This is a genomic window from Vibrio sp. ArtGut-C1 (genome assembly GCF_002105475.1).
In the GTDB taxonomy this organism is placed as follows: Bacteria; Pseudomonadota; Gammaproteobacteria; order Enterobacterales; family Vibrionaceae; genus Vibrio; species Vibrio diabolicus.
The window spans coordinates 173,014-288,356 of record NZ_NCTH01000001.1 but is presented as its reverse complement, the minus strand read 5'-3'; the positions used below and the strand labels follow the sequence as shown (position 1 = coordinate 288,356).

Below are 115,343 nucleotides of genomic sequence, written 5' to 3'. Positions count from 1 at the left end.
GACATGCACTCAGGTATGAGTGGCCCTAACGCAGCCATGCGTCGTGTATTCCAGGCGATGCGCCACCCAAGCTGGGCACTGGATGTGGGTCTACTTGGTAAGCCGCACGACTTAGGTAACATCTCAACGTATCGCGGCGAACCAACAAAACTAGAAGATTACATCGGCTGGTTAGGCGCAAACTTCGACCCGTCTATCTCCTGGAAAGATCTTGAGTGGATTCGTGACTTTTGGGATGGCCCTATGGTCATCAAAGGCATCCTCGACGAAGAAGACGCGAAAGATGCGGTACGTTTCGGCGCGGATGGCATTGTGGTATCTAACCATGGTGGTCGTCAGTTAGATGGCGTACTTTCAAGTGCTAAAGCACTACCAAGCATTGCAGATGCGGTAAAAGGCGATCTTAAAATCTTTGTTGACTCAGGTATCCGTACTGGTCTTGATGTGGTTCGTATGCTCGCACTTGGTGCAGACTGCACACTGCTTGGTCGTTCATTTGTGTACGCATTGGCTGCGCAAGGCGGCGCAGGCGTTGAAAACCTACTGGATCTGTACGACAAAGAAATGCGTGTAGCTATGACGCTTACTGGTGCGAAGTCTATCGCGGACCTTTCTCGCGATTCCTTGGTGAAAATCCCATAATCTTTGCAGGCGAGCAAAACAGAAACGAAAAAACGAGCCACAGTTGGCTCGTTTTTTATTGCTCTTCAACCCGATAATTTGACGAGCAAGCTAGCTTACTTGGTGAACGTACTCAATCACGACTTGGTTGCCGTCGATAAACACGTTACTGATATCGCCATCCACCGTCACACGATTTTGTAAATAAACCGTACCAGATGCAGATAGATCACGCTCCGTCAAAGACGGAATCACCTGACCAGGACGTACATGTAGCTGCTCGCATAGCTGTTTTACAAAACCTAGCGTCAGTGGAGAATTACCACGTAACAAGCCAGAAAACTCGTGTAGACTCAAACCAAGGCGCTTCGCCATTTCCATTTGAGTGATGTGCATTTTGGCTTTTTGTGACATCCAGATGTCGTAGAGCGCGTTTCGATCCAGCTCTGTAAATTCCATATCTGCCTCCGCTAATTCAAGAGCCAATACACTCTCACACTTACTTAAGATAAATGTTAGCGATAAGTCAGAGAAGTTATAATTGATCGTTCAAATATCAACGCACATCGGAGATGGCGAAGCTCCGCACACGAATGGAACGGCGGCTCATCACCCAGTTTCGACCACTCACTTTTCACCTCACGAAATAGCCTACCTCAGGCGATTTATACATAAGTAAATGATTTAAAGGAAATCACTGGGGTGAAGGAGTAATATCTGCTACCTTTCCTTCCATGGTTCACTAGAAAGAAGTTACATATGTCACAGTGGTTTACCGATTTGCAAAGCTATATTGAAACATCTCATCAAGATTGGAGTGGGAGTGTCCTTTTCATTACACTCGCCAGCTTTATTGCTTGGATAGCTTGGCGACTGATCCGCTCTCGTCTCGCAGTACTAGTAGAGAAAACCCCTTTCCACTGGGATGACATGTTGCTTGATGCGCTAAAAGCGCCAGTCAGTACACTCATTTGGTGTTGGCCAGCAACCGTCTCTATCGGCATCATATTAGAGAGCGAGCTCAACGATAAAATAAACTGGTTAAGCACGCTGAAACTGATTTTGGTGATCAGTATCTTCGTCTGGACCGTTATGCGACTCATTACCAATGTTGAAGAGTACGTCCTAGAACAAAAAAACCGAGATGAAACCACAGTACAAGCGATAGCTAAAGTCGCGCGCTTGTTCTTTATTACCGTCGGAATTCTCACTGTGATGCAGGCGTTTGGCTTGTCACTGTCAGGATTGCTCACCTTTGGTGGTGTCGGTGGTTTAATCGTTGGTTTAGCGGCGAAAGATCTACTATCGAACTTCTTTGGCGGCCTTATGATCTACTTCGATCGTCCGTTTAAAGTTGGCGACTGGATCCGCTCTCCAGATCGCCAAATTGAAGGTACGGTAGAACGAATTGGCTGGAGAATGACCATCATCCGAACTTTCGATAAGCGTCCTCTTTATGTGCCAAACTCTGTGTTTAGCAACATAGTCGTAGAAAACCCATCTCGCATGCTAAACCGACGCATCTACGAAAAAATTGGACTTCGTTACGACGACGCCGAAAAAATGCCGCAAATCATTACAGCGGTGAAAGAGATGCTTAAGAATCACAAAGATATTGATGCACGCCAAACGCTTATCGTCAACTTCGATACGTTCGGTCCATCGTCACTGCATTTCTTCATTTATACCTTCACAAAAACCGTGAATTGGGTGAGATACCATGAGGTTAAACAGGATGTTCTTCTTCAAGTAATTAACATCATTAAAGAACACGAAGCAGATATCGCCTTCCCAACTCAAACACTCAAGCTCGACCCAGTTCAAATGATAAAAGCTGAAGAGCAAGAAGATCACGGCTTCTAATTTCCATCAATACCAATAACAAAGCCCGCTTTATTCAAGCGGGCTTTTTCATTTTTTATTTGCTTGGATTGGTTAGTGTTGTATTAACACCATACGAGCATTCAATGGTTGGATGGGACGATTGTTTTCCCCCATCACTGTCGTAAACGCTTTAATCTGCTCAGGGGAAATGGTTTGTGCTTCTTTCATCACTAACCAACGTACCCCTTCAGAGCATGGTGGTGTCGTTAGTGAGCCATTAAAGCGATAATACGCTTTGTCTTTTGGAAGCAACGCATCCGCTTCAAATGGCAATTTAATCTCTACACCTTGATCTTTACTTGGTATGTTTGCTAGTAACTTCGCTAAATCTGGGTTCGCTTTTCCGGATTGAAAAAACACGGCCACAACCGCCAAATGGCCAGTTGTATCAGCATGCACAAAGTGCGCTTCTAATGGGTATTCTTTGCCATCCACATGGTTTTCTGACGGAGTATGGAAGTGGAACTGCTTTAACGTGAATGCATTGCCATCAATCAACAGTGTGTTGTCACCCTCTAGGCTGGTTTGCAGGGTGTGGCCGTTATTGAGCAATGAGATTGCTTTGCCATGGTAGTCGAACTGCAATTTGTCTAACTTCGCTTCTGCTGCGGAGACAATATTAATTGGGCTTTGGTTTTGACCTTTGGAACATTCAGACGCAAACTCGCCCCAATGCTCAGGCCCGTGACTCCCCTCGTAACCCCAGCTTGCTGCGTAAGCTGTTCCTGTAAATACCAACGCCAAACCTAGTGCTGCCAGTGACTTCTTCATAGTTTTCCTTATTCCTTCAAGTTAAATGTTGTGAAAACAAAACCATACTAATCGCACAGAATTAAGCGGGAATAGAGTGAAAACTATGATTACAAAAGTTTTTTGGAATAGATGCCTCTAGTTATGCAATTGATATGATGCTCAAAATTGAACATCAACGATTATCGAGTCGGTATAAGTGCCAGCTGGTGGGGTGTTTTTTTGTACAAGAAAGATTTGTGGTATTGCCCTAAATCACTTGGAACTTCAGGCTGGAAATGTTGCTGTGCATGATCTAGAAAAAAGACTATGGACATTTGTAAAATGAGGGCTATATGTTCTATGTTACCGCTTATGTTTACAACATATCGCTAAAAAAAACGCCCCTTTCGGAGCGCTTTCTTATTTGAGCAGATTATTCCCAGTCAAGGATAACTTTGCCAGACATGCCTGAACGCATGACATCGAAGCCTTCTTGGAAGTCATCAATCTTGTAGTGATGCGTAATAATTGGTGATAGATCCAAACCAGATTGAATCAGTGAAGCCATCTTGTACCATGTTTCGAACATTTCGCGACCATAGATGCCTTTGATAACTAGGCCTTTGAAGATCACTTGGTTCCAATCAATGCCCATATCTGATGGTGGAATACCGAGTAATGCAATACGACCACCGTGGTTCATTGTGGTTAGCATTGAGTTGAATGCCGCTGGGTTACCAGACATTTCTAGGCCTACGTCAAAGCCTTCTGTCATGCCTAGTTCAGCCATTACATCTTCAAGCTTCTCTTCAGCAACATTTACTGCGCGTGTTACACCCATTTTACGAGCTAGCTCTAAACGGTACTCGTTTACGTCTGTGATAACCACATGACGAGCGCCGACGTGTTTCGCAACTGCGGCGGCCATGATGCCGATTGGGCCAGCACCAGTGATGAGCACGTCTTCACCGACTAGATCGAAAGAAAGCGCAGTGTGTACCGCGTTACCGAACGGGTCGAAGATCGATGCTAGATCGTCAGAAATCTCGTCAGGGATCTTAAACGCGTTAAATGCAGGAATCACTAGGTATTCTGCAAATGCGCCTTCACGGTTTACACCCACACCGATCGTGTTGCGACACAAGTGAGTACGACCGCCACGACAGTTACGGCAGTGACCACAAGTTATGTGACCTTCACCAGATACGCGGTCACCAATTTCAAAGCCACGAACTTCCTGACCAATCGCAACCACTTCACCCACGTATTCGTGACCGACAACCATAGGAACTGGAATTGTCTTTTGTGACCATTCGTCCCAGTTGTAGATGTGTACGTCTGTACCACAGATAGCGGTTTTCTTAATTTTGATCAGAATATCGTTATGGCCAACTTCAGGTTTATCAACCTCAGTCATCCAGATGCCTTCTTCAGGCTTTAGCTTTGATAATGCTTTAATTTTCATAATGTAACCTTAATTAAAGGCCCTATTATCTAGGACCTAGAGTCTTAAATAAGACCCATGTCCTTACCAACTTCGATGAACGCATCAATTGCACGATCTAGCTGCTCACGAGAATGCGCTGCTGACATTTGAGTACGGATACGCGCTTGGCCTTTTGGTACCACAGGGAATGAGAAGCCGATTACGTAGATGCCTTTCTCTAGTGCTCGCTCAGCAAATTCTGCTGCCACTTTCGCATCACCTAGCATGATTGGAATGATCGCATGGTCAGCGCCGCCCATTGTGAAACCAGCAGCTTCCATACGTGCGCGGAAGTGTGCTGCGTTTTCCCATAGACGGTCACGTAGGTCACCGCTCTCTTCTAGTAGATCTAGAACTCGGATAGAAGCGCTTACGATTGCTGGTGCAACAGAGTTAGAGAATAGGTATGGACGAGAACGCTGACGTAGCCAGTCAATCACTTCCGCTTTACCAGACGTGTAACCGCCTGAAGCGCCACCCATTGCTTTACCTAGCGTACCTGTAATGATGTCGATACGGTCAACCACGTTGTGGTATTCGTGCGTACCTGCACCCGTTTTACCCATGAAGCCAACCGCGTGAGAGTCATCAACCATGGTCAGTGCGCCGTATTTTTCAGCTAGGTCACAAATAGCCGGAAGGTTCGCCACTACGCCATCCATTGAGAACACACCGTCAGTAACGATAAGAATGTGGCGTGCGCCTGCTTCTTTCGCAGCAATCAGTTGTTGCTCTAGCTCTTCCATGTTGTTGTTTGAGTAACGGAAGCGCATTGCTTTACATAGACGAACACCGTCGATGATTGACGCGTGGTTTAGTGCGTCTGAAATAATTGCGTCTTCTTTACCGAGAATGGTTTCAAACAGACCTGCGTTTGCATCGAAGCAAGAGGTGTAAAGAATCGTATCTTCTTTACCTAGGAACTTAGACAACTTCCGCTCAAGCTCTTTGTGGATGTCTTGAGTACCACAGATGAAACGTACTGAAGCCATACCAAAGCCGTGTTCGTCCATACCCGCTTTACCCGCTTCAATTAGCGCAGGATGGTTAGCAAGACCAAGGTAGTTGTTTGCACAGAAGTTTAATACTTCTTCACCGGTAGAGATTTTAACAGCCGCTTGCTGCTGAGACGTGATTACGCGCTCTGATTTGTAAAGACCTTCAGCCTTCACTTCTTCAATTTGCTGCTGAATCTGTTGGTAGAATGCAGAAGACATTTGAAATTCCTTCCTGGTTATTTTGGCGAGTATTTACTCGTTTAGAATTAGGTTGAGCCTTTATGTGACGGGCATCACGGGCTATCGCTCATCAATTAATTGTAGTGTAATTCAAGGAAGGAAGAAGGATTATCCCTTAAGGTGGAAAAGCATTAATGAATTCAAGGCACGAATTCAATTAATGCTTTCCTATAATATTGTAATAAAAGGAGTTATCGCCCAGTTGGTTGTTTAAGTAGTGCTTCAAAGTCTTTGGCTGGTAACGGGCGGCTATAGTGGAAACCTTGCCCGAACTCACAGTTTAAGTCTTTTAGATAATCGACATGACGCTGTTCTTCAATGCCTTCAGCAACAATCTTAAGGTTCAGCGCTTTCGCCATTGCAATGATCACGTTGACGAGCTCACGATCGGAGTCGTTTTCGAACATATTTTGCATAAAGCTGCGATCAATCTTAAGGCGATCGAACGGAAATTTCTGTAAGTAACTCAACGCAGAATAGCCCGTACCAAAGTCATCGATGGTAAGCTTAGTGCCTAACGCTCTTAAGTTATTGAGCATGTCTAATAGCTCTGAGTCGTGGTTAAAGAGAAGGCTCTCTGTCACCTCAATATCGAACTTATCTGATGGAAGACCAGATTCCTCAAGGCTTTTCTTAATAAACGCAAGTAAGCGATCACAATACCTAAATTGAACACTGGAGAAATTCACAGAAACAAACAGCGGCGTCAGACTTTGCCATTGCGCCGCTTGGCGGCACGCTTGCTGGATAGCGAATTCACCAATTTGATGAATCAAGCCATTTTTCTCAGCAATAGAGATAAACTCTTCAGGATTTACGAATCCGTACTTCTCATCATTCCAACGCATTAACGCTTCTGCGCCAACAATTTTATTACTGCTCAGCTCAATAATAGGTTGATAATACAACTCTAGTAATTGGCTGGAGATGGCATTTCTTAGTCGATTTTCCAAATCCAAATAGCGTTGCAAGTCTTGGTTCATATTGTGGTTATAAAAGCAGAAGGCATCGCGTCCATCTTGCTTCACGCGATACATCGCCATGTCAGCACAGGCGAGGAGCTGCTCGGCATTATCTCCATCATCCGGAAATACAGACATTCCGACGCTGCTACTCAAGAAGAATTCATGGTTGTTCCATACAAATGGATCGTTAAACGCCGAAAGCACGCTTGAAGCAACGCGCTTCGCGGTGTCATTATCAGGCAAGTCAGGAATCACTAATAAAAACTCATCCCCACCAATTCTCGCCAATAAGTCTGTTTTTCTCGCGACTTGATGCAGTCGTTGAGCACTAAGTTTAAGGATCTCGTCGCCAACAAAGTGACCCATTGAATCGTTAATCTGCTTAAAGTGGTCTAAATCAATAAACATGACCAATACTTTTGAACCACTACGTGACGCTCTAATCAACTCCAAAGCCAGTCTCTCAGAACCGTAGCTGCGATTAGGCAAGTTAGTCAACGTATCGTATTTAGCTTGGAAGGCGAGTTCTTTTTCAGACGCTTTTCGGCGTTCAATTTCGTTAGTTAGTTTTTGGTTCTGTTGAGAAAGAATGTCTTTTCGCTTTTTCTCTTCTTCAAGTTTAATTTTCAATTCAATTCTATTATTGTTTGTAATGAACGCATAACACAGAGCAATAACAACCATAACAGCAAGAATACTCAAACCGAGAATGAAGATCCGTGATGTGAAAATATCTCGCTCACTCAAAGGCTCAAACCAAGCCATAAGTTTGAAGTGATGTTTTTCAACAGGCACTTCAAAATATATCTTTCCATCAACGGCTTCAGATATTAAATAATTCTCATCTTTATTATGAGAAGACGTTTTATTTATTGTATCCCATACGACCATCTCAACGTCTTTTATTTTGAGCACCATCCGGCTATAACTGTCTTCGTGCTCTTGATTAGTGAGCTGATCAATAACAATGTTTTTATTGAGATCTGCAATTAGAAAGGCAACTGGCTTTCCAGAAAACTTAACTTGCTTGATGACTTGAATACGCACGTCGTCGTTATATCGAGTTGCACAAACCTCTTCGGGATGCCCATGTTGAGTCATTAAGGTTTGGATATCCATCTTATGCTCTATGTTGTCTTCAGAGCCCGTCGTGACAATCGTTGTGCCATCACTGCCTACCAGTGTGAGCTTTTTATAGATTTGGCTGCTATTAATTAACTTACCATCTATCTTTTCATCGAAACGACGCTTCAAGTTAATTAAACTCGCTCCTAATCCGTACTCCATTGACATGCCAGAGGCTAAATTAGCAAAGAATGTTTGTACTGTTTTATCTGTAGATAAATTATCAACATCCTCACTGGCAATGGTAAATAAATTATCGAGTGTGCTTGCGTAGCTTTTTACTTTTAAACCGAGTTCCCTATGTTGGGATTCTTTTAATTTATTTTGCCCCAAACTTGTCACAACAATAAGCATAGCTAAATAAATAGAGACTAATATTGCGCTTATTGCAATAAATTTTTTACTGGATATTTTTTTAACGGCCTTTTTCATCGGGTTTTCTTACTATCTTCTATGAAGTAATCGTTATAAAAGTAGTAAATAGATGGATAGTATTTTTTTACTAATTTTTCGTAGGTTCCATCTTTCTTTATTGAATCTAAATAACGATCAAATGCTTTGCGTAATTCCGGCGAGTTTTTCCGGAATGCAACAGCCATTTTCTGATTTTCGGATACTGGACCAATGACTTTTATTTCACCTGGCCATTTTTCTAATGCAATTAACGTATCGGCGACGTCTAGTAATGTGCTTTCCGCATCATTTTTCATTATCGCTGGCACCATCTCATTAAGAAGACGAGCCCCATCAGGCAGTATGACTTTTGCGCCTGTGTCATATAAGTCATAAAGGTTAGGGTCCAAACAAGAGTGCTCCAACGCCAACACTTCGCGACCATGAATAAGCTGCTTGACGGTTTTTACATCTTCATCAACCGACCCACTTGGTTTAATCGGACTCAGCGTGGAATCTGTTCTGGAAACTAACCAAACGCCCGACGGGAAGTAATCTTGTGAAAAGTCTAAAACTTCAGAGCGCCAGTCAAGAATGGTAACGCCATTTGCGATCAAGTCACCCTCGATTGGAACACTTTCTCCCACGACGGCTTGCTTATTATGGTATTGAACATCTTGGCCCGTCAGCTTACCGACCATATCGCTCCACTGAGCTGGAACATATTGGTACTTAACGCCCAACGACTTGGCAAAGCCTTTTACTATCTCTACATCTAAGCCAGTCAAGGTTTCCACTTCACCTTGTTCAATATAAGAAACGAAGTTAGCGTACGGCACACCAATATGGCGCAACACTCCGCGATCACGGATCTGTTGTAAGTCGTCTGACCAAGCGGAAGAGGACATAACAGAGGCCGCCATAAGCGCCATCGCCGCTAAAGTTCTTTTGAATGTTTTGACTGACATAATAATATCCTTACCTTTCACAAAGCGCCCAATCATGGGCGCTTGAGTGATAAACAACGATGTTAGAACGACGAGTAATACAAATTCGTCATCGCCACCACGAGCCCTTCAACATCCTGCTCGTCATGGAACAAGTGCGTGGAGATACGGAGTGCGTAAGTATCAAAGTCATCATCTTTATGCAGCTTAAAGCTGGTTGTTCGAATGATGTAGCCATATTCTTCACGCAGACGATCTCTGAATTCAGTCAATATGTCTTCATTCGTCACATCAGAGAATGGGTTAACTGTGGTTAAGCCACTCGTTAAACCTTCCACGTTTGGTGAGTACATTTGGGCTTGTGGCAAGTACTCTTGAAGTAAGGTTTTACACAAACTACCAAGACTTAGAACACGTTCCTCAATGCGGTCACGGCCAATCTCATCCCACATTTTACAGCTATCAACTAACGCTTGTTTAGCAGGATAGTTGTCGTTCCCGATGTACTGCATCTGTAACTGCTTGCCTAAGTAATCCGCATGAGAAAGTGAAGAGTTGATCAACCACAACGGGTTATCACGATCACTCCAATACTCATTCAAGCGATTGGCGTTATCACGTACGTACAAAATACCGGTTGCGCCAGGACCACACTGCCATTTGTGGCCAGAACCTGCATAGAAATCACAATCCATATCATGGAAATCGAGGTCAAACATACCGACAGTATGCGCTCCATCTACAAGCGTAGGCACACCATATTCTCTCGCTAAAGCACAAATGGCTTTGGCTGGTAACGCCGTTCCCGTTTTATAGGTGATATGAGAGAACATGATGAGGCGAACGTTTTGATGCGCATCAAGCGCGTCGCGGAAAGCTTGGATGTAATCTTGTTCAGAAACGTCTTCAGTACCGGTAAATACTGGTAGTTGAATTTCAACAACATCGACGCCAAAACGATGTTTTGCGACGTTCATCGGTGATGTTGCAGCCATATGCTCATGGTGCGTCGTTAGAATCACATCGCCTGGTTCAAAGTGTAAGCCGTTAATGATCGAACATAGACCATCAGTAGTATTGCGGCTGAGAATGATTTCTTCTGGGTTAGCACCAAAGCCAGGCGCTACTTCTTGAACCATCTCAGAGACATAAGGCCAAGAGCCAAATTTGCCCTTCATATCCCAAGGATACTTAGCCACCAACTTGTTGTTATGCTCATAATCTTGAAGAACTTGTCTTGGCATAGAACCCGTTGTGCCAATGTTCATGTAAGTCGTACGTTTATCCAAAACGAACTGTCGTTGCACTTTACGCCAAAAGCGCTTATCGTGTTTTCTACCTAGCCCGCGGCTGCTCCAATCAATTTTCTGTTCTCGTGCTTGAACTGCGCCCGAGAAAGCGGAAGCACTCACACCAGCAACAACAGCTCCTGTTGCGCCTTTCAGAAAATTACGGCGGCTGCTATTAGTCTGAATAGATTCCTTGTCTTTCATCTTTTCAATCCTTGTCGGAAATTAGCCATATTATTAATTTTAAGTGCGTAACTATCTGTTACTAAAACATTATTACCCATTAAAACCAGAGTTTAATTTTCTCCTCTGCCATTAAGTGACTTTAGTTCCAATTTTTTATCTTATTTGATGATATAAGCAACAGTTTGACCACAAACCTATAAACAACCATATTCACATTAAAATATTCATTAAATTGATTATTTTTTATAGAAGACAATTCCGACAACTTCTTTATAAAACAATTATTAGCTTTGTTATAAAGTCATTAAAAATTTAACTTTGCGTTAATTTAAAAATATTCAGGCTATTTTTTGATTGACGTCTATTCTTTTTATATCTGAACAAACTCAATATGTTAAGTCTTAATAAAGGAGAGCTGGTTTCGCAGATAGATACCAGTTGAAGACCATAGAGTGAGACACATCACTCTCTAACATAAACCCACCGCTCAACAGACATAAGGAAGAGAAGTTTTCACTAATATGTGCTTGAGCGTACAACCAAAAAGAAGGAAGTCCCATGTTAAAAGGATTGCTATGCATTTCAGTTGCTGCCACTCTCGTAGCCGCTCCTAACGTACTTGCGCAGACTGTCGCGATGACCGATCTCAACAGCAAGAAGAGCGCTGGCACCATTGAGATTTCACAAAGTGACTATGGCGTGGTATTTATGCCTCAGTTATCAGGTTTGTCATCAGGGGTGCACGGTTTCCATGTTCACACTAATCCATCGTGCGATAGCGCGGAGAAGAATGGCAAAACCGTCCTTGGCGGTGCAGCAGGTGGTCACTATGACCCCATCAACACAGGGAAACATGGCTACCCTTGGACCGATGACAATCATTTAGGCGACCTGCCTCCACTCTACGTGGACATGGATGGTAATGCTAATCAGCCCGTTGTCGCGCCTCGCCTAAAATTATCAGATTTAAAAGGCCGAGCATTAATGATTCATGCTGGTGGTGACAATCATTCCGACCATCCTGCTAAATTAGGCGGCGGCGGTGCGCGCGTTGTATGTGGCGTTATTAAGTAGTCATTCGATAAGCCAAATTCGCGCTTCTCCTCAAGCAGCGAGAAGTGCGAATTTTTGTTGATACTCAGTGTCCGTCTCGCACGTCTCTAAGTAGCTGTGGTGCAACATTAAAATTGACTGCACTATCTTTGTACCAATTCCTAATGCGCCCCCGACGGCATCTTTATCAATTCGATTGACAAAAGTGAACAGGATTCGCGACTTATCCTCACTCAAATGCGCTTGGCAATGCACTTCCGAGCCGACTGGGCTGTGGCGCAACGCATTTTCAAGCAGGTTCAATACCAACCGCTCTAAGAGTCCTTTGTCACCCACAGTTTGGATCTTGTTATCCATATCCACTTTCAACACCACTTCTTTACGAGAAAACTGGCTCTGCATCGTCTCGGCACATTCTCCCATCAATGCGCCAAGATCTATGGGGCGGTATTCGTAGTTTGGCATTGGTTCCTCTTTACGCGCGGCGTCTAATAAAGAATGCAATTGAGTTGAGAGCTTCTCACAATTTCGGAACGCGACATCAATCAGCGGATCGGATTCCGGATGCTGCAAACGCCACGTTTCCAGATAGCCAAGCACGCTCGATAACGGCGTTTTTAAGTCATGACTGAGCTGCAATAAGCTTTGACGGCGATGAGAAGACTGATACTCCAACTGTAAAAACTGCTGCTGAATGTGCTTCGCCATCATCTGATAAGAGTGCGCAATCGGCACGAGCTCCGGCACTTGGTAAGTAAAGTCAGGTTGCAGGTGAAAATCATGTTCGGCTTGCTGTTGAAGTTGCTTGGTCACACGCTCAATCGGGTTCAATAGGCTACGTTTGACCAGCACATAAGCCCCGAGAGCAAAGCCTAAAATGGACACTAAGACCAATCCTGCCAGCGCGATGTAAGGGGTATCGACTTGCGCATTGGCAATGGCGTCATGTCGGGTACTGCCAATCACCACATAGAGATAACCGACCGTAGAGCCTAATTCCTCTATCGCCGCAACAGAAAACACTTTGTGTTCACCGCGATTACGAGGATCTTCGCCTAAGATGGGAAGCGGTTCGTTGTTTAAGAATTGCTGAATGGGGTTCAGATCCACCGTGTCCATAAGCTTTGCACCATCTGGCGCAGCATGGGTGGTGATATTGCCTTGGCTATCGAGGAAATAGATTTCAAAATCAGGGCCGATCAGCATAAGGGTATGAAAGATCGACTTGAGCGCTTTAGGGTTGTAATCCGTACCAATCATCAGCGGATTATCATCGCGCATGTGGCTGGCTAGCTCTTTGTGCAGGCTTTGCTTAGTCCGTAACTCAATGGTTTCTTTTTGCCAATTGTAAGTCAGTGCAATCACCACCGCCGCGAGGCAAAACCACAAGCTGGTAAATACTACCAAGCGAGATTTGAAGCTCATCCTATCGCCTCCTTAAACAGCGGTGTTTTTGAAACACCCGTGATGATTGAAAAATGACGGTGAAAACAACTGCCGACTTACTGTCTTGGCTTGATGTTTTGACTTGCTTTTTTGCATTAGTGTCTTGGTTGAAACTTATACCCAACGCCCCACACGGTTTGGATGAAGTGATGATCTGAATCAGACAAAGACAATTTGCTGCGTAAACGGTTAATGGTGCTACACACCGTGTGGTGATAACCAGAATGACTGGTGTTCCATACGTGATCGAGCAATTCATCTTTACTGTAGACTCTGCCCGGACGAGTCGCGAGAAACTGCAGCAAAGTAAACTCTGTCGCGGTAAGAGTGACATCCTTGTCGTTTAGGGATACTTGGTGCAACTCCGGAATGATTCTTAGCGGACCAAAATCCATCGCTTCGTCGAGGACTTCATTTGCTACTTTGGTCTCTGCGGTTTGACTGACTCGGCGCAGCACGTTTCGCACTCGTGCTTGGAATTCTAATACGCTAAATGGCTTAGTGATGTAGTCATCAACGCCCGCTTCTAAACCGTCAACCTTGTCCATTTCACCGTCTCTGGCTGTCAGCATGAGCACTGGATTCCAATCTTGTTGCTGACGCAAATAATGGCAGATGTCTAGGCCATCGCCGTCTGGTAAACCTCGGTCAAGGATCAATAAATCAAAGGGTTGTTGTTGGTATTGCGTTTTAGCATCGGCGACATTTGTGGCTCGCGACACTTGGTGTCCTTGAAACTTGAGATGCATCTGAACCAGTTCTGCCAAATCATCGTCATCTTCCACCAACAAGATGTTCGCGACTAAATTGATTGCCTGTTGTTCCATGGTCCTTTCCTTGCCTTCGAGTATCCTCACTTTGCAGATGACCGGAACAAATTAGAAATTCTTTCAAAAAAGGTTCCGATGACGCCATGAGGGATAAAGCGCTCGGCTACAAGCGCTTTGGAAAGGAGACGTCATCGGAGCCTGTGTTACTCGACTCGAGTGATGGTGACTTTCGCACCTGGATTCAAGAAACGATGGTTCGCAGAAAGTGCTGAGTTTGCTAATCCATCATCGTGGCTAACAACACCGGCATGGAATGCAACAACGTCACTGCTGTCATTACGAGCGGCATTGAAGCCCTCACCGCCACCTGCTGGGCCCGGAATGGTTGCGGCAAGTTCATCGTTCAGTTCCGTGCCAGAATCCCAAACGTTCATGCTCATTTCATAGCTTTCACCCACTGCGAGCGATTTGAGCGATAGCCCCGTTTCGCCAACAAAGGCATCGTTGGTATTCACGAACATAGACGCCACAGACAAGTAACCGTAACGACTTGGGTCAACCGTGATAGTGACTTCGTCCGATGCACCCGGCAACACCAATCCATTACCCGAAATACCTTGGTAAACACTGTCATTGCTGTTCATCAACTCAATCAGCTCAGCGTTACTACCGCCTTCGGCAAGGTGCTCAAGTTCAACAGATGCGGCTTGTCCAATTTCAAACAATTGGTAGTCACCATTGTGAGTGAGTACAGCGAGCGGAGACATTGGTTGATTCGCAGTCAAGTTCGCCACGTTGACGGTGTAGCGGTACGATTTCACTACGTCGTTATCATCATCGCTTGGACAACCGGCGAGCAAGCTGACTGAAGCTGCTACTAGTAAGATTCTGACTTTCATACATCCCCCTTACTTCACAACGATTGTGATGGTTGCGACTGGGTTTAACCAACGATGGCTGCTGCTGTCTAGGTCACTGATGCCGCCAGTTGGGTCGCTATCACCAAGGTTACCCGGATGCACGTGGACTTTATCGTTAGTTACCGTTGCTTCAACGCCTGTGCCGCCAGTACCAAAGGTAATGAAAGGTGGGTTTGGCATGCTAGACGCAAGTTCATCGTTCGCTTCTGTACCGGCATCGTAACTTCTTAGCGTTGCTCGGTATGTACCCGCTTCCGTTGGAATCTTCCAGCTATCTAGACCGACGAAACCGTCATTGGTTGGCAGCAGCATCGCGCTCAAAGAAAGATAACCGTGGTCGCCACTGTCCAAGGTGAAGGTGGTTGCAACACCCGGATTCAAAATGCCACCAGCAGGATTCTCAACCACCGCACCACCAGCGTTACCAATCACACTAGCAAGACCAGAGATATCACCGCCTTCTGCCATTGCTTCTAGTTCTGGCGTTGCTGCTTGACCCGTTCTGAACATTTGAAGCTCAGAACCATGTGCGGCAACAATAAGAGGCGTAAAGTAGATGCCTTTGGTTGCGTTTGTCACGGTGATTTCCAATTCCGCCGCATTCACTGATGCAGAGCCTAGCGCCATAGCGACTGAAGTCATGACGAGTCCGAGTTGGGTACGTTTTTTCATTGTGATTCCATCCTTTAATGAGGGTTGAACTACCCAAGCCCATGTGTACGGCTTTACTTCTTTGTTTGTAACTTGAGTAGGTTAAGCATTACGTTTCGAACGTTTTGCGTTCTTGCCTCTAAGAATGACGAACAAATCTATCAGCAACTTCATCGAATTCTCATAAAATTCTCACAAGTTCTGTTCGATTTTTTCAGCAGCGATTTTTTACTCTTAATCAGCTATTTACACTTCTCGCTTTCCCCTCCTACAATGCGGTATTCTCAGTTTAAATCACGATTCTCACCATGATTCATAACGTTCTGTCTGCCTACTATGGCGAAATCTACGGCATCGCTTTTTTCAACCACTACTTGAACCATTACGCCCAAAGTGAACAACAAACGCTGTGGCAAACCTTGATTGAAGTGGAAAAGCTCACCGCAGAAAAGCTCAAACCTGTACTGCTGACAAATGGCATGGATATCGAAAGTCGACACCAAGAGATGCTGGATAAAGGCTTGGCAGATGCAACCAAGTGGATTGGTTTGCCATGGCAAGAGTTGGTGGCGACTCTTCTGAAATGGGTAGAACCTTATGAGGTCAAGTATCGAGAGTGGCATGAAGAAGTGAAAGCTTCACAGCAGTATTCAATCGCTGAACGAGAAGCTATCGAGTTGATTGCAGACCACGAAACGGCCATTTATCACTGTTGGCAGCAATACCATACTGGTGAATCTGGCTTGCCTGCACTCAATGCATTTTTGGCAAAATATCGTTAAAGCGAGACGGTGACACTTGAACCTCGTGAAACCGTACCAGACAATATCGTTATTCCGCTGCGCAGAACTGAACAATTATGGTTAATCCAAAACTCATTGCCCTACTTCCTGATCTTGCTTCGTTTATCTTAGTGGTAAACGAGGGCAGTTTTACCGCTGCAGCCAAACAGCTTGGCGTGACGCCATCGGCTTTAAGTAAGTTGATCACACGGTTAGAACAAGCCCTCTCAGTGAAACTGTTCGAGCGAACGACTCGCAAGTTGATCATCACTCAAGCCGGGCAAAAGGTTTACGACCAAAGCATCGCCATGGTGAATGCGGCGCAGCAAGCGGTTGAATTATCGGCTGAAGATCATGCCGAGCCCACGGGTGCACTCACAGTGGCTGCACCCGAAGCGTTTCTTAACTCGGTGCTTCAACCATTTGTGTTGCCATTCCTAGATCGCTACCCAAACATTCAGCTCAAGCTACGTGCTGCTGATGGTGAGATTGATCTTTTTCGCCAAGGTATCGACGTAGCATTTAAGCTCACCGACAAACCCGATGAGAATCTGGTACTCAAAGAGATCAGCAAGACCAACCTTGTTTTGTGTGCCTCTCCAGATTACCTCACCAAACACGGTATGCCTGAACACCCAACCGAGCTTGAGCAGCACGACTGTATTTACCTTGCCGAGAACGACAAAGACAACATCTGGTCATTCTTTAAAGAGGAAGCCTTTCATTCGATTGCAGTAAGTGGACGCTACGCCGTCAACCACTCTCAAATGCGCTTGAACGGCGTTAAGTCTGGTTTGGGAATTGGGATCTTCCACGACTTCGTGATCAAAGACGCGTTAGAGCAAGGAGAAGTTGTGGAGGTTCTGCCGGATTGGATGATCAAGAGTAACTACCACGGGGCTATCGCGATGCAGTATGCACAAACCAAATATATGCCTGCTCGTCTGCGCGTGTTTATCGACTTCGTTAAGGAGCATTTAGTCTCCGAGGACACTAACCATGTTTAATGCCATTCATCACGTTGCGATCATTTGCAGTGATTATCCAAGGTCAAAACGCTTTTACACCGAATTGTTAGGGCTAAAAGTCATTGCTGAAAATTATCGTGAAGCCAGAGACTCGTACAAACTTGACCTTGCTCTGCCTGACGGTAGCCAAGTTGAGCTATTTAGCTTTCCAGACTCGCCAGAAAGACCGAGCTTTCCAGAAGCTCAGGGGTTACGCCACCTTGCTTTTCAAGTGGATGATGTAGAGCATGTTAAAGAATATTTAGAGGCGAGAGAAATTGAGGTAGAGCCCATTCGCGTCGATGAATTTACAGGCAAAGCGTTTACCTTTTTCAAAGATCCTGATGGCTTGCCGCTAGAAGTTTATCAACGCTAACTTTGGTGGGGCACGAGGAACTGGCGTTTCAAATCGTACACTTAGAGCCAAAAAAGTGTAGCTTTCAGAAATGACCAAGCTCAGTTGTGGAAGTATTGGTGTAGTTGGAAGTGAATCATGATGAAAGGTCGAGAAGTGGCTAAAAGGACAAGGTTTGCCTTTATGGCTGACGGCATTGTCACTTTCTTCGATTTGAACCAATTCAAAACCGTTAAGCGTACATAGCGTCGCCCACACACCCATGCTGTTACCATGAGCATTGATAACAGGCATCAGGGTCACTAGCACCCAACTTAGAGCACTAGCAAATAGCATGGAGCGATAAAAAGGAATTAATCTACGCATAACGGTGACTTAACAAATTTAATTCAGCGTAACTAATTCTGAGTGTTAGCTCAAAAACAGGATCAATAAGTGAACGCTACTTCACAGGTTTTCTTCAATAACGCAATTGACAGACACAAAAAAGCCCACCAAAACGGCAGGCTATTTTCATATTCTATTGTCAGCTTTTATCGCGATTAGCCGAACAGCTTACTCCAAATACTTGGGTTACGCTTGTCATGGTATTCTTCACGTAGGCTATCAATTTCACGTAATTGTGCTTTCGCGTCTTGCAGGTTACCAGCGTCTAAGTCTGCTTCAATCTTGTCTAACGTTACCGTTAGTTTATTAAAACCTTCTAAGTAGGTATCGAATTTCTCTGGTGGATAGTTACCGCGCTTAGATTGCTCGACGATTGCTTGCAAGCTATCAATTGCAGACTTCATAGTTTCAACATCCGACGCTTCTGCCGCCTGTTTGAATTCCATCTTCATCTGCTTCATGTTTTGTTTTAAATCAACCGCTTCTGCCATTGCGTATGTTGAGCCAAACGCAATCGCACACCCTAGGACTAAAGGACGTAACATTTTCACTTCTCCATTTATAGTGCCGAATTCTGTGTCGGCTTTATTTACCCAAGTAACCCACGCCATAAAAGGCGACAAACTAGCTTAGTTGAGTATTTCCGGGTCGCAGTGTAAAGCAATCTTACGCCAGGTGCATACCTAAAATGTAATCAAGTTTATGCGTTGCGAATGTCGTCATACTCTGGAATTGGCTTACGGCCTCTCAGAGCTAAGAAAGACAAAAACTGCTGAGCGGTGTGAGTAATCACTTTTTTGCTATCGATACCCACTTTATCCATTAGCTCTCCAACCAAATCCAGATTACCAACATCATGACAGAAATGCGCATCACTTCCCGTTGTGAAGAAGACACCGAGATCTTTACCGATTTGTGCAATCTCGTGGCAACGGTCTACGCTACCCACTCGGCTATTCCCTTTTAGCGTGGTGTTATTGATTTCAATCGCAACATTATGCTCTTTCGCGCACGTTAAAACGGCCTGAAAATCAAAGTCGAAGTTTGGATTCCCAAGATGGCCAAGCGCATCAATACGACCGTTTTGAATCACATTAATGAGCGCTTCCGTATGAGTTTCTTTGTTTGCAGGACGAAAAACAGGTTCATGGAAACTTGCAATAACCCAATCTAGGTTACGATCGACACTCAGCGGAATATCGATGTCGCCTTCGGTATTAAGAATGTTGGATTCCACACCCCGAATGATCGCGATACCGTCTAAAAATCGAGGCAGGATTTTTTGGTTGGAGAAAAACCAGTAATGCGGCGCGCCCGGCATTGATTCCGCGTGATCAGTCGTACAGAACATATCCAAGCCGTTCTCTTTCGCCAATTTTGCATTTTCAATCAAGGTGCTGTACGCATGACCACTGGCGTACGTATGTGTATGGGTATCAACTTTAAATTCCATCATCCACTCTCTTAGGTGCGCTATCTTGCGTGCTATTGTATACCTACACGTGACGTACCGTCAGCCCAAGATGAGTATCAGACTTAAGCTTGCTCCTCACTGATGGCTTTTATTAGGGGCAACGCTTTTTCCCATCCGTGATTAAACATAGAAACAAAGTCGCTGTGCGTATGAATGGTGACATTGAGTAACAAACGATCACTATTGGTGTCGATCTGATAGATCTCTCGTGATCCAATCCACTTAGATGCTAAATCCCCATCCAATTGCTGCCTATTATCCGGATTAAAAATAGCAATGTGATGAAATTCAAGACGCTGTTGCGGTTGCACGATATCGATAGTCGCTCGCGTTCCGCCCATATCGGGATCAAAAAAAGTGATGTCTTGCCCTTCTTCCCATATCCCATCAAATTGAGACTGGGGTGAGAAAGCCTGTGCCCAGCGTTTGTATAACTCAGCATCGGTTAGCACTTCCCACACCCGTTGCGGTGTAGCTGAAATCTCAACGTAATAATTTAGCGTAAGCATTATTTCTCTCCCTGAACCTTTCTTGACGCTAGTTCATTGTCAGAAAAAATCAAACCTCACCTCTGATTTGCCTTACTTAATCCTCTATTTTCCGACAGGCTAAGAAGTTCTCGCTTGTAACCTACCACCACGATGCGCCGTAAAGCGAACCCAACATGTGTTCAGTATGGTTGCGAGCACGATTAAACTCATCCCGATAATTTGGCTTTGACTCATTCGGTCATCGAAAAACGCACTCTGCCAAACCGCGGTGAACAGTAGGTTAGTAAAAATAAGTGGTGCAAGTTGAGAGCCGCTGCTTGCCAGTTGATACGCTTTGGAGCGGAAAACTTGGGTGTTAATGATCATCAGGGACATCACACCGAGCCACAGCATATTAGAAGAAACAGTAGATTCCATCACATTGGCTTTGAGGAAAACATCGATGTCGTTAAACAACGTTAGCGGTAACAGAAATACGGCAGCAAACCCAAACGCCCAAAAGTTGATTTCTAATGGCGACATATCAGTTTTACTCACTTTATATAGCGTAAGCTGAGAGCCGGAATTGAAGAGTCCACCAGCTAGACCGAGTAATAAATCCGAACGCCAAGTAAACTCCCCACCAACTCCCGCCAACATAACCACTCCAGTAAACGCCATTGCTAAAGCCGCCAATGTTGAAACGCGAATGTGGCCTCCCATAAACAGCTTTTCAACCAAAGGAATAAATAATGGGCCAGTGGCAAACAATACCACCCCTTCTACCAGCGTTAACGTTTGTAGTGACGCGATGAAACACAACTGTGATAAGCCGATACAGAAGGCGCGAAGCAAAATCGGTTTTAACGTCCCAGCTTTAGGAAAGGTAAGATTTTTGAAACGAAGTAAGACAAGCAAAATAAGTGCAGGAGCCAAAAAGCGTAAGAAACTAAACAGTGTGACGGAAAGTTCACCTGTCAACTGCTTTGCTAACAACCCAGTAACAGATAAGCTTAACGTAGACATCAGCATGAAAATGATAGATTTATTTACTGCATTCATTCGATACTCCTTAATATATGGAGTATTTTATGAGATATCACTTATTGTAAATAGCGAGTAATATTAACCATTAATGTAAGAAAAACTTACAGGTTAACTTATCTCTCATCATGTTACGGTTTCTAAAATATGCGTAAATTAGTCCCTCTAAAATCCATCTATGCATTTGTCGCTGTGGCGGAATCTGGCAGCATGACAGAAGCAGCGCAGATATTAAGTGTGAGTCATTCGGCGGTGAGTCAGGCGATAAAATCACTGGAGACTCAGGTCAACAAGCCTCTGTTTGATCGCGTAGGCAGACAAGTTCAACTTAATGCTGACGGTAAAAAATATTATCGAAAGGTTGCGCCAGCTTTAGAACAAATTGTCGATGCCACAGAAGCGCTAATCCAAGACCAAAACTTACAACGTATTACGCTTAATATGGTGAATTCCTTGGCGCTGCATTGGTGGATTCCGCGAATGTCGAGTTTGCAGGACTTTGCTCCGCAATTAGACGTTCGTTTATCCAACCTGTCTGGCAGGTTTAATCTAGAACAAGAAGGCATCGACGCAGCACTCGTGCATGGAAACACCGAGGAATGGCAAGATTATTACTGTGAAAAGCTCAGTGAAGATGAACTGGTTTTGGTGTGTAGCCCTGAATTGATAGCTAAGACGAAAGACTCAAATATCGCTCAACTGTTAAAGCAGTATCCCATCATTGAAGTCACTAACGAACGAAGAAAAAATGACTGGAACGTGTGGCAGAATGCGACTGGCATCCTGCGACCTAAAAGCAAAAAACCAATCACTTTTAATATGTCGATACAAGCCGTGCAGGCGACGACTCGTCGTTTAGGCTTATTGGTGACTCATCGCTTGTTTGTGAAAGATGACATCAAATATGGTCAGTTAATCGAGCTGGGTAAACCCGTCATTAATCCTAACCAACAGTTTTACTTTGTTTGCCCACCACACAAGCTAAAGTTGGAATCGTTTCACCTTCTGCGCTCGTGGTTGCAACAATCATTCAATTAAAGAAACCTTTTGTTAAGCACATTCATTGAAAAATTAGTATAAAGTTAGAAAGAGCACTTTTCATCCAAGGATGGTTTATGAAGCGGTATCAAATATGGTTAAGCGTACTCTGCCTCACAGTACCCATGAGTGCAGTCGCTGAAAGTGAAGACGCTCATTCAGAGCAAGGCATCTCAACGGCAATCATAGGCGGCCAGCAAGCCACTCAAAATCAATTGCCCTTTTTCGCACGACTCATTCTACACAAAACTGGCGCTAATCAATTTGCCAACATCTGTGGCGGCACGATTGTTAATGACCGCTTCATTTTAACCGCCGCTCATTGTGTAGAGCCGAGTGTTTTTTCTGATGGATGGACAATCAATGATCTGCGAGTCTTAGTAAAAAACCCGACAATGAACGATGTGTTTGTTGAGGAATTCAAAGATGTTCGCTCTATCACTATTCATCCAAATTACGAGCCTAGTGATTTATGGATAAATGATATCGCCGTACTTGAACTTACCCACACGATCACCGACAACGTTCAATCCATTACGTTGCCGCAAGATTTTGGTGATTACAGCAGCAAATCGGTTTATCAGATATTCGGTTTAGGGCAAACCTCGACCAACGATGAAAATGGACCAAACTATTTGCGATGGGCGGAAGTAAAACCACTCACCGATGCGCAATGTACTTCTTTAGTGACGGGGTTTAATACTCAAGAAAGCTTATGTGCCAATGGGTTCCCTGAGCGCAGTTATACCGGTATTTGCAGCGGTGACTCTGGTGGCCCTCTCACCTATCAAGACAACAACGGAATGTATCAACAAATCGGTATTGTGAGCTATGGTTCTTCTGTTTGTGAATCCGCTGCGATTCCGAGTGTGTTTACTGAGGTTCTAAACTACACAACATGGATTGAAGCCCAAACCAGTTCGGGAGTGAAAACGCGTTACAATGCCCTCTTAGCAAGCACAGAAGATTATCATAGTGAAGGTGATTCCGGCTTTGAACCAGAAGATACCAACACATCTGGCTTTGAGGATAATGGCAGTAGTGGTGGCGCACTTGGCGCAGGGATGATCATGCTTGGGGGCTGGTTTGGTTGGCTAAGACGCCGCGGAACTTATTCGCGCTCCAAATAGCTTCGATAAGACATCATAATATCTTGCGCTTAACACGAGAGTTGATGATGTCTTCTATTATTTTTTGCTCTTTTTTCGCTTTTTCATAATTTTGCTTAGTACGCCATCGTTCAAGCACTTTTTCTAACCCTTGAACACGAGCATGTTTGTGCTCCAGCGTTTTTTGTACAGACGCGCATTCCGCTTGCATGACGGCTTGTTCATGCTCATGGTGGCGAAGCATTTTTTGCAGCATTTGATCGACACGATTAAAGTTCATCAGTGCTGCGCTTGTCAGTGTTGGAACAGTTCTGGTTGATTGTCCCGCATGACCTTTCAATGCTGACAATTGTTCCAACTGCATTGAAAGATGGGAGTGACGTTGACGCATGGCATCAAGTTGTTGACCCACACGATCACGTTGCTTTTCTTCCATTTGTTGCAGCTTACCCACTGCTTTTAACTTGGATTTCATCTCAACGATGCCACTCCCATTTGGTTAAGCACTTTGAAAAAGCTGCGCGAGCTCGGTCAAACTGGTTGGGTAATCCACTGACTCATTGGCGGCTTGTTGTAAATACGCACGTAAGTTTGGATACATAGCAACAGATTGATCTAATTCAGGATCTTGCCCCGGTTGATAGCCTCCTAACGGCAGCAGTTCTTTCACCTGAAGATAGTTGGAGTACATCTGGCGGAAATTATTCGCGATCGTGCTATGCGCCTCCTGTGTACAGGTACTCATACAACGGCTGATAGACGCATTAATATCAATGGCAGGATAGTGCCCTTGCTCGGCAAGTTGACGCGATAATACAACATGCCCATCTAAGATAGCACGCGCAGAATCCACGACAGGATCTTGCTGGTCGTCCCCTTCCGCCAACACGGTATAAATTGCGGTTAGGCTACCGTGCTGATTTTCACTGTTGCCCGCACGCTCAAGGAGTTGCGGTAACACGCTGAAGACAGAGGGCGGATAACCGCGAGATGCCGGAGGCTCGCCAAGAGAAAGAGCGATTTCACGCTGTGCCATGGCGTATCGAGTGAGAGAGTCCATCAACAACAGAACATCTTTGCCTTGGTCTCGAAAATACTCGGAAACGCGATGACAAAGCAGTGTGGCTCTTAACCTCATCAGCGGGGATTCATCAGCAGGAGCAGCGATGATAATCGCCTTCTTGCGCGCCTCTGGGGTTAAGTTTCGTTCGATGAACTCGCGTACCTCTCGGCCTCGCTCACCAATAAGACCGACCACAATCACATCGGCTTCGGTGTTTTTGGTGATCATCCCCATTAAAACACTTTTACCGACACCACTGCCCGCCATTAAACCAATGCGTTGACCTTTTCCGACGGTCAAGAGTCCATTGATTGCGCGCACCCCAACGTTGAGTGGGGTATCAACAGGACGTCGCTTCAAAGGGTTAATCGGTTTTGGTTCAAGTGAAACACGATCTCCCCCTTTTAGCGGTGCCCCGTCGTCCAACTGCTCACCTAAACCATTCAGCACTCGCCCTAACCACTGAGCACTTAACTGCACGGTACTGTCGCCGTCCAGAGGAATAACTTTCGCACCAGCAAATAAGCCACCTAAGCGCCGAATAGGCATTAGGTAAGCAATAGTGTGCTCAAAGCCCACCACTTGCGCTTCGATCATGTCGCCTTCTGCGGTTTCTACGAGACAGCGCTGCTCCAGTTTAAACCGGCACCCAACGGCTTGTAACATTAAGCCGTTTACTTTAATCAAGCGCCCTGTCACGCGAGCAACAGGGATTGAATCGAGCGAAGCCAATGCTTCGCTCAAACGCTCACTCAATAGCTCATGGCTTAAGGTATTACTCATGCTCTGATTCTACCTGCGGAATACTAACTTCATCCAAAAGGTGTTGTTTTACATTGTCCATACAGGCTTCTAAACGAGAGTCGCAACTTGCATCCGCCTCTGCATCATCGGTCACTAGTTGACAGCCACCAATCGGAAGTTCCGTATTAGCCACCAGTTTCCAAGATTGTGGCAGATCAGCATTAATGTGAGTAATTCGTTCTAAATCCTGCGGATTTAAATGCACGGTTACGGTTTCCGCTTTGCCTGGCATGGCAGACAATGTCTCATCCACCAAGGCAAGGATCTGTTGAGGCATTAAAGTGAGCTCAGCACGAATCACTTGCTGAGCCACTTTTTGTACCAGCTCACAAATCATATGACGTTGCTGTTGCTCTTTTTCGTCTTGCCAGCGAGACAGCGCATGAAAGAGCTCGTTCACGGGTTTCGCCGCCTCTAGAAAACTCTGTTTTCCTGACTGCTCACCAGACACAAAGCCTTTTTGGAAGCCTTCTTTTTGTCCATCTAACAGGCCTTGTTGCTTACCCTGCTCGATACCTTGACGTAAGCCTTCTTCATGCCCTTGTTGTAAACCTTGTTGAAAACCGGCTTCAAGCTGTTGTTGAATATCAACTTGCGGCTCTTGCCAACCTTGGTTATCTAGCCCGAACTCGTCTTCTATAGCCTTAGGCTGCGCCAAAGGCGGAAAGCGGTGCAAACGGTATCCACTCGGCGGCAGTCGCATCGTACTTGATTTTGTCTCTACCATGACGTTACTCCACCGTTGGCTCTTCATAAAGAAGCAACTGAACTTCACCAGATTCATCCAACTCACGCACCATTTGCATGATGTCTTGACGCGCTTTTTGAACACGACTTAGCGCAACAGCCCCGCGCGCTTCCATATCGTCTTCCAGTGCTTTCACCATACGCTGAGGCATAGAACGTTTAATGGCTTGCTGTAACGTAATTTCTGAACCTTTGAGTGCAACTGCCCACAATTCTAGTGGGATCTGCTGCACCAGCATGTCCATGGTTTCTTCACGCTGACGACCAAGAACCATAAAGTCGAACATATTCTCTTCAATGGCATTAACGACATCTTCATCATGCAACTTCAGCATTTCCATCAACGACCCGCGATCACCTTCAAAGCGGTTAATGATGTCAGCAGCTTGCTTGACACCAGATAGCGGTGTGCTTTGGCTTGCAGATACTTTTTCAATGCAGCGCTCAACGAGCTCATGCAAATCAATAGCAACTTGATGATCGATGTCTTGCAGCTGAGCAATTCGGAACAAGATTTCGTCATGGTAATCTTGTGGCAGGTGCTTCAACACCGCTGAAGAGCTATCGGCTGGCAAATAGGCAAGAAAAATCGCTTGCATTTGCGGGTGCTCATTCACAATGAAACGAGCAAGCGTTTCTGCTTCCACCCACTGTAAGCGCTGCATATTGTTGCGAATTTCATCACCATACAACGTATTCAGCAGCCCTTTTGCCAAATCATTACCCAATGCTTTACGTAGCGTATTGGACAAATATTCTTTAGAAGCTCCACGAATGCCACTGTGCTCACGAAAGTCTTCAAAGAAAGTTTGAATAACGCCGCGAGCGGAATCGCTCTTAATGCCATTCAACTTCGCCATTGCACGAGTCACCCGCTGGGTTTCATCACGGCTAAAGTGCTGTAAAACCTTCGCAGCGGCATCCTCGCCCATGCCTAATAGCACGAGCGCGGTTTGTTCTACATAACTAAGCGTCTGCTTTGATGGAACTGTGTTCATTGATGTTTACCCATTGTTTCAGTATTTCGGCTACGCGCTCTGGCTCTTCATTGGCAATAAGCTGTAGGTGTTTCAATTGAATCTCTAGTGGCGAACCGGCAGGAGGCAGCATGTCGCTGTTTACATCTAAGCCGGAAGAGGCTGAGATACCTTTTTCTGATAGACGGCGATCAAGCACTTCTTCATGTTCACGCTCTTCACGCGTTTGCAGGTTGTCGTAATCAGGCTCTTCTTGCGGCTCAGCAAAGTCTAACTCTGGTACTGGCTTATCAACGCCTGTGAGGTGCATGATCAATGGGCGTAGTACGAAGAAGATCATCGCCAAGCCTAACAAACCACCGATAACGTAACGTATTGGCTGCTGTACTGTAGGGTCTTGCCACCACGGCAGCGCAGGAGGCGCATCAATTTCAATTGGAGTGAAGTTGAAACTCATCAAGCTTAAGCTGTCACCTCGTGCCGCAGAAATACCGACAGCATCCATGATCATATTTGAAATCTGCTCTTTATCTGCTTCACTCCAAGCAACACCATCCGGAGAGGCTTTCGAGTTCAACAGTACCGACACGCTCATTTTCTCAATTTGACCTTGTTGGTATTGAGTACGACGAACACTACTCCCCACTGCATACTGACGGTTTACTTCAGAGCGTGCGTTGGTGTTTTGGCTATCGTTCGTTTCTACTTCTTCACCAGTTACCGGCGGTTGGTTGCTTAGAGAACCTGGTACGCCTAGCGCAATTTGGTCAACTGAGTTGTTGTGAATGGTGTGCTCGTTACGTACGACAGGTGCGTTATCCAAAATCTCTTGCGTTTCTTCAACTTGGCTAAAGTCCATATCGGCAGCAACTTGCACACGGAAGTTACTCGGACCCACAATTGGCGTAAGCATGTCTGCTGCGCGTTGAATGATCTGCTTCTCAACGTTCTTTTGATATTCAAGGTATTTTGCATTGACTTTACCTGCTTCCGCCGAAGCAACATCTGCACTGAGTAAACGGCCATATTGGTCGATAACAGATACAAATTCAGGCTTCATCGCCGTCACGCTACCAACCACTAGGTTGATGATTGCTTCAACTTGCTCAGACTTGAGGTCTTCGCCAGGTTTCAGCTCAAGCATCACTGACGCTGAAGGGTTCTCGCTGTTTTGACGAACAAATAAGGTTTGACGAGGAATAGCTAAGTGAACACGCGCATTCGCCACTGAATTCAGAGACATGATAGTGCGTACTAACTCACCTTCTAAACCATGACGGTAACGCGCCGTTTCCATAAATTGGCTTGTACCGAGAGAGCTGTCTTCTTTAAGCGAATCCAAACCTGTCGGCAGTTTGGCTTTAACACCTTTTGACGCAAGCAACATGCGAACTTTCGCAACTTCGCCTTCTGGCACAAGAACTTGGCCATTTTGCTCTTGCATACGGTAGCTCACACCTTCACTTTCTAATACCGAGACAATCTCTCCGATATCAAAACGTTCTTGTTGGCTATACAGTGGACGGAAGCTTTGTGAGGAACTCCAAAGAGCGACCACAATGATTGCCGCAACAATCGCAGCGAGTACGGCAGATAACACTAGGTTTCTCTGGCTACTCGACCAGATTTGCTTCAGCTTCGTTGTTACATCGTCCATGCTATTCGCAGTAGAAAATGTCTGTGCTGAGCCGGAGGTCATGGCTGTATTTCCGGCGACTTGGGGGGTTAGTTCTGACATGAATTACACCGGCATCTTCATAATATCTTCAAATGAGGTCACGACTTTGTTGCGCACTTGCATCAAAGCATTAAATGATAAACTGGCTTTTTGGCTAGCGACCATCGCACCAACTAGGTCATCACTTTTTCCTGTTTCTACGGCCGTCATTTTTTGACTAGCCACTGATTGATGTTGATTCACTGTATCCAACACATTTGTCATCGCTTGTGAGAACGATAATGGTGCGTTTAGTGATTGTTGATCTAAAGGATTTGCACTCACGATAAACTCTGGCGGCTGCACTTGTGCCTGCATCGCCTGCATTTTTGACAACATAAGTTGCTCTGCCGAGACCGCATGAGTAGGTTGACTTGCCATCTATTTTTTCTCCTATTAGGCAGCCGAGCCTAGTGCCGACTGTAAATCAATACCATGTTCTCGCATGGCTGCGAGTTTGTAGCGTAGCGCTCGAGTTGATACTCCAAGCGCGTTTGCGGTTTTCGTTCGGTTTCCACCAAACTGACGTAATTTTTCTAAAATAAATTGATATTCGGCCTGCTTCTTCGCTTCTACATGACCAAAGCTTGAAGCTGGCTCAGCGGATGGAACTGGCGCAACAAGTTCAATAGGCAGCATCAGATCATGGGCAGTAATGTAGTCACCATGACGCATGACCAATGCACGCTGAATGACATTTTCCAACTCGCGAATATTACCTGGCCAGTGATACTGACTCAGCGCACTGATCGCATCTTGGGATAGATGACAGCGACTGCTATCTTGATACTTTTCAATAAAGAATTGGCTGATCGGTAAAATGTCTTCTTTTCTTTCACGCAAAGGCGGCCAGTGCAGAGGCAAAACATCCAATCGGTAATAAAGGTCTTCACGGAATGTGCCTTTTTGAACTTCTTCACGTAAGTCTTTATTGGTTGCCGCAATAACACGAATATCAAGCTTCACCGCCTTGTGGCTGCCTACGCGTTCCACTTCACGCTCTTGAAGAACGCGTAATAACTTGGCTTGAACTGCAGGGGACATTTCACCGATTTCATCTAGCAAAATCGTCCCGCCATTCGCTTCTTCAAACTTACCGCTTTGAGAGTTAGTCGCTCCTGTGAAGGCACCTTTTACATGACCAAATAGAACCGCTTCTAGCATCGACTCTGGAATGGCGGCGCAGTTAACCGCCACAAATGGACCATCAATACGTGGAGAGTGCTCATGCACATATCGAGCCAGCACTTCTTTACCCGTTCCCGATTCGCCTGTAATTAACACACTGGCGCTGGTGCAAGCGGCACGATGCGCCAATTGCAGTACCTGCTTGCTTCGCCAAGATTCCGCAACAATGTTGGCCATTGGCTTACCTAACGCTTCAACGCGCTTCAGTAAATTAAGCAGCTGATTCGCTTCAAATGGGCGTAATAGATAATCGGTTGCTCCCGATTTCATCGTCTCAGCCGCCAAGATTCCCTGCTCTTGATCGACAATAGCGATAACAACACCAGAGTTACGTTGCTTTTGGTGGCAAGCAACAAACTCGCGGACACACATGTCCGGTAAAGTAGAGCTCACAAGAGTGATTTCTGCTCGCTCTTCAAGTAATGCGCCTCGGCCAGTACGAGTGTGTTTTGCGGTGTAACCTGCATTTTGCAACACATCCAATACTGGTTGAGCAAGAGCTTCATTCGGCTCAACCAACAAAATTTTCGTTTTCGTCATCATTGAACCTTAACTTTCGTTTGTTGATTTTGTTGTTGTACATCAGGGTGGTGTTTCACTGCCGTTCGCTCGTTATCTCTCACTAGGCGCAACGTTACACGTCGATTTTTCGCTTGGCCCTTCGTCGAATTATTGCTGGCAATTGGGTAACGAGAACCATGCGCTCTTGTTTCGACCATCGATTTATCAATACCAAGTTCAACTAAGGCCTCGGCAACTTGCTCTGCTCTAGTACGTGATACTGAAAGGTTCGCCAAGCTAGAACCAACGTTATCGGTGTGGCCATCAATTAAAATCTTGGTCACACGATCATCAACAGATACATAGCTATTTAACGCTGCGAGCGTTTCTTGCTGCTTACGACTTAGCGCCTTCTGACCAAAGTCAAAAGACAGAACAAGATTTCGTGCCTCTGAAAACGAAAGCTTAGGCAAACGCGCTCGACAGGCATTAAATGACTTGAGCGCGTTTTGAATTTGAATAGTCGGAATCACAATCTCCGACAAAGAGGAAGCATCACTTCCCTTTAGTGACAACGTCACCCAATTACCAGTAGCAATTGAATCCATGAGTTCATCAGCACCTTTGCTGAAGACAAATCGTTGGGATGGCTTAGTAAAATCAAGGGTGGCAAACTCTTTTCTATAAAGCTCACCAGACCAAGGAGCACTTTGACTTATTAGAGCAATCGTTTTCCATTTATTATTTTCATAATGTATATCGGAAATAAAATAAGTTTTATTGTTAGGTTCCGAACGGAAATAAAACTTCCCATACGGCGTGCTTGAGTGCAATAAGTTGCATTCAAAGTTGTTTCCTTTATATGTCCACTTTGAAAGGTCCATGGGGATGGTCACAACTTCACCTGAATATGTCACCTTAGACACTAGCAAACTGACAAAAATAAATATTTTACAATTTATTAAACCGTTAGGGTTCATGTATATCTTACAATTCCATGACCTTATCAATTTAATTAAATATGCCACTAAGCCGTGATAACTGGCATAGCTAATCATGTTAATTACCTATTCTGAATATTGAAACTGGTTACAAAATACTCACAAGAGCATGGCCAAACCTTTAAAATCAAGATTTAAGCTTTAAAAACAATGTCTTATATTTTAATTATCTAAATTAGCCGTTACACCATTAAGATGGTTTTAAAAAGTTAATAACAACTAAAAACGCTTAATATTTTTATATTTTCTTATTAAGCAATTTATAAAGGAAACTAACCCTTTTTAAATTTTATTAAAAGATTAAGACTATATGCTCAAGGCAACATGTGAACTAAAGTCACAATCTTAGAGTTTGAAACTAAAAGATCATTAAAATTTCTGTGTAGACTACACGCCATTAAGTTAAAACAGTTTCGATTGTTAACGCACGGTAAAATATAAATGGAAAATAGAGTTAGCGAGCCTATTTCTGATATTCAACTACTTGATGTAGAATTATTAGGCAAACCTATTCATATCATTCGTGAAAAGCTTGAAGGCTTGATTTCAGAGTCTTGTTCCAGCCTTACGATTGAATTACAAAATTGGCTCAGTACGAGTAAAGTGGAAGCTAGCTTAACCTCTGTAGACTTGCATCGCTTTACACCGATAAAAATGGATAAAGACCAAACGTCAACCTATCAACACCAAGAAGGCGGCATGGTATTTGTTCATGGAGATTCTCACACGTTAATAAAACTGGCAGATCGGTTCTATGGCGCCAGCACTGAGCGTTCAGCAACAACACTGACAGCAAGTGACCTCCGCTTACAAGAGCGAATCAGTCGTATCATTATTGGTTGGCTTGCACCTGGTGAGATGTGGGAAATGGGTGAGTACGAAGCGCCCCGAGGGATTGGAATTAACGTGCAATTAAACATCGAGTTTGACGATCACCAAGGCTCAATTCATCTCAAACTAGATAGCCACCTTATTCAAACACTAATCGAGCAGCTTGAACTGCAGCCCGATACTGATTTGTACCAACCATTCTGTCGCTCTTTAGAGGCAACGCCTGTTCGACTGAATGTTGTTTTAAGTAAAAAGAAGATGCCGTTGAGCGACGTTGTTGGCTTACAACCTAACGATATTTTACCAATTGAGCTTCTTAATACGGTTCCAGTCAGCATTGGTAACCAATCTTTATTTACAGGTCGTATTGCTGAGCAAGACGGCCAACTTGTTTTGATCTTTAACCCTGATAAGGAACCGCAGCGATGAGCGAAGCGCCAGAAACGAATGCATTCGACGCAGAAGAATTGAACTTTGACGACTTTCAATTAGAAGACTTTGAAGCTGAAAGTACGCTCCAACAAGAACCAGCAACTGCGGAACGTGATCTTAGCTTTTTCAAAAGTATTCCCGTCACTGTCACGCTGGAAGTTGCAAGCAAAGAAATCCCACTTGGGGACTTAATGAAAGCCGGAGAAGGCACGGTTATCGAACTTGAAAAGCTCAATGGTGAGCCTTTAGACGTAAAGGTAAACGGCTCTCTAATGGGTCACGCTGAAGTCGTCGTTGTTAATGATAAGTACGGACTTCGTCTGATCGATGTACATGACTCTGCATTGAGTGGCGTTGGTCAATAATCTTAGGTAGGCATCACAATGAAAAATCTGAGCGCTTGGCACCGTTGGTTACCTCTTTTGGTACTGGTGTCACTTTTGTTTGCTTTCCCAACCATGGCGGCAGACAACGGCTTAACTATCTTGTCCGTTTCTGATGGCGACACACAGCAAGAATACAGCGTTAAATTGCAAATTCTGTTGTTGATGACGGCGCTCAGTTTTCTTCCAGCATTCATTCTGATGGCAACGAGCTTTACTCGGATTATCGTCGTCCTCGCGATTTTGCGCCAAGCCCTTGGTCTTCAACAAAGTCCTCCTAACCGCGTATTGGTTGGGATTGCTTTGGCATTGACCTTGCTGATCATGCGACCTGTTTGGAGCGATATTCATGAAAATGCATTTCAACCGTATGACAATGGTGAAATCACGCTAATACAAGCATTCTCTGTAGCAGAGAAACCAGTGAGAGAGTTCATGCTGGCACAAACTCATCAAAGCTCTCTTGAGCAAATGCTGCGTATTGCCAATGAACCACTCGACCAAAACGTTGAGGATATTTCTTTTGCGGTTGTCTTGCCTGCGTTTGTCATCAGTGAACTAAAAACCGCCTTTCAAATTGGCTTTATGCTCTTCATCCCCTTCTTGGTTATCGACTTGGTTGTCGCCAGTGTGCTCATGGCAATGGGTATGATGATGCTATCACCTTTGATTGTTTCACTCCCTTTTAAACTGGTGGTGTTTGTACTCGTGGATGGCTGGGCAATGACGGTTGGCACGTTATCTGCCAGTTTCGGTTAAATAGGAGCATGCTATGACCCCTGAACTAACCGTAACGTTATTTTCCGATGCAGTATGGCTGATCATTTTAATGGTTGCGGTACTGGTTGTTCCTGGCCTAATTGTCGGTTTGTGTATCGCCGTTTTCCAGGCCGCCACACAAATCAACGAGCAAACACTCAGCTTTTTACCACGTTTGCTCGTTACGCTATTGATGGTGATTTTTGCGGGTCATTGGATGCTCCGAAAAATCATGGAACTGTTTGATTTCTTATTCCACAACATACCGGGGATGATTGGCTAATGGCCATCACATTTGCAGAGCTCTCAGCGATACTCGGTCAACTCTGGTGGCCGTTTTTTCGTGTGGGAGCTGTATTTATTTCGATGCCCTTCTTTGGTGATGCAATCATTCCCGTTTGGATCCGTACCTTACTGGCACTTTCGATCGTCGTGATTACCGCACCATTGATGCCACCAATGCCACAAGTCGAATTATTCTCCATGACGTCTCTATTCCTTGCTTTTGAGCAAGCGATTTGGGGCGTGATGTTTGGGCTAATTTTGCACATGCTCTTTAACGTTTTCACCATGCTTGGCCAGGTCGTTTCTCTGCAAATGGGATTGGGTATGGCAATGATGAATGATCCTATCAACGGACTTTCTGTCGCCATTTTGGGCCGCATATTTCTTATATTTTCAACCTTGTTATTTCTCGCGCTAGAAGGACATTTGCTCGTCATTGATATCGTGATTCAAAGTTTTGTCGTGTGGCCGGTCGGTTCTGGCATCACATCGCTTTCTCTGCAAGGCGTTGTAAATATTTTCGGTTGGATGTTTGCCTCTGCTTTAGCACTAGCGTTGCCTGCTATTGTTTCAATGCTCTTAGCCAACATAAGTTTTGGTGTGATGAATCGCGCCGCCCCCTCACTCAACGTGTATGCATTAGGTTTTCCAATGACGATGCTTCTTGGCCTGTTCAGCGTATTAATTTCAGTATCTGGTGTGCCGGGTCGCTACACCGCGCTTGTGCACGACACCATCAGACACTTGAGTAACTTTATGTTGGGGGGCGCATGAGCGATCAATCGTCTCAGGACAAAACTGAAAAAGCCTCGCCGCAGAAAGTAAAAAAAGCACGTCAGGAAGGACAAATTCCTCGTGCAAAAGAGTTTACTACTGCGGTGATATTTCTAGCGGTAGCGCTCTACTTTTACTCTCAGCTCAATAGCATTTGGGAAAGTATGTCAGGTATTTTTCGCTACAACATGATGCTGACGCGAGCCGACCTAGAAAACCCTAAACAGCTTGTCGAGCAATTGGGACAAAGTTTAGCGGTAATCATCGACATGTTATTACCGTTGTTTACCGTCATTATTATCGTGACCTGTGGTAGCAGCCTTGTACTAGGCGGTTGGATGTTCCGTCCGGCGAACGTGATGCCAAAGCTGAGCAAAATTAATCCTTTAAGTGGGATAAAGCGCATTTTTTCGACACGCTCAGTGGTTGAGCTCTTAAAGTCCACATTCAAAGTAGCCGTTATTTTCGGCATCTTATATGGCTATTTAGACAACCACTTACAGCCTCTGCTAGGTATGCAAAACTTACCTTTAAGCCAAGGCTTTTCCCTCGTGATGTCTATTCTCTTTGAAGGCTTATTGTTGATGGGGTTTGCGTTGTTGTTATTTGGTGTTGTAGACATTCCCTACCAACGTTGGGAGCACCTAAAAGAGCTGCGTATGACCAAACAAGAGCTGAAGGAGGAATTCAAGAACAACGAAGGCCGCCCTGAAGTAAAGCAGCGAATCCGTCAAATTCAACAGCAGTTTGCACGCCGTAAAATCGATAAGATGGTACCAACGGCTGACGTAATCATCACTAACCCAACTCACTACGCTGTCGCTCTGAAGTACGAACCTTCACTTTCTGATGCTCCATTTGTGGTTGCAAAAGGCGTAGACGAAACAGCCATGCACATTCAACGAATCGCCCGAGAAAACAAGGTGGAGATCATCAACTCACCACCGTTGACTCGTTCGATCTATCACACCACGGCGATTGAACAAGCAATCCCAAGCCAACTGTACATTGCCGTGGCACATATTCTTACTTACGTTTTGCAATTGAAAGCCTTCCGTAAAGGTGAAGGAAAAGAGCCAACTCCTTTGCCTCATTTTTCGATTCCAAAACATTTGCAGCACTGATTAACCCGCGTTTATCCAAGGACACGAAAGTATGCTTAACCGGTTAAAACAACTTCAAACATCAACCAAAGGCTACATTGGCATTCCAATTGTCTTGCTAATGATTTTGGCAATGGTGATTTTACCTTTGCCTCCCCTGCTATTGGATGCGTTGTTTACCTTCAATATCGTCTTGGCAATCCTAGTATTGCTGGTCAGCACTACCGCAAAGCGACCATTAGACTTCTCTGTTTTTCCAACGATTTTGTTAGTCGCGACATTATTACGTCTTACACTGAACGTCGCTTCCACACGAATCGTACTCCTAGAAGGACATAATGGGGGGGATGCGGCAGGTAAAGTCATCCAAGCGTTCGGTGAAGTCGTTATTGGCGGTAACTACGTCGTTGGTATGGTGGTGTTTGTTATCTTGATGATCATCAACTTCGTCGTAATTACCAAAGGTGGCGAACGTATCTCTGAGGTGTCAGCGCGCTTTACTTTGGATGCCTTACCGGGCAAACAGATGGCGATTGATGCCGACTTAAATGCCGGTCTTATCGATCAGGAAACCGCTCGATTGCGTCGTAAAGAAGTCGCTAACGAAGCCGATTTCCACGGCTCGATGGACGGTGCCTCAAAGTTTGTGCGAGGCGATGCTATCGCTGGTTTGCTGATTCTGTTTATCAACATCATTGGTGGTATCAGCATCGGCGTCTTTGAGCATGGACTCGCAGCATCTGACGCCTTTAAAACCTACGCACTACTTACAATCGGTGATGGCTTAGTAGCTCAAATTCCGTCACTTCTATTGGCAACGGCTGCAGCGATTATCGTTACGCGAATTAATGATAGCGATAATGGCATGTCGGAAACCATGCAAAAACAATTGCTGGCAACCCCGGCGACACTGTTTACCGTCGCAGGCATCATGGCTGTGATAGGCATGGTACCAGGCATGCCACATTTGGCCTTTTTTGCTTTCGCGGGTGCTTTAGCTTTCGCGGGTTGGCGTCAAACGAAAAAGCCCGTGCAAGACTCCCAAATCGAGGAAGTCGAAGCACTTTCACAAGCCATGCAAGAGGACGATACACCACTTACGTGGGACGATATTCCTCATGTTCAAACGTTGTCGCTTTCCCTGGGCTACCGTCTCGTTCACCTAGTCAACAAAGAACAAGGTGCACCTTTATCACAGCGTATTCGCGGTGTGCGCCGTAACCTATCTGAACAAGTCGGCTTTTTATTACCAGAGGTGCGTATTCGAGACAACCTAAGCCTTAAGCCGAATCAGTATACAATTTCTCTCAATGGCGAAGTGATCGAACAAGGCTTTATCGAGCCAGAACGTTTGATGGCGATTGCAGTCGGCGAAACGTACGGTGAAGTAGATGGTATTTTGGGCAGTGATCCTGCTTACCAATTACCAGCAGTGTGGATTGAACATCAAGACAAAGCGAAAGCGCTGAACATGGGTTATCAAGTGGTCGATGATGGCACGGTCATCGCGACTCATATTAGCAAGATAATGAAAACAAACCTTGCTGAGTTGTTTACGCACGACGATGTTGAAGCCATGACGCAACGTTTGACACAGCAAGCACCGAAGTTAGCCGAAGCCCTAGCCGCGGCACTTAACCCTGCGCAGCAACTCAAAGTATATCGCCAGTTGTTACTAGACCAAGTGCCACTAAAAGATATTCGCACGATTGCTAACACGATGTTGGAATCCGCAGAAAACACTAAAGACCCGATTTTACTGGCATCTGATGTGCGTTGCGCACTAAAACGCACGCTCGTAAACCTGATTGCGGGACAGAAAAACGAATTAAATGTCTATGCTCTCTCTGATGAACTAGAACAAATGCTACTGACTTCGCTACAACAAGCACAATCTTCTGGTACAGTAATGTTAGACAGCTTCCCAATTGAGCCAAATATTCTTGGTCAGTTCCAACAAAACTTGCCACTGATAAGACAACAGCTCAAACAACAGGGATTACCTCCGATTCTTCTCGTTATGCCTCAGTTACGTCCACTTCTGGCTCGTTACGCACGCACATTTACGCAAGGACTGGCAGTATTGTCTTACAACGAAATTCCAGAAAACAAACAAATCAATGTGGTAGGAAACCTTGGTTAATCTTATTTCAACACATGCGATGTACGAACATTTGGTTGGTCTCGCAGTACAACATATCGTCACGGATGACGATCAATTAGTATTTGATGCTTTAAAGCACAATGACATTCAACACGCGTGCCAAGCCATTCGCGAGACTCAATCAGGAGAGGTAGAATTCCAACACCTGACGTTGAGATTTGGCACGCGTGGCGAACAAAGCGTCTATCAATTCGAACTCTCTGAACAAATGCAGTACTGCCTAGATTTGTTCAGCCTTTATCTCGCATTGCGACAAACACAGTTTCAGCTAGAAGCCTTTCACCCCGACTTAATCAGTAACGTCGTCGTACCGATAAGAATTGACGCATTACTATGGGAGCCAGGCATATACTTTCTCGAACAGATGATTCAGTTTCACTCTTCCGCTTTTCAACATGTGATTCCTTCTCTTCAAGCAGACAAAACGCTATGCGCCTATGATAAAGTCTCAGCGCTGATAGAGAAGTTAAGAGAAAACGCCTACTCACTTTGGTTTGAAGTCGCGACATCACAAGTGAACTTCGAACGAGTCGCTGACTTTAGCCCCGACATGATCAAACTATCGGTCACATTAGAGGATAAAGAAGAAAGACATGCTTTCCTACCGATTGCTAAGTTCTTAAGAAAGCACAAATACCCTTGGGTAGCCGGGCGGGTAGCGAGCCAAACAGAGCTAAACCGCTATCGCTTGTTAGGGGCCAATTATTACTTTGGTTATTTCAGTGACATCCCGACCTCCCTCTCTTTTCAATCTTTTGGTGAGGAATGACAGAATCCTAACTATTAATCTTTATAAAACAGCGCGAATTATTCGCGCTGTTTTTTTATTTATAACGAAGAACGACAATATTGATAGGTGACTGCTTCCCTGATTAAGTCAGGCTTATTCAGGTTATTTGATGTTATATCTGTACTTTCATGGAATACAAGTCACTAAAAATCATCAATTTTGATCTTTTTTAGGAATTTTTTAATTTTCAAATTAATCATTAAAGCTGACCGACCGCCTCTAGTTAGTGACTAGGGAATATCCCGAGGCCTGAAAGATATAGTGACTAACTAAGGAGACTAAGATGGCTTTATCAATGCACACTAACTACGCATCGCTTGTAACTCAAAACACTCTGAACAACACAAGCGGTCTTCTAAACACTGCGATGGAGCGTCTAAGCACGGGTTACCGCATCAACTCAGCAGCAGATGACGCTGCGGGTCTACAAATTGCTACTCGTCTTGAATCTCAAACTCGTGGCATGAACGTAGCGATGCGTAACGCACAGGACGGCATCTCTATGATGCAAACTGCGGAAGGCGCAATGGATGAGATGACAAACATCACATACCGTATGAACGACCTTGCAACACAAGCTTCAAACGGCTCTCTATCTGCAAACGACCGTACAGCACTAAACGCAGAATACCAACAACTAGGTTCAGAACTTGCTAACATCATGTCTTCTACTAGCTTTGGTGGTAACAAGCTTCTATTAGATGGTGCTGGTCAATTTGAGCAAGCTGCTGTTACTTTCCAAATCGGTACGCAAGCTGGTGAACAACTATCAGTCGACGTTTCTGGTCAAGTTCAAGCAATCAACACTGCTGTTGGTACTGCTGGTGCTCTAGCAGTAGGTGACCTAACGTCTGCAGCAAACGCGCAAACTGCAATGACAGCACTAACTGGTGCGACTGGTGAAGCTGGTCTTCTAGGTGCAATCGGTACTGCACGTTCTGCGTTAGGTGCAAACATCAACCGTCTAGAGCACACAATGACTAACCTAGGTAACATGGTTGAAAACACTTCTGCAGCGAAAGGCCGTATCACAGATGCAGACTTCGCAGTTGAATCTTCAAACATGACTAAGAACCAAATGCTAATGCAAGCTGGTACGACCGTTCTTTCTAAGACTAGTCAGCTTCCTGGTATGGCAATGTCACTACTACGCTAATTATTTAGTTAATAGTGCGCTCAATTTAAATCGTCCTAATGATAAAGCCTTCCCGCGGAAGGCTTTATTTTTATCTACGAATATAAATAGCGCTAGTATTACCAGTCAGGTGCTCTGGAATTCGAAAGCCTATTTTTAACATTATATTGTGTAGTATTTTATTAAATAGTTCTAGCTCTACAGGTTCAACTCTGTTTTCTAATTGGCTAAGTCTAAGCTCCGGGAATTTAGACATTGCTTCCTGTTGAATACTAGCGATTTCATCAGAATTAATACTCTGTTTGCTAAGTAGCTTTGTGCTAATAAAACCCTCATATGCACGAGCACATTTCATTAATCGTAAAGCAAATTCATTCATAACAGACATTCTTTTTAAGTGGTGGTCTAATTAATACAAGATCACTTGCATATGTAACCTCTTCAAAATAATACCAAAACACAATTAAAATACCGTATCAGAATTATCTGAATTGAATAGAGGGAAACACTTAATACAACTACGTCCTATTCAGCTCCCCCTATCTAACATCATAACTACAATTAAATATTTTCTGCCTCTAGGTCGCCTTTTCTATTAGGGAAAAGTAATTATCCCTTTAGAGGAATGCGGAATATCCAAGGTGGAAACATAGCTTCCTCTCAACAAAAAACATCAACTTAAGTTATTGTTTTGTAAAAACTTAAACATACGGCACGCATCTTGCGATGAAAAGTTAAACCAGACTTAAAAGAACACTATTTAAGTCGACTAAATATGAGAGAGGGAGCGACCTCATGAGTTCGTTAGATCCAATCACTATGGCAACGCAGTTCGCCACTTTAGATGTTCAACCATTCCAACAGCGCTATCAGCTACAAACGAACAAGTATCAGGCTCAACTTTCCGCATTAGGCAAAGTTGAAACCGCGCTACGAGACTTTCGTACTGCAATCAATGAGATGAATAGCAATACAAACAGTATTGTTAAGAACAGCGCTACGCTGTCTCAAGAAGGCAACTTTACAGCCAGTGCAGATGCCAAGGCTCTTACAGGAAATTACCAAATCTTCGTAGAGCAAGTAGCAACTTCACATCAAGTTTCAACCGGCATGCCCGCAGACCTTGAAGCAACAACGGAGATTCCAACAACCGGCTCACTTGAGTTCACTATAAACGGTGAATCAATGACGCTGGATTTATCAACCGTCGATAGTGACGGAGACGGAGTCGCTACCGTTAGCGACCTTGCAAGCGCAATCAACAACAATGTGGATAATCCTGGCGTCAGCGCAACACTAGTTCGCTCAAACGGTCAAACACATTTTATGCTATCGAGTACAGAAACTGGTGTTGCCAATAAAATCAACGTATCAGCCTCTGGTACAGGTCAAGCATGGTTTGAAGATGCATTCACTAACCTAAACCAAATTAGCGCCCCGCAAGATGCCGTTATGTGGTTGGGATCTAAAGACTCAGGTCTCAAACTGACGAACGCAAGCAACACTTTTGAAGGCGTAATTGACGGTGTTGATATTACGGTCTCAAAAGCGCAGTCAGCAGGCGACGCACCTATTAGCTTGAAGGTCGGTGCGGATAGTGAGGGAACAAAAGAGCAATTGGATAAGTTTGTTGAAGCATATAACACTCTTATGGGCGCAATGAACCAACACACCCAAATAGGTGGTGAAGACAAAAAACGCGGCGTATTGGCAAGCGACCCTACACTGCGCTCTATTGAAAGCCAATTAACAAGCTTAGTCCGAGGTGAGCATGGCGGCATGCGTTTAAGCGAGATCGGTATCAGTCTAGATCGCAACGGCAAAATGAAAGTTGACCAAGAAAAGTTTAAAAACGCACAACAAAACAACAGTGCTGGTTTAGAAGCAATCTTTAATGGTGATGGTGCGTTACTTGATTCCATTGATGACATGGTGGAACCGTTTTTGAAGTTTTCATCAGGTACTTTCAAATCTAGAAAAGACGCTTTGCAAGCAAATCTAGACCGAGTCGAAGATAAACAGACCACATTAGAGCGCAAGTACGAGATGTCGTACAACCGCTACCTAAAACAATTCACTCAAATGAACTCAATTATGACCCAAATGAGCCAAACCATGACAATGTTTGGCTAAGCCTTTAGGAGAAAAAACTCATGCTTATGGACTCTGGCTATGACTCGTACCAACAAGTCGATCTCGACGCGCAAGCGGCAGCAGCAAACCCACACCAATTAGTCATTATGTTGATCGATGGCTTACTTGATGAAGTTGAACGTATTCGTGGCCATTTGGCTGCGAATCGCTTGGCTGAGAAAGGTAACGGAATCAACAAATGCATGAACATCTTGATTGGGCTCACAAGCGCTCTAGATGATGAGAATGGTGGCGAAATTGCTGAAAACTTACGCCAGCTGTATGACTTCTGCCAAGTTGAGCTTTATTACGCCAGCGTGCAGAACGATGCGAATCGCTTGGTTAATGTCGAGCGTGTAATGGGTAACATTCGTGAAGGTTGGATGAATTTTGGACAACAAGCATAAAGTGTCGCCAGAGCGATTTCGTCATTTATCTCAGCTCATCCAATTCGCTACAAAAACAGCAGATTGGCATGCGCTTAAGCGCTATGACTTGCAGTTGCGAGAGCTATTGATCAGTCACAAACCTTTTTTGAAGGATCCTAAGCTTGCACCTGAAATTCAACGTGCCAAAACCGTTCATGCTGATGCATTCGCTAGATTAGAAAAGTCGAAGAACGAGTTAGAAAAAGAGATGAACATGGTCAATGACCATCAAGAGCGCGCTATGGCCTATCAATTAGCGATGACCATGGAGCTAACTCAATGATCGTATCTCCTTCAACTCAAATATCCGGCAATGCATCACCTAGCCATGAAGGCAACATAAAACAAGCAAGAGCTGTACACGGTTTTTCTCATAACCCTATGTCTGAGCATAGCCAGTATGACGGCCAAGGTTTCGCCTCAACTTCAACCGTGCCGAGTTTTCATCTTACCGCTCCAGCTTTGGACAGCGAAGAAAAGGCGTATGATCGTGGTTCGGATACTGACGAACACTCGGCTTCTGAAGCAGATGCTCACCTGACAAGTACACTGGGTTCAACAGAATCACCTGATCTTGCTATGCAAGCTCAGGCTCTAACCCAGAGTATGCTCACTATGGCCGAAAAGCAGCCGGGTCAGTTCGGAAAAACTCCGCCTTTAGCGGTAGCTAACGACGTTAAGTCTGCAACACAAAACTCAAATAACGCCTTGCTAAACACCTCTCCAAAGCAACAAGAGGTGCAACAAAGCCAACCGATGTCATCGAACTCGCGTCTATCAATCTCCAGTGCCGACTTTCAGACCCTATTGAGTCAACCAGCTCAAGGGCAACCAACGGCCTCACCACTCCAAGGACAAACACCAACGCCACAAGCCCCGAACACCGCCGTTGCCACGAGTCATATTCAAACTCAAGGCTCTGAGTGGGCGGCTGTGCGCGTTGACACCAGTGCTGGAAAATGGGGAGAGCAAATGATGCAAGTTCTGCATGACCGTGTGACTCTTCAAGCGCAACAAAATGTACAAGAAGCCAAAATCCGCCTCGACCCACCGGATTTAGGTAAGCTGGATTTACTTGTACGTGTTGAAGGCGACCGACTAAGCGTGCACATCAATGCCAATACAGCCGCAACACGAGAAGCTTTAATGCAAGTGTCTGAGCGTCTGCGCACAGAACTGCAAGAGCAGAACTTCGTCCATGTCGATGTCAACGTGGGCTCTGATCAAAGCCAGAGTCGCAATGACCAACATACAAATGAAGAAGACGCCACTATTTTCGCAGCACGAGAATCTGGTGCATTCCAAACCACAACAACAAACTATTCAGAACACTGGCTGAACACTCAAGCCTAGTTAATCCTCGAGGAAAAAGGTTATGACCAAACAACAAATGATCGCCCTGTTTATCGCCATGATCATCACCAGCGCCCTCGTTTCGGCCGCCACGATTATGGGCGGAATCTGGTACTTAAACAAACACGCTCAAGAGTCACCTGACTCTGGTTCCTTGATCGATGATTCTCCATTGTCATTTTTAGTCACAGAAGAACCGACAAGCAAAGGTCCTAGCTTCCATCCTTTAGACAAAGTCGTTTTGACCGTAAAAGGTAAAAAACAGACTCACTTTGTCATGCTAGAACTAGCAATTGAAACACGCCGTCCTGAGCGCATCAAAGACATTGATGAGTACATGCCAATGGTACAAAACTCATTATTAAAATTGTTTAGCGACAAAACATTTGATGAGTTACAGCAAGCGGGTGCCATCGATATTCTGCAAAACGAAGTAAAACAAACGCTTTTACTGGCTTTTGCTAAGACAGACATCGTTCGCGAAATCGACGATGTTTTGTTGACTAAATATGTTGTGCAATAACGGAGCACAACCATGTTAGACATGAATATACAAGACACCTATACCACAGAAGAGGAAGTGACGACGCCATCACGCCCAATTGACGAAAATGCACTGCTGCAACGTCATCAAGTTATGGTGAAACGCGTCGTTAACCAGCTACGTGTTCATGCCACTTCTCACTGTAGTATTGAAGATATGCAGCAAATTGGCCTTATCGCTCTAGTTGAAGCTGGACGCCGATACGGCGATGTTGACGATCCTCATTTCCCTGCCTTTGCCGTGTGTCGCGTTCGAGGTGCAATTTTAGACGAATTACGCCGGTTAGATTGGCGCTCACGTAAAACTCGCCAACAGGCTCACGAACTCAACGACGTGACTCGAGATCTCACACGCTCTTTAGGTCGGATGCCTACGGATGCAGAAATCATCCAAGCCTTGGGGACGAATGAGCAGGACTATTACAACCGCCAAAATGCCGCCCTTGCGGGAGAGATGCAAAGCCTTGACCAACTGATGGAAAGCAGTGGTGATAGTTATATTGGCGGGCAATATGATGGCATGGAACATGAGCATATTCGTCGCAGTTTAGATAGCGCTTTAGGCAAATTGCCGAAGCGTGATCAATTGCTGCTTACTCTGTTCTATCAACATGAACTCAACTTACACGAAATAGCTCTGGTATTGGATCTGACACCACCTCGTATATGTCAGCTTCACAAACAAGCGCTGAAACAACTCAACCAATTAATGTCCTCTTAGGAGTCACAAGATGCAAAAGTTTTTTGGAGTCCTCACTATCCTGGTGTGCGTCTTCGGTGGATACATGTGGGCCGGCGGTAACTTAGGCGCTATCTGGCAACCAGCCGAATTCCTTATCATCATTGGCGCTGCTGCTGGTTCTTTGATCATCGGTAACCCACCTCACGTACTGAAAGAAATGCGTCGCCAAGTGCCTGCGACCATCAAAGGCCCGACAGAAGAGCATGAGTACTACATGGAATTAATGGCGCTGCTCAATAACTTGCTCGAGACAGCGCGCAACCGTGGTTATAAGTTTCTCGACTCTCACATTGAGTCGCCAGAACAGAGCTCTATGTTTCTCGCTTACCCGACGATTGCTGAGGATCATCGCCTAATTTCTTTCATTACTGATAATTTACGTTTAATGGCAATGGGACAAATGTCGCCTCATGAATTAGAGGGACTGCTAGAGCAAGAAATTGAAGCTATCCAAAACGAAATGCTTTTGCCTTCACGCTCACTACAGCGTACAGCAGAAGCACTACCTGGCTTCGGTATTCTTGCAGCAGTTGGTGGCATCATTATCACCATGCAGGCCATTGATGGCTCAATCGCTATGATTGGTTATCACGTTGCAGCAGCTCTCGTAGGTACATTCATTGGTATTTTCGGTTGTTACTGTGGTTTAGACCCACTAAGTAACGCCATGGCTCAGCGAGTAAAACGTAATATGACTGCTTTTGAATGCGTACGCGCAACCTTGGTTGCCTACGTAGCGAAGAAGCCGACATTGCTCGCCATTGACGCTGGTCGTAAACATATTCAGCTAGACATCAAACCAACATTCAACCAAATGGAGAAGTGGTTAGCTGAACAGGAGGGATAATGCAAAAACAAGAGCATGTAGTGTTCAAACGTGCCAAAGCACACAGCCATGATGAACCTCATGGCGGCGCGTGGAAAGTCGCGTTTGCTGACTTCATGATCGCCCTAATGGCGCTGTTTCTTGTGCTTTGGGTTATGCAAGTGGTAGACAAAGAAGAGCGTAAAGCAATTGTCGCCCACTTACATAGCTCAAGCGTATTCGACAAGAGTTACGGTAATCCATTTGATACTTCACAAAGTATCTCTCCTATTGACTTGGCACAGGACTCTTCTGTGCCAAGTAAACACAATTCCAACCACGTGGTAAGCTCATACTTTCGAGGTGACGGCGATGGGCCAGAAATCGACTCGTTGATTCCTGGTAACTTCGATACTCAGGAGCAACTTGCAGCGTTGGCGAAAGTCATTGAACGAATGACCGCTCAGATTAACGCACAAGGAAATGTCAACGTCACCGTGACCCCACAAGGCCTACGTATCGTCCTTCAAGATGATTACAAACAGCATATGTTCAGTCGTGGTGGCGCAGAGCTAACCCCTTTCTTCGAAGACTTATTACTTGCACTTGCGCCTGTATTTCAGCGTGTGAACAACCCACTGATCATCAGCGGACATACGGATGCGATTCCATTTAAAAAACGCTTTGGTCGTCAATCAAACTGGGCGCTATCTGCATCTCGAGCTGATGTCGCAAGAAATACGCTGGTTGAAGGTGGCATGCCGGATGATCGAGTCATGCAGGTCACAGGCATGTCGGATAGAGCACTGCTTAACCCTGATGAACCAGATTCAAGCGAAAACCGCCGTATCGAGCTGTTCGTTTTAACGACGCCAGCAGCCAAAGTACTCGAAACTCTTTTTGGTAACCACCAAGAAAGTGAACTGCAAAAAGCGAAAGATAAAGCCGAATTTAACCAACCAGTCATTCGACAAGAAGTCATCAATTACTCGGGTGATACGGCCACCAACGAAGTAAATATTCAAGAATTATAACCTCAAAAGGTCACCTCGCCTGATGGTGACCTTTCTAACTGAAACCTCTGTTACTGTGACTTTTTAGTTGAGTTCTATATGCACATAACACCATCCGAAAACAAAAAACGCGATCTGTTGAAGAAAGCCTTTTTATGGTTAATTGTCTTCGACTACCTTTTATTGGCGTTTTTCTTAACTCAGCTATCCAGTTTAACGCTTAACAGTGGGACCATGATTAGTATGCTGCTCGTCGTCTACAACGTCTTACTCGTTTCTCTGTGCTTTCAAAGAACCAATAAACAGGACTCTTATATTATCTACCCTGTTTTATCCGCGACGTTGTTGGCATTTGTCTGCTTTCTTTATTTCTTTTTTTTAATTTAGATACCAGACTCCACCATTGATTTGATTTTTAATGCTTTTTCGAAGTGGTCGAGCCGATGGGTCTGAATCCACCACGTAGCCGCCTCCATCAACTGTTCAGGATCATCATTTTTGTTGGCGAAAAACGCATAAAATGAGAGCCCAACCTGCTCACCTTTGCTTTCGATCTTTTTGTCACAGACCTCTATTATTTTGTCTCTCAATGAAGCTCTCATTTCTATTCCCTTACGCTAGTACATACTCACTAACCATACGGTTGAAAGAAATCAGATCAAACGAACCTTTAATTTCAAAACGTACTCTTCCCACCTCACTCATGAAGAACTCAATTTCACAATCTAAGTCAAAAGTACCAGACGTCTCGATAGAAAATGCATTGATCTTGCTATAAGGCAGCGACGTGTAATCCACTTTTGAGCCCGTAATCCCTTGCACATTCGCCGCAATCACTCGCTTGTTGGTAAACACCACTTGGTCGCGAACCGTTTTAAAGCCCGCAAATACCGACTCGCCATCAATAAGAAACTTGTGAAAATCTTCCCTAACTTTTGATACCTCAATGGGTTTAAGCTTAAACACTGATGAATTGTCGAAATCGATCATAGTCATTCCTTTTTAGTTGATAGCGAACAAACTCAACGTAGCAGATACACAGACCGTTGCCTATCAGCTAAGTACCATCTTTCGATTTCAAACCTAGGAAAAAATTCAACAAAGTGCATTACTTCCAGCCCTGCCGCCATAGCTCTGGGTCTTTCAGCTCTTGCCAGTTCATCTCTTGCTCACGTTTACTCATAACCGCCTCAATGACACATTTCACAACATTGCCGTCTTCATCCAGTTCCATTTCAGTTACGACAAAGTGCTTCTCTTTATTTTTAGGTGACGTCGCCGTCCATTTGCTGTGCAATAGCTTCTTGGGGTGAATTTTATTCATAGTGGTATACCAATTTAACTAGCATCTTTATGTATACGACTGAATACCAAGAGAGAATCAGATTTTATTTTTAAGCATCCACGAAAAGAAAAAGCCGCAAAAGAGGTCATCCCCTAATGCGGCCTTACTTGCAACCCAATTAGGTCTTTTGACCGTTCAAACGAGGGTTTAAGTACTGACTCTGTAGCAACTGCAACGCCTTACCAACCAGCACAATCACCACCGCGCCAATCAATACGGGCGTGAACAGAAAACTCCACCCCTGCCCAGATGCCATGATCAAGATTGGATTTGCGCCCGCAGGTGGATGCGTTGTCTTCGTAATCAGCATTGCTGACACTCCTAACCCAGTCGCAATCGCGAGGGTGATTGGCGTGATCTCAACATATTGGCTAAACGCAATACCGATAGATGCCGTAATGAAGTGACCAATGATCACATTTTTTGGTTGAGCGAGAGGGCTGCTAGGCACCCCAAACACCAACACCGCCGTAGCACCAAATGGCGCCATGAGAAGTACAACCTCAGTAAGAGACACCTCGGCGTAAGACAACACACCAATAGCCAATGTCGCACCAAGCCCCGCGACCAACGATAAAATTAAATTATTCATAAACACCTCAAAGTAGACCGAATTGTCTACAAATTAAAATAGACAAACCTGTCTACCTTTGTCAATATGTGTTTGTAGAACTTTTTGAGGACGTAGTTATGAACAAAAAGAAACAGTTATTGATCGATACCGCGTTGTCGCTGTTTTACAAACAGGGCATCAACTCCATTGGCATCAATGAAGTCCTTAAAGTATCTGGCGTGGCTAAACGCACGCTGTACAGCCATTTTGAAAGCAAAGAAGCGCTCATCCTTGCCGCACTAGAACAACGCCACCAAATCTTCATGGCGTGGCTAGAGGAGAAACTGTCATCAGCACAATCGAGCACAGACGTGATCGACCAGTTGTTTACCGCGCTTAACGGCTGGTTTCATGGTTCTGAGGAAAAATTGGGCGAGTTTCGCGGCTGTTTTTTCATCAACACGTCCGCCGAATTCAGTGACGACCGCGGCGAGATTGCAACGTATTGCCGCCACCATAAACAACAGGTTCGTGAGCTAATTCAACGCTATCTCAAATCAGACAACACATCATTACTCAATGCCATTTGCATCATGAAAGAAGGTGCCATCACCACCGCTTACATGACAAAAGAGTACGACGACGTCACAAAGAAATGCGTGGAAATTTTGCATAAGCTGTAACGGTAAGAAAGCAAGAAACGAATCGACCGAGCACCAAACTGGCGAGAATATTCAGAAATGGTAAGGTTATTTTATCCACCTAATGAGACACGCTTGATATGAAAATTGGCGAACTGGCGCAAAAAACTGGCCTTGCTCCCTCGCGTATTCGATTTTACGAGCGCATCGGGCTGCTAAAAACCGTGACCCGTAAAGCCAACGGGTACCGCGAGTATCCGCAAGAAGCACTAATGATTCTGGACATGATCACAACGGGTCAGCAAGCTGGCTTCAGTTTGGATGAACTAAGTGCCTTACTGCCATCCGACCTTTCTAACTGGGATCATCATCAGTTATTGACAACCTTGCAGCAAAAAATCCAAGAGCTCGACGAGCTTGAGCGAAAAATTTCGCAGAGTAAAAGCAAGTTAAAAGAAGTACTTAAAGAGATTGAAGCTAAGCCAGATGACATGGACTGTGCAATGAATGCAAAACGCGTCATGTCTCAACTTGGTCAAACGATTCTGACCAAAGAAAATCCCTCAAATAAAAAATAAGACCGTCACCAAATCAAAGCAATGTTAACAAGCGAAGCTTTACTCTTGATGTTGGGTTAAAGTTTCGCCAATTCCCCTGCCCGCCACTAAATTGAGTCTGTCAAAACCATTCGCCCTTAGCTCAGGTGTGCCATCTCCTTGTTTCTATACTCAATAAAAAATCAATCCAATTTATCCTCAAAATGTGGGTTGACCTTAAACCTAACTTTAACGTTAGGATGAATATCAAAGTAACACAGCAGGAGATTGGTGAATGCAAACGATATTGGGTGCAAGTGGGCAAATTGGCCGTGAGCTGGCATTAAGCCTAAAACGAAACTTTACGAGCGACATACGTTTGGTGAGCCGCAATCCGCATCGAGTCAACGAGACGGATCAACTGGTAAAAGCGGACTTGCTGGACGCGAAACAAACATCAGATGCCGTAAAAGGTTCTAGTATCGTTTACCTTACTGCAGGGCTACCAATGGATACCCAACTGTGGGTGGAACAGTGGCCAACAATGATGCGTAATGTCATCGCCGCATGTAAAACTCATCAAGCAAAGCTTATTTACTTTGATAATACCTACATGTACCCGCAAACGGATACGCCTCAACAAGAAGATGCACCATTTCAACCCAATGGAGAAAAAGGTCGAATTCGTGCGGTCATTACTGACATGCTGCTAGAATCGATGAATCAAGGAGAAATCGAAGCCGTTATCTGTCGTGCTCCGGAGTTTTACGGCCCGGGGAAAACGCAAAGCATCACTAATTCCGCCATTATCGATAATCTACTTAACCAAAAGAGCGCAAAAGTGTTTTTACGTGATGACACCAAACGCAGCTTAATTTATACGCCAGACGCAAGCCGAGCGATGGCGCTAATTGGGAATACGCCCGATGCTTACGGACAAACTTGGCATTTGCCTTGCGATGATCGTCGACTGACGTATCGGGAGTTTATCGCTGTTGCAGCAAAGGTTTTTAACGTTCAGCCGAAATACAAAGTCATCAAGCGCTGGCAATTGTGGCTAGCTGGGCGATTTAATCAAACCATTCGAGATGCTGCCGAGCTTTTGCCTCGCTACGAATCTGACAACCTTTTTGTTTCGGATAAGTTTCAGACTCGTTTTCCAGATTTTCAAATCACCACATTCGAACAAGGCTTGACCACAATTCAACAAGAAAAAGCCAATGACCAGAAACCTCTTTAAGCAGGCATTGATAGGAGCTTTTTGATGAAATATAACACACCGGCATCATCCCCAGATCGTTGGATCATATACGGAGCCAATGGTTATACAGGCGAGTTGATTGCGAGAGAGGCCGTAAAACGGGGTCACCACCCAATCCTTGCAGGTAGAAGTTTAGAGAAAGTACAAAGCCTAGCGGCTGAACTAGGGCTGCAAAGTCTTGCTTTTTCTCTTGAGGATAAAAGCAGCGCGATCCAGCATATTTCGGGTTCCTCACTGGTATTAAACTGCGCAGGCCCCTTTTCTTCGACAGCAAAACCTATGATGAAAGCGTGCCTAGAAGTAGGCGCACATTACCTCGATATTACAGGTGAGATCTCTGTATTTGAGTTTGCACAAACGCTGCAATCACAAGCAAAGGAAGCTAGTGTCGTATTGTGCTCCGGTGTTGGTTTTGATGTTATTCCAACGGATTGCATTGCAGCCACATTGAAAGCTGCGCTACCAGATGCAACACACTTGTCTCTCGGTTTTGACTCTCGCTCTGGTTTTTCTCCGGGCACGGCGAAAACGTCTGTCGAAGGTTTGGCTCAAGGCGGAAAAGTGCGACTTAACGGAAAAATCACCACCGTTCCGCTAGCGTATAAAGTTCGCAACATTGATTTTGGTGACGGCGAAAAACTTGCGATGACCATTCCGTGGGGCGATGTTTCAACCGCCTATTACACCACGGGGATTGAGAATATTGATGTTTTTGTTCCCGGATCGCCGAACATGATAAAAAACGCTAAACGAGCGAATTGGGTTCGCCCCCTTCTCGGCATAACCTGGGTACAAAGCCTCATAAAAAGCCGTATTGAAAGAACCGTAAAAGGACCGAATGAGGAGCAAAGAAACCAATTACCCACATATGTGTGGGGTAAAGCAAGCAACAAACTCGGACAAAGCAAAACAGCACGAGTACAAACGGCCAATGGCTACAGCTTAACCGTAACGGGATCTCTGGCGATTGTAGAACACCTGCTACATACGAAGCCTGAAGCCGGTGTATACACCCCCTCTAAGCTCATGGGCTCCAATTTTGTGTCGCAGCTTCCCGGCTCTAGTGGCATAACCATTGAAGAGTAAACAAAAAGGCACCAATCGGTGCCTTCTGCATTAACAGGGGTTGAGGCCATCACAACTCGTGTTCGGTACGAGCGATGATGTCATCCTGCGCGTCTGGTGACAGCGCGGTAAAGAAGGCTGAATAGCCCGCAACTCGTACGACAAGGTCACGATATTGCTCAGGGTTCTTCTTCGCTGCCAGCAAGGTTTTACGAGAGACGATGTTGTACTGCACGTGCCAACCTTTATGGTGATTAAAGAAGGTACGAATCAGCATCGATAGCTTGAGCTTATCCCCTTCTGAAGCGACAGCCGCTGGGCTTAACTTCTGGTTAAGCAGCACACCACCCAAGATTTTATTAGCTTGAATTTTACCGACTGAGTTGTACACCGCCGTTGGTCCCAAACGGTCAGAGCCCGATGCTGGACTTGCGCCTTCTGCCAGTGGCGTTTTCGCTTTTCGACCATCTGGTGTTGCCATCGTGGATGCGCCAAATGGCACGTTAGCAGAGATGCTCGATGTTCCTGCGTAGTAGCCACCGCCAATTGGTCCGCGCCCATGACGTGTGTTGACAAATTGCGCCAACTCATCGATATAAACTTGGTAAGCATCAGCCAGCAGTTGGTCGACATAATCGTCGTCATTGCCGTATTTTGGCGCGAAGTTGATTAAGCGTTGGCGAAGTTGTTCGTTCTCAATACCATCGAAGTCTTCTTCTAATGCTTTTGCCAATTCCGTTTGGCTGATTTGTGCTTCTTCAAACACCAAATGTTTGATCGCCGCCAAACTGTTACCCAAATTGGCGATACCCACTTGCAAGCCAGATACCCAATCGTATTTCGCTCCGCCTTCTTTTACTGTTTTACCACGCGACAAACAGTCATCCACCAGCGATGAGCAGAAAATATCTTGCGCTTGCTGCTCAAGCACACTGTCGACTACGGTATCGATCTCTATCGATTTACGTGTGTAGTAGCGAATTTGCTTCGCCCAAGAAGCGGTGACTTGCTCAAAGCTCTCGAAGTTACCTTTTGCTAGCGACTTATCATGCGGCAAGAAGGCTTTGCCCGTCGTTGCATCCACACCTTCGTTAAGCGCAGCCAGTAAAATACGCGCAAAATTAATAAAGCTCATGCCCGTGCAACGGTAACCCCATTTGCCTGGAACAGCGGTTTCAATACAGCCAATAGACGCGTAGTTGTAAGCGTCTGCTTTCTCGACGCCTAGCTTGATGAACTCTGGAATGACGATTTCATCGTTGTTGAATGCAGGCATACCGAATCCGCATTTGATCACTTCAATACAGCCCATCAAGAACTCTTGATTCAGACCTTCATGATAGCGAACACTCAAGTTCGGTTGTGTGGAACGTAGCTGACCACAAGACTCTAAAATCGCCCAAGATAGCGGATTTACGGCGTCTTCAGGTTCTCCATTCTCATTCAGCTTTTGGCCACCGATACAGACATTTTGATACAGAGGAGAACCTGCCGATGCTTTTGAGTGCGCGCCAGAGCGAATCTTGTTTACTTCAAGCAATTTCAACCAACAGCTTTGCAATAACTCAAGGGCGAACGCTTTGTTCATCGTGCCACTTTCAAGATCACGCACGTAGTAGTCGTTTAGGAACTGGTCCATCCGACCGAATGAAACAGAGTGGCCATTCGATTCAATTTGCAACATCAACTGCACAAAATAGCTCAGTTGCAGAGCTTGCCAGAAGTTGGTTGGCGCATGGAAAGCCACATGACGACAGTTTTCTGCGATTGTCTCCAGTTCCGCTTTCCTCTCTGGTCGCGTTTCGTTTTGTGCCATTTCCAGAGCGAGATCGGCGTAACTCACCATGTGCTCCTGAATCGCAAGCAAGACAATTTCGACGGACTTATAAAACTGCTCTTTCTTCAACCCTTCATACGTCGACATATCGTTATTAGCGCGATGCTGACGAACCTCATCCAGCAGACCGTTCATACCGATCTTCAGGATTTTTTCGTTATCCACCGCAAGGTGCGCGTCGCCCGAAGTCATGTTGCCCTCGGCTTTAATGATGGTGCTGGCTAGGATCTCTTGTTGCTCGTCGGTAAAAAGTCCATAACAGCGATCTTGAACCGTTTTACCGCGCCAGTATGGCGTAATGGCGTGAATGCTTTGTTTGTCTTCTTCACTTACCGCAAAACCAGCCCCAGGTCGGTCGGCCAGTTCGTCGATTTCCGCTTCAATCCAACGCACCGTGTATTCAGGGAAGATCGGCGCAGCGCGTACTTTGCTCGCTTGGTTGCCTACAATCAGCTCGTCGTGCTTAATCCAAATGGTGCGAGTGCGTAAGTGCTCTTGTAACGCCAACGCTCGTTGCACAATCACAGGTTTGTCTTCATTTGCCTGATACGCTCGAGTATAAGCCTCTGCGCGCTCAGTACAGATAGGCGGCGTTACGATGTTGACCAGTGCCGATTTGTGGGCTTTGATTCGCTCTGGAAGGGTATGTAGGTCCATGGTTAACCTCTAACAATCACGTTAAGTTGAGTATGTTCGCTTGCGTATTGCATTGCGTTTTCTAGCAGTTCTGGATTATTTAATGGTTTGTCAGAACACTCGTAAGGCATATCGAGCAAACGGTATTTATTGATGCCGAGGGTGTGATACGGCAGCAAGTGAAGTTCTTGACAGCTTTCTAAAGAAGCAGCGAAATCAATGATCGCTTTGAGCTCATCAATGGTGTCATTGAAGCCCGGCACAACCGGCACACGAATCACAATGCGTTTGGCAATCGGTGCCAATTTTCTAAAATTGTCTTTGATGCGTTTTAACGATCCCTTCGCCCAGCGGAGAAACTTTTCTTCGTCGGTGTGTTTAAGATCCGCTAACCAGCAATCGATATACGGCGCGACTTTTTCTACGTTTTTCCACGGAACATGCATGCACGACTCCACCGCCGTAGACACATGGTTTTGATACAAACGTTCGGCAAGTTCTGCTACAAGATTTGGCTGCATCAGCGGCTCGCCACCAGAAAACGTCACGCCACCTTGGCTTTGATCGTAGAAAGGCTTGTCTTTCATCAACACTCCAAACAGGTCGTCCGATTTCGCCGCTTCTCCACATATGCTGAGCGCTTGTGTTGGACATACGTTTCGCAGCGCAATGATCTGCGCTTCGCTCATGGCTTTTCGATTGATGATGATTTGATCGTCAATGCGTCGAATACCATCGCTCGCCATGTCGCCGTTTACGGTTTGTTTATAAGCCGACACACAAAGCTGGCAGTCCGCTATACAACTGCGCTCATCAAACAGCAGAGAGTGCTTTTCACTGCGGCTTTCTGGGTTTTGGCACCAAGGACAGGACAAACTGCATCCCTTCAGAAACAGAATGGTGCGAATACCATCACCATCGTGGGTCGAGAACCTCTGAATATTGAAATACATTGCTGTCCGCCTCTTGGTTTGCTCTTCTACTTTTCACGCTTTTCTTTTTCTGAAAGCTTCATTTGATAATGAAATATTGGCACTTAACTTTCGCTTTATGAAATTATTATAGTTTCAATTGAAATTACAGTTGATCAAAATCAAGATCTCAGCGGATTGTCAGATCTATAGTGATCCCATCATCAAAACGAAGATTTTGTATAAGGTAGAACCCATGATCGAACTCTATTTAGATACTGCTGACGTGGCAGAAGTAAAACGCTTTAACCAATGCCTACCTCTGAAAGGGGTAACCACAAATCCAAGTATTTTGGCGAAATCAAAACAAGGCTTGAACCAAACCTTAGCTGGCATGCAAGAAGCGTTAGGGGGCACACCCCGTTTCCATGCTCAAGTGGTGAGCACAACTGTAAAAGGCATGGTGGAAGAAGCACGCCAAATCCATGAATTACCCTATGATATGGTCGTCAAAGTGCCAGCAACCGAAACGGGCTTAGCGGCAATTAAGTTAATGAAAAAAGAGGGAATTCAGGTGCTCGCCACTGCTATTTACTCTGCTCAGCAAGGTTTCCTTGCGGCATTGTGCGGCGCTGACTATCTTGCGCCTTATGTGAACCGTATTGATGCGATGAACGGAAACGGTGTAGAAGTGGTCGCAGACCTGCAATTGCTACTGGATCAAAACCAACTGCCTGCAAAAATTTTGGCAGCAAGTTTTAAAAATACCCAACAAGCGATGGAAGTGATGAAGTTAGGCATTGAAGCGATCACCTTGCCTGTCGATGTGGCCGCGCAGATGTTTTCTCATCCAGCAGTTCAGCCGGCTGTCGATCAATTTGATAAAGACTGGAAATCCGCGTTTGGCAACAAACTTTCATTTGAAAGTTAAGCGTAAAATTATCGAAAGTCCCATTCCTCCTCGATCGAGGGGCTTTGATATGGGAATCTCTGAGAAAAAGTAACATTCGCGCAGGCAACTGTATGTATATGCGACTTACGAAGAGGTTCCCACCCCACTAATCTCGCCTCTCCCTTCACGCAAAGCACTCTATTCGTAACATCACTACTGACGAACAACGCTCGTTCCACAAGCAAAAAATTTTTGCTTCAAGCCGACAAACTCACAAGCGAAACGCATCAATAAGTCGGTAATTATTAATTTTATCTATTGGAAATGAACACTGTTCATTTATAATCAGCGAACCTAACGCAGTAACAAGGAATCCACTTCATGAAACGCATTGCGCTTCTCTTTGCCATGTTTGCATTACTTTCTGGTTGTAGCAGCATGTCGCCAGAACAATGCCAAACCGCAGATTGGTATCGCGTCGGCTACCAAGATGGCCGCTCAGGCAACAACCCAAACATTTTGTACGAATACATTAAAGACTGTCGCGAAGCAGGCGTAACGCCAAATCACGTTGAGTGGAAAGACGGTTTTGATAAAGGCACCATTCTTTACTGTTCGCCAGACAATGGTTACGCGGTGGGTGTAGAAGGAAAAACCTACTATGGCGTTTGCTCTAACGATCTTTTCCTTAAAAACTATCAGTTAGGCCATCAAGAATATCAGCGTCAACAACGCATTAATGCGTTAGATGCGGAGATATCACGCCTTGATCATCAATTGGATGCAAACTTAGATAAAGACAACGCGAAGCGTATTAGAGAGAGAAGAAAACAACTGGCGCGTGAGCGTGCATCACTCATCTCGCCAGGAGCTAATTACTACTTTAACTTTTAGTCACGATGGGCTACAACGTTAGGGTCATAAAGCGGCTGTTTGGATCAGGTTGATAGTCGCCAAACGGCTCGCAGTGCGCGAAGCCATGTTTTTCATATAGGCGATGCGCGGGTTCAAAAAATGCCATCGACCCAGTTTCCAAACTTAGACGTTGTATCCCCTGATGTTTCGCTTGCTCAATCACGTGATTGAGTAAGCGGGATGCCACGCCCTGTTTTCTCGCCGACGGCGTCGTACGCATCGATTTCAACTCTGCGTGACCATCTTCTAGTTGGCTCATTGCCACACATCCCAATAGCTGCTCACCATCCCAGCCCGTCCAAACCGTGATTGAAGGCAACTTCAACTTGCTTACATCTAACGCATGCACGCTCTCTGGTGGCGATGTAGCGTACATGTCCTGTAAATGCTCTTCCAACAACGCAATCACCTGCGGCCGTTCTAAATTGTCGATTTCAATTCTCATATTTCCATCCTTGGTGTTTTTCTAGTTAAAGCGGTTGTCTCATAATGTGCTGCGGTCCAACGGGGCCGCCGTGGTAAAGCTCATTGGTATCTTCAAACCCTGATTTTAAGTAACACTGATAAGCGGGTATGTTGCGGCAATTCACGGTGAGATAAAGCGCATCAAACTCGGGATAATGGCGTTTGGCGAAATCGGCAAACTGTTGAATGGCTTGCTTGGCGATGCCTTTGCCTTGATGACGGTGATCCACCAGCAAAGCACGCACGCCTAAGCTGTTTTTCGGGCAAAAATCGTATTTCTCGCTGTAAGCAGCATCGAACAGAAAAAAACCAACCACGTCATCGTCTGCCAAAATCAGATGCGGAAGTTCTGTAGGTTCAAGACGTGTCAGCATTTCACCCACATCCGCGACCGTAAACTGCGATTGCTCTTCTAGCACGCTAAGTTCGCAAGTTTGTTCATGTCGCTCAGGCGAATACTTTTCAATAGTAATCATAATCTTCCTTGTTGTTTTTATGCTCAATTCATACAGGGTATGTCGTAAATAGAAATACCTAGTGTCGTATTTCCCACTCGCAGGCAAACGTTTAGCACTCTATTATCCTCGCCATTCGATAGAGAGGTTTCCATGTCCCGTTTTTTACTTTGTAGTTTTGCACTCGTTTTACTCTACCCTACTGCCATTGATTTGTATCTTGTTGGTTTGCCTCAAATTGCGTCAGATCTCAACGCCAGTGAATCTCAGTTGCATATTGCGTTTTCGATCTATTTAGCTGGCATGGCTACCACCATGTTATTCGCGGGGAAAATTGCAGACTCTGTGGGACGAAAGCCTGTTGCCGTCGTCGGCGCGATGATCTTCGTGCTCGCGTCTTTTCTCGGCGGGATGGCCGAGCAACCAAACGCTTTCTTGATTGCTCGCTTTTGCCAAGGCATCGGAGCTGGATCTTGCTATGTCGTCGCGTTCGCGATTTTACGCGACACGTTAGACGATGAGCGCCGCGCGAAAGTATTGTCGATGCTCAATGGCATCACCTGTATCATCCCAGTGATCGCACCCGTGATTGGTCACTTGATTATGCTGAAATTTCCTTGGCCGAGTTTGTTTACCACAATGGCAGGAATGGGCATTCTCGTCAGTGTATTGGCCATTTTTGTTCTCAAGGAATCACTACCCAGCCAACAACGTGAAGAACAGACAGCGCCAGAGAGCCATCAAGAGACTTTCTTCGAGCGATTTTTTATCAGTAGGCTGATCATTACTGCGCTTGGAGTGACCACCATTCTGACCTTTGTTAACGCTTCACCAATTGTCGTGATGAGCATGCTTGGTTTTGATCGCGGTGGCTATTCTTCCATCATGGCAGGGACTGCGACGATCAGTATGTTGATTTCGTTCTCGGCGCCATTGGCATTGGGGATTTTCAAGCAGCGTACCTTAATGATCACCTCTCAAGTATTGCTCGCTTGTGCAGGCATCGTGCTCAGTGCTGCCCATTTCCATGATGAACGATCTCTTTACTATGTATTCGGACTTGGGCTGATTTGCGCTGGCTTCGCTTGTGGCTTTGGCGTGGCCATGAGCCAAGCGCTCAGCCCATTCTCTCAACAAGCTGGCGTGGCAAGCTCGTTACTGGGCATTGCTCAAGTTTGTAGTTCAGCGTTCTATATTTGGTTTATGGGTTTCATCGGCGTTAGTGCTCTAAATATGTTGGTGTTTATCTTAGTGTTAGGTAGCGTAATCAGCCTTGCTCTAATACTATTGATTCCAAAGCCTGTTCACGATACCCATTATGAAGAAATCCCTAGCGCGACTTGATTTAAACTTATTGTTCACTCTGCAATTATTGCTGCAAGAACAAAGCGTCTCGAAAGCCTCGAAAAAGCTGAACGTTACGCCCTCTACCGTAAGTAAGTCGCTCAACAAACTTCGTCATTGGTTCGATGATCCTTTGTTTGTCAAAACACCTAAAGGTCTTGCGCCAACACCTTTGGCGCAAAGCATGGAGCAAGATCTTGCAGAATGGCTGCAAATTGGCAGCCAGATTGCAGAAAAACGCAGCGATATTACGCCTAAAGGAGTGCGTTTTGATATCACGATTGAGTCGCCATTAGTGCTCACGGTGCTGGACAGACTCATCGTCGCTATCCACCAGCGATACCCTGAAGCGAAAGTAAAAACCAGTAACTGGGATTACGATTCACTCGACGCCATCATTCGAGGCGAGGCGGATATCGGTTTTACCGGCCGAGAAAGTCACCCGAGATCGAAAGAGTCGTTGGATCTTCTGCCGTATTTTTTGGATTTTGAGATTCTTTTTTATGACCTGCCGATGGTGTATTTACATAAAGATCATCCGGCATTACAGCAAGAGTGGAATCTCGAGACCTTTCTGAGCTACCAACACATCAATATTGTTTGGGAAAAAAGTGAAACTTGGGCGTTGGATGAAGTGTTAACGGAACTAGGGCTACAGCGCTCTATCGGGCTGACGATGTCCAACTTTGAGCAATCCCTTTTTATGGCAGCGCAGCCCACGCATGACATGATCACCACCGCGCCGCACTATTGCAAAAGCTACACAGAAAAGCTGCATCTCGATTTGGTGTGCTTGCCAATTCCGTTAGACCAAACTCAACAAGACAAGTTACTGATTCCATTTACCATGATTTGGCATAAACGCAATGCGTACAATCCCAAATTGCTATGGTTGAAAAACACCATCAAGTCATTGTACGAACAACCATCCCTACCACAGTAACACTCAGGCTAAGGTCAGGTTTTCTTTGGTGATTTTTGATGGTTTTCTCGCTCTGACAGCTATAACTAATCACTTTATCAACTAATGAAAAAGGTCGTTTGACGCTACACTCAATCCATATTTCTGCGTTAAGGGCCAAGGATGTCGACCTTTTTACTCACTGCTATTACGATGCTGGCGTTCGCCGCCAATTCATTATTGTGCCGACTTGCATTGGCCGAAGTGTTGATTGATGCAGGAAGCTTCACTCTCGTCCGATTGATATCTGGCGCGATTACCTTAATCGCTTTGCTTGTCGTGAGAGGTCAATGGAAAACCGATCGGCCAACTTCTCGCTTTCGCTTTTTTGCTGGCGTGGCGTTATTTGGTTACGCTGCCCTTTTCTCTTTCGCGTACTTACAACTAGCGACAGGAACCGGTGCTTTGCTTTTGTTTGGTGCCGTGCAACTGACGTTACTGGCAATCTATTGGTGGCAAGGTGAGCGCTTTCAGTTTCTCGAAATCATCGGTATCGGCCTTTCAATTGTTGGCTTTGTTTGGTTAATGTTGCCATCTGCCACGCGCCCCGATATCAGTTCTGCACTTCTCATGTTGATTTCTGGCGTTTGTTGGGCTGCGTTTACTGCGCTCGGCAAACAAGCGCCCTCTCCAAGTAGTGGCATCACGTGGGGATTTATCGCTGCATCTATGATTGGCATACTGCTATCGCCGTTGATGCTGTCCTCAATCCATCTTTCTCTGGGCGGAATCTTGCTCGCTATCACGTCTGGCGCCATTGCATCTGGCCTTGGTTATACGCTTTGGTATCAAGTAATGCGTAAGCTCTCTTTACTTCAGGCCGCCGTCAGCCAACTTTCCGTGCCGGCCATTGCTTTGCTGCTAGGCACCGTCGTACTCCACGAACCTCTTTCACTACACACACTTTTAACCAGTGGCATCATTCTTGGTGGCATCGCTTTGGTTTTTTTATCTCGATCCAAAAAAACAAGCGAACAATCGGCAAGCCGATAAAAAATAATAACTTTCCCTCTCAAATACCCATTCATCATCTATGCTTTTTAAAGCAGCAAAGCTCATTGCAGATGGTACGAGTGGCCTGCTTTAGTATCAGGCGAAGGATATAAGGTGAGAATTGGCTCACACAACACAACGATTTTGTTTCAAAAGTGAGAATCGTCACAGATCGAGATTTTGCTCGTTTTAGCCGTTTCGTCAATAACGCCAAGGGCTAGCGCGAGATCGAGCCAAATACGCACTTTGTGTTTTGACAAAGGGTTTACAAAGCACACTTTTTCACCCGCTATATTCCGCCCCCCGAATTTATTCAGAACAAGATTCTGATTATTCATATAATAAATTCATCAACTTATAACGATAAGCCTGAGCAAACTTTGACACTATGAACGACAAAATAAAATTTGCTATTAAAGTATCGCTTAGCCTGACTCTGGCTTATCTGATCCCGTTTGCCATGGGTTGGCCGCAAGCATCGACGGCCGCAACCACAGTGATGCTGATTGCATCCACAGGCAGTCGTCGTGAGTCTCTCGCCAAAGGTACCTTACGCGTGTTCGGTACGTTGGTTGGCGCCGTCGTTGGCTTGTTACTAGTGGGATTGTTTGCTCAAGACCGCTTGCTGTACATGCTGAGCGTGTCGGTTGTGGTCTCTTTCATTTTTTACTTCCGTAATGCCTATCAAAAAGATCCAACGTTACTCATGCTGACCGGTGTGATGACGCTGATGATGTCCAATGGCGGTGACGCAGAAGGTGCGTTTCTTTATGGCGTTGACCGCGCTTATATGACGGTGTTTGGGGTGGTGGTTTACACGCTCGTGGGGACTTTCTTATTCCCGACCAAAACAGAACAAAATCTAAGACAGCTCATCGAACAACTCAACCAAGCACAACGCGCGTTGTTCACCGCTATCTTGCAAAATTTCGAGCAAAAATCGGCAGGGCAAGTCTCTCCTCAAGAAAAGGGAGAAGAAAATCCAGAAGCAAGAGAGCCACAACCTAGCGTGGATTCTCTTATCGAACAGATGTTTGCCGCCCAAAATGCGCTCGAACAGCGTTTTGCCACAGTCAGTGTGGAATGCAGCGACGTGTCAGCCTACATGAAAGAGTGGCGCTTGGCGGTTCATTTGAACAAGCAGGTAACGCAACAATTGACCGTCGCGGCGCACAGCCACTTTAGCCACCAGCTAGACCGTGAAAGCATCAGCAACTTTGATCAAGCCGTTGCGGAAATTGACGCGCTATTTGATACCTGCCAACAAGTGTGGGACGAAAAAGAGCCCGCTTTTCGTGCTCAAGAGTTCAAAGTCGAATACAACCAGGCGTTGCTTGAAGACGCGGCTCACCTAGAGAAAGGCTCTGCGCTTATGCTGGGGCACCTCTTGGGGCTCATGCATCAAAACTTGTCGCGTTTAGCGGAGAGCATTAGCTGCATTGACTCTGTGACGAACAATGTCTCCTTTGACGTGCCACTGCCGAAACCGAAAGGCAAGTTTCTATGGTGGGACGCAGAAAACTTTAAAACCGCGGTCAAAACCTTTGTCACTTATTGGGCTGCAGGGCTGATTTGGATTTATTTCAATCCACCAGGCGGCTACTCGTTCGTAGTCTTCTCGACCATGTTTATGTCTTTGCTGTCGTTCGTACCTGTGCACCCGATTTTGTTGCTTGTGCTGTTCACTTTCGGCTTCTTGTTCGCGGTGCCTTCTTACGTCTTCATTCTTCCGCAATTGGATCTCGGGTTAGAACTTGGTCTGTTCATCTTTATCTACACCTTTATCGGCTTTTATCTGTTTAACGGGCCAGTGACGATTTTCTACATGGTGGGCTTGTTTGTTCTCGGTTTAGACAACAACATGTTCTATCACTTTGGAATCCTCATGACGATCATGCTGCTGTTCTACATGGTGGTGTTCATGATCATTTTCGCGCACTACTTCCCGTTTAGCTCACGACCAGAACACCTCTTTTTGACCATAAAAGAGCGCTATTTTAGGCACACTCGGGATCTGTTTGACTCCTATCAGAAGCAATCCAGCTCGATTATCACGCCGCTCAAACGGGCCTTGCACTTGGTGACGCTCAACGTTTCATCGAAAAAGCTCAAAGTGTGGGGTTCGAAAATCAACCACAAACACTTTGACAAAACCACGCCAGAAGCGATCGGCGCGTTTAGCAAAGCGTGTGATGTACTCAGTAGTCACATCAACATCTTAATGGCCGCCGAGAAAAAGTTGCTGACCAATCCGCTGATTACTCAACTTCGCCAACAACACCGCGATTCCATCATTCCTTTGATGGCGGGCGCTTTAGCCAGCCATCAAGCAACACAAGAACTCGATTCCGTATTCGACCAATACAGTCAGGATTACCAATCATTCGAAGATAAACTGGAAGATTTTTTTAGTGAGTTAGATTTATCTGACTACGCTTATTCAGAGATAGCCGGTTTTTATATCTTGCTGAATTTAAAACGGAACGTGTTCGAAGCAATCAAGCATTGCAAGCAAACCTACGAGGATATCGATTGGGTGAACTTACAACAGAAGCGTTTTTAAAGGTGGGGATATGATGCTTCCAAAACTAACTAAACCAAGCCTCGCCATACTTTCTCTGCTCGGGCTCAGTGCGTGTACCGCTGTGGGGCCAGACTATGTTCATCCAAAGCAGGCGCCAATGCCAAGTGACTGGTCGGTGCAAAAAGCAGCCAAAGATACGCAGCAATCAGAGCAACAGCTACAACAATGGTGGCAGCAATTTAATGACTCAACTCTCAATCAACTGGTTGAGTTGGCGAGCAAACAAAACCTCGATTTAGAAGCCGCGGGACTGCGCATTGTCCAAGCTCGTTCATTGCTTGGCATTTCGACTGGCTTGCAATACCCGCAAGTTCAAACCGTGTCAGGAAATCTAGCGCGTGCCTACGTGAATGATCAGGGTGTAAACAACGCCGCTCTGTCGTTTGATGCTGCGTGGGAAATGGATATTTGGGGCAAATACGCTCGTGGTATCGAATCTGCAGAAGCTGGTTATTACGCATCCATCGCGTCGTATCACGACATCATGGTCACCATCACCGCTGAGGTGGCGCGCAATTACATCAACTATCGCACATTCCAAGAACGTATTTTGCTGTCTCGCCGCAACATCGAAATTCAAGAGCGTGTCGTCCGCATTACACAGGTGCAGTTCGACTCTGGCAACGTTACAGAGCTAGACGTACAGCAAGCGAAAAACCAGCTTTACACCACAAAAGCCGCGCAACCAAGCCTCGAAGTGGCGATGAAGCAGTCGCGCACGGCACTTGCTTTGCTGTTGGGTGTACTGCCTGAAGAAGTAGAGAAATTGCTGCAATCGGACGGTTTGACACAGCAAATTGCTGACTACGAAAAACAGTTCAAATCGACAGGCAGGAAATCGGCGTTATCGGGCACCGACGAGCGCTCCATTGTGCCGCGTCCACCGCTGTTGGATACCCAAGTGGATGCGAACTTAGTGATGCGACGTCCGGATTTGCAAGTCTCTGAGATGCAAGCTCGCGCGCAGAGTGCGCAAATTGGCGTGGCGGAAACCGCTCTTTACCCAAGCTTTTCACTGTTCGGTTCCATCGGTATCGACAGTACGGTTCCCGATGGCAGCAGTTTCAGTTTTAGCGATTCGCTCACCATGGTGGTTGGCCCAACGTTCAGTTGGAATATTTTCCAATACGGACGCGTGAAAAATAACATTCGTTTCGAAGATGCTCGCTTCCAAGAAACGCTGACCAACTACAACAAAAAAGTGCTGCAAGCCGTGAACGAAGTGACCAATGCAATCGAAGCGTATGACCTGTATTTACAGCAAAAAGATTTACGTTTGCAATCAGTCAACTCTTCCATTCGTGCATTCAACATCTCCATGACGCAGTACGAAAACGGCCAAATCTCTTTTGAACGTCTGCTCAACTCGGTAGAGAAAATGACCCGTGCGGAAGACAGCTACGCAACGATCAAAGGGAACGTCGCGAACCAAGTTGTCGCGCTCTACAAAGCCCTCGGTGGAGGCTGGCAAACCCAAACAGGCAAACCCTTCCTCAGTGAATCTATTGCCAAGCCAATGACAGAACGTACTGACTGGGATGGTTATTTAGATGAAGAAAACCGCGTATTGCCGCCTTTGCGCCTCGAAACTCCGGCTGAGAACAGTGATGAAAACAAAACGGAGGATCTCTAATGCCTCATGAACTTTCTTTGGGAGACATTTACTTTTCTCCCACGTTACTGGTGCTCTTTCTCGCCGTCACGGCAACGTGGATAACGGTGATGATATTGAACAAGACACGTCTGTCTCGCTTCATTGCTTTTCCGTCTCTGACGTTTATTGCCATCATGGTCGGTTATGTGGTGGCCATCGACAGCTTTTATATTCAATTTTAGGTGCCAAACAAGATGAAAAAACTATTCGTAATCGCACTCAATCTTGTCATTCTTGGTGGCGCAGCTTGGCTCGGCTATCAAAAATTTGAAGAGTATTTTAATAACCCTTGGACACGCGACGGCCAAGTGCGCGCGAACGTCATCAAAGTAGCTCCTCGTGTATCAGGCCCAATTGTAAATGTCGCGGTGCAAGACAACCAAGAAGTGAAAACAGGCGATTTACTGTTTGAAATCGACCCAGCGACTTACGAAGTTGCTTTGTCTCAAGCCGAAGTGGCACTAGAACGCGCCATTGTTAGCTCTCGCGGTAAAAAAATCGAATACGACCGCCTTAAAGATATTCGCGCGAAAGACCGCGGCGCGGTTTCTCACAAGGATCTGATTCGTCGTGAAATCGCTTACGAAGAATCGCTACTGCAAATCAAATCTGCAGAAGAGCAATTAAAATCAGCGCGCCTTAACCTCAGCTTTACCAAAGTTTATGCGACCGTCGATGGTTTTGTGTCTAACCTCGATATTCGAAACGGTACGCAAGCGGTCGCAAACCAGCCACTGCTGGCGCTGATCGACAAGAACAGTTTCTGGGTGTTTGGTTTCTTCCGTGAAAACCAACTCGCACAAATCGAACCGGGTAGCCAAGCACGTGTCACTTTGATGTCTCACCCAGACACGCCAATTGACGCAACGGTTGACTCTATCGGTTGGGGTATTGCGCCGAAAGACGGCACGGTCGGCTACAACCTTCTTCCAAACGTGAACCCTGTTTTTCAGTGGATTCGCTTAGCACAACGTATTCCGGTACGAATCTCAATCCAAGAACTTCCAGAAGATGTTGATCTTCGATTCGGGCTTTCTGCGTCCATCATGGTGATGAAAGATTCATCAGCAGAAAATGAACAGTAACTAAGTGAGAAGAACCATGGTCATTGGTAAAAAACTCAAAAACATTAATGAAGAAAACAACTTCTTCTATCTAACTTTAGCGCTGGTGATTTTGTTGCTAGGGAGTGCGATGGCACAAGTGGTGGGCGAAGGGACGATTGAACACATACTGCAGGCATTCACGGTTCTCACGTTCATTGTCTGTTTTGCCAGCCTTCGCTTCGACAAAATGTGGTCTCGTTTCCTCTATACCCTGTTTGGCGTTTGGGTTCTTGTGATTGTTATCAAGACCGTTTTCAACATCCGAGAGATGAATGTAGTGATGCTTGCCCTCACCTTCGCATTCTTTTTCGGCACTTTTAAATCCATCGCAAGGCAGATTCTTTTCACTGGCCACGTCAATAGCAACAAAGTCATTGGCTCAGTCGCGCTTTTCTTACTGCTTGGTCTGATGTGGGCAATTGCCTATCTCATTCTTCTAGAGTTCTCGCCAACCTCATTCACTGGGATGGAAGCCATTTCTTGGGGGCAGAATTTCTCTAATGCGGCGTATTTTAGTTTCGTCACCTTAACCACGCTTGGTTATGGCGATATCAGCCCTCTAACGCCATTGGCTCAAGTCGTGGTGTATTTAGAGGCCATTACAGGTGTGTTCTATATGGCGATTGTTGTTTCAAGTCTCGTCAGTTCTAACATTGATCATCAGGTAAACAAAAATGGATAAACAATCGGTAAAAATCGACAGTAAGCTTTTCATCAGTAATATGGTGGAATCAGCAATACGCATTGGCTTGATCTTCGTCTTGCTGATGTTTACGTACGACATCATCAAACCCTTCATTCTTCCCGTTATTTGGGGTGCAATTATAGCCGTCGCTTTAATGCCACTTACAAAAAAGCTGGAGCGTGCATATGGCGGTCGCAGAGGGCTGGCAGCCACGACGATTGCTTTACTTGGTATTGCACTCTTAGTCACACCACTTGTTATGGTGTCAGGTTCTATTGTGGATGGTGCAACGCATGCGCTTGAAGTATTGCAAAACGGACAAGTGAAGATCCCAGGTCCAAAACCTTCCGTTGCGGATTGGCCTGTCGTAGGTGATAAGCTCTATGAGGTGTGGACCCTATTCGCGACTAACCTTGAACAAGCGATTCAAACCTTTATGCCGCAGATAAAGTCCGCGCTCACTTCTTTGCTAGGCACACTTGGCGGTGTATTGGGCAGTTTACTGCTTTCAATCTTGTCACTTGCGATTGCAGCAGGTTTTATGACGTACTCTGAATCTGCAGCATCAGGGCTAAGAACCATCGCTATTCGTACCGCTGGTGAAAACGCTAAAAGCTGGACCACGCTTATCGCAGCAACCATTAAAAGCGTACTGCTTGGCGTAGTCGGTGTGGCGGCGATTCAAGCCCTATTGATCGGTGCTGGTTTCTTTGTATTTGGCGTTCCAGCAGCTGGTTTGCTTACTCTGATTCTGATGATCTTGTGTATCGCTCAGCTACCAGCGCTGCTTGCCGTACTACCAGTGATCGGCTTTATGTACATGACTCAAGATACAACGACAGCCACCATGTTTACTGTCTGGGTAGTAGTTGCAGCTCTTTCTGAAAACCTGTTCAAACCAATGTTAATGGGACGTGGTGTCGACGTACCAATGCCTGTGATTCTGCTCGGTGCCATCGGTGGTATGCTTTTCTACGGCATCGTTGGTCTGTTCTTAGGTGCTGTTATCCTGGCGATTTGGTATGAGTTATTTGTTTGGTGGTTGAGCATTGAGAAAGCACAACAGCAAGAAGAAATGGCAGAACAACAAGACGCTTCTGATGACCAATCAGAGCCTGGACACGGTGCTGGCATATAATAAATCAATAAGTTAGAAAGAAATTTAATCTATAACTTATGATATCAAACCGCTCTATTGCAGCGGTTTGATTCTATTTGGATCACAGTTTCCCCGTAATAAATGCGATAAAAATGACGTTCTTGTTAAATTTTCATACTTCTTACACTTGGGAGTTGCAATCGGGCAATGAACGATGCACTCTCGATGACCACTAATTTGCTTAGGATAAAAACAATGAAATTGATCAAGCCTTTAACTTGTGCGCTTGCTCTCGCAATGAGTGGCATGGCATTCGCAGATGTAACCGTGAGTGTTCCTGACAACGTTTCAGTATTAGCGGCTAACGGTGAAAAAGCAGACCTTTCGGGTGGTTTTTTCGCCTCGGAAAGAACACTAACGTTACCTGATGGCGTTAACCAAGTCGTATTTCGCTTCGCCCCTTACTTTAACCAAGGTAATGACCGTTTAAGTGTTGAAAGCGATGTTATCGTTACACGATTTGACGCTGCCAATGCCGAGCTGACGCTACAAATGCCAGAATACCGCAACCTTCGCGATGCGGAAGAAAAGATCAAGGACTTAAATTGGAAACTGGTTGATGATTCAGGCAACACCGTCGCCGTTGAGCAAGACAAATTGATCAAACCGGGTATGCAAATCGGTCGTGATTACGTGCGTGAAGTGGAAAGCTACAACAAAACAGGCGGCGTTGCTGCTATCGCTGTTGCTGGTGCAGCCGTTGCTCAACCAGTCACACTACCAGCAAAGATTCCTGAAGATATGAAACAAGCGAGAGCGACTGCGGTTAAATCAGATTCGACAGCAGAAGAGATGCTGCACTTCTGGTACCAAAAAGCAGACGCAGAAACCAAAGCTCGCTTTAAAGCGTACGTTAATCAACAATAAGTCTGATTGACTCTATCGATATTAAAAAAGCCACTTCATGTGGCTTTTTTGATCGAACAAGCTAGGACGCTTGAGCGACTTTGGTATTGGTGATCATCATGTCTTCAATATGGTTATATCAATTTAACCAAACGCTACCAGTAACGCTCATAGATGATATTGCCTCCTGTTTTAGGACGATACTTTTCCAACCCAAGCCCTTGTAAGACTGGCAAGGTATCTTTGATCATCTGCGGGTTCCCACACATCATGACAAAACTACTTTGAGCAGAGAATGGCACATCAGCAGCGTTGGACAGTCTACCCGATTCGATGAGTTCAGGAATTCGACCTTGTAACTGACCATCCACCACTTCCCTACTGACTATCGGGATGTACTTTAATCTGCCTTCATATCGTTGCTGTAGTTGCTCAATCAGATATTTGTAGACCAAATCTTTTTCGTAGCGAACCGCATGAACAAGCACAATTCGCTCATTATGAGGTGGTAAGTTTATATCATCCAGTAGCGATAAAAACGGTCCAATACCTGTACCTGTAGATAACAGCCACAGATCATGAGCCTGTTTAGGAATAGAGTCGTGGATTAAGTCACCATGTGCGGTCTCACCAACATAAATACTATCACCAGATTTAAGCTTTTGGAGCCTTGGGGAAAGTTGTCCTTGAGGGTCCGCTACTATTAGGAACTCCAACCAATCGAACTGTTCGCTTGGTGCATTAACCACAGAGTAAGCACGGCTGATCGGCTTGCCCTCATCATCTAGCAAAGCAAGCTTGGTGAACTGGCCGGCTTTAAAGGTAAGAGGCGCGCCTGAGACCCTTAAACTGAACAGCTCGCCAGTCCAGTCAATGCGTTTTTCCACCTTGGCTAGATTGAAACCTTTCAGCTCAGTCATGAGACACCTCCTATTTGGTTACTCTTAGTTAAACTTACGCCTTCAACTCAATTATGTAAAGTTTCTAGTTTACATAATAAGGCCGCCATTTCATTTCACATTTTAAAAACAATTTTATTACATATTAAATGATTACATCTAGAATAAATGCTCAAAGTGATAAGTCGCGTCGCAATTTGTGGCAATGCAGATGAAAAAGGAGCACTAAAAATGGACACACTGTTAAAGGACTTTCCCGTTATCACAGAGATCAAAGTCGCATGGGGTGAAATGGATGCTCTGCAACACGTCAATAACGTGGTCTATTTTCGCTACTTCGAGACAGCGCGTTTAGATTACTTCAACAAAATTAATCTGCTGGTCGACCTGCAAACCTCGCAAATTGGACCAGTACTGAGCGAGACGCAATGCCGCTACAAGCTGCCTGTCACTTACCCAGACACGTTATTAGTCGGCTCGCGCGTAATCGACATGCAAGAAGATCGAATCACGATGGAATACCAAGTGCTGAGTAAGAAGTGGGGTAAGATTGCGACCATCGCGACCGCCACTGGTGTGATGTTTGATTTTAAGAACAACGTAAAAGCGGCGATTCCAGACCACGTTCGCCAGTCGATTTTAGACTTGGAAGGAACTGTGGGTAGCACGCATCATTTAGAGTAGCAAGAAACGAGAGATTAAAGGCGAGAATCCCCCGACAGCGCTTCTTCAGCGCTGTCGGGAATAACGTAGGGCTAATCTTCTAGACTACGCGATAAGAGAACTAGCGTCATTCTAGCGAGCCAAGGCGAGACTAAGAATCTACTTACCGCTTGCTGCAGGCCATAGAGCGATGAATCTACTCAATACAATCTGAGAGTAGATTCTGAATCACGCTCGTTCCTCGCTGTTCAGAATGACGGTTCGAGTTTTGCTCTGAACTCTACAACACTATCTAAGAAAACCATCCCAGATGAGCACAAGCGAGTCATCCGGAACCTCGCTTTAGACGTAATAGTAGAGCTAATCTTCCAGCCTACGCGATAAGAAAAGCTACGTCATTCTAGCGAGCCATAGCGAGACTAAGAATCTACTTGCCGCTTGCTGCAGACCATAGAGTGATTAGCAGAACGTCTCGATGTATAGCGCTTCCACCTTATCTCTTGCCCATTGCGTTTTACGCAAAAACTTCAGAGAAGATTTGATCGACGGATCTTTCTTAAAACAGTTCACTCGAACGCGCTCATACAGGCCATTCCAACCAAAGTGTTCAACTAGTCGGGTGACGATTTTTTCTAAACTCAACCCGTGAAGTGGGTTGTTCGGCTGCTGTTGGTTCATGCTATTGATCCGGTAAAGTGAAGTTGCGCGCTAATCTAACCCAAACTCGCCGTGCAACCTAATGTTTTAACCTTGAATTGCCGTGCGACTCTCCCCTATAGTAACCCAAACTTCTTAAAAGCCCTTTTCATTATGAAAGCCCTCAACGACCTCAATATTTTTGTCGAAACCGCGCGCCAAGGCAGCTTTTCAAAAGCTGCTAATAGCATGGACATGACACCTGCCGCCATTAGCGCATCGATTAAGCGTCTTGAAGGGCAAATCGGTTTCCCGCTGTTTGTGCGTTCTACCCGAAGCCTTCGTTTAACCTCAGAGGGCGAACTGTTTTTAGACAAAACCACGCAAGCGTTGGCAACATTGCAAGAGGGGTTGGATCAGATCTCAAGTGCGCGTGGCGAGTTATCTGGTCAACTGCACATTACTGCGCCCTCCGATTTTGGTCGCAATATGTTGCTCGATTGGGTGGATGAGTTCATCGATCTCTACCCAAATGTTTCCATAAAACTAGAGCTGTCCGATAGCTTGACGGATATGTACACCAAGCCTGTCGATATTGCGATTCGCTACGGCGAGCCGGCCGACTCCAATCTGGTCGTGTTGGCTTTGTGTGGGTCAAACGAACGGATCTTATGTGCATCGCCAGAGTACGTAGCTACACATCCAGAACTCACCTCTCCTGCCGATTTAACGCAACACAACTGTTTGTGCTATATGGTCGCGGATTCAGTCTACAACAAATGGACGCTCACGCGTGACGGCGAGAAAGAACAAGTCGTGGTCAGCGGTAACTTGATGAGCAACGATAGTGACTTGCCACATCGGTTAGCGATCAAAGGCAAAGGCATTGCGAATAAATCGTTGATGGACATCAGCCGAGACTTAATCGAAGGAAGATTGGTGCGAGTGTTACCAGAGTGGGATTGCGGCCCAGTGCCGCTCTACATGGTGTGCGCCGATCGTCGATTATTGACGCCAACGATTCGGACTTTCCGTGACTTTATCCAACAAAAATGCTGCCAGCAACGCGCCAACGTGCTGGCAACCTTCTGTCATTAGGCGATAAATCGAAGAGGACGAATCTGGGTATATTCAACCCAGTCGTTCTCTTCCAATGTTTCAAGAAACGTCGCCATGTGCGGGCTTTGCAAATGCTTATCTAAGGCCTCTTGCGATGCCCAAATCTCTTGGAACATAAATAGGCCTTCAACTTTCTCGTCAAGATACAACTCGTATTGGCAACAGCCTTCTTCTTGACGAGTTGGCTCTAGTAAACCAGCAAGCAAATTCACCACCTGATCCTTGCTGTCCGGGTAGGCTTTCACTTCTGCAACTAAGTGGATCATCGTTCTATCACTCTTTTGCGATTTATATATTGATTACAGGGTTCTACGTCACCTGTAAGTAAGCTCGAATTAGATCTCGGTGAATACGGTTTCTGCGTCCCAGCGAGACTTTGGCGTTTTCGCGTTGAAGTCATCTTCCGCGTGGTAGCCAAGCGGCACGATCACAACGCTGGTGTAACCTTTTTCACGCAAGCCAAATTCTTCATCCAGCACTTTTGGATCAAACCCTTCAATTGGCACTGCATCGATTTCTAGCGTCGAAGCACCCAACAGCAACGTACCCACGTTGAGGTAAACTTGTTTCTCCATCCAATGGTTTGCATCTTTCAGATCAAAACGGTGCATGTTTACAAAGTAGCTACGCCCACCGCGCACAGCCGCTTTCGCTTCTTCAGTTGGGAATCGGCCATCTTTTTCTTCTTGCGCCATTAGCGCTTCAATGTAGTCGTTATCAATGCCTGTTTTCGCACAAAACACCAATACGTGAGAAGCGTTGAGAATCTTCGCCGCGTTAAACGCGTAGTTCTCTTGCGCCGCTTTAGCGATGCGCTGTTTGCCTTCTTCTGTGCTTGCCAGAATGAAATGCCAAGGTTGAGAGTTCACACTCGATGGACTAAAACGAACCAGCTCTTTAACTGCATCGATTTTTTCTTGAGGTAGCTTGCGCGTTGGGTCAAACACTTTCGTTGAGTAACGAGATTTTGCAGCTTGTACGATATCCATGAGGTTCTCCAATTAATGAATTTAAGCTGTGTAACAGCATAACCTCATGAGATAAAGGGAAAAACCGATTTCGATTAAAAACATTTTCAAAATAAATTTGAAAATAAAACGATAAGAAAGGCTTTGAACGTTCTCACTGAACTTCTTCATCTTTTCAGCAATAATGCATGTTTGCTCGCAACCAAACTCAACTCATGCTGCCTCAAGATAACGTTATTACATCCTTTCTGTGCAAAAAGCTCGGTCACAATCACCTGAGAATTGCCGGCGAATATTGGCACATTGAGAAGTTGGTTGCCTTGCAATGCATGATGTTGAAAGAAGCGCCTAACCTCCAAGAAGGGCTGCTTTGGTGGAGTAAAAGTGTTTCATTATTCGACCGCCGTTTGTACGTCACATTTCAACATGGTGATGCCCAAATCCATCTGCAAGTCGAATGCAGAACGGCCGATATGCCAAATTGGGCGGAGTCGGTGTTTGGCTTGCTCAAAATGCAGTTGGAGATGCTTGAGCTAAGCGAATCAATACAGGTACAAGTTCACGCCAACAATCCACTCGCGGCCGATATTTTTCTAGAGGAAACGCGAGATTCTAAAACGAGTTCAAGCGTGTTTGATTTGGTGAAACATGTTTATTTGCTGCTTTCTCACCAGCCAATTGAGCAACCAGAATTACTGAGTGTTTTGAACGCCTTGTTCATCAAAAACAGCAATTACGCGCTCAAGTTAGAGCAAGCGGCAAGGCAACTGGGCGTCTCCAAACGCACCTTGCAACGTCGACTGCAAGAAAAGCAAATGAGCTACTCTCAATGCGTTGATTTCGCTAAAAGAAAGCAAGCACTCACTTTGCTTGCCGACACCCAACTCACAACGCAGCAAATCGCCTATCAACTTGGTTATGAAGAACCTTCGAACTTTCACCGCACTTTTCGTCGTTGGTATCCGTTTTCACCCATGCAATATCGCCAACAATGTTTGGATAACCGAACTCAACTAAATCAACAACCGATCCGCTTATACTACGCCAAAGCCAATACCTTCGACGATAACCACATCGACCAACCTGTCGGCAAAATCTGGATGGAAGTGGACAATATTGCGTTTGAAAAAGTGGTCTCGGTAGAATGCCGTGACCGTGATGGCGCATGGCGGCGCTACCCCGCCTTCTTCGAGCGTTTTTTAAGTCATGGCACCGAGCTCTGGGCAACGACCGAACTTCCGGTAGCGCATCCCCTTACCTTTCGCCTGTGTTATGAAGTCGATGGAGAACGTTACATTGAGAATAACCACCAGCGTGATTATGTGGTTTCTAAGGGGCTTTTAATTGGGGCAGCGGAATACATTGTCCCGACTCGGCAGCTGATTAATATTGGGGCGCAATATACGCTCTTTATCGAACTGGCATGCCGACTTGAAAACGTTGCGAGGATTGACTGTTACGCCGATGATGACCCCACACCTCACGCAATGCGTTTGACCCAACACTCGCTACATTATGCTTGTTGGGTGCTGCAATTATCGCTCACTCAAACTGCAAAGCAGTGCCGTTTCCGCCTTTATGATGAATCCGACAACGAGCTCGCGAAAGAGCATTACCCGATACAATATCCTATTGTGCAACCGCTCAATTAAAACTGTCGGTCAGATCAAAATCGCCGCTTCGTGACATCATTTCACGTCTTTTTTGGCGTAAAATGACACTCTCAATTTCAAACCTTTGCTTTATCGTTTCTGCATTGCTGCATAACGGAGGCAAAAACTGTGTTTGAAACTCTACCTAACCCAATGAATAAAATAAAAATACTTCCTTTCGCGATCGCTCTTGCCCTTTCTGGCTGTGGAAACGACGAAACCACACCAATCGATACAGGCAGCCACGTGGCATCTCCTGATTGGCAAGATCAAATCATTTACTTCCTGATGATCGACCGTTTTAACGACGGCGACAGCGCTCTCAATGATCAAGGGCAAAACGAATTCGATCCGGCGTCGGATAAAAAATTCAGCGGCGGCGACCTCGTTGGTGTGAGTGATAAGTTAAGCTACATCGAAGATCTCGGTGCCACATCGATCTGGATTACTCCGCCAGTTGCTAACCAATGGTGGGATGCAGAGCAAAACTACGGTGGCTACCACGGGTATTGGGCGCGCGATTTTCAAAAAGTGGATGAACACTTTGGTGGCATGGAAAGCTACCAAGCGTTAGCACGCGAAGTGCATGCGCGTAACATGTTCTTAATTCAGGACATCGTGACCAACCATGTAGGCAACTTCTTCACCTACGATGATCCTTACAGTTATGATCCAACCCTACCTTGCCAAGGTTTCCGTTTGATAAAAAATGCACTACCCGCCGGGCAAGAGCTGCCGTATCCACTCAACATGAACGAGTGTAAAACAGACGGCACAGGCAGCTACCACTGGACGCCAACCATCACCGACCACAACGATCCGGTACAAGAAAAAACCTGGCAACTCTCTGATTTGGATGACCTTAATACGTCCGATCCCGAAGTACGCGCTTATCTAAAAGAGAGCTACCGAAAATGGATTCGCGAAGTCGGCGTCGACGGATTCCGTATCGATACATTGAAGTTTGTTGAACACGATTTCTGGAATGACTTCCTACACGCCAACGATGGTGTGATGACGCAAGCGGTTGATACCGGTCGTGACAACTTCCTCACTTTTGGTGAAGTATTCGAAACATCTACGCCATACAACACCGAAGGCGAAGAGAAGATGCTGACTTACATCGGTGAAAGTGGCTCGCCGAAACAGCTAACCTCGGTACTGAACTTCCCATTGCAAGCGACCATGACGCGCGTATTTGCATCAGGGCAACCGACCGACTATTTGCGTTTCCGTCTTGAGAAAATGATGGAGATGTTCCCGAATCCATACATCATGCCGAACTTCATTGATAATCACGACATGCCGCGCTTTCTGTCGCAAGGTAGCGTGAATGACATGAAACAAGCACTGATCACCATGATGAGCGTACCGGGTATTCCTGTGATTTACCAAGGTACAGAGCAAGCAATGTCAGCAGCGCGCGATGCGATGTTCGCCGGAGGGTATCGTGAAGATGGCAACTACGTAGACTCATTCGACCAAAACAGTGAGATGTACTTGTTTATTCAAGAACTTGCCAAGCTACGCACTGAAAACAAAGTCATGACACGTGGCGAAATGAAAGTGATTGGCAGCGATAAAGCGGGCGCGGGCGTGTTCGCCTTTACCCGAACGTTGGATAACGACGAAGTCTTGGTGGTAATGAACACATCGAATTCCCCGATGTTGATGAACCAACTCGATGTAGAGCAAGCGGGCGGCACTGTTTTCCAACAACAAATCATGTCGAACTGGGCAGACGCTCCGGAGAAGCTAATCGCAGATGAAAACGGTCACGTAACCCTTGAGCTACCAGCCAAATCTGCCGTGATTTACTCGAAAACTAACGACACCCAATCGGTAGATACACCAGACCTCAACATCCAACTGGCGCAGGATTGGAAAGGGCAAACCATCACAGATGACATCGTGATTGCTGGTACTGCTAATGCAAACGAGAAGTTGAACCTCGTCGTCGATGGTAACTTGGAAACAGCGCAAACCATTACTGTAGGTGCTGATGGTCAGTTTAGTGTCACGCTGTCGACTCGTCACTTTGCTATTGGCGAGCAACAGCACCGCTTCGCGATTTATTCCACCGAGAAAAAAGCAGGCATCGAGGACGTGAATTTTGTCTCGAACCTAAGCTGGTCAAACACGCCGGATGACACTATTGATGATACAGGCGATGCGCAAGACGGCACTGGCGGTCCTAACGGTAACTACTCATTACCAACCGATCCAACGTTCGACAAAGACAACAGCCAACTCGCAATCAACAAAGCAGAGGTGTTTACCGTTGGCAGTAACGTACGTTTGACCTTCACCATGGACAACATCACCGACACTTGGTTGCCACCAAACGGCTTCGACCACGTGGGTTTCACCATCTTTATTGATTTACCTGAAGAAGCCGCAACTAACTTGTCTGAGCTACCGAAGATCAACGCTTCTATGCCAAGCGGAACCTGGAGTCGTAATGCGGTTGTTTTTGGCTGGCAAAGCTCGATTTACAACACCAAAGGAGCAAATGCGACGACATGGGGAGAAGCCGTAACGCCAGCACCAACAGTGACAGTAGACAAAGCCAACAACACCATTTCAATGGACTTTGCTAGCGATGCACTAGGCCGCCCAGAGTCGCTCGATGGTATCCGCTTCTATGTCACGACTTGGGACTTAGACGGCCTTTCAGCAACTTACCGTCCGCTAGAACAAAACAAAGGCCCTTGGAACTTCTCCGGTGGCGCATCGGATGAAAGTAAGATTTGGGACGATTTACCAATCATCACCTTGTCGGAATAAACCGTTAAATAAGACACCGCCCAGCGTTTAGCTGGGCGGTCATCAACCAAAGAATGCAGAAAGACACTTCTCTAGTTTTTATTCTAGTTAAAGAACGATTTCACCCAAAGCACCAGACTGTCCCAAAGCTGAGCGAACCACGAGCCCTCTTCTACCGCTTGGCTGCTGACCAAGGGATAACTCGCCACGGTACTGTCATCGTTTTTCCAAACGACCTTGCCAATCTCATCCCCTTGCGCGATCGGCGCAATCAACGGTTCATTTAGCACCACACTCTTATCAAGCCCAGCCGTCATTGAACGAGGCAGAGTGAGATAGGCATCTTTAGCAAAGATCGCCTCAACTTGATTGGTATTTCCCTTCCAAACGCGAACTTTAGACTCAACTTGGCCCTGCTTAGCTACTTGCTTGGTGTCATAAAAACGAAAACCATAGCTGAGTAGATTCTTCGATTGGCTGATCCGAGCCTGTTTACTTGGCGTGCCCATCACTACCGAAATCAACCGCATTTTCCCTTCTTTGGCCGAGCTCACCAAACTGTATCCCGCATTGCTGGTGTAACCGGTTTTGCCCCCGTCGACATCAATGGAATTGTCCCACAGTAATTTATTGCGGTTGTACTGCGTAATGTCATTCCACTTGAAGACTTTCTCACTATATAGCGCATACACAGCGGGAACATCATTGATGATCGACTGCATGAGTTTTGCCATATCGGTGGGTGAGGTTTGGATGCCTTCACTATCGAGACCATGGGAGTTTACAAAATAAGTGTCTTGCAGCCCTAACTTCTCAGCCCAACCATTCATCAAGGCGACAAAGCCGCGTTCACTGCCAGCAACGTGCTCAGCCAGTGCAACGCACGCGTCATTACCCGATTGGATGATCACGCCGCGCATTAAGTTCGCAACACTAATTTCATCTTTCGGTTTGATGAACATTTTAGAAGATCCGGGAAACTTGGCCGACCACGCGTTTTCGCTCACGGTGACAACATCATCCCAATTCAAACGCCCTGCTTTGATTTCTTGCCCAACTACATAAGCGGTCATCAACTTGGTTAAACTCGCCGGAGCAAGGCCTGCTCGCCCGTTATGCTCGGCAATAATGGCACCGGATTGAAAGTCCATTAATACGTAACCTTTCGCCTTTAATTGAGGTGGGTTGGGCGTAACAACGGCAAAAGTAGGTACGCTTATTAAACAAGTCACAATAATCCATCGAGCCAGTGACACTTTCATCCGACTTCCTCCATGCTCTTACTTTGTCGCAACTCTATTGAGCATAGCTCACTCAACCAGTTGCACCAGTCGCTAATCGTTTCATTTTCTTGAACTTACATTGATTTGACCAAGGTATAGAACTGACGAAGCGATTTGGAAATAGCATTGGTTCTTCACGCCATTCGCAGTAAAGTAGCGCTACCCCTCAATAAGGAAATAAAGATAACAATGAACGCTCAATCATTTATCGACGCAGGATTGCATTACACTCCCCACAGCTTTACCGTTCCTCTGGATTACCAAGACGTGAGTAAAGGCACCATTGAAGTCTTCGCTCGTGCGGTTTGCCTAGTTGGCGATGAAGAATCGACCAAACCTTGGTTGGTTTACTTTCAGGGCGGGCCAGGCTTTCCCTCTCCGCGTCAAAACGGCAATAACGGCTGGGTAAAACGCGCGCTGCAAGAGTACCGAGTTTTGCTTCTCGACCAGCGCGGTACGGGCAATAGTTCGATGGTTAATCATCAGGCTCTGGCTCATTTCACGCCGCAACAACAGGCCAAGTACTTAAGCCACTTCCGAGCGGATAACATCGTGCGCGACGCGGAATACATTCGTGAGCAATTTGGCGTCGAAAAATGGGCGATCTTAGGTCAAAGCTTTGGTGGTTTTTGCTCCCTCACCTATTTGTCTTTGTTCCCAGACAGCTTGCTACAAAGCTATATCACGGGTGGCGTGCCATCAGTCTCGCGTCATGCCGACGATGTGTATGAAGCCACCTTCAAACGCACCATGGAGAAAAACCAAGCGTTCTTCCAGCAATTTCCAAAAGCGCAACAACTCTGCCAAAACATTGCGAATCACTTGCTGGAAAACGAAGAGTACCTACCAAATGGTCAACGCTTCACGGTGGAGCAATTTCAGCAAATCGGCATCAACTTTGGTGTGAGTGATACTTTCTTGCCAACTTACTATTGGCTAGAAAGTGCATTGATTGAAGTGAACGGCAAACAACAACTTCGTTATGAGTTCTTGAACGATATGTTGGCACAGCAAAACTTCCAAACCAACCCGATTTACGCCATTTTGCATGAATCGATTTATTGCCAAGGCTTTGCGTCGAATTGGAGTGCTCACCGTGTTCGCCAAAGCCGTTCAGAGTTTAATTATGAACCTGGCAAGCCATTTTACTTTACGGGGGAAATGGTCTTCCCATGGATGTTCGATCAATACGTCAACCTCAAGCCACTAAAAGATGCCGCTGAAATATTGGCCGCGAAAGAAGATTGGACTGCGCTGTACGATCAAACACAACTGGCTCAAAACAAAGTGCCTGTCAGTTGCGCCGTTTACGCCGATGATATGTTTGTGGAAATGGATATCAGCCGAGAAACGCTCGCGTTAATCCCAAACTCAAAAGCGTGGATCACTAACGAGTACGAGCACAACGGTTTACGTGCCGACGGTGAGCGCGTTTTAGATAAGTTAATTGCGATGGGGAATCAAACCGCCGCTAATTTGAAATAAATACTATAAAAACGCCTCTTCTAGAGGTAAGAGGCGTTTCATTCCTACCATCTTGTTTTTACGAATCTCTTACGCGCTTGGTCATACGTTTCGTCATCACCCGGTAGCCCATTTTATGATAGAAATCCTCACCTTCATGGTTAAATGACGCCACGGTTAAGCCGATTTCTTCTATTCCTTGAGCACACAAATCACTTTCCATCTTGTCCATCAGCGATAAACCTATTCCTAGGTTTCGATGGCTCTCTGAAACAATAAGCTCATTAATAAAGCCAACGCGTTTTTCTGGTGAAATCAGCGACTGAACGTTACGAACCGAACCAGAGATAAAACCGACGACCTTTCTTTGCGAACAAGCAATAAAAGCGCTCACGCTGCCGTCAAAATACTTTTCGAAGGTGCCATGTGATTCTCTTAGTTGCGCCAATTCCTTGGGTGGACGATAGAAGTTCGGTTCAGCTTCATAGTGCGATGTATCGAGTTCAACGAGTAATTGTTTGAGCAAGGGAGCATCTTCTTCCCTCAGCCGCCTGATATAAAACTGCTGCATGTCCTTTCCTTGCCAACTGATCCGATTATTATTTTGTAGCTCTTGCGCACAACTTTAATGAAGAGCCGAAGAAGGAATCAAAGTACAAATTTAAACCAAAAGTGTCGAGTTCAACTTACCTTGTTCTCTACAATTTATGCTTATAATTTGAGCACATAGCGATTTTACCCGCGTGACGCTTTGCCGCATCAAAACACCGCTACATCCTGCCTAGCCATAATATCCGCATAATTTGTCCGTATTTCCGACTAATTTAGTCAGGTATACTTCGTGCCGCTAAAATTTTAAGGTCGTTGACCACCTGTATTTTTAAAGGAAACCTCATGAGTCAGTATGTAGTTTGTGCGCTGTACAAGTTTGTTGAGCTGAATAACTATCAAGAACTACGCGAGCCATTACTTGCGTTGATGGAAAAACACCATATTCGCGGGACATTACTGCTGGCAAGTGAAGGCATCAACGGCACTGTTGCCTCTGATCGTGCAGGTATTGATACGCTACTGGAGTGGCTAAACAACGAGCCTCGTTTGACAGGCACCGTATACAAAGAGTCGTACTCTGAGACCCAGCCATTCAATCGCACCAAAGTGAAACTGAAAAAAGAGATCGTAACATTAGGTGTTGAAGGCATCGACCCTCGCCACGTAGTGGGTACTTACGTGAAACCTCAAGAGTGGAACGATCTTATTGCTGATCCTGAAGTGTTTGTTGTCGATACACGTAATGATTACGAAATCGAGATCGGCACATTCAAAGGCGCTGTAAACCCAAATACTGAAACCTTTCGTGAATTCCCAGACTATGTAAAAGAAAACATGGACCCGGAAAAGCATAAGAAAGTGGCGATGTTCTGTACCGGTGGTATCCGCTGTGAGAAATCAACTGCTTACATGAAAGAACAGGGCTTTGATGAGGTCTACCACTTAGAAGGCGGCATTCTTAAATATCTTGAAGAAGTTCCTCAAGAAGAGAGCATGTGGGAAGGTGACTGCTACGTTTTCGATGGCCGTGTTGCAGTAAACCACCAGCTAGAAAAAGCAGATTACGATTTATGTAACGCTTGTCGTCTACCGATCACTGAAGAAGACAAACAGTCAGAATTGTTCGAGCAAGGCGTGAGCTGCCCGAAATGTCACGGCACACACTCAGAAGAACAAATTGCTCGATTCCGCGAACGTGAAAAACAAATTGTTCTTGCAGAACAACGAGGCGAGCAGCATGTTGGTGGCGAAAGTGCCAAGCAAAGAGAAGCTCGACGTGCCGCTAAGTACGCACAAAAAGAAGCTCAGCGTAAACAAGACTAAGCTCGACTCTAATTCTATTTTAAGCGAGCTGCCGTAAGGTGGTTCGCTTTTACTATGCACCAACACTCTTTCAATACAATTTTGTATCCTTCACCAAAACCTCTAGTTGATTGTCTCTTTTGCCTTCGGGTAGCCCCACCATCTCATCATAAGCACTTTGATGTACTAAAACCTGCTTATTTGCTTTGATATTCTTGCACTTCTTTTGCATCTCGATAAGGGAATGAGCCCTCAAAAAGATACCGTTGTCGTCAGTGATGAATTGCGCTTTTCCATCAACTACGAAAGATGCTTGATACAATGCGAGATCAAGCGAGTGAATGATCAATTTATCTACGTAGAAGAACTTTTCTAACTTACTCAGTGGTATCGACATGTCTCACCTCCTTGTAAGCAACCTCTACGTTTTAATGAACAAAACCGATCATTAGGTGAGATCTCTTCGGGTCATTTGCGTACAACATCGGAAACAAAGAGGATTCCGATGCAAACAATCAATGTCGTGTGGTTAAAACGAGATTTAAGACTGACTGACCACCAGCCCTTAACACAAGCATTGTCGTCAAAGCACCCAACGGTACTTTTATATATTGTTGAACCGTTGCTGTTAAACAACCCTCACTATTCTGAGCGTCACTGGCGATTTGTTTGGCAATCATTGCAAGACATGAATGAGACGCTCAAAGCCTATGGACACCGCATCACGGTTCTGTTTGGCGATGCCTTGGCATGTTTTCAATCAATTCAAATGCAATATCAAATCAACGCTGTGTTTTCTCATCAGGAAATAGGGCTCAACTGCACCTTTGAGCGCGATAAGCAAATTGCCGACTGGCTGCATGAGCAGAACATCACGTGGTTTGAGTTCGAGCACGGTGCTGTTATTAGAGGAGCAAAAGACCGGCAGGGTTGGGACAAACATTGGGATTTGGTCATGAGAGCCTCCATAAGCCCTCTTGAGCTGCAGACCAACTTGTTGCATTCATTGGATGCAGAATCTCTCGGCTGCGCGTTTTCGCAACCTTCATCCTGGCTATCAAAATGCAAAGGAATGCAAACGGGAGGAAGCCAACTCGCTTGGAAAACACTGGAGGACTTTTTCAATCGTCGAGGTCATGATTACTATCGAAGCATTTCTAGTCCCACAGCCTCACGTACAGCCTGTACTCGCCTTTCTCCATACCTCGCTTGGGGTAATATATCCTTGCGTGAAGTTTATCAGTACCTATTGAAACACTGGCAAGTTGCTGGGTTTCGTCGCAGCTTAATTGCGTTGTCTTCACGGCTGCATTGGCACTGCCATTTCATACAGAAATTCGAGTCGGAATACGACATGGAGTTTTACTGTGTTAACCGGGCTTACGAATCGTTGATTAAACAAAGTAGCACTTTCGATGAAGAAAAGTTAGCAGCATGGAAATCTGGATATACAGGCATACCTTTGATCGATGCCTGTATGCGCTGTTTGCATCAGACTGGCTATATAAACTTTCGCATGCGTGCCATGCTGGTTAGTTTTCTCACTCATCACATGAACATGGATTGGCGAACTGGCGTGACGCATTTAGCGCAACTATTCCTCGACTTTGAGCCTGGTATTCATTACCCACAATTCCAAATGCAAGCCGGGGTAACTGGGACCAATACAATCCGGATTTACAACCCGGTTAAGCAAGCCCAAGAACATGACCCTGATGGCGCGTTCATCTATAAATGGGTGCCTGAATTGCAAATGGTCCCCACCCCACTATTGTTCGAGCCCTGGACAATGACACAGATGGAAACCGTCATGTACCACTTGAAACCGGATAGCCGTTACCTAGCGCCTATTGTCGACCTAAATAGCGCAGCTAAAGACGCAAGGGAGCGTCTATGGGCATGGCGCAAACGGGCCGATGTAAAACAAGAAGGCAAACGGATTTTAACGCGACACGTGAGGCCATCGAAAGAAAGCAGGGCTCGTTGATCATCTTTTCATTTAGATGCGTACAAACGAAGACATTCTCTAGGGAAACCGTTGTACCCCCAACTCGTAAGGAACACATTATGTTTAAACGTATCTTGGTTATCACGGCTACATTGATGGCGACTTTATCTTTTATGCTTCCCGTCAAGGCTCATGATCATGGCATGATGAAGGCTGATATTGTCGACGTTGCCACTGAAAACGGCTCTTTCAATACACTTGTCGCTGCAGTGAAAGCGGCTGATCTAGTCGATACACTCAAAGGAGAAGGCCCATTTACTGTTTTTGCACCAACGGATGACGCTTTTGCAAAACTGCCTGACGGTACAATCGATATGCTCTTAATGCCGGAAAACAAAGACAAGTTAGTATCCATTTTGACTTATCACGTCGTCCCAGGGAAAGTAATGGCTGCCGATGTTGTTAAGCTGGACAAAGCAACTACGGTTCAGGGGCAAGACGTGATGATTAAAACCATGGGCGACAAAGTCATGGTCAACGATGCAAATGTAATGGCAACCGATGTGAAAGCTAAAAACGGCGTCATTCATGTTATTGATACCGTCATTATGCCTAAATAACATGATTCAGAGGGCGGTATATTCCGCCCTTTAAACGGTGCTTCTTCTATCCTTAATACTGCCCCTTCCCTACCTTCGACCCAACAACCAATCACTCATTCACTCCAGCTATCAAAAAGACAAAAACAACATCAAAACCAATACCTTAGAAACAAAAAAGCACAATATCAATGAGGTTGGCGTACCGTTACCTTTCAATTTGAGAACATGATTCCATGTCAGTGTCGTTTACTTTTCCACATGTAAATTCTTGAGCTAAATTTTGGCTGCTCAATCACATTTCGGCAAACCATTCGAAAGGGTGGGACGCAAAGCTTCCGGTCTGTCAGCATTCCATCATCAAAAGTAATGCTCATGATAGCGGGGTTGCCATGTTGCAACACTACATTATCCAAAGTATGGATTCATGCAGCGTTGCTTCATGCTCAGCATGCGCCGAGGTGTGACATTAATTTGTCAGCCATAACAGAGGACATGTGATGAAATCCTTCCCAACCAAATCGGTACTTGCATTAGCACTTGCAAGCATTAGCTCAAGTGCTGCGGCTCACGGCTACGTATCAGAAACCAATGATGGTGTCGCTGCAAGTCGCGCGGCACTATGTAAGTATCCAACACCTGATACTAACGAAAAAAATAATAACTGCGGTGCCATTCAATACGAGCCACAAAGTGTTGAAGGTCCTGATGGTTTTCCACAAACAGGGCCTCGCGATGGAAAAATAGCAAGTGCCGAAACCGCTCTAGCTGCCGCTCTTGATGAACAAACTGCCGACCGCTGGGTGAAACGTCCTATTCAATCAGGTACACAGACTTTTGAATGGACATTTACCGCTAACCATGTGACGCGTGACTGGAAATATTACATCACCAAACCTGATTGGAACCCAAATGCCTCACTATCACGCGACTCGTTTGATCTGACTCCTTTCTGTGTAGTCGACGGCAATATGGTTCAACCTCCAAAACAGGTGAGCCATCAATGTAATGTGCCTACGCGAGAGGGGTATCACGTCATTCTGGCGGTATGGGATGTTGGCGACACAGCGGCTTCATTTTATAACGTAATCGATGTGAAATTTGATGGTGACAGTCCAGTCATTCCAGATTGGACGCAAGGCGGTCAAATTATTCCGACGATGGATTTAAATGTTGGAGATTCGGTTTATACACGCGTATTTGATCAGGCGGGTGAAAACATAGCTTATCGAACCGAGCTAGAAATTACCGATGCAGTCATGGGCAAAGCGAAAAACTGGTCTTACGCTCTAGCAACGAAGATCAACCAAGAGCAAACTAAACTGCAAGCTGGACAGTATACCGAGGATAAATTCACTCCTGTTTATGGTACTAATCCGGTGTATCTGCAAGCTAATAGCGGCCTTGAGCGTGTAGAAATCGGCTACAAGATAGAAACTCCCGCTCCAGAGTACTCACTCACAGTAGATGGCTTAGCAGACGAGTATATCATTGAGTCAACACCGACAACGTTGGATCTGACACTAACTGCTGAAGGCGATTTAAACGCAGAACTCACCGTGTACAATCACCACCGTGAGCCACTTGCAAGCTGGGCAGACGAAATGAAAGACGGCTCGGTGGAGGCTGTATCGCTCGCTTTAACCAAATCAGAGCCTGGTCACCATATGCTCGTGACTCGTATTAAAGACAAAGATGGCAACTTGGTGAAACAGCAAACGCTCGACTTTCACTTAAAAGAAGAGTCAGTAACGCCACCACCATCTGGCGAGTACGATTTTGTCTTCCCTGAAGGGCTATCTAGCTACACGGCGGGCACAAAAGTGCTTGCAAGCGACGGTGCCATTTACCAATGTAAACCCTTCCCATACTCTGGTTACTGTGTACAGTGGAAAGAAAGCGCAAACCAATACGAACCAGGAACAGGTTCACACTGGGAAATGGCTTGGGATAAAGTCAACTAAATCGCCCTTTGAACGTTAAGTAAAAAGAGCCTCGCTATGAGGCTCTTTCATTATCAAACGCAAAAATGGCAGTTTTCCCGATCTAAACCATGAACACCTGACAAATTAGCCAAATGAGCCCGCCCTTCAATCAGCCCCATTTCATAACCTTCCAATAGAACGGTTTGTCGCATTGATAAGCGCTGAACAGGAAAATTATCTGGTGGTGCAATCACTCTGACATGCGTTCCCGGTGGAGGGTTACGAATAAATTCCAACGATTGATTGTAGTTATCTGCACGTCTTAACATCGCGTCCGCCATTTTAGGATGTTCGGCAAATAACTTCTTCATCAGCCATGTGGTTTTTACTGGCTTCTTGGCATAATTTAGCGGGTGAGAAAGCACAACGGTTATGTCGCGAGCCCCGCGACGATAAGCCTCACGCACTGGGATAGAATCAGCCACCCCGCCATCGGTATAGCAGCCTCCAGAAAAGCAAGGGGTATGCTTGTATGCAATGGGTAACGCTGTTGTCGCTTCAATCGCATGGTGAAAATTATCACACGTCACGCGATAATAATCTGCCTGTCCTGTATCTACATTCGTCGTCGCTGCCAGAAAAGGAATGCCATTAAACAGTTTATTTTCATCGACGGGATACAAACGATTAGACTCTTCAAACAGCCACTTCACATCAATGAGGTCCCCACCTTTAACGAATCGAGTCGGATCAAAAAAGCGTTTACTCGTTGCCAGCTTAGTAATGACATTAATGCTGCGATGCGGATAGTCGGTCAAATAACCAATCAAGTTTGATGCGCCAGCAGATACACCAATGGCAAAGTCAAACGGTTTATAACTCTGCTCTAAAAACGCATCTAGCACTCCGCTTGCGAAGACACCTCGCATCGCGCCACCTTCCACTACAATTGCTTTTGTTGCCATATTTCCCCCATTATTCTTGCCAAAAGAGTAATGAAATTCGTGCAATCAAAACAATTGAATATTCTTATTATTGAAATAGGTGAAGTCTATTTATTTCTTTCTTAGAAAGTGAAAACTAAAGTTCAAAAAATCCACACCAGCTAGAAATGTAGGTGTGGATTTAGACGAGATGGAGACGCCTATGAGAAAACAGTTTTATAGGCTTCGCCCGCGCCATCAATAAACATTTGAGTACCGATAACCGCTAGGATTAAGCCCATCATTTTCGTCACGACGTTCAGAGCACTCGGTCCAACTGCTTTGACCAATTTTTCTCCAAATAAAAACAATATATAGGTAATAACACACAACACAGCAAAAGAAACGATAGTAATAATGGTTTGATCAAAACCACCCGCCGTAGCAAAGTTCATCGCGGTAGCAATCGTTCCAGGCCCTGCTAATATCGGCATTGCAAGTGGAGAAACGGCAATGCTCAACGCCGCCTGCTGCTGCGCTGGAGAATACGCTTTCTCTTTAGTTTTCTGATGCGTCGAATCACCTTGAAGCATATTAAAACCGATCAAAAACACCAAGATACCGCCCGTTATTCGCAAGGCGTACAGCGTGATACCAAACAAATCAAAAATTAATTTACCGGCAATCGAAAATATCGCAATGATGACAAATGCAATAAAAACCGAACGAAGCGCCATGGAACGCACGGTTTCTCTATCCTCATCAGCCGTTAAACTCAAAAAGATAGGAACATTGGCGATGGGGTTCATGATCGCAAAGAAGCCCATAAACACCGTGACTGTATGAACGATGAGTTCTTTCATATTTTCCACTGCAGTTAAATTGTTGATTCTAAAAACAGTATATACGCTCTCAAGCAGAACGAGTGATGTATTCTCTATTCATCTTCACACTTATGCGCTAAGCATTGTTTTTCTTTTGAGATAGTTTACCGACTCATTAAATATCGCTAAGGTGAGGCTTCAGCCTTTACATGTAACAGGGGATGTTAAGTCACCATGAACAGTACGATACAAACAATTCTCAATCACCGCTCAATTCGAAAGTTCACCTCACAACCTATTGAGAGCGAACAATTAGAAACGATTCTACAAGCTGGCCTTGCGGCGTCTTCATCAAGTATGTTGCAAGTCGTCTCAATTATCCGCGTGACCGACAAAGAAAAACGCACGCTATTAGCTCAATATGCCGGAAATCAAGGGTACGTTGAAAGCGCTGCTGAGTTTTTGGTGTTTTGCATTGATTACCAGCGCCACGCCAGTATCAATCCTGATGTTCAAGCTGATTTCACCGAGTTAACACTTATCGGTGCTGTTGATTCTGGCATCATGGCACAAAACTGCTTACTTGCAGCAGAGTCTATGGGACTAGGAGGCGTGTACATTGGTGGCTTACGAAACAATGCTCAAAAAGTCGACGAGTTACTAGGCTTACCTAAAAATACCGCCATTTTATTTGGTATGTGTCTTGGTCATCCAGATCAAGCCCCTGAAGTTAAGCCACGTCTACCTGCTCATGTCGTGGTGCATGAGAATCAATATCAAGACCTAAATTTGGATGATATTCAGGCTTATGACCAAACCATGCAAAACTACTATGCAAACCGTTCGAGCAATCAAAAACAAAGCACTTGGTCACAAGAAGTCACCAGTAAACTGGCTGGCGAATCACGTCCGCACATCCTGCCTTACTTAAACAGTAAAGGGCTCACTAAAAGGTGATGAACACAGTACGATAGGATCAAAAAAGGCCTCTGAAGAGGCCTTTAGAATTTATCAGCAAAAACTCGCTTAGTTACCGCCTGTCGCGCCAGTACCATCTCCAGGTTGTGGTTCTGGTTTAATTGGCTTACCAGGTTTCGCTTCAGGAATGGTAGGAACAGTTGGTTTAATTTGATCTACAGGTTTACCTTCAGCGATATCTTTTTCAACCTGCTCAACAACGTTCTTTGTATCTTCTTCAGAAATCTCTACGTAAATCACGTCATCAGAACCCGCACTAGCTTTAGGGTAATGTGGATTTTTCGCAATCACTTCTTCGGTAATCGATTTTGCAGCAACTGCTACAGCTTCAGGTGCAGCTGTTGGGTTTGCTTTAATGATATCCGATACAACGTTCGCTGTAGCAACTAACTTCGTAGCAAGTGCACTATTACCGCCTTCGCTTTGAAGATCTTCAACTACTGACTCTGTATCACGAAGGATTTCATCAACCGTTTTACCACTTGCATTGATATCAATACCTAAGTTCTCGAATACTTTTTCGGCGATATCAGAAGAGTAAACCTCACCTTCTTTCAAAGAGTTAGAAACCAAAGTCGTAAATGGAGAGCCTGTTACTAATGAATCCGCCTGCGCTAAGCCTCGAGGGATTTTGTAGTCAGATGTAATAGGTTTGCCATTTGATGCGTCTTTACTCTCATCAGTATGCGTCAATACGAAAGCACAGTCACCTGGCGCATTTACGACATTGATATTTTCAAAACGCGCTTCACCAACCATACCTTCATAGTTTGTTGTCTTTTCAATCGCGTCGTATGTTTCACCACCACATACAGCTTGAACCTTCATGCCGATAACAGCTGGGTCATAAGCCTGAACCGAGTATCTTTTTACCTCAGGGTCGCTGTCACTACCACAACCTGCTAGTAGGACTGCTGCCACACTTGCCGTTAAAAGTTTGATTTTCAAAATTAGCTCCAATATTTGTTGTTATATCCGACCGCAACAGGAAGCATAACGGCAGTTGCATATGGTGTAAATAGTATACATACAACTTTGGCATGAGTTTTTTCACATTCCCGCCTGTTTACTTGTGCAAAATCATGCATTCATCTCAATAACGTTAAATAGACACAATTTTGTCATGTATTCGTCAGTATTTTTTTAAGTATCTTGTTGCCTTTATTGCAACCAGATGGATAATAGTTGACTATTTTTTGTGGGTCAGATTTTTACACCTTCATTAATGAAACTAAGAGCTCTAAGTCGCTAGCAGCCATTTGGAGTGTTTATTACACAAATAATTCTGAATGGACTCGCTTTCTAAAGGCTTAAAACTGCAGTAAATCGTCAACATTGATGAAATGCAGTTCAATTAGAATGAACCAATTTCAGTCGGCAAACTTTCTTTCGGTAGTTATAAACCAATGAACACATTTAATAAATTTTTGGGGATATCAGTACTTCCTATCCTTCTTACAGGGTGTACTCTGCCTGGTAGCCACCTTTCGGTCAGTGACAAAACAGTAATGAGCACTGAATCGAGTGATATAGAATCGCAGGTTACGGTTTATCCTTTAACTTTGGAGCGAGTGACCTCTTTAAATTCAATAGATCCTTTTTCAAAGCCAAATCCAGAGTTAGATATTGAAATCGCCAAGTATGAATACGAAGTAGGACCTGGCGATATCTTAAATATTACTATTTGGGACCACCCAGAGCTCACGATCCCAGCTGGCTCATATCGTAGCTCAGCCGAAGCAGGTAACTGGGTGCACTCAGATGGCACGATCTTCTACCCTTACATTGGCGTTGTACACGTTGAAGGTAAAAACGTTCGCCAAATTCGTGCAGACATTGCCAACCGTCTTGCAAAATACATTGAGAGCCCGCAAGTCGATGTAAGCGTTGCAGCTTTTCGTTCTAAAAAGACTTATGTGACTGGCGAAGTGAACAAGCCAGGGCAACAACCAATCACAAACATTCCTCTTACACTTCTTGATGCCGTAAATAGAGCAGGCGGACTGGCAGCCGAAGCCGATTGGCGTAATGCAACACTGACGCGAAACGGTGTGGTTGAAAATGTCTCTTTATACGCTCTGATGCAACAAGGCGACTTAACTCAAAACCGTCTTCTAAAGCCAGGTGATATTGTTCATATTCCCCGTAACGATGCACAAAAAGTATTTGTTATGGGCGAAGTTAACGATCCGAAGCTACTCAAAATTGATCGCAGCGGTATGAGCCTTACTGAGGCTCTAAGTAGCGTTGGTGGTATTAATGAAATCTCCGCCGATGCCACTGGCGTTTTCGTCATCAGACGTTCAAAAGAAGAAGCTAAAATGGCGGACATCTATCAGTTAGATGTTTCTGATGCTTCTGCTTTGGTGATTGGAACAGAGTTTGATCTCAACCCATACGACATAGTTTATGTAACAGCCGCGCCTGTTAGCCGTTGGAACCGCGTTATTGCTCAACTTGTTCCAACCATTTCCGGCTTTAACGAATTAACCGAAGGTGTACTACGAGTACGCACTTGGCCGTAAAAACGACGTGCCGCAAGAAAGTTATCTCTTGCGGCATGCATTCAATCGTTACGTAGCTCAATTGTGCAATATAAAGAAGCAAGCACTCCAGTTGGGATCATAGGCATACAATTTAAAATAGGGTAAGCATTTGTTTTCTAATATTCTTGTCGTCTGTGTAGGTAATATTTGCCGCTCTCCAACAGGAGAGCGGCTTTTGCAGTCTTTACTACCAAACAAACATGTCGCGTCAGCGGGAATCGCGGTGGATAAAAGTCATTTAACAGGAAAAGCTGCTGATGATATGGCAACCACCATCGCGAACGAACATGGCGTAAGCTTAGATGGACACGAAGCACGACAATTAACACCTGAGCTTTGCGCTCAATACGATCTGATATTGGTTATGGAAAAAGGTCATTTAGAAGCCTTAACCAAAGTCGCTCCTGAGGCACGAGGCAAAACGATGCTGTTTGGACAATGGATAAGTGAAAAAAACATTCCTGATCCATACAGACAAAGTAGAGAAGCCTTCGAACATGCTTATACGCTTATAGAAAAAGCAGCAAAAGCGTGGTCTCAAAAACTATAAGCCGCAAGGCTAAATATATAAACGCCAATGGCAAGGTATTTAAGAAGTTAAAGTAATGACAACACAAACTATTAAGCAATCACGTCAAGCCGACGATGAGATCGATTTGGGAAAGTTATTTGGGATCATTCTTGATGCCAAATGGCTCATTCTATGTACCGTAGTCCTATTTTCAATTATAGGCGTCGGCGTTGCCATTCTATCAACACCTATCTACAAAGCTGACGCTCTTATCCAAATTGAAAGTAAGAGCTCCGGTGGTATTTCAGCGATGGTTGGTGATATGGGAGAGCTGTTTTCAGCAGAGTCATCAGCGACAACAGAAATTGAGATCATTAAATCTCGTATGATTTTGGGTGGTACCGTTGATAAGTTCAACTTAACCACGGTCGTCTCTCCGAATTACATGCCTATCGTCGGTAAGGGCTTAGCTCGACTGCAAGGCGAACAAATCAGTCTGAGCGTTTCACGATTTAATACCCCTTCTTACGCAGTTGGAATTCCTCTAACTCTCGAAGTTATTGATTCTGAAAAACAGACGTTCAGACTTATAGAAGATGACAATAACGTCATTTTAGAAGGTAAGGTTGGCGAGCTCATTGAAAAGAACGGCTATCAATTCTTAGCTACAGAAATGATAGCGCAAGACGGCGCATCGTTTACCGTGAGTAAAGTCAGCAAATTAGATGCAATTAATAAACTTCAAGAAAACTTATCGATAAGCGAACGTGGTAAGCAAACCGGGATTATTTCTTTAAGCTTCTCTGGTGAAGATCGCGCTAAGATTCAAGCTATCTTGAACGACATTAGCCAGAACTACTTCTTGCAAAACGTTCAAAGAAACTCAGCAGAGGCAGAGCAAAGTCTCGAGTTCTTGAAAGGTCACCTTCCAGACATCAAAACAAAACTGACCGCTTCTGAAGACGTTTTAAATCGATTCCGTCAAGAAAATGAATCTATCGACTTAGGCCTTGAAGCTCAATCAACGCTTAAAGTGATGGTTGAATTAGAAGCGCAGTTAAATGAGCTTACATTCAAAGAGAGTGAAATCAGCCAGCGCTTTACACAAGATCACCCGGCTTATAAGTCTCTGCTTGATAAACGTGAGACGCTACTCAAAGAGAAAGAGCGTCTTAATAAACAAGTTCAAAAGTTACCGAAAACACAGCGTGAAGTTCTACGCATGACGCGCGATGTAGAAGTAAACCAACAAATCTACATCCAGCTATTGAACAAGGTTCAAGAGCTCAACATCATTAAAGCAGGAACCGTTGGCAACGTTCGAATCCTAGATAACGCTCAATCGTTCTCGAAGCCAATCAAGCCGAAAAAAGCGCTTATCGTTGTGCTAGCAACACTGCTTGGCGGCATGGCAGGCGTGGCTTTCGTATTAATTCGTGCGCCATTCCACCGTGGTGTAGAAACACCAGATCAAATTGAGCAGATTGGTATGCCTGTTTACGCTAGCGTTCCAAAATCTATTCAACAACTGGAATTTGCAAACAAGCTTAAACGAAACAAAGGCAGCAACGATGAGCTAGTCCTTCTTGCTGAAGCTAACCCGGCCGATCTTTCCATCGAGGCCCTGCGTAGTCTTCGTACTAGCCTGCACTTTGCGATGATGGAAGCGAAGAACAATGTTCTTATGATTTCAGGTCCAGCACCATCTATCGGTAAAACGTTCGTATCGACAAACTTTGCAGCCGTCGCTGCGAAAACAGGTCAGAAAGTACTGCTTATCGATGCGGATATGCGTAAAGGTTATTTGCAGCAATGTTTTGGTTTACGTTGGGATAACGGCCTTTCTGATTATTTGAGCGGCAAGACATCCCATAGCAATATTATTAAATCAACATCCATCGACAATCTAGATGTGGTTACTCGTGGCCAAGTACCACCAAACCCGTCAGAGCTTTTGATGCATCCTCGCTTTAAGAGCTTTGTTGACGAAATGTCGGCGCAGTACGATCTTGTGATCATCGATACGCCGCCTGTACTCGCGGTTACCGACCCAAGCATTGTTGGTGCAATCGCAGGAACAACACTGATGGTAGCTCGTTTTGATCAAACGACTTTGAAGGAAATTGAAGTCGCACAAGGCCGCTTTGAACAATCCGGCGTGGAAGTAAAAGGCGTAATTCTAAACGCCGTAGAGAAGAAAGCGTCAAACTCATACGGATATGGTTACGGTTACTATAACTACGCTTACAAGAGCGAGTAATTAATATCTACATGTATTACAAAGCCCTGCTAGACCTAGCAGGGCTTTTTTATTACTGGATCCTGTAATGCATATCTACTAGAAAACGGATGGTCGTTAACATCTACATAGGCATTGGCTGTCAAACTATTCAGCACTTCTTTAATGGGGCTGATATTTTGTGATGCGGTTCTCTCATGAATAGTTGCATGATGGATTGTGAAACCCTACTATCAGTCTGCTCACGCCTAAAGCCCCCAACACTCGCGGAAAGAACTTGGTTCACGGCAACTCTTCCACCCTGCTCTGTATAGCAGGAACAATCTGTTTTTACCTTCTTTTTAGCTTCTATTTAGGCGAGTGTGGAAGAGATAAGAAAGGTGAAAAATGAACTCTACAAATAGCTTCTTAATCAACATTAACCAACAAAAATCCGTTGCTAAAAAAAGGCTCAAAGCTATACGTCAACACGATGATGAGATGTTGGATCGAGTTAAGCGATTTCACTCCAAACCAGAATCATTAGCTCCCAATACAATTCAATTAGCTGACGTTCAACATTCGCTAGCCAGAGAATTAGGTTTACCAAGTTGGAGTAAATTAAAAGCGCATGTCGAAGAGTTAGAAGCTCACAAAGACGCCATCAAAAAACACTTCCCTCCTCTTGATAGCGAACTAAAAACGCTCCATGTCCGCTGTGGGCATGATATTCAGCAACGGCTTAAAGACAGCGGATTCGAGGGGACATTTTTAGCCCTGATAGATCCGCTTTGTATGGGTCCAATCCCAGCAACACCACAAAACTTCCTTGCCATTCGTGCCCAATATGTCGTAGAGACTCTGCTACCCGTGATGAAGCGTGAGGATTCAGTGCAAGATATTGTCAAATTTGAGCAAGCTAATATTGATACGCTGCTCAGTGATACATTTGAACGAATCGTCTTTTGGGTCGAACATGACAGCTATGACCAATTAATGCTGCTTCGTGCCCTAACGTTGTTAGAGAATGTAGAAAACAAGGTGATAGAGATCATTGAGTTGAACCAGTTTCTGGGCACTGAGCGATTCATCGGCTTTGGGCAGTTGCCTGAAGAAGCTATTCGTTCTTGTTGGCGATACCGTAAACCCGTGACAGCCAAATTATTCAGTCAGGCTAAACATTCCTGGCACGCTGTCACATCACCGACACCCATCTCTATGGTTAATTTGATCGAGCAGCATGATCTAGATTGCTTACCCAATATGCTCAACGTGCTAATACGCCATATGCAAGAGTTACCTCATTCACAAACAGGATTAAGCTTGACTCAGCAGATTGCATTAGAGGTCCTAAGTTCTCAAAATCGTTCAATTCTCATCAAAGATTGGTTTGAGCAATATCAACAACGTGAACCTCTACCTTACTTGGGCGATGTGATGTTTTACGCCTTACTCCTCCCTCTAGCACAATGTCAAACGCCTTTAATCACGATTGAGTCACGTGAAAGTGACTGGTGGGAACAGAGCGTCCATATCACTGAGGCTGGTCAGCATTGTTTGGAAGGCTTCATGCTAGCGAAGCAATGCTATTGGGTTGGGGGTATTAGCAATACCAATCAGAATTATTGGAGTTGGGATCACCTCCAATTATCTACATTGACCAACCATCATTGATTCAGCGGATAGGTAACATAAGCAGGAGCATAGACGGCTCGTTAGCCCCTTGTGTTCAGCCCAATACAAAAACAGTCAAAAAGAGACGGCTTCTAGCCTGAATAAAATCTAGATAGTTATGCAAGAGCAACACTCCTTAAAGGTAATATGCACTCCATTTACTACCAAAAATAAATGTAAACACTCCTTCTTATCGGTTGTATGTTCGATAAAAGTGTTAAAATACAAACTTTTCGACCAGTCAAATAGTTAAGATTTGGTTAAAACTCTATTTTTATTAGTGATAAAGTTCACATCTATTAACCATTTAGAGGATTATTCTTTCGTATTTTCTCACTCCACTGCTACTCTGCTCGCCGCTTTGAAGTGAACTCAAGGTGCATAACTATAAGGAGTGTTCTCATGAATACCAAGAAACCGATGTCGCTAACCAGCCGCGTAATTTTGGGTATGGTAGCGGGTATCTTGACAGGATTTGCAATTCGCACACTTTTTGCCGGCAACGGATTTGTCGACGCATACATTGTTAATGGATTATTTGAAGTTGGTGGACAGATCTTCGTCGCCAGCTTAAAAATGCTCGTAGTCCCTCTAGTGTTTGTTTCACTAGTTTGTGGTACTAGCTCCCTCAAAGACCTTTCTACACTGGGTCGCATGGGTGGTAAAACCCTCGCTTTCTACGTTACGACAACGGCTATCGCGATTACGCTTGCTCTAACTATGGGTACTCTGTTCCAGCCAGGTGCTGGCGCTGACCTAACCGCAGCAAGTTCATTCAAATCAGCAGAAGCACCATCTTTGGGTCAGGTGATCATCGATATGTTCCCAACCAACCCTATCAGTGCGATGGCTGAAGGTAAAACCCTGCAAGTTATTGTGTTCGCAGTGCTATTTGGTATCGCGATCAGCGCAGCAGGCAAACCTGGTGAACGTATTGCAGCGTTCTTCTCTGATCTGAATGAAGTGATCATGAAACTGGTTGCGATTTTGATGAACTTGGCGCCTTATGGTGTGTTCTTCTTAATGGCGAAGCTATTTACTGGTCTTGGTCTGGGCGCAATCGTCAATCTGGCAGAGTACTTCTTAGTACTGGCGGGGACGCTTGTCCTGCACGGCCTAGTCACTTACAGCTTAATGTTAAAAGGTTTCACTGGTCTAAATCCAATTACGTTCCTACGTAAGATGGAAGACGCGATCATGTTTGCTTTCTCGACCGCATCATCAAACGCGACGATTCCAGTGACAATGGAAACGGCTAAGCACCGTATGGGGGTTGAGAACCGCGTATCATCGTTCACAGTACCACTTGGTGCAACCGTGAACATGGACGGTACGGCGATCATGCAAGGTGTAGCAACCGCCTTTATTGCTCAAGCCTTCAATATTGATTTAACTATGGGCGATTACCTAATGGTAATCATGACAGCTACATTGGCATCTATCGGTACTGCGGGTGTCCCTGGTGTTGGCCTTGTAATGCTAGCCATGGTATTGAACCAAGTTGGTCTGCCGCTTGAAGGTATCGCGCTCATCATGGGTGTTGACCGTCTACTTGATATGATTCGTACTGCGGTAAACATTACTGGTGACAGTGCAGTTACCGTCATTGTCGCAAAATCAGAAGGTGCATTGGATGAAGCTCGCTTCAACGATCCAATGGCAGGCGTAGCCGAAGAAGAAGTGCACCTTAAACGCGCTGACGCCTAAATCGTTTTTCGATTAAATTATCCTGTCTAAGAAAAAACCACCTTATTCTAAGGTGGTTTTTTTGCTTCCATGTGTTGTCCTGAAATGTATTTACACATTGAGGACAAATTATGACTACTGCACATAACCCCTACGTTAAGCGAACCCCGCGTGATAGCACACTATGCTTTAAATTACAGGTCGTCGATGCTATTGAAAAAGGCTACATGAATTACAAACAAGCCTAAGCAACCTATGTTATTCAAGGGCGTTCAACGGTTTTAACCTGACTAAGAAAATATGGAAAAATGGATTGGATACATAACCCAAGGAAGAACACCATGCATAAAAAACGAAACCGAAATAGTCTCCGGCTAAAAAAATCCAACGACTTGAAAGAGAATTGGAAGATGAACGGGTGAAGAACCTCTCTTTTAACGAGTTAATTGATATTCTCGACTCTGAACATGGGACGAATCTCATAAAAAAGTATCTCGCCTACTGTCCTTTGCTTCTCACCATAGAACACCTGCCTTCATACTTTGGTGCAAAAACTACATGATATTTATAATTCCATCGCGTGTGCGCTAAGCTCTTTTTGTATCCATTGGGACCCCTTTCAATTCTTAATTAACTCTGCAATTGCCAGACCACAAGACGTTTTTATCAAATAGAAAGGGGTTATATAACTGACTTATATCTGTAAGCTTTACGGGAAATCCAGCCTAACTGGAGGCCTCTATACAAAAAGCCAACAGCTAACGAAGTTGGCTTAGTGTAAAAAATGTCAACGCATTTTAGTACGAGGCGCCCCCGCTAAAGGTGCTAATATACAGATATAATTGCTTCTAGACTTTTCTTAGTTACGAATCGGTAAGTAGCTAGGTTATGATAATAATTCTTCTGAAGAATTAGAGTTTTACTAGTCTATGTTTATCATTTTGAAAATGACATAAGGGACATTTTCATCATATAGAGATACAAATTCCATTATTAAATTAAAGATCAAAACCAAATCGCGATAGGTAGTAGTCTGATAATTAAGTTGGTACTAAGATACATACATCATAAATTCATGTTTAAAAATAGTATTTTTTTATTCAGTTTCTCATTTCCAATACTTGCATTAGGTTTCAACGAAAGTATGTTCGGTTTTTTTAAGAAATTTAAATACACATTAAGCCCAGAGATAAAAGGTACTTTAGTTCTTGAGCAAAGACCTCTAGAAAATGTAACCGTTTACTTAGAAGCTAATTTTTTAAAGAATACTTACAAAAGGAGTTCAAGTACTAATGATTTAGGTGAATTTCACTTTAAACCAGTCATACATTCTCAAAGGTTCAAAGAATCAGCTTTGAATCAAACATATTCATATATCGGAATATATACCTATATAAATGAAGAAAAGAAGTACATTTGGGAGTCCCAGTTAAGCTACGTTTCACCGCCTATATTTATAAAAGATAACTTAAATAACCTTTACTGTGAGCTTAAAAATAAAGAATTCCGATATTTTTTCAAAAATATCAATCTAGATAATGCTCGAGATCTAATGGTTATTAGCAATTGCAATTTAAATGGATTTTTATATAAAACAGAGTTTACGGAGGATACATAATGCCGTCTTTAACACCAAAACTTGCATCAGAGATCGCGAACATACCGTATGGAGTATATCAGGGGCAAGGGAGACTAGCGTTCAAGGGACAAGGAGGTTTTGAAAAACACTTTGCATTTTCGCAGCAAGATGTTATTAGTGGCCGAACTGGAGGTATCACAGGATTAGATCGTATACCATTGTTTAGAAAAGTGATACCTGGTGTAATGAGAACATCTGAAGCGTTTGCGGTAATTGGTGTTGGGAAAGGAAAATATAAGGGAGATTTAGTAATTTCCATTAGAGGGACGCAAAACGCCAATGATTGGGTAACCAACCTAAATGTAGGCCTTAAAGGCTCTCCAAATGGCTCTATTGCTCATGCTGGATTTATTAATTCATTTTCAAGTATCAAACCAAGTATAAAACAATATTTACAGCAATTCCAAAGTTTACCTAACCGTATTCATTGTGTTGGGCATAGTTTAGGAGGGGCTCTAGCTTCATTATGTTCTGATTGGCTGAGAGAAGAGTATTCATTAAGAGTGAATTTATATACTTTTGGCGCACCTAGAGTTGGTTTAGAACAATATTCCCGTAAATCTAGTAAAAGCAATGACAAAGTATACCGCTGTACTCACGGCGCAGATCCTGTACCTAAAGTACCTGTCTGGCCATTTATTCATGCGCCACATAATGGCGATGAGTACCGCTTAGACGCTAGTACTGGCTTTAATTTAAATGCTCATAGTATGTCTAGCGAAACAAGTTTAGGGTATTTAGATAATGCTAACTCCGAAACGTGGGGAGCAATAAAAGTCAGATCTAACAAGTACTTGTATACTCCTACTAGATTTAAGTTTGAGCACAGAAACCAAGCATCATTTACAGAGTATTGGTCAGAAAGAATTCAAGCAGCACTAATAACATTATTAAAAGATACTGGCTTGTTTTCAGCAATAGCAGCCCAAGCCACAGTATCTACTGGAATGACATTTTATGACATACTCGCTAGAAATATAGAAAAAGTAGCTAAAGCATCTAAAGTAAGAGAATCACAAGTCAAAGGGCTGTTAGGCCATATGCTGGTGTTTATTGGAAAACCAGTAACAGCAATTGAAGATATGTCTGCAAAGTTTATTAGAAATGTTTTTCTTATGGTATTTGGAAAACTTTATCGAGCAGCACAAATGGCTATTAGTGCTGTACAATAAACTTTCAACTTAATCTGACATCGAATTCAGCTTTTCTCTGGCTTGTTCTTCGTGTTCTTCAGTAATGGCATTGCCGACTGAGTTAGCGGCTAAGGTAAGCGCTGCCATATCATCGGTAAAGCCGACGCCTGCAAGTACGTCAGGCACCATATCAGTTGGTAATACAAAGTAAGCCAACGCGCCACCTAAAATCGCCTTATGGCGAACGGCGGTGTTGGAATCTGTCATCGCGAGCCATGATTTGATGCCCATAACGGCAATTTCTTCACCCGCTTTCTTAACCGACCCTTTCATTTTGCGCCAGAAGGTTTTCTCATCTGGCGCTTGCATCGTTTGATCTTTGGCGTCTTTCGGCGCCGATTTTACAGACATTGTTGTACTCATCGTTGCCTCCGAAATTTATGACTGTGGCCAACATATTAATAAATCGAACCTGAACGCAAGATTAATAACAAGAAATGATAGTAAAGTGAAACAAAAACACAGATAGAAAAATCCCCAAACCGAAGTCTGGGGATCGTGATGTTGGGAACTAAGTTGTTGAGTGCGCTACTGAGCTATCTTCTCCAGTACACGCATCAGCATTTTGATACGTGGTTCGATAGACTCAAGCAACAAGTACTCTTGGTCACTGTGGAAACCTGCACCGATAGGTCCTAGACCATCCAAAGTTGGAATGCCAAGAATTGCCGTATTGTTTGCATCAGAGCCGCCACCCACTTCTTTCCAGTTGATGTCGATAGCCAGTTCACTTGCTGCGTCTTCAACTAATGCCATCAGACTTTCAGTTCGCGCGCTTGGCACCATAGAAGGTTTGTAAGCTTCACGAACCAACTCGATGCTAACGCCATCAACGAATGGTGTTTCCAGCATGCCGTTTAGCTTGCTATCGACATCATCGTATTCTTCATTACTCCAGAAACGCACATCCACGATCGCTTCAGCGTGCTCAGGGACGATGTTTGCGCCGTTACCGCCAGACACAATACCCACGTTTAATGTGGTGCCAGATTCGAAGTTCGTCATGGCATTGATTGCGAGAATCCAGTTCGCCATCTCGGTAATTGCACTGCGGCCATTTTCTGGCTCGTTGCCAGCGTGGGCCGCCACGCCGTTAAACGTGATTTTGTAACGCGCCATGCCTTTGCGCGCTTTGACTAAACCGCCGTCTGCGCGTGCTGCTTCTGCCACCAATACGTTTTTCGCATTTTTTGCAACAGATTGAATCCAGTCGACCGAATCTAACGATCCGGTTTCTTCGTCTGGGTTCATGCAGATACAAATCGACAGTTTATCCAACACCGCCTGGTCGAGGTTACGCATCGCGTACACAATATTCAGCAAGCCAGATTTCATGTCCGAGACACCCGGACCGTACGCTTTGTCAGCGTCTTGAGACATAGGGCGTAATCCAGCGGTGCCGACAGGGAACACGGTATCCATGTGACCAATCAGCATCACGTCAACTTGCTCAGCCTCAGGCTTGTTTCGAACTTCAAGACCGATGCCCGCTCTGCCACAGTCGATGCGTTTTACGCTCCAACCTGACATCGCTTGGTACTTCTCTTCAAATTGAGAAGCGATGAACTCAATGCCATCAGTCGTGTACGTGCCACAATCGACATTGATGAGAGGACGAAGTTCTTCGAGATATTCATTGAGAGAAAACTGCATGATTGCCCCCTAAACAAATAAGTTCATGACTAGCATTGCGCCAAATGCGTTCAATACGGAAATCGCAATCATAATTGGGATATAACGACCTTCAGTACCGATAGGTCCCATAATTCGACCCATGTACTGAACCTGTGAGCCCATTAGGTAAATTGCAGGTGCAAGAATCGCGATGTGCGTACCATTCAAGATGCCTTGGTCAAACAATGTGATAACCACGCCAACTGCGCCGCCCATCGACATCCAAGCACCAATCAGCACCGCAGCTGCTTCACCTGGCAAACCAAAAACCGCCATTACTGGAGAAAATACCGAGCCCATCAAATCCAACGCGCCAGTAATCTGTAACGCTTTAATGATGACAAACGCCATAAGAACGTTAGGCACGGTTGATGTTGTCGCAATAACCCAGCCTTTTTTAGCGCCTTCAACGAAAATATCCGTCACCATCGGCTTACTTGCTTTTACGTCACTCATTACGCCGTCTCCTCTTTGAAGTTCTCAGATTTGTTTTGATCTTGCTTGTCTTCTTTACCTTCTGTGATGTTTAGGTAGATACGGAATAAGTTCGCGCCCACAATTTTAAATAAGAACATCACCACAACCGCCAAACCAATAGAAGACGTTACGGCAAGCGAACCATCCGCCATCGTCAGCGTAAACAGCACCGCCCCTGAGGAAAAAAAGTTAACAATGGTGGCACCAGCGGTGAACTGGAACATAGTGAACACATCGGTTTCGCGTTTGGTAAGATGGCCTTCATCTTTAAGCTGACGAGTCATCGCCGCACCTGCGTCGGTACTTTGCAGCGAAGCGATAAGAGCCAAACCAGAATTACCCGGAATACCCATAGTTGGACGAAGAAGCGGCGTTAACAGTTTGCGTGCTGCTTCTAGTGCGCCATAGTGCTCAAGTACATTGATCATACCCAATGCGAACATAACGGTAGGAATCAAAGTAAGTGCAAAAATGAAACCGTCACGTGCACCGCTACCACCAGTACCACGAAGCGACGTTGTTGCAACTTGCACACCGTCAGCCGTTTCGGTAACACCATAAGCCACCTTGCCGAAAGAGCCATTCAACGTGGTGAAATCAAATACGCCATACCATTCGTTCGATTGCATGAGACCAGAGAAGAAGACGACCGCAAACGCCAGTGCAACGTAGCACCCCAGCGTAACCTTGCGCTCGGTTTGAACAGGATTTTTCATAACATTACCTACACATGTGGGACAGGACACATATGTTCACCCGAATAATGTGCTAGAGAGATGATCAAAATCAATCCGCCTGCCGAACATTCTGGCGACTCAGTTATGAAGTTTTGTTTTATGATTTCAATCACATTTGAAACATAATAAAAATTTGTGCTAACAATTAGGTATATTAATCTATATCGATACCTCAGGACTTCTTCATCAATCCGACCAATGATTCCAACGAATATTGCTTTCTACAACATTCATGACGTACTTCATACTTTGGCATTGAAGCGATATCGATTAACTCGAAAGTAACATTCCATAATGAAATTTAGGTTAGGATTGTTCGGTCATATGCAAACGGCATAAACCAGAATCAACAGGACTAAGCAGCCCATTGTTACGCTCACAACCTAAAATAGCCAAGTGGACACTCGCCCTCGTGTTTTGGGTGGTGATGGTATGTTTAAGCCAAAACTCCGGCTTCTCGAAAAGCTGCCCTAAGGCTCACCAAATACAGAGTCAGCAAGATGAAAGTGTGAATTTATCAACATCTTGCGACCTTTCAGAGAAGCTGGTTCAAGCGTACCAACACCAGTTGGACCATATTCTTATTCCATTTTTTCTGTTTGCTTTGATTGTCGCGCTGCCGATGGCATCCACAGCAATTCGTTATCTGGAATACACAGAACCGATACCGGAAAAGTGTCGGGTTCACCTAAAACTTTGCGTGTTTAGAGAATAAACCCAGCAAGGCGAAAGACCTTATCGCCTAACTTTTGTACGTATTTTATTCACTTCACATAACAAACAACGAAATCTAAAAGTTTTAGGAAATATTATGACATTCACTCGTACACTTTTGACGTTAATGATGGCTATCGTACCTGCCGTATCTTTCGCATCAGAAAAGACCGCAGAACAAAAGCTAGAGGAAGTTACTCAGATACTAAAAGAGAATCCTCAAATTCTTGATTCATTGCACCAAAACCTTCAAGAGTACATTGCGTATCAACAGTCATTTGGAGACACCTTGAAGGAGGTTCGTCACTATCTAAGTGATGGCAAACATTCCTCTTTTGGAGCTGAAAACCCTGAGTTAACCATTATTAACGTAACGGACTACAGTTGCCCTTTTTGTAAACGTTTAGAAGGAGAACTGGTCAAAGTTGGCAAAGAATATCCGCAGATAAAAGTGCTTAACCTCAATGTCTCTTTTAAAGAACAATACGAGAAAAACGGCTACAACTCGGCAAGTTACGCATTAAATGTTTGGCAAAACCAGCGAGATAAGTACGAACAAGTGCATGAGTTACTGGTGAAAAAACCGGGCGCACATGATGCACGTTCGTTAAAACAAATCGCGAAAAAAACGGGGACAGAAGCGCAGCTTGTCGACGACAAAGAGACCAAAGCGCTGCTTGATAAGAACTATCAGTATTTCACGCAACTTGGTTTACGCGGCACGCCTGCGTTGATCATTAATGATCAAGTTATTCCTGGCTATGTGCCGTTTGACGAGCTAGAAAAAGTCATCGACCAAGAACTGGCGAACTAAAACAACAAAGCCCTTCCTTGATAACTCAAGGAAGGGCTTTTTATTTATCGACATAAAGAGCGTTTAGTTACTTATCACGTCCTACAAACGCCACGACGACTTTGTCATTGCCAAGCGAACGAGAGAAAACGTACGCGCCTTCCTGTTCAATCACTTCGTGCTGACCCGCACCAATCGCTGGGTGCACTTTACGAAACTGACCAAGGGTTTGCCAGTGTTTTAGCAAAGCTTGTTTATCATCAGATAGCTTCCAAACCATGTCTGAACGTGTGCCTTGGTGGAAATCATCCGCGTAGGGACCAATGTTACGACCTACTTCATCACCATAATAAACCTGAACCGCTCCTGGGCTCAGAAGCAGTGCATTCGCAGCGTTACGTTGCATGCCGTAATCTTTAAAACGTGAGAAAAACAACTCCGTATCGTGAGAAGACATGTAACTGACTGGGTTGAAGTCTTTCTCGTTCGCGATAGTGTCCGCATAGCTTTGGTAAGTGTCTGCCATTTGGCTAAAGCACGCCGCGCCTTTGTCTAGCTTCTTCTGCATATCGAAGTTGATCAACGCGTCAAAACCATCATCGAAATAAGGGCTGCGATACGCGGTGTGTCCCCAGACTTCGCCCATCATCCAGAACGGCTGACCTGATTTGCCATTTTCTTTACGCCACTGTTCAAGACTGCTTGATGCCTCTTCTTTCAAGCGCTTCCAAACTTCACCTTCGACGTGTTTCACCGTATCGACGCGATAACCATCAATGCCGAAGCGTTTCACCCAGTCAGTTTGCCACTCAATCAAGTAATCCGAGACGGTGTAATTGTCACGAGCTTCTACGCGAGTGCCAGGGTTATCCAATAGCCATTGCGCTGGTTTTACAGCTTTGTCTGATTCGGTGAGAAAGTCAGGCAGCCCCGCCAATGACATGGTGATGTCGCTACTGCCCGGAGCTGGGTAACCTGGCAAGCCGGTTCTTACCCAATCGCCGCCCCACCATTTCGCCCAGTTCGGACTCTGATAATCAATATTCTGGTGATAGCTATGCCAATTTTCACCCGCTTTTGGTTGCCAGTCGCCCCATTTCTTGGGCAGCTCGGCATTAGGTTTTAACACCTCAATACCGTCAAATTGCAAATCGGCTAACGTTGAGTAACCAGTGTGGTTGATTACTGCGTCCATCAAGACTTTAAGGCCGCGCTTATGCGCCTCTTCCACCAGCGTTTTTAAATCTTGTTCATTACCGAAGTTCTCATCAATCTTGGTGAAATCGCGCGTCCAGTAGCCGTGGTATGCATAAAACGGAAATGAACCACTATCGCCACCACCGACAAAGCCGTGCACTTGCTCAACGATTGGCGACAACCAAATCGCGTCTGTACCTAGGCTTTTGATGTAATCCAGTTTCTCAATCACGCCTTTAAGGTCACCGCCGTGGAACGTGCCAATTTCGTCTTTGCCGTCTTTTTTGCGACCATAACTGTGGTCATTGCTCGTATCAGCATTGTTGAAACGGTCAACCATCACGAAGTAAATGTTCGCGTTTCGGTAATCAAATGGCACCGCTTCTTTGGTTTTCTGTACAGGCTCTAGCAGCACTAGGCCGCCAGAGTCTTTACTTGGCGTCAGTGATACTTTCTGTTCTTTCACTTCAACCATTTGACCTGAATAAGCATCTCGTAACTTGGTGCCTTCAGGAAAGCTATCCCCCAGATCGATCGTCACTTCGCCGCCTTGGTAAACCTCACATTGCACTTGTGGGATTGGGCGTTTGAATTCAGTTTTGGCGGCTTTCTTAGGTTCACGCTTAAAACGCAGTGTTTTGGCTTCCGCATCAAAAGCAAAAGAGTAATCGCCGGTAAAGCGGATTTTTAACGGCAGTTCCGTTGGTTTTCCGCAGTTCAGCGCAAGAGGTTTGTTGAACTTCACTTTCTGACCATCGGGTGCAACGCAATCACCTTCAACGCCCGTGATTTTAAGCGTGTATCCGTCTTTGGTTAGAGGCACAACCAAAGGCTGCTCTGCACTTAGCGGGAAGTCACGGCTGTTGGTCGTGGTAGAAATGGTGATGTTAGGCTCGGCGATGGCACTTGCCGACGCAAGCAGTAAAGTAGTGGTAATCAGGTTCAGTTTCATCGTTCAGTCCATTGGCAGCACATGGTAACCATGCACATTTATTAGTTTTATTCACACTAATTGTGCCTAGATAAGAAACTGAACACATCATTCTAATTGCCTACGCCCCAAAGGTTGTGACGCTTCACATTTTATTGATATAGGGGCGTAATTCTATTTAAGCGCAATGGATTGAGGGACTTAAAGTTGCACGCTGCCAAGATTGCTCATTTGGTTCATCGCCCATCTTGTGCGGCGAGCAGTGTAATCACTTTGTGGATAGACTTTGATTCGATATGGGTTTGGCAACACCACGGCTAAACGCGCTGCTTGCCACTTCGAGAGTTGCTTTGCACTGACACCAAAATAATTCTGCGCAGCTGCTTCAGCACCGTAAATACCGGGACCAAATTCAACCACATTTAGATACACTTCGAGAATGCGCTCTTTGCTCCACATCAGCTCCATTAGCAAGGCAAAGTAAAGCTCGTAAGCCTTGCGAACGTAGGAGCGAGAAGGAAACAAAAACACATTTTTCGCAGCTTGTTGGGTAATGGTGCTCGCGCCTCTCGACGGACCATTACCATCTGCCTCGGAAATCACGTCGAATAGCGATTCGAAATCGACACCATAATGATGAGGGAATTTTTGGTCTTCGGTCGCAATCACCGCTAACTGCATATTTTTTGAAATACGCGACAAGGATACCCACTCGTGTTGGCTGCTATCTGGATAGTTCTTTGGTGGCACAACAATGCGGCTTAACTTCCATCCCCATATTGGTGGATCGACATATTTCACCACACCAACCAAAACGATTGGGGCAATCAGTAATATCAACACCATTTTAAATAGAAATGACTTAAGCCTTTTCAACATGAGTGGTTCCCCAATGCATTAGCGATTGATGATAAACAAACCAGCGAGCTTGCCTGATTCAATCAGGAACAACAAGTTTTCGAGGTAAAAAATAGGTCAAAAAAAGCCCGATTTACATTGTAAAACGGGCTTAGAATTTGATTAGACTGAATTATTTATTCAGCTTGTAGAACACGGTTGAAAGTGGTGGTAAACGAAGCTCAAGTGATTGAGGCAGTGCTTCACTTTCGACTTTTTCCGTTTTCACACTGGTCAGCACTTTAAAATCGCTGCCGCCGTATTTGCTGTCGTCCGTGTTCAGCAGCAGTTCGTATTGACCTGCATTTGGAACGCCTAAACGGAAACGCTCGTGTGGTACGGGCGTAAAGTTAGTGATGATGAGAATACGCTCACCTTCTTTACTGATACGCTCGTGCGCTAGGATACTCGCATCGGCTTCGTCTTGTAGACGCCACTCAAAACCAGCAGGAACACAATCTTGATCGTGCATCGCCGCTTCATTTCGGTACAAGTGGTTCAAATCTCGCATCAGCTTTTGCACGCCTTGATGACGCTCATATTCCAGCAAGAACCATTGCAACTGATCATCGTGATTCCACTCCGCCGTTTGGCCAATTTCCGCACCCATGAAGTTCAGCTTTTTGCCCGGTTGACCATACATGTAACCGTAGTATGCACGTAGGTTTGCGGTTTGCTGCCATTCATCACCCGGCATCTTGTTATGGATAGAGCCTTTGCCGTACACCACCTCATCGTGAGAGAGAGACAAGACGTAGTTTTCGCTGTGCGCATAAACCAGCGGGAATGTGATGGTATTGTGGTGGTATTTGCGGTGAACAGGATCTTCTTTGATGTATGAAAGACTGTCGTGCATCCACCCCATATTCCACTTGAAGCCAAAACCTAAACCACCCATAAAGGTTGGCGCAGACACCCCCGGAAACGCCGTTGACTCTTCCGCAATCGTCATCGCATTCGGGAAGTGCTTGTACACTTCTTCGTTCATCCATTTTAAGGTTGCGATTGCGTCGTAGTTTTCGTTGCCACCGTCGACGTTCGGTACCCACTGATCGTGGCTACGTGAATAATCGAGATAGAGCATCGACGCGACTGCGTCCACGCGAATGCCATCAATATGGAATTGTTCAAACCAGTACAGCGCATTCGATACAAGGAAGCGACGCACATGTTCACGACCTAAATCGTAGATGTACGAATTCCAATCTTGGTGCCAACCGCGACGTGGGTCCGGGTCGTGGAACAGCGGTGTACCGTCAAAGTTTGCTAAACCGTGGTCATCCGATGGGAAATGCGCAGGAACCCAATCCAACACCACACCGATACCAGCTTGGTGACACGCATCCACGAAGAATTTGAAATCATCAGGTGAGCCAAAACGGCTGGTTGGCGCAAACAAGCCAACGGGTTGATAGCCCCATGAACCGTAGAATGGATGCTCAGACACAGGCATCAGCTCAACGTGGGTGTAGCCCATATCCACAAGGTATGGCACCAACTGCTCCGCGAGTTCGCGGTAGTTGAGGAAATCGCCCTTCTCGTTGCGCTTCCATGACCCAGCATGCAGCTCATAAAATGATAACGCTTCATCACGCTTTTGCGTCACTGCGCGATTTTGCCATTTCGCATCTTGCCATTGGTAACGCTTGTGATCGTAAGTAATGGACGCGAACGATGGGTACTGCTCAGAGTAAAAACCCCAAGGGTCTTGTTTGTGTGGCAGCCCTTCCCCATTTGGCCCTTTGAGCTCAAATTTGTACTGAACGCCTTCTTCTAAGCCAGGAATGAACAAGCCCCAAATGCCATAATCTAAACGTTGCATTGGGTGACGACGACCGTCCCATTGGTTGAAGCAACCCACAAGGCTAACAGCCGATGCATGCGGTGCGTAGACAAGGAAGCGAACACCTGAGATGTTTTCACCGCCACGTTCTAGCGTGACAAAGTGTGCGCCCATATAGTGATACATGTCTTTGGGCGTATGCAGATGCTCGTACTCTTGGTAAATATTGTGGTACTGGTACGGGTCATCAATAATTTGTTCAACACCATTCCAATCGACCGCCAAACGGTAGTGGGTCAGGTGTAAATCGAGTTGTTCTTTTAAGATAAAACCGCTGTCACCATCACGCTCAAGCGCCACGCGAGGTTCGCCATTAACAAGCAGTTCAACCTTGTTTGCGCCCGGCATCCACACTCGCAGCGATCCTTCGCCATCATCAATGAATGGCCCCAACGCCGAAAATGGGTCTGAGTAAGCCGCCTCAGCAAGCAGTTCGTATGCGCGTTCGTGTTGTTTCTTTATTTTCTTGGTTTTGGTGGTTTTCAAATCTTTCTCCCTAGAGCCAATATCCTTTTCAAGACCAGAAATCTGAATCAAACATCGGTTTCTCCACAGCCAACGTTGTGAACTCACAAAAGACTTCGCTTAAAACATGTATGCATCAAGCGATGTCAAAAACAAAAAATGCCCGCTATTGTCGCGGGCATAATAACGGTACTTCATCCTAACGGATTGTGTTTTCGGAATGAGTGACCTAGACGGAACTTTCGTACCTCTGAGCTAACAAAATTGGTAATCCGCTCATTCATCTACGTCACTCTACGCATCTTATTTACTCGCCTGTGCGCGAACTTCAGTGAGGCGTTTAGAAATGCGATTCACATCTTCACGGCTGAAGATTTCATCTAGGTTCATCGACAGCTTACGACGCCAGTTTGGATACTCATCCACCGTGCCAGGAATGTTGACCGGTTGATCCATTTCTAGCCAGTCTTCAAGCTGAACGCTAAGCAATGCAGAGTCACCCGCTGCTACGTGCAGTTGCAGCGCTTCGCTTAGGTACGAGTCCATCGGTACGTACTGAGCATCATGACCAATGCCTTCTGGCAAATAGCCGTGCCAACGAACGCTGTCTAAGATGCCTTGCTTGCACTTCAAGCGATCAGCAAATAATCCTTCCAACTGTTTTTCATCTGGATAAAGGCCAATCTCACGACCCATTTTCAAATCATCGCAGTGCCAGAAACCACGCAGGGTTGGCATGTCATGCGTACACAGTGCCGCCATCGATTGCTCTGCGTAGTGCTTCGGAGAAATGAACCCACCGTCTTCTTTCGAAGTTTCGAAGAAGAACACTTTGTATGAGTGCACACCTGCATCGCGTAGGATATCGACGATTTCATCTGGCACAGTACCTAAGTCTTCACCAATCACAGAGCACTGATGACGGTGCGACTCAAGCGCTAGGATTGCGAGCATGTCTTCCACTGGGTAGTACAGATACGCACCTTCTGTCGCCTTCTCACCTTTTGGAATCCACCATAAACGAAGTAGACCAAGTACGTGGTCGATACGCAATGCACCACAGTGCTTCATGTTGGCACGTAACAACTTGATGTATGCGTCGTAGCCAGTCGCTTCTAAAACTTGAGGGTTAAGCGGTGGCAGACCCCAGTTTTGACCCAGAGGACCAAGTACATCCGGCGGCGCACCGATGCTGGCGTCCAACACTAAGTTACCGTCGTCGGCCCAAGTTTCACTGCCTGAGTCGGCAACACCGACAGCAAGGTCACGGTACAAGCCCACAGCCATGCCTTTTTCTTCTGCCAGTGACTGCGCTTCTTTGATTTGATCGTCTGCGATCCACTGTAGGTACATGTACAAGTGAACGCGGTCTTGGTTGTCTTTGATGTATTTCTGAGTACCGGCTGCGTCGAATGTGCGGTATTTCTCAGGGAATACAGGCCAACCCCACATGTTTGAATCTTCTGCGTGTAAATCCGCATGAAGCGCATCGAATGCAGCTTGGTGTAACAAGCTGTCGCCACCTTTTTCTACAAAGTCCAAGAATGCACGAGCGCGGTCGGTGTTTTTGTCTAAATGGCGAGCTTTAAACTCACTAAACAGCAGCGGAAGAACGCTCATTTTCAGTTGCGAAACTTCTGTGTAGTTCACCCAATGAGAGTCACGTGCTTTTTGTAGACGCTGTTGAAACTCTGCACTGCCAACACGTTGCTGAGCTTCAGCACTCAGTGCGAATTCAGGTACAGAACTTACGTCGATGTACATGATATTCAACCAACGACGAGAAGACGGGCTGTATGGGCTCGCGCCTTCTGGGTTCGCTGGGAACAGTGAGTGAATCGGGTTCAAACCAATGAAGTCACCGCCACGAGAAGCGATATCGCTCACCAACTGTTTTAGGTCACCAAAATCACCGATACCCCAGTTGTGCTGAGTACGCAGTGTGTAAAGCTGGATACTAGGACCCCATAGCTTTTTATGTTGGTTTAGATCGTCTTGTTTGAAACACGCTTTCGGCGTGATGATCAATGACATCTCGTAAGGCGTTTTACGACGCTTACGGCTGACAATCAATTTGTGATAACCCCAAGCCAAGTTCTTTGGCAATGCAAACACTAGAGGGCCACCCTCAGCACGCTCATCACGAACAATTTGGGACTGAAGATAGCCTTCAAGTACCTCTCCTTGTTCTGTTTCTAAACGCCAGCTGAATTCACTCTCACGAGCACTCGTACCTAGGTTTAGTTCCACTTCGACTGGTTCGCCGTCGCGTAAAACAAGAACAGGGGCTAGTACGTCTTTTTTATGTTTCTTTTCAGCAGAAGCCAATAGTTTTTCATCGCTGCTAGTATCGTAGCCAAGCGAAGCGAGCAAGCGGCGTAGCGTCTCCTCAGACACTTTTGCCTCATCTCCCCAAGCACTGACATAGCTATCAGCCAATCTCGCCATTTCCGCGACTTTCTTTAATGCTGTTTGTTCTTTCATCGCTTTCTCCGAAGGTAATACCAACACCTTCCATGTAGGGTTTTATTGTTATCAATAACTTCTTTTGGAAAATGACCAAAGGTAGCGCTTGGCTACCTTGGTCTTAACTCTGTTCTATTAACGGTGAACCGCTTTTAGTTTCCAGATGTTGTTCACATAGTCGCGAATTGAGCGATCTGAGGTGAACTTGCCGACAAGGGCGGTATTAAGAATGGCTTTCTTCGCCCAGCCAGCTTGGTCTTTGTATTGTTCGCTCATGTCTTCGTGCGCTTTCACGTAAGATGCGAAGTCCGCAAGACATAAGTACGGGTCACCACCATCTAGTAGGCTGTCGTACGTTGCACGCAGTAAGCCTGGTTGACCTGGAGTGAATTCTTCACCCAGTAGTAGGTCCATAGACGCTTTGAGTAGATGATCCGCATTGTAGTAATCAAATGGGTTGTAACCTTGAGATTTCAGCGCTTTCACACCTTCAACGTCTAGACCGAAGATGTAGATGTTCTCATCGCCTACTTCTTCACGAATCTCAACGTTAGCACCATCCATCGTACCGATCGTTAGGGCACCGTTAAGCGCCATCTTCATGTTACCAGTACCTGATGCTTCTTTACCCGCAAGTGAAATTTGTTGTGATACGTCCGCCGCAGGAATAATAATTTCAGCCATGCTCACGCGGTAATCAGGAATGAAGACCACTTTCAGCTTGTTGCCGATGCGAGGGTCGCTGTTCACTTTCTCAGCAATTTTGTTAATAGCGAAAATGATTTCTTTCGCTAGGTGGTAACCCGGTGCCGCTTTCGCTGCGAAGAACACAACGCGAGGCACACATTCGAAGCCTGGTTCGTTAATAATGCGATGGTACAGAGACAGTACGTGTAGAAGGTCTAAGTGCTGACGCTTGTACTCGTGCAGACGCTTGATTTGAACATCGAAGATCGCATTAGTATCGAGTTCGATACCCATGTTATCTTTCACCCAGTTAGCTAGGCGTTCTTTGTTCTCTTTCTTCACTGCCATGAATTCTTTCTGGAATTTCTCGTCAGTGGCGTACTTAGCGATGCCTTCTAGTTGCTCTAGTTTCGCTGGCCATTCTGGACCGACTTTCTCTGTGATTAGCTTAGAAAGACCTGGGTTACAGAACTTCAACCAACGACGTGGCGTAATACCGTTCGTTACGTTGTGTAGACGTGTTGGGTACATTTCGTGGAACTCTGGGAATAGGTCTTTCTTAACCAATTCAGAGTGAAGTGCCGCTACACCGTTTACTGCGTAAGAG

At 45.2% G+C, this 115,343-nt stretch carries 113 protein-coding genes and 1 riboswitch (2 of these 114 only partly in view); of the genes, 61 read left to right on the top strand and 52 right to left on the bottom strand.

The features are described 5' to 3' along the window. Nucleotides 1-642: the 3' portion of an FMN-dependent L-lactate dehydrogenase LldD gene (lldD, locus tag B7360_RS01280; protein WP_005383962.1), read on the top strand. Its footprint begins 498 nt before the window's first position; the window shows 642 of its 1,140 coding nt (coding positions 499-1,140); its start codon lies off the left edge, out of view; the stop codon is at nt 640-642. Between the two features lie 90 nt (nt 643-732). Here the strand turns inward: lldD and B7360_RS01275 are convergent, their stop codons facing one another. Next, nucleotides 733-1,080, bottom strand: a complete 348-nt coding sequence (locus tag B7360_RS01275; protein WP_005375109.1) for a helix-turn-helix transcriptional regulator — start codon at nt 1,078-1,080, stop codon at nt 733-735. 300 nt (nt 1,081-1,380) lie between these two features. On the opposite strand from B7360_RS01275, the gene B7360_RS01270 reads away from it, so the two are divergent. Then, entirely contained in the window at nt 1,381-2,484 is a 1,104-nt protein-coding gene (locus tag B7360_RS01270) for a mechanosensitive ion channel family protein (RefSeq protein WP_046875767.1), read from the top strand. A gap of 72 nt (nt 2,485-2,556) precedes the next feature. Here B7360_RS01270 and B7360_RS01265 read toward each other — a convergent pair whose 3' ends face one another. The 6 genes from B7360_RS01265 to B7360_RS01240 all read right to left on the bottom strand — a co-directional run bounded on the left by B7360_RS01265 (nt 2,557) and on the right by B7360_RS01240 (nt 10,884). After that, the gene (locus tag B7360_RS01265) at nt 2,557-3,276 is read right to left on the bottom strand and encodes a carbonic anhydrase (RefSeq protein ID WP_085342561.1); all 720 of its coding nucleotides are present in this window, start codon (nt 3,274-3,276) and stop codon (nt 2,557-2,559) included. Nucleotides 3,277-3,670: 394 nt separating this feature from the next. Further along, a complete protein-coding gene (gene tdh, locus B7360_RS01260; protein ID WP_005394871.1) occupies nt 3,671-4,702 on the bottom strand; it encodes an L-threonine 3-dehydrogenase in 1,032 nt (343 codons plus the stop codon). Between the two features lie 44 nt (nt 4,703-4,746). Further along, nucleotides 4,747-5,940 (bottom strand): glycine C-acetyltransferase, encoded by a 1,194-nt coding sequence (locus B7360_RS01255; protein ID WP_085342560.1) that lies wholly within the window; start codon nt 5,938-5,940, stop codon nt 4,747-4,749. Nucleotides 5,941-6,152: 212 nt separating this feature from the next. Then, nucleotides 6,153-8,483: a bifunctional diguanylate cyclase/phosphodiesterase gene (locus B7360_RS01250; protein ID WP_085342559.1), complete on the bottom strand. Its 2,331-nt coding sequence runs from the start codon at nt 8,481-8,483 to the stop codon at nt 6,153-6,155. Next, nucleotides 8,480-9,412, bottom strand: a complete 933-nt coding sequence (locus B7360_RS01245) for a transporter substrate-binding domain-containing protein (protein WP_005394865.1) — start codon at nt 9,410-9,412, stop codon at nt 8,480-8,482. Before B7360_RS01245 ends, B7360_RS01250 begins: the two co-directional genes overlap by 4 nt. A gap of 62 nt (nt 9,413-9,474) precedes the next feature. Then, entirely contained in the window at nt 9,475-10,884 is a 1,410-nt protein-coding gene (locus tag B7360_RS01240; protein ID WP_085342558.1) for an aminotransferase class V-fold PLP-dependent enzyme, read from the bottom strand. 540 nt (nt 10,885-11,424) lie between these two features. Between B7360_RS01240 and B7360_RS01230 the strand changes: the two genes are divergently transcribed. Then, nucleotides 11,425-11,940, top strand: a complete 516-nt coding sequence (locus tag B7360_RS01230; RefSeq protein ID WP_085342556.1) for a superoxide dismutase family protein — start codon at nt 11,425-11,427, stop codon at nt 11,938-11,940. Between the two features lie 30 nt (nt 11,941-11,970). Here the strand turns inward: B7360_RS01230 and B7360_RS01225 are convergent, their stop codons facing one another. From B7360_RS01225 to B7360_RS01210, 4 genes are all read right to left on the bottom strand, one after another. After that, complete coding sequence (locus B7360_RS01225) at nt 11,971-13,344, bottom strand: sensor histidine kinase KdpD (protein WP_085342555.1); 1,374 nt, start codon at nt 13,342-13,344, stop codon at nt 11,971-11,973. A 116-nt stretch (nt 13,345-13,460) separates the two neighbouring features. Beyond that, nucleotides 13,461-14,192 carry a response regulator transcription factor gene (locus B7360_RS01220; RefSeq protein ID WP_085342554.1) on the bottom strand — a complete coding sequence of 244 codons (732 nt, stop codon included), beginning with the start codon at nt 14,190-14,192 and terminating at the stop codon, nt 13,461-13,463. A 146-nt stretch (nt 14,193-14,338) separates the two neighbouring features. Beyond that, nucleotides 14,339-15,034 carry a spondin domain-containing protein gene (locus tag B7360_RS01215; protein ID WP_085342553.1) on the bottom strand — a complete coding sequence of 232 codons (696 nt, stop codon included), beginning with the start codon at nt 15,032-15,034 and terminating at the stop codon, nt 14,339-14,341. A 9-nt stretch (nt 15,035-15,043) separates the two neighbouring features. Continuing rightward, complete coding sequence (locus tag B7360_RS01210) at nt 15,044-15,727, bottom strand: spondin domain-containing protein (RefSeq protein ID WP_085342552.1); 684 nt, start codon at nt 15,725-15,727, stop codon at nt 15,044-15,046. Nucleotides 15,728-16,014: 287 nt separating this feature from the next. Here B7360_RS01210 and B7360_RS01205 point away from each other — a divergent pair, with 287 nt between their 5' ends. From B7360_RS01205 to B7360_RS01195, 3 genes are all read left to right on the top strand, one after another. Continuing rightward, nucleotides 16,015-16,488 carry a hypothetical protein gene (locus B7360_RS01205; protein ID WP_074190386.1) on the top strand — a complete coding sequence of 158 codons (474 nt, stop codon included), beginning with the start codon at nt 16,015-16,017 and terminating at the stop codon, nt 16,486-16,488. 77 nt (nt 16,489-16,565) lie between these two features. After that, nucleotides 16,566-17,495 (top strand): LysR family transcriptional regulator, encoded by a 930-nt coding sequence (locus B7360_RS01200; protein WP_085342551.1) that lies wholly within the window; start codon nt 16,566-16,568, stop codon nt 17,493-17,495. Further along, nucleotides 17,488-17,871, top strand: a complete 384-nt coding sequence (locus tag B7360_RS01195; protein ID WP_085342550.1) for a VOC family protein — start codon at nt 17,488-17,490, stop codon at nt 17,869-17,871. Before B7360_RS01200 ends, B7360_RS01195 begins: the two co-directional genes overlap by 8 nt. Here the strand turns inward: B7360_RS01195 and B7360_RS01190 are convergent. The 5 genes from B7360_RS01190 to B7360_RS01170 all read right to left on the bottom strand — a co-directional run bounded on the left by B7360_RS01190 (nt 17,851) and on the right by B7360_RS01170 (nt 21,243). Beyond that, nucleotides 17,851-18,216 (bottom strand): hypothetical protein, encoded by a 366-nt coding sequence (locus tag B7360_RS01190; protein ID WP_080619260.1) that lies wholly within the window; start codon nt 18,214-18,216, stop codon nt 17,851-17,853. The two genes, B7360_RS01195 and B7360_RS01190, sit on opposite strands and share 21 nt — an antisense overlap. A gap of 176 nt (nt 18,217-18,392) precedes the next feature. Further along, a complete protein-coding gene (locus B7360_RS01185) occupies nt 18,393-18,782 on the bottom strand; it encodes a cytochrome b562 (RefSeq protein WP_005394852.1) in 390 nt (129 codons plus the stop codon). Nucleotides 18,783-18,937: 155 nt separating this feature from the next. Then, nucleotides 18,938-19,690: a phosphatase gene (locus B7360_RS01180; RefSeq protein WP_046876136.1), complete on the bottom strand. Its 753-nt coding sequence runs from the start codon at nt 19,688-19,690 to the stop codon at nt 18,938-18,940. Nucleotides 19,691-19,773: 83 nt separating this feature from the next. Then, nucleotides 19,774-20,220: an SRPBCC domain-containing protein gene (locus tag B7360_RS01175; RefSeq protein WP_005394850.1), complete on the bottom strand. Its 447-nt coding sequence runs from the start codon at nt 20,218-20,220 to the stop codon at nt 19,774-19,776. A 99-nt stretch (nt 20,221-20,319) separates the two neighbouring features. After that, nucleotides 20,320-21,243: a DMT family transporter gene (locus B7360_RS01170; protein WP_085342549.1), complete on the bottom strand. Its 924-nt coding sequence runs from the start codon at nt 21,241-21,243 to the stop codon at nt 20,320-20,322. Nucleotides 21,244-21,372: 129 nt separating this feature from the next. Here B7360_RS01170 and B7360_RS01165 point away from each other — a divergent pair, with 129 nt between their 5' ends. Together B7360_RS01165 and B7360_RS01160 are read left to right on the top strand one after the other, a co-directional pair. After that, entirely contained in the window at nt 21,373-22,263 is an 891-nt protein-coding gene (locus B7360_RS01165; RefSeq protein WP_085342548.1) for a LysR substrate-binding domain-containing protein, read from the top strand. A 125-nt stretch (nt 22,264-22,388) separates the two neighbouring features. Further along, nucleotides 22,389-23,393 carry a trypsin-like serine protease gene (locus tag B7360_RS01160; protein WP_371343556.1) on the top strand — a complete coding sequence of 335 codons (1,005 nt, stop codon included), beginning with the start codon at nt 22,389-22,391 and terminating at the stop codon, nt 23,391-23,393. A gap of 13 nt (nt 23,394-23,406) precedes the next feature. Here the strand turns inward: B7360_RS01160 and fliJ are convergent, their stop codons facing one another. The 8 genes from fliJ to B7360_RS01120 are packed head-to-tail and all read right to left on the bottom strand — an operon-like array spanning nt 23,407 to nt 31,427. After that, nucleotides 23,407-23,847 carry a flagellar export protein FliJ gene (gene fliJ, locus B7360_RS01155; protein WP_005394844.1) on the bottom strand — a complete coding sequence of 147 codons (441 nt, stop codon included), beginning with the start codon at nt 23,845-23,847 and terminating at the stop codon, nt 23,407-23,409. Nucleotides 23,848-23,871: 24 nt separating this feature from the next. Then, on the bottom strand, nt 23,872-25,218 hold the full coding sequence (gene fliI / locus B7360_RS01150; RefSeq protein WP_085342546.1) for a flagellar protein export ATPase FliI: 1,347 nt from the start codon (nt 25,216-25,218) through the stop codon (nt 23,872-23,874). Beyond that, nucleotides 25,211-25,966, bottom strand: coding sequence for a flagellar assembly protein FliH (fliH, locus tag B7360_RS01145; RefSeq protein WP_005394841.1), 756 nt, complete (start codon nt 25,964-25,966; stop codon nt 25,211-25,213). Before fliH ends, fliI begins: the two co-directional genes overlap by 8 nt. A gap of 4 nt (nt 25,967-25,970) precedes the next feature. Further along, a complete protein-coding gene (locus B7360_RS01140) occupies nt 25,971-26,984 on the bottom strand; it encodes a flagellar motor switch protein FliG (RefSeq protein ID WP_005394839.1) in 1,014 nt (337 codons plus the stop codon). Then, a complete protein-coding gene (fliF, locus tag B7360_RS01135) occupies nt 26,953-28,701 on the bottom strand; it encodes a flagellar basal-body MS-ring/collar protein FliF (protein WP_031780427.1) in 1,749 nt (582 codons plus the stop codon). The genes B7360_RS01140 and fliF overlap by 32 nt, the downstream gene beginning before the upstream one ends. A gap of 3 nt (nt 28,702-28,704) precedes the next feature. Beyond that, a complete protein-coding gene (fliE, locus tag B7360_RS01130; RefSeq protein WP_005375045.1) occupies nt 28,705-29,061 on the bottom strand; it encodes a flagellar hook-basal body complex protein FliE in 357 nt (118 codons plus the stop codon). 15 nt (nt 29,062-29,076) lie between these two features. Next, on the bottom strand, nt 29,077-30,408 hold the full coding sequence (locus B7360_RS01125; RefSeq protein ID WP_006741978.1) for a sigma-54-dependent Fis family transcriptional regulator: 1,332 nt from the start codon (nt 30,406-30,408) through the stop codon (nt 29,077-29,079). Then, nucleotides 30,408-31,427, bottom strand: a complete 1,020-nt coding sequence (locus tag B7360_RS01120) for an OmpA family protein (RefSeq protein WP_085342545.1) — start codon at nt 31,425-31,427, stop codon at nt 30,408-30,410. The genes B7360_RS01125 and B7360_RS01120 overlap by 1 nt, the downstream gene beginning before the upstream one ends. Nucleotides 31,428-31,811: 384 nt before the next feature. On the opposite strand from B7360_RS01120, the gene B7360_RS01115 reads away from it, so the two are divergent. From B7360_RS01115 to lafA, 9 genes are all read left to right on the top strand, one after another. Then, on the top strand, nt 31,812-32,630 hold the full coding sequence (locus tag B7360_RS01115) for a FliM/FliN family flagellar motor switch protein (RefSeq protein WP_085342544.1): 819 nt from the start codon (nt 31,812-31,814) through the stop codon (nt 32,628-32,630). After that, a complete protein-coding gene (gene fliN / locus B7360_RS01110) occupies nt 32,627-32,998 on the top strand; it encodes a flagellar motor switch protein FliN (protein WP_005398044.1) in 372 nt (123 codons plus the stop codon). Before B7360_RS01115 ends, fliN begins: the two co-directional genes overlap by 4 nt. Nucleotides 32,999-33,016: 18 nt before the next feature. Beyond that, complete coding sequence (gene fliP / locus B7360_RS01105; protein ID WP_005398045.1) at nt 33,017-33,775, top strand: flagellar type III secretion system pore protein FliP; 759 nt, start codon at nt 33,017-33,019, stop codon at nt 33,773-33,775. Nucleotides 33,776-33,788: 13 nt separating this feature from the next. Next, the gene (fliQ, locus tag B7360_RS01100; protein WP_005375036.1) at nt 33,789-34,058 is read left to right on the top strand and encodes a flagellar biosynthesis protein FliQ; all 270 of its coding nucleotides are present in this window, start codon (nt 33,789-33,791) and stop codon (nt 34,056-34,058) included. After that, nucleotides 34,058-34,834 carry a flagellar biosynthetic protein FliR gene (gene fliR / locus B7360_RS01095; RefSeq protein ID WP_006741982.1) on the top strand — a complete coding sequence of 259 codons (777 nt, stop codon included), beginning with the start codon at nt 34,058-34,060 and terminating at the stop codon, nt 34,832-34,834. The genes fliQ and fliR overlap by 1 nt, the downstream gene beginning before the upstream one ends. Next, the gene (gene flhB, locus B7360_RS01090; protein ID WP_006741983.1) at nt 34,831-35,958 is read left to right on the top strand and encodes a flagellar biosynthesis protein FlhB; all 1,128 of its coding nucleotides are present in this window, start codon (nt 34,831-34,833) and stop codon (nt 35,956-35,958) included. The genes fliR and flhB overlap by 4 nt, the downstream gene beginning before the upstream one ends. 31 nt (nt 35,959-35,989) lie before the next feature. Next, complete coding sequence (flhA, locus tag B7360_RS01085; protein WP_085342543.1) at nt 35,990-38,080, top strand: flagellar biosynthesis protein FlhA; 2,091 nt, start codon at nt 35,990-35,992, stop codon at nt 38,078-38,080. 19 nt (nt 38,081-38,099) lie between these two features. Next, nucleotides 38,100-38,870 (top strand): EAL domain-containing protein, encoded by a 771-nt coding sequence (locus B7360_RS01080; protein WP_046875750.1) that lies wholly within the window; start codon nt 38,100-38,102, stop codon nt 38,868-38,870. Nucleotides 38,871-39,174: 304 nt separating this feature from the next. Continuing rightward, on the top strand, nt 39,175-40,047 hold the full coding sequence (gene lafA, locus B7360_RS01075; RefSeq protein ID WP_046875749.1) for a lateral flagellin LafA: 873 nt from the start codon (nt 39,175-39,177) through the stop codon (nt 40,045-40,047). 70 nt (nt 40,048-40,117) lie between these two features. On the opposite strand, the gene B7360_RS01070 is transcribed toward lafA, so the two are convergent. Further along, nucleotides 40,118-40,405, bottom strand: a complete 288-nt coding sequence (locus B7360_RS01070; protein ID WP_048625399.1) for a hypothetical protein — start codon at nt 40,403-40,405, stop codon at nt 40,118-40,120. Between the two features lie 416 nt (nt 40,406-40,821). Here B7360_RS01070 and fliD point away from each other — a divergent pair, with 416 nt between their 5' ends. From fliD to B7360_RS25180, 9 genes are all read left to right on the top strand, one after another. After that, complete coding sequence (fliD, locus tag B7360_RS01065; protein ID WP_085342542.1) at nt 40,822-42,159, top strand: flagellar filament capping protein FliD; 1,338 nt, start codon at nt 40,822-40,824, stop codon at nt 42,157-42,159. Nucleotides 42,160-42,179: 20 nt separating this feature from the next. Beyond that, the gene (fliS, locus tag B7360_RS01060) at nt 42,180-42,566 is read left to right on the top strand and encodes a flagellar export chaperone FliS (RefSeq protein WP_005375014.1); all 387 of its coding nucleotides are present in this window, start codon (nt 42,180-42,182) and stop codon (nt 42,564-42,566) included. Next, nucleotides 42,550-42,870, top strand: coding sequence for a hypothetical protein (locus tag B7360_RS01055; protein ID WP_005398525.1), 321 nt, complete (start codon nt 42,550-42,552; stop codon nt 42,868-42,870). Before fliS ends, B7360_RS01055 begins: the two co-directional genes overlap by 17 nt. Next, nucleotides 42,867-43,940 (top strand): flagellar hook-length control protein FliK, encoded by a 1,074-nt coding sequence (locus B7360_RS01050; protein WP_085342541.1) that lies wholly within the window; start codon nt 42,867-42,869, stop codon nt 43,938-43,940. The genes B7360_RS01055 and B7360_RS01050 overlap by 4 nt, the downstream gene beginning before the upstream one ends. Nucleotides 43,941-43,962: 22 nt before the next feature. Further along, nucleotides 43,963-44,463, top strand: coding sequence for a flagellar basal body-associated protein FliL (gene fliL / locus B7360_RS01045; RefSeq protein ID WP_005398533.1), 501 nt, complete (start codon nt 43,963-43,965; stop codon nt 44,461-44,463). A gap of 12 nt (nt 44,464-44,475) precedes the next feature. After that, nucleotides 44,476-45,204 (top strand): FliA/WhiG family RNA polymerase sigma factor, encoded by a 729-nt coding sequence (locus tag B7360_RS01040; protein WP_005396579.1) that lies wholly within the window; start codon nt 44,476-44,478, stop codon nt 45,202-45,204. Between the two features lie 10 nt (nt 45,205-45,214). Then, a complete protein-coding gene (motA, locus tag B7360_RS01035; protein WP_005396580.1) occupies nt 45,215-46,072 on the top strand; it encodes a flagellar motor stator protein MotA in 858 nt (285 codons plus the stop codon). Beyond that, nucleotides 46,072-47,064 (top strand): flagellar motor protein MotB, encoded by a 993-nt coding sequence (locus B7360_RS01030; protein WP_005396581.1) that lies wholly within the window; start codon nt 46,072-46,074, stop codon nt 47,062-47,064. Before motA ends, B7360_RS01030 begins: the two co-directional genes overlap by 1 nt. A 78-nt stretch (nt 47,065-47,142) precedes the next feature. Continuing rightward, nucleotides 47,143-47,430 carry a hypothetical protein gene (locus tag B7360_RS25180; protein WP_031780567.1) on the top strand — a complete coding sequence of 96 codons (288 nt, stop codon included), beginning with the start codon at nt 47,143-47,145 and terminating at the stop codon, nt 47,428-47,430. On the opposite strand, the gene B7360_RS01020 is transcribed toward B7360_RS25180, so the two are convergent. The 4 genes from B7360_RS01020 to B7360_RS01005 form a co-directional block, all read right to left on the bottom strand. After that, a complete protein-coding gene (locus tag B7360_RS01020; protein ID WP_085342540.1) occupies nt 47,427-47,645 on the bottom strand; it encodes a DUF6500 family protein in 219 nt (72 codons plus the stop codon). The two genes, B7360_RS25180 and B7360_RS01020, sit on opposite strands and share 4 nt — an antisense overlap. Nucleotides 47,646-47,655: 10 nt before the next feature. After that, the gene (locus B7360_RS01015; RefSeq protein ID WP_005396583.1) at nt 47,656-48,033 is read right to left on the bottom strand and encodes a PH domain-containing protein; all 378 of its coding nucleotides are present in this window, start codon (nt 48,031-48,033) and stop codon (nt 47,656-47,658) included. A 118-nt stretch (nt 48,034-48,151) separates the two neighbouring features. Further along, nucleotides 48,152-48,367: a TIGR02450 family Trp-rich protein gene (locus B7360_RS01010; protein WP_046875742.1), complete on the bottom strand. Its 216-nt coding sequence runs from the start codon at nt 48,365-48,367 to the stop codon at nt 48,152-48,154. 139 nt (nt 48,368-48,506) lie between these two features. Then, nucleotides 48,507-48,980 (bottom strand): HPP family protein, encoded by a 474-nt coding sequence (locus B7360_RS01005; RefSeq protein WP_005462762.1) that lies wholly within the window; start codon nt 48,978-48,980, stop codon nt 48,507-48,509. Between the two features lie 98 nt (nt 48,981-49,078). On the opposite strand from B7360_RS01005, the gene B7360_RS01000 reads away from it, so the two are divergent. The 4 genes from B7360_RS01000 (at nt 49,079) to B7360_RS00985 (ending at nt 52,465) form a co-directional block, all read left to right on the top strand. Further along, the gene (locus tag B7360_RS01000; RefSeq protein WP_065646206.1) at nt 49,079-49,624 is read left to right on the top strand and encodes a TetR/AcrR family transcriptional regulator; all 546 of its coding nucleotides are present in this window, start codon (nt 49,079-49,081) and stop codon (nt 49,622-49,624) included. A gap of 98 nt (nt 49,625-49,722) precedes the next feature. Next, nucleotides 49,723-50,160, top strand: a complete 438-nt coding sequence (locus B7360_RS00995; RefSeq protein WP_085342539.1) for a MerR family transcriptional regulator — start codon at nt 49,723-49,725, stop codon at nt 50,158-50,160. A gap of 253 nt (nt 50,161-50,413) precedes the next feature. Continuing rightward, nucleotides 50,414-51,358: an SDR family oxidoreductase gene (locus B7360_RS00990; protein ID WP_085342538.1), complete on the top strand. Its 945-nt coding sequence runs from the start codon at nt 50,414-50,416 to the stop codon at nt 51,356-51,358. Between the two features lie 24 nt (nt 51,359-51,382). Beyond that, a complete protein-coding gene (locus B7360_RS00985) occupies nt 51,383-52,465 on the top strand; it encodes a trans-acting enoyl reductase family protein (protein ID WP_085342537.1) in 1,083 nt (360 codons plus the stop codon). Nucleotides 52,466-52,514: 49 nt separating this feature from the next. On the opposite strand, the gene B7360_RS00980 is transcribed toward B7360_RS00985, so the two are convergent. Together B7360_RS00980 and B7360_RS00975 are read right to left on the bottom strand one after the other, a co-directional pair. Then, complete coding sequence (locus B7360_RS00980; protein ID WP_085342536.1) at nt 52,515-54,938, bottom strand: formate C-acetyltransferase/glycerol dehydratase family glycyl radical enzyme; 2,424 nt, start codon at nt 54,936-54,938, stop codon at nt 52,515-52,517. Nucleotides 54,939-54,940: 2 nt separating this feature from the next. Continuing rightward, the gene (locus tag B7360_RS00975; RefSeq protein ID WP_085342535.1) at nt 54,941-55,870 is read right to left on the bottom strand and encodes a glycyl-radical enzyme activating protein; all 930 of its coding nucleotides are present in this window, start codon (nt 55,868-55,870) and stop codon (nt 54,941-54,943) included. Between the two features lie 214 nt (nt 55,871-56,084). Between B7360_RS00975 and B7360_RS00970 the strand changes: the two genes are divergently transcribed. Further along, nucleotides 56,085-56,759 (top strand): fructose-6-phosphate aldolase, encoded by a 675-nt coding sequence (locus tag B7360_RS00970; RefSeq protein ID WP_085342534.1) that lies wholly within the window; start codon nt 56,085-56,087, stop codon nt 56,757-56,759. Between the two features lie 342 nt (nt 56,760-57,101). Further along, on the top strand, nt 57,102-57,614 hold the full coding sequence (locus B7360_RS00965) for a DUF2799 domain-containing protein (RefSeq protein ID WP_085342533.1): 513 nt from the start codon (nt 57,102-57,104) through the stop codon (nt 57,612-57,614). Between the two features lie 10 nt (nt 57,615-57,624). Here B7360_RS00965 and B7360_RS00960 read toward each other — a convergent pair whose 3' ends face one another. Then, complete coding sequence (locus tag B7360_RS00960; protein WP_085342532.1) at nt 57,625-58,080, bottom strand: GNAT family N-acetyltransferase; 456 nt, start codon at nt 58,078-58,080, stop codon at nt 57,625-57,627. 25 nt (nt 58,081-58,105) lie between these two features. Then, nucleotides 58,106-58,576, bottom strand: a complete 471-nt coding sequence (locus B7360_RS00955) for a GNAT family N-acetyltransferase (protein WP_005499894.1) — start codon at nt 58,574-58,576, stop codon at nt 58,106-58,108. A 132-nt stretch (nt 58,577-58,708) separates the two neighbouring features. Here B7360_RS00955 and B7360_RS00950 point away from each other — a divergent pair, with 132 nt between their 5' ends. The 10 genes from B7360_RS00950 to B7360_RS00900 all read left to right on the top strand — a co-directional run bounded on the left by B7360_RS00950 (nt 58,709) and on the right by B7360_RS00900 (nt 69,908). Then, the gene (locus B7360_RS00950) at nt 58,709-59,899 is read left to right on the top strand and encodes an MFS transporter (protein ID WP_085342531.1); all 1,191 of its coding nucleotides are present in this window, start codon (nt 58,709-58,711) and stop codon (nt 59,897-59,899) included. Then, nucleotides 59,874-60,842, top strand: a complete 969-nt coding sequence (gene yidZ / locus B7360_RS00945) for an HTH-type transcriptional regulator YidZ (RefSeq protein WP_024702169.1) — start codon at nt 59,874-59,876, stop codon at nt 60,840-60,842. Before B7360_RS00950 ends, yidZ begins: the two co-directional genes overlap by 26 nt. Before the next feature lie 141 nt (nt 60,843-60,983). After that, nucleotides 60,984-61,853, top strand: a complete 870-nt coding sequence (locus B7360_RS00940) for a DMT family transporter (protein ID WP_085342530.1) — start codon at nt 60,984-60,986, stop codon at nt 61,851-61,853. Between the two features lie 388 nt (nt 61,854-62,241). Continuing rightward, complete coding sequence (locus B7360_RS00930) at nt 62,242-64,416, top strand: FUSC family protein (protein WP_085342529.1); 2,175 nt, start codon at nt 62,242-62,244, stop codon at nt 64,414-64,416. Nucleotides 64,417-64,426: 10 nt separating this feature from the next. Beyond that, nucleotides 64,427-66,070 carry a TolC family protein gene (locus B7360_RS00925; RefSeq protein ID WP_085342528.1) on the top strand — a complete coding sequence of 548 codons (1,644 nt, stop codon included), beginning with the start codon at nt 64,427-64,429 and terminating at the stop codon, nt 66,068-66,070. Further along, the gene (locus B7360_RS00920) at nt 66,070-66,273 is read left to right on the top strand and encodes a DUF1656 domain-containing protein (protein WP_085342527.1); all 204 of its coding nucleotides are present in this window, start codon (nt 66,070-66,072) and stop codon (nt 66,271-66,273) included. The genes B7360_RS00925 and B7360_RS00920 overlap by 1 nt, the downstream gene beginning before the upstream one ends. Before the next feature lie 12 nt (nt 66,274-66,285). Further along, nucleotides 66,286-67,176, top strand: a complete 891-nt coding sequence (locus B7360_RS00915) for an HlyD family secretion protein (protein WP_006740779.1) — start codon at nt 66,286-66,288, stop codon at nt 67,174-67,176. Nucleotides 67,177-67,192: 16 nt separating this feature from the next. Continuing rightward, nucleotides 67,193-67,879, top strand: a complete 687-nt coding sequence (locus B7360_RS00910) for a potassium channel family protein (protein ID WP_005396612.1) — start codon at nt 67,193-67,195, stop codon at nt 67,877-67,879. After that, entirely contained in the window at nt 67,872-69,020 is a 1,149-nt protein-coding gene (locus tag B7360_RS00905; protein WP_005396613.1) for an AI-2E family transporter, read from the top strand. The genes B7360_RS00910 and B7360_RS00905 overlap by 8 nt, the downstream gene beginning before the upstream one ends. Before the next feature lie 216 nt (nt 69,021-69,236). Beyond that, entirely contained in the window at nt 69,237-69,908 is a 672-nt protein-coding gene (locus B7360_RS00900; protein WP_005396614.1) for a DUF2057 domain-containing protein, read from the top strand. A 134-nt stretch (nt 69,909-70,042) separates the two neighbouring features. Here B7360_RS00900 and B7360_RS00895 read toward each other — a convergent pair whose 3' ends face one another. Next, nucleotides 70,043-70,807: a ferredoxin--NADP reductase gene (locus tag B7360_RS00895; RefSeq protein ID WP_047009626.1), complete on the bottom strand. Its 765-nt coding sequence runs from the start codon at nt 70,805-70,807 to the stop codon at nt 70,043-70,045. A 210-nt stretch (nt 70,808-71,017) separates the two neighbouring features. Here B7360_RS00895 and B7360_RS00890 point away from each other — a divergent pair, with 210 nt between their 5' ends. Beyond that, nucleotides 71,018-71,470 (top strand): thioesterase family protein, encoded by a 453-nt coding sequence (locus B7360_RS00890; RefSeq protein ID WP_005374933.1) that lies wholly within the window; start codon nt 71,018-71,020, stop codon nt 71,468-71,470. A 438-nt stretch (nt 71,471-71,908) separates the two neighbouring features. Here the strand turns inward: B7360_RS00890 and B7360_RS00885 are convergent, their stop codons facing one another. Next, a complete protein-coding gene (locus tag B7360_RS00885; RefSeq protein WP_048625418.1) occupies nt 71,909-72,127 on the bottom strand; it encodes a VF530 family DNA-binding protein in 219 nt (72 codons plus the stop codon). A 132-nt stretch (nt 72,128-72,259) separates the two neighbouring features. Here B7360_RS00885 and B7360_RS00880 point away from each other — a divergent pair, with 132 nt between their 5' ends. Then, nucleotides 72,260-73,183: a LysR family transcriptional regulator gene (locus tag B7360_RS00880; protein ID WP_005484216.1), complete on the top strand. Its 924-nt coding sequence runs from the start codon at nt 72,260-72,262 to the stop codon at nt 73,181-73,183. On the opposite strand, the gene B7360_RS00875 is transcribed toward B7360_RS00880, so the two are convergent. Next, nucleotides 73,180-73,470, bottom strand: a complete 291-nt coding sequence (locus B7360_RS00875; RefSeq protein WP_005480132.1) for a putative quinol monooxygenase — start codon at nt 73,468-73,470, stop codon at nt 73,180-73,182. The two genes, B7360_RS00880 and B7360_RS00875, sit on opposite strands and share 4 nt — an antisense overlap. Nucleotides 73,471-73,539: 69 nt before the next feature. Next, complete coding sequence (gene nfsB, locus B7360_RS00870) at nt 73,540-74,193, bottom strand: oxygen-insensitive NAD(P)H nitroreductase (RefSeq protein ID WP_074190356.1); 654 nt, start codon at nt 74,191-74,193, stop codon at nt 73,540-73,542. A 167-nt stretch (nt 74,194-74,360) separates the two neighbouring features. Between nfsB and B7360_RS00865 the strand changes: the two genes are divergently transcribed. Continuing rightward, nucleotides 74,361-75,824, top strand: coding sequence for a helix-turn-helix transcriptional regulator (locus B7360_RS00865; protein ID WP_173669994.1), 1,464 nt, complete (start codon nt 74,361-74,363; stop codon nt 75,822-75,824). Nucleotides 75,825-75,953: 129 nt separating this feature from the next. Beyond that, nucleotides 75,954-78,611 carry an alpha-amylase family glycosyl hydrolase gene (locus B7360_RS00860; protein WP_085342526.1) on the top strand — a complete coding sequence of 886 codons (2,658 nt, stop codon included), beginning with the start codon at nt 75,954-75,956 and terminating at the stop codon, nt 78,609-78,611. Nucleotides 78,612-78,694: 83 nt separating this feature from the next. Here the strand turns inward: B7360_RS00860 and B7360_RS00855 are convergent, their stop codons facing one another. Next, nucleotides 78,695-79,852 carry a D-alanyl-D-alanine carboxypeptidase family protein gene (locus B7360_RS00855; RefSeq protein WP_085342525.1) on the bottom strand — a complete coding sequence of 386 codons (1,158 nt, stop codon included), beginning with the start codon at nt 79,850-79,852 and terminating at the stop codon, nt 78,695-78,697. 210 nt (nt 79,853-80,062) lie between these two features. Here B7360_RS00855 and B7360_RS00850 point away from each other — a divergent pair, with 210 nt between their 5' ends. Further along, a complete protein-coding gene (locus tag B7360_RS00850) occupies nt 80,063-81,358 on the top strand; it encodes an alpha/beta fold hydrolase (RefSeq protein WP_085342524.1) in 1,296 nt (431 codons plus the stop codon). A 58-nt stretch (nt 81,359-81,416) separates the two neighbouring features. Here the strand turns inward: B7360_RS00850 and B7360_RS00845 are convergent, their stop codons facing one another. After that, nucleotides 81,417-81,908, bottom strand: a complete 492-nt coding sequence (locus B7360_RS00845) for a GNAT family N-acetyltransferase (protein ID WP_085342523.1) — start codon at nt 81,906-81,908, stop codon at nt 81,417-81,419. A gap of 323 nt (nt 81,909-82,231) precedes the next feature. Here B7360_RS00845 and B7360_RS00840 point away from each other — a divergent pair, with 323 nt between their 5' ends. Further along, nucleotides 82,232-83,212, top strand: a complete 981-nt coding sequence (locus tag B7360_RS00840) for a rhodanese-related sulfurtransferase (protein ID WP_085342522.1) — start codon at nt 82,232-82,234, stop codon at nt 83,210-83,212. Nucleotides 83,213-83,282: 70 nt separating this feature from the next. Here the strand turns inward: B7360_RS00840 and B7360_RS00835 are convergent, their stop codons facing one another. After that, nucleotides 83,283-83,588 carry a DUF6482 family protein gene (locus B7360_RS00835; RefSeq protein WP_085342521.1) on the bottom strand — a complete coding sequence of 102 codons (306 nt, stop codon included), beginning with the start codon at nt 83,586-83,588 and terminating at the stop codon, nt 83,283-83,285. 108 nt (nt 83,589-83,696) lie between these two features. Here B7360_RS00835 and B7360_RS00830 point away from each other — a divergent pair, with 108 nt between their 5' ends. The 3 genes from B7360_RS00830 to gbpA all read left to right on the top strand — a co-directional run bounded on the left by B7360_RS00830 (nt 83,697) and on the right by gbpA (nt 87,702). Beyond that, nucleotides 83,697-85,178, top strand: a complete 1,482-nt coding sequence (locus tag B7360_RS00830) for a cryptochrome/deoxyribodipyrimidine photo-lyase family protein (protein ID WP_085342520.1) — start codon at nt 83,697-83,699, stop codon at nt 85,176-85,178. 80 nt (nt 85,179-85,258) lie between these two features. Next, nucleotides 85,259-85,759: a fasciclin domain-containing protein gene (locus B7360_RS00825; RefSeq protein ID WP_085342519.1), complete on the top strand. Its 501-nt coding sequence runs from the start codon at nt 85,259-85,261 to the stop codon at nt 85,757-85,759. A 273-nt stretch (nt 85,760-86,032) separates the two neighbouring features. Further along, nucleotides 86,033-86,133: riboswitch (cyclic di-GMP riboswitch) on the top strand. 105 nt (nt 86,134-86,238) lie between these two features. Next, nucleotides 86,239-87,702, top strand: a complete 1,464-nt coding sequence (gbpA, locus tag B7360_RS00820) for an N-acetylglucosamine-binding protein GbpA (RefSeq protein WP_085342518.1) — start codon at nt 86,239-86,241, stop codon at nt 87,700-87,702. A 53-nt stretch (nt 87,703-87,755) separates the two neighbouring features. Here gbpA and B7360_RS00815 read toward each other — a convergent pair whose 3' ends face one another. Then, nucleotides 87,756-88,628 (bottom strand): patatin family protein, encoded by an 873-nt coding sequence (locus B7360_RS00815; RefSeq protein ID WP_085342517.1) that lies wholly within the window; start codon nt 88,626-88,628, stop codon nt 87,756-87,758. A 179-nt stretch (nt 88,629-88,807) separates the two neighbouring features. Continuing rightward, complete coding sequence (locus B7360_RS00810; RefSeq protein WP_085342516.1) at nt 88,808-89,449, bottom strand: MarC family protein; 642 nt, start codon at nt 89,447-89,449, stop codon at nt 88,808-88,810. A gap of 195 nt (nt 89,450-89,644) precedes the next feature. Between B7360_RS00810 and nfsA the strand changes: the two genes are divergently transcribed. Beyond that, nucleotides 89,645-90,367, top strand: coding sequence for an oxygen-insensitive NADPH nitroreductase (gene nfsA / locus B7360_RS00805; protein WP_006740796.1), 723 nt, complete (start codon nt 89,645-89,647; stop codon nt 90,365-90,367). Nucleotides 90,368-90,436: 69 nt separating this feature from the next. Here the strand turns inward: nfsA and B7360_RS00800 are convergent, their stop codons facing one another. Further along, nucleotides 90,437-91,336, bottom strand: a complete 900-nt coding sequence (locus tag B7360_RS00800; protein ID WP_085342515.1) for a hypothetical protein — start codon at nt 91,334-91,336, stop codon at nt 90,437-90,439. A 458-nt stretch (nt 91,337-91,794) separates the two neighbouring features. On the opposite strand from B7360_RS00800, the gene B7360_RS00795 reads away from it, so the two are divergent. From B7360_RS00795 to B7360_RS00765, 7 genes are all read left to right on the top strand, one after another. Beyond that, nucleotides 91,795-92,913 (top strand): polysaccharide export protein, encoded by a 1,119-nt coding sequence (locus B7360_RS00795; protein WP_006740798.1) that lies wholly within the window; start codon nt 91,795-91,797, stop codon nt 92,911-92,913. Between the two features lie 130 nt (nt 92,914-93,043). Continuing rightward, the gene (locus B7360_RS00790; protein ID WP_031780663.1) at nt 93,044-93,484 is read left to right on the top strand and encodes a phosphotyrosine protein phosphatase; all 441 of its coding nucleotides are present in this window, start codon (nt 93,044-93,046) and stop codon (nt 93,482-93,484) included. 55 nt (nt 93,485-93,539) lie between these two features. Further along, nucleotides 93,540-95,705: a polysaccharide biosynthesis tyrosine autokinase gene (locus B7360_RS00785; RefSeq protein WP_085342514.1), complete on the top strand. Its 2,166-nt coding sequence runs from the start codon at nt 93,540-93,542 to the stop codon at nt 95,703-95,705. A gap of 366 nt (nt 95,706-96,071) precedes the next feature. After that, nucleotides 96,072-97,337 (top strand): DUF1835 domain-containing protein, encoded by a 1,266-nt coding sequence (locus B7360_RS00780; protein ID WP_085342513.1) that lies wholly within the window; start codon nt 96,072-96,074, stop codon nt 97,335-97,337. A gap of 402 nt (nt 97,338-97,739) precedes the next feature. Then, nucleotides 97,740-99,044 carry a dicarboxylate/amino acid:cation symporter gene (locus tag B7360_RS00775; RefSeq protein WP_005397791.1) on the top strand — a complete coding sequence of 435 codons (1,305 nt, stop codon included), beginning with the start codon at nt 97,740-97,742 and terminating at the stop codon, nt 99,042-99,044. Between the two features lie 1,054 nt (nt 99,045-100,098). Then, on the top strand, nt 100,099-100,641 hold the full coding sequence (locus tag B7360_RS00770; protein WP_085342512.1) for a DUF6795 domain-containing protein: 543 nt from the start codon (nt 100,099-100,101) through the stop codon (nt 100,639-100,641). Beyond that, entirely contained in the window at nt 100,641-101,834 is a 1,194-nt protein-coding gene (locus B7360_RS00765; RefSeq protein ID WP_085342511.1) for a lipase family protein, read from the top strand. Before B7360_RS00770 ends, B7360_RS00765 begins: the two co-directional genes overlap by 1 nt. 9 nt (nt 101,835-101,843) lie before the next feature. Here B7360_RS00765 and B7360_RS00760 read toward each other — a convergent pair whose 3' ends face one another. The 4 genes from B7360_RS00760 to B7360_RS00745 form a co-directional block, all read right to left on the bottom strand. Beyond that, nucleotides 101,844-102,218 (bottom strand): YkvA family protein, encoded by a 375-nt coding sequence (locus tag B7360_RS00760; RefSeq protein WP_085342510.1) that lies wholly within the window; start codon nt 102,216-102,218, stop codon nt 101,844-101,846. 165 nt (nt 102,219-102,383) lie between these two features. After that, a complete protein-coding gene (locus B7360_RS00755; protein WP_085342509.1) occupies nt 102,384-103,508 on the bottom strand; it encodes a M20 family metallopeptidase in 1,125 nt (374 codons plus the stop codon). 9 nt (nt 103,509-103,517) lie between these two features. Beyond that, nucleotides 103,518-103,985 carry a YjiG family protein gene (locus tag B7360_RS00750; protein ID WP_085342508.1) on the bottom strand — a complete coding sequence of 156 codons (468 nt, stop codon included), beginning with the start codon at nt 103,983-103,985 and terminating at the stop codon, nt 103,518-103,520. After that, complete coding sequence (locus B7360_RS00745; RefSeq protein WP_085342507.1) at nt 103,985-104,722, bottom strand: nucleoside recognition domain-containing protein; 738 nt, start codon at nt 104,720-104,722, stop codon at nt 103,985-103,987. Before B7360_RS00745 ends, B7360_RS00750 begins: the two co-directional genes overlap by 1 nt. Before the next feature lie 448 nt (nt 104,723-105,170). On the opposite strand from B7360_RS00745, the gene B7360_RS00740 reads away from it, so the two are divergent. Further along, entirely contained in the window at nt 105,171-105,458 is a 288-nt protein-coding gene (locus B7360_RS00740; RefSeq protein WP_085342606.1) for a hypothetical protein, read from the top strand. A 96-nt stretch (nt 105,459-105,554) separates the two neighbouring features. Continuing rightward, nucleotides 105,555-106,271: a DsbA family protein gene (locus B7360_RS00735; protein WP_006740805.1), complete on the top strand. Its 717-nt coding sequence runs from the start codon at nt 105,555-105,557 to the stop codon at nt 106,269-106,271. Nucleotides 106,272-106,338: 67 nt separating this feature from the next. Here the strand turns inward: B7360_RS00735 and B7360_RS00730 are convergent, their stop codons facing one another. From B7360_RS00730 to B7360_RS00710, 5 genes are all read right to left on the bottom strand, one after another. Continuing rightward, nucleotides 106,339-108,399: an alpha-amylase gene (locus tag B7360_RS00730; protein ID WP_085342506.1), complete on the bottom strand. Its 2,061-nt coding sequence runs from the start codon at nt 108,397-108,399 to the stop codon at nt 106,339-106,341. 180 nt (nt 108,400-108,579) lie between these two features. Further along, nucleotides 108,580-109,257, bottom strand: a complete 678-nt coding sequence (gene mtgA, locus B7360_RS00725; RefSeq protein WP_085342505.1) for a monofunctional biosynthetic peptidoglycan transglycosylase — start codon at nt 109,255-109,257, stop codon at nt 108,580-108,582. A 151-nt stretch (nt 109,258-109,408) separates the two neighbouring features. Beyond that, entirely contained in the window at nt 109,409-111,604 is a 2,196-nt protein-coding gene (glgB, locus tag B7360_RS00720; RefSeq protein ID WP_254048109.1) for a 1,4-alpha-glucan branching protein GlgB, read from the bottom strand. A gap of 282 nt (nt 111,605-111,886) precedes the next feature. Beyond that, on the bottom strand, nt 111,887-114,067 hold the full coding sequence (malQ, locus tag B7360_RS00715) for a 4-alpha-glucanotransferase (RefSeq protein ID WP_005396760.1): 2,181 nt from the start codon (nt 114,065-114,067) through the stop codon (nt 111,887-111,889). A gap of 117 nt (nt 114,068-114,184) precedes the next feature. Next, nucleotides 114,185-115,343, bottom strand: the final stretch of a protein-coding gene (locus B7360_RS00710; RefSeq protein WP_085342503.1) for a glycogen/starch/alpha-glucan phosphorylase. It continues 1,295 nt past the right edge of the window; the window shows 1,159 of its 2,454 coding nt (coding positions 1,296-2,454); its start codon lies off the right edge, out of view; the stop codon is at nt 114,185-114,187.

What these genes read in the sequence shown, in the direction of transcription:
- B7360_RS01275 (WP_005375109.1), bottom strand. Translation starts at nt 1,080, where the DNA reads ATGGAATTTACAGAGCTGGATCGAAACGCGCTCTACGACATCTGGATG.
- B7360_RS01270 (WP_046875767.1), top strand. Translation starts at nt 1,381, where the DNA reads ATGTCACAGTGGTTTACCGATTTGCAAAGCTATATTGAAACATCTCAT.
- B7360_RS01265 (WP_085342561.1), bottom strand. Translation starts at nt 3,276, where the DNA reads ATGAAGAAGTCACTGGCAGCACTAGGTTTGGCGTTGGTATTTACAGGA.
- tdh (WP_005394871.1), bottom strand. Translation starts at nt 4,702, where the DNA reads ATGAAAATTAAAGCATTATCAAAGCTAAAGCCTGAAGAAGGCATCTGG.
- B7360_RS01255 (WP_085342560.1), bottom strand. Translation starts at nt 5,940, where the DNA reads ATGTCTTCTGCATTCTACCAACAGATTCAGCAGCAAATTGAAGAAGTG.
- B7360_RS01250 (WP_085342559.1), bottom strand. Translation starts at nt 8,483, where the DNA reads ATGAAAAAGGCCGTTAAAAAAATATCCAGTAAAAAATTTATTGCAATA.
- B7360_RS01245 (WP_005394865.1), bottom strand. Translation starts at nt 9,412, where the DNA reads ATGTCAGTCAAAACATTCAAAAGAACTTTAGCGGCGATGGCGCTTATG.
- B7360_RS01240 (WP_085342558.1), bottom strand. Translation starts at nt 10,884, where the DNA reads ATGAAAGACAAGGAATCTATTCAGACTAATAGCAGCCGCCGTAATTTT.
- B7360_RS01230 (WP_085342556.1), top strand. Translation starts at nt 11,425, where the DNA reads ATGTTAAAAGGATTGCTATGCATTTCAGTTGCTGCCACTCTCGTAGCC.
- B7360_RS01225 (WP_085342555.1), bottom strand. Translation starts at nt 13,344, where the DNA reads ATGAGCTTCAAATCTCGCTTGGTAGTATTTACCAGCTTGTGGTTTTGC.
- B7360_RS01220 (WP_085342554.1), bottom strand. Translation starts at nt 14,192, where the DNA reads ATGGAACAACAGGCAATCAATTTAGTCGCGAACATCTTGTTGGTGGAA.
- B7360_RS01215 (WP_085342553.1), bottom strand. Translation starts at nt 15,034, where the DNA reads ATGAAAGTCAGAATCTTACTAGTAGCAGCTTCAGTCAGCTTGCTCGCC.
- B7360_RS01210 (WP_085342552.1), bottom strand. Translation starts at nt 15,727, where the DNA reads ATGAAAAAACGTACCCAACTCGGACTCGTCATGACTTCAGTCGCTATG.
- B7360_RS01205 (WP_074190386.1), top strand. Translation starts at nt 16,015, where the DNA reads ATGATTCATAACGTTCTGTCTGCCTACTATGGCGAAATCTACGGCATC.
- B7360_RS01200 (WP_085342551.1), top strand. Translation starts at nt 16,566, where the DNA reads ATGGTTAATCCAAAACTCATTGCCCTACTTCCTGATCTTGCTTCGTTT.
- B7360_RS01195 (WP_085342550.1), top strand. Translation starts at nt 17,488, where the DNA reads ATGTTTAATGCCATTCATCACGTTGCGATCATTTGCAGTGATTATCCA.
- B7360_RS01190 (WP_080619260.1), bottom strand. Translation starts at nt 18,216, where the DNA reads ATGCGTAGATTAATTCCTTTTTATCGCTCCATGCTATTTGCTAGTGCT.
- B7360_RS01185 (WP_005394852.1), bottom strand. Translation starts at nt 18,782, where the DNA reads ATGTTACGTCCTTTAGTCCTAGGGTGTGCGATTGCGTTTGGCTCAACA.
- B7360_RS01180 (WP_046876136.1), bottom strand. Translation starts at nt 19,690, where the DNA reads ATGGAATTTAAAGTTGATACCCATACACATACGTACGCCAGTGGTCAT.
- B7360_RS01175 (WP_005394850.1), bottom strand. Translation starts at nt 20,220, where the DNA reads ATGCTTACGCTAAATTATTACGTTGAGATTTCAGCTACACCGCAACGG.
- B7360_RS01170 (WP_085342549.1), bottom strand. Translation starts at nt 21,243, where the DNA reads ATGAATGCAGTAAATAAATCTATCATTTTCATGCTGATGTCTACGTTA.
- B7360_RS01165 (WP_085342548.1), top strand. Translation starts at nt 21,373, where the DNA reads ATGCGTAAATTAGTCCCTCTAAAATCCATCTATGCATTTGTCGCTGTG.
- B7360_RS01160 (WP_371343556.1), top strand. Translation starts at nt 22,389, where the DNA reads ATGAGTGCAGTCGCTGAAAGTGAAGACGCTCATTCAGAGCAAGGCATC.
- fliJ (WP_005394844.1), bottom strand. Translation starts at nt 23,847, where the DNA reads ATGAAATCCAAGTTAAAAGCAGTGGGTAAGCTGCAACAAATGGAAGAA.
- fliI (WP_085342546.1), bottom strand. Translation starts at nt 25,218, where the DNA reads ATGAGTAATACCTTAAGCCATGAGCTATTGAGTGAGCGTTTGAGCGAA.
- fliH (WP_005394841.1), bottom strand. Translation starts at nt 25,966, where the DNA reads ATGGTAGAGACAAAATCAAGTACGATGCGACTGCCGCCGAGTGGATAC.
- B7360_RS01140 (WP_005394839.1), bottom strand. Translation starts at nt 26,984, where the DNA reads ATGAACACAGTTCCATCAAAGCAGACGCTTAGTTATGTAGAACAAACC.
- fliF (WP_031780427.1), bottom strand. Translation starts at nt 28,701, where the DNA reads ATGTCAGAACTAACCCCCCAAGTCGCCGGAAATACAGCCATGACCTCC.
- fliE (WP_005375045.1), bottom strand. Translation starts at nt 29,061, where the DNA reads ATGGCAAGTCAACCTACTCATGCGGTCTCGGCAGAGCAACTTATGTTG.
- B7360_RS01125 (WP_006741978.1), bottom strand. Translation starts at nt 30,408, where the DNA reads ATGACGAAAACGAAAATTTTGTTGGTTGAGCCGAATGAAGCTCTTGCT.
- B7360_RS01120 (WP_085342545.1), bottom strand. Translation starts at nt 31,427, where the DNA reads ATGATTAGCTATGCCAGTTATCACGGCTTAGTGGCATATTTAATTAAA.
- B7360_RS01115 (WP_085342544.1), top strand. Translation starts at nt 31,812, where the DNA reads ATGGAAAATAGAGTTAGCGAGCCTATTTCTGATATTCAACTACTTGAT.
- fliN (WP_005398044.1), top strand. Translation starts at nt 32,627, where the DNA reads ATGAGCGAAGCGCCAGAAACGAATGCATTCGACGCAGAAGAATTGAAC.
- fliP (WP_005398045.1), top strand. Translation starts at nt 33,017, where the DNA reads ATGAAAAATCTGAGCGCTTGGCACCGTTGGTTACCTCTTTTGGTACTG.
- fliQ (WP_005375036.1), top strand. Translation starts at nt 33,789, where the DNA reads ATGACCCCTGAACTAACCGTAACGTTATTTTCCGATGCAGTATGGCTG.
- fliR (WP_006741982.1), top strand. Translation starts at nt 34,058, where the DNA reads ATGGCCATCACATTTGCAGAGCTCTCAGCGATACTCGGTCAACTCTGG.
- flhB (WP_006741983.1), top strand. Translation starts at nt 34,831, where the DNA reads ATGAGCGATCAATCGTCTCAGGACAAAACTGAAAAAGCCTCGCCGCAG.
- flhA (WP_085342543.1), top strand. Translation starts at nt 35,990, where the DNA reads ATGCTTAACCGGTTAAAACAACTTCAAACATCAACCAAAGGCTACATT.
- B7360_RS01080 (WP_046875750.1), top strand. Translation starts at nt 38,100, where the DNA reads ATGTACGAACATTTGGTTGGTCTCGCAGTACAACATATCGTCACGGAT.
- lafA (WP_046875749.1), top strand. Translation starts at nt 39,175, where the DNA reads ATGGCTTTATCAATGCACACTAACTACGCATCGCTTGTAACTCAAAAC.
- B7360_RS01070 (WP_048625399.1), bottom strand. Translation starts at nt 40,405, where the DNA reads ATGAATGAATTTGCTTTACGATTAATGAAATGTGCTCGTGCATATGAG.
- fliD (WP_085342542.1), top strand. Translation starts at nt 40,822, where the DNA reads ATGAGTTCGTTAGATCCAATCACTATGGCAACGCAGTTCGCCACTTTA.
- fliS (WP_005375014.1), top strand. Translation starts at nt 42,180, where the DNA reads ATGCTTATGGACTCTGGCTATGACTCGTACCAACAAGTCGATCTCGAC.
- B7360_RS01050 (WP_085342541.1), top strand. Translation starts at nt 42,867, where the DNA reads ATGATCGTATCTCCTTCAACTCAAATATCCGGCAATGCATCACCTAGC.
- fliL (WP_005398533.1), top strand. Translation starts at nt 43,963, where the DNA reads ATGACCAAACAACAAATGATCGCCCTGTTTATCGCCATGATCATCACC.
- B7360_RS01040 (WP_005396579.1), top strand. Translation starts at nt 44,476, where the DNA reads ATGTTAGACATGAATATACAAGACACCTATACCACAGAAGAGGAAGTG.
- motA (WP_005396580.1), top strand. Translation starts at nt 45,215, where the DNA reads ATGCAAAAGTTTTTTGGAGTCCTCACTATCCTGGTGTGCGTCTTCGGT.
- B7360_RS01030 (WP_005396581.1), top strand. Translation starts at nt 46,072, where the DNA reads ATGCAAAAACAAGAGCATGTAGTGTTCAAACGTGCCAAAGCACACAGC.
- B7360_RS25180 (WP_031780567.1), top strand. Translation starts at nt 47,143, where the DNA reads ATGCACATAACACCATCCGAAAACAAAAAACGCGATCTGTTGAAGAAA.
- B7360_RS01020 (WP_085342540.1), bottom strand. Translation starts at nt 47,645, where the DNA reads ATGAGAGCTTCATTGAGAGACAAAATAATAGAGGTCTGTGACAAAAAG.
- B7360_RS01015 (WP_005396583.1), bottom strand. Translation starts at nt 48,033, where the DNA reads ATGATCGATTTCGACAATTCATCAGTGTTTAAGCTTAAACCCATTGAG.
- B7360_RS01010 (WP_046875742.1), bottom strand. Translation starts at nt 48,367, where the DNA reads ATGAATAAAATTCACCCCAAGAAGCTATTGCACAGCAAATGGACGGCG.
- B7360_RS01005 (WP_005462762.1), bottom strand. Translation starts at nt 48,980, where the DNA reads ATGAATAATTTAATTTTATCGTTGGTCGCGGGGCTTGGTGCGACATTG.
- B7360_RS01000 (WP_065646206.1), top strand. Translation starts at nt 49,079, where the DNA reads ATGAACAAAAAGAAACAGTTATTGATCGATACCGCGTTGTCGCTGTTT.
- B7360_RS00995 (WP_085342539.1), top strand. Translation starts at nt 49,723, where the DNA reads ATGAAAATTGGCGAACTGGCGCAAAAAACTGGCCTTGCTCCCTCGCGT.
- B7360_RS00990 (WP_085342538.1), top strand. Translation starts at nt 50,414, where the DNA reads ATGCAAACGATATTGGGTGCAAGTGGGCAAATTGGCCGTGAGCTGGCA.
- B7360_RS00985 (WP_085342537.1), top strand. Translation starts at nt 51,383, where the DNA reads ATGAAATATAACACACCGGCATCATCCCCAGATCGTTGGATCATATAC.
- B7360_RS00980 (WP_085342536.1), bottom strand. Translation starts at nt 54,938, where the DNA reads ATGGACCTACATACCCTTCCAGAGCGAATCAAAGCCCACAAATCGGCA.
- B7360_RS00975 (WP_085342535.1), bottom strand. Translation starts at nt 55,870, where the DNA reads ATGTATTTCAATATTCAGAGGTTCTCGACCCACGATGGTGATGGTATT.
- B7360_RS00970 (WP_085342534.1), top strand. Translation starts at nt 56,085, where the DNA reads ATGATCGAACTCTATTTAGATACTGCTGACGTGGCAGAAGTAAAACGC.
- B7360_RS00965 (WP_085342533.1), top strand. Translation starts at nt 57,102, where the DNA reads ATGAAACGCATTGCGCTTCTCTTTGCCATGTTTGCATTACTTTCTGGT.
- B7360_RS00960 (WP_085342532.1), bottom strand. Translation starts at nt 58,080, where the DNA reads ATGAGAATTGAAATCGACAATTTAGAACGGCCGCAGGTGATTGCGTTG.
- B7360_RS00955 (WP_005499894.1), bottom strand. Translation starts at nt 58,576, where the DNA reads ATGATTACTATTGAAAAGTATTCGCCTGAGCGACATGAACAAACTTGC.
- B7360_RS00950 (WP_085342531.1), top strand. Translation starts at nt 58,709, where the DNA reads ATGTCCCGTTTTTTACTTTGTAGTTTTGCACTCGTTTTACTCTACCCT.
- yidZ (WP_024702169.1), top strand. Translation starts at nt 59,874, where the DNA reads ATGAAGAAATCCCTAGCGCGACTTGATTTAAACTTATTGTTCACTCTG.
- B7360_RS00940 (WP_085342530.1), top strand. Translation starts at nt 60,984, where the DNA reads ATGTCGACCTTTTTACTCACTGCTATTACGATGCTGGCGTTCGCCGCC.
- B7360_RS00930 (WP_085342529.1), top strand. Translation starts at nt 62,242, where the DNA reads ATGAACGACAAAATAAAATTTGCTATTAAAGTATCGCTTAGCCTGACT.
- B7360_RS00925 (WP_085342528.1), top strand. Translation starts at nt 64,427, where the DNA reads ATGATGCTTCCAAAACTAACTAAACCAAGCCTCGCCATACTTTCTCTG.
- B7360_RS00920 (WP_085342527.1), top strand. Translation starts at nt 66,070, where the DNA reads ATGCCTCATGAACTTTCTTTGGGAGACATTTACTTTTCTCCCACGTTA.
- B7360_RS00915 (WP_006740779.1), top strand. Translation starts at nt 66,286, where the DNA reads ATGAAAAAACTATTCGTAATCGCACTCAATCTTGTCATTCTTGGTGGC.
- B7360_RS00910 (WP_005396612.1), top strand. Translation starts at nt 67,193, where the DNA reads ATGGTCATTGGTAAAAAACTCAAAAACATTAATGAAGAAAACAACTTC.
- B7360_RS00905 (WP_005396613.1), top strand. Translation starts at nt 67,872, where the DNA reads ATGGATAAACAATCGGTAAAAATCGACAGTAAGCTTTTCATCAGTAAT.
- B7360_RS00900 (WP_005396614.1), top strand. Translation starts at nt 69,237, where the DNA reads ATGAAATTGATCAAGCCTTTAACTTGTGCGCTTGCTCTCGCAATGAGT.
- B7360_RS00895 (WP_047009626.1), bottom strand. Translation starts at nt 70,807, where the DNA reads ATGACTGAGCTGAAAGGTTTCAATCTAGCCAAGGTGGAAAAACGCATT.
- B7360_RS00890 (WP_005374933.1), top strand. Translation starts at nt 71,018, where the DNA reads ATGGACACACTGTTAAAGGACTTTCCCGTTATCACAGAGATCAAAGTC.
- B7360_RS00885 (WP_048625418.1), bottom strand. Translation starts at nt 72,127, where the DNA reads ATGAACCAACAGCAGCCGAACAACCCACTTCACGGGTTGAGTTTAGAA.
- B7360_RS00880 (WP_005484216.1), top strand. Translation starts at nt 72,260, where the DNA reads ATGAAAGCCCTCAACGACCTCAATATTTTTGTCGAAACCGCGCGCCAA.
- B7360_RS00875 (WP_005480132.1), bottom strand. Translation starts at nt 73,470, where the DNA reads ATGATCCACTTAGTTGCAGAAGTGAAAGCCTACCCGGACAGCAAGGAT.
- nfsB (WP_074190356.1), bottom strand. Translation starts at nt 74,193, where the DNA reads ATGGATATCGTACAAGCTGCAAAATCTCGTTACTCAACGAAAGTGTTT.
- B7360_RS00865 (WP_173669994.1), top strand. Translation starts at nt 74,361, where the DNA reads ATGTTTGCTCGCAACCAAACTCAACTCATGCTGCCTCAAGATAACGTT.
- B7360_RS00855 (WP_085342525.1), bottom strand. Translation starts at nt 79,852, where the DNA reads ATGAAAGTGTCACTGGCTCGATGGATTATTGTGACTTGTTTAATAAGC.
- B7360_RS00850 (WP_085342524.1), top strand. Translation starts at nt 80,063, where the DNA reads ATGAACGCTCAATCATTTATCGACGCAGGATTGCATTACACTCCCCAC.
- B7360_RS00845 (WP_085342523.1), bottom strand. Translation starts at nt 81,908, where the DNA reads ATGCAGCAGTTTTATATCAGGCGGCTGAGGGAAGAAGATGCTCCCTTG.
- B7360_RS00840 (WP_085342522.1), top strand. Translation starts at nt 82,232, where the DNA reads ATGAGTCAGTATGTAGTTTGTGCGCTGTACAAGTTTGTTGAGCTGAAT.
- B7360_RS00835 (WP_085342521.1), bottom strand. Translation starts at nt 83,588, where the DNA reads ATGTCGATACCACTGAGTAAGTTAGAAAAGTTCTTCTACGTAGATAAA.
- B7360_RS00830 (WP_085342520.1), top strand. Translation starts at nt 83,697, where the DNA reads ATGCAAACAATCAATGTCGTGTGGTTAAAACGAGATTTAAGACTGACT.
- B7360_RS00825 (WP_085342519.1), top strand. Translation starts at nt 85,259, where the DNA reads ATGTTTAAACGTATCTTGGTTATCACGGCTACATTGATGGCGACTTTA.
- gbpA (WP_085342518.1), top strand. Translation starts at nt 86,239, where the DNA reads ATGAAATCCTTCCCAACCAAATCGGTACTTGCATTAGCACTTGCAAGC.
- B7360_RS00815 (WP_085342517.1), bottom strand. Translation starts at nt 88,628, where the DNA reads ATGGCAACAAAAGCAATTGTAGTGGAAGGTGGCGCGATGCGAGGTGTC.
- B7360_RS00810 (WP_085342516.1), bottom strand. Translation starts at nt 89,449, where the DNA reads ATGAAAGAACTCATCGTTCATACAGTCACGGTGTTTATGGGCTTCTTT.
- nfsA (WP_006740796.1), top strand. Translation starts at nt 89,645, where the DNA reads ATGAACAGTACGATACAAACAATTCTCAATCACCGCTCAATTCGAAAG.
- B7360_RS00795 (WP_006740798.1), top strand. Translation starts at nt 91,795, where the DNA reads ATGAACACATTTAATAAATTTTTGGGGATATCAGTACTTCCTATCCTT.
- B7360_RS00785 (WP_085342514.1), top strand. Translation starts at nt 93,540, where the DNA reads ATGACAACACAAACTATTAAGCAATCACGTCAAGCCGACGATGAGATC.
- B7360_RS00780 (WP_085342513.1), top strand. Translation starts at nt 96,072, where the DNA reads ATGAACTCTACAAATAGCTTCTTAATCAACATTAACCAACAAAAATCC.
- B7360_RS00775 (WP_005397791.1), top strand. Translation starts at nt 97,740, where the DNA reads ATGAATACCAAGAAACCGATGTCGCTAACCAGCCGCGTAATTTTGGGT.
- B7360_RS00770 (WP_085342512.1), top strand. Translation starts at nt 100,099, where the DNA reads ATGTTTAAAAATAGTATTTTTTTATTCAGTTTCTCATTTCCAATACTT.
- B7360_RS00765 (WP_085342511.1), top strand. Translation starts at nt 100,641, where the DNA reads ATGCCGTCTTTAACACCAAAACTTGCATCAGAGATCGCGAACATACCG.
- B7360_RS00760 (WP_085342510.1), bottom strand. Translation starts at nt 102,218, where the DNA reads ATGAGTACAACAATGTCTGTAAAATCGGCGCCGAAAGACGCCAAAGAT.
- B7360_RS00755 (WP_085342509.1), bottom strand. Translation starts at nt 103,508, where the DNA reads ATGCAGTTTTCTCTCAATGAATATCTCGAAGAACTTCGTCCTCTCATC.
- B7360_RS00750 (WP_085342508.1), bottom strand. Translation starts at nt 103,985, where the DNA reads ATGAGTGACGTAAAAGCAAGTAAGCCGATGGTGACGGATATTTTCGTT.
- B7360_RS00745 (WP_085342507.1), bottom strand. Translation starts at nt 104,722, where the DNA reads ATGAAAAATCCTGTTCAAACCGAGCGCAAGGTTACGCTGGGGTGCTAC.
- B7360_RS00740 (WP_085342606.1), top strand. Translation starts at nt 105,171, where the DNA reads ATGGTATGTTTAAGCCAAAACTCCGGCTTCTCGAAAAGCTGCCCTAAG.
- B7360_RS00735 (WP_006740805.1), top strand. Translation starts at nt 105,555, where the DNA reads ATGACATTCACTCGTACACTTTTGACGTTAATGATGGCTATCGTACCT.
- B7360_RS00730 (WP_085342506.1), bottom strand. Translation starts at nt 108,399, where the DNA reads ATGAAACTGAACCTGATTACCACTACTTTACTGCTTGCGTCGGCAAGT.
- mtgA (WP_085342505.1), bottom strand. Translation starts at nt 109,257, where the DNA reads ATGTTGAAAAGGCTTAAGTCATTTCTATTTAAAATGGTGTTGATATTA.
- malQ (WP_005396760.1), bottom strand. Translation starts at nt 114,067, where the DNA reads ATGAAAGAACAAACAGCATTAAAGAAAGTCGCGGAAATGGCGAGATTG.